Raw genomic sequence first — 115343 nt, 5'->3', positions numbered from 1 at the left:
TCCAATTCAAAAATATAGTGAGGTTGCTTTATGAAAAAGAAAATAATTATTACAATCGTTACATTATTCATTATTACTGTAGCATTATTTGGAACATACAAATTGATGAACGCAAGAAGTTTTCAATTGTTTGGAGATTTAACAAACCGAGTAGAAACAAATGAAAAAGTGATTGCTTTAACTTTTGATGATGGTCCTACGAACAATGTAAAACAAATATTACCGCTACTAGATACATACAATGCAAAAGCTACTTTCTTTTTAATCGGAAATGAATTAGAAAAAAACCTATCGTTAGGAGAATCTATCGTACAATCTGGACACCAAGTTGGAAACCATACATATTCTCATAACAGAATGGTTTTTAAAACACCTTCTTTTATTAAAGAAGAAATAGAAAAAACGAATTCATTAATCCGCCAAACAGGATATACAGGTGAAATTGATTTTAGACCACCTAACGGAAAAAAGCTAATTGGTCTGCCCTATTATTTAAATAAAAATAATATCGAAACAATCACATGGGACCTTGAACCTGATACTTTTTATAAATCTGCTGCTGATAAAATTGAATATGTTAATAAAAATGTACAACCAGGTTCTATCATTTTATTACACTCTATGTACGATGAGTCTAATGAAAATTTACAGACCATTGAAGGTATTTTAGACTCATTATCTAAGAAGGACTATCAGTTCGTAACAGTAAACGAACTGCAAAAAAGAGCAAAGTAAAAAGGTAGCGTATCATAGATCGATGCGCTACCTTTCTTTTTAAATAATGCCAAGTACATTTAAGAATACGATAATAATCGCAATTGGTGCGATAAAGCGAAGTAAGAATAACCATAATACGAACAGTTTATAGCCTTTATTTTTACTTACACCAAGCTCTTTCATTAATACATCTTTCTTCATTTTTAAAGGAACAAAGATGGAAACTAATAAAACACCAAGTGGCATTAGTACGTTACTCACTGCATAATCCGCTAAATCAAAGACTGTCTTTCCGAAAATCTTCAGATCACTTAATATACCAAATGATAATGCTGATGGTACTCCAACAACGAAGATTAATAATCCTACGATTAAAGCCATTTTTTCACGTTTCCCTTTTCCTTTTGCAGTTAAAGATGCAACGCTAATTTCTAACATCGAAATTGCTGATGTAATAGTAGCAAAGAAGAATAGTAATAAGAAAACGATGAAGAATAATTTTCCGAATGCCATTTTACTGAAAATAGCAGGTAATACGATAAATAATAGCCCCGGCCCTTGAGATGGTTCCATTCCAAATGCGAACACTACTGGGAAAATTGCAAGCCCTGCAAGTAATGTAATAACAAGCGTTAAAGCTACGATAGAAAATGCTGAACGCGGTAAACTTTCTTCTTTCGGTAAGTAAGAACTATATGTTACCATAACGGCTACCCCGACAGATAACGAGAAGAACGATTGTCCCATTGCATATAAAATGACTTCTGATGTTACGTTTGAGAAGTCAGGTTGTAAGAAGAAACGAACTCCCTCTCCAGCACCATCTAACGTAAGTGCACGAACGATTAAAACAAAGAATAAAACGAATAATGCTGGCATGAAATATTTATTTACTTTTTCAACACCATTTTGTACACCTTTACTTACGATGAAAATAGTAATAAGGATGAATAATAGCTGTGATCCAACTGCTAAATACGGATTGGAAATGATTTCACCAAACGTAGCTTCGTATGCCCCATTTCCTTCCCATAGTCTACCTGTAATTGCATTCCATAAGTATAATAAAATCCAGCCTCCTACAACACTGTAGAAAGAAAGTAATATGAAACAAGTTACAATCCCTAATTTCCCTAACCATGGCCATAATGTTTTTGGTGCGATTTCTCTATATGCATCAACAGCCTCTTTTTGTGTACTTCTTCCAATAACGAATTCAGCTAGTAATAGCGGTAAACCAATTAATAATGTGAAACCGATGAAAATAAGGAAGAATGCCCCGCCCCCTCCGATGCCGGCCATATATGGGAATTTCCAAATCGCCCCAAGACCAATTGCTGAACCTGCTGCAGCTAATACGAAACCTAATTTCGATGTCCATTGCTGTGAATTCATTTGTTAATCTCCTCTCTGTCTCTTTTTCTTTGTTTCAGTTCAGTATTTATATTGTTCTATCAATACTCTTTTCTAATACGTTCACTTCCTCCCTAATAATAAAAAAACGCCCCTACGTAAATACGTAGGGACGACAAAAATATCGCGGTACCACCCTAGTTATAAAGATACAACAAAGTTAGGACCTAAATAAAAAACGTCCCTACGCAAATACGTAGGGACGATAAATTATCGCGGTACCACCCTAGTTATGAAGCCACAACAAAGTTAGGAACTAAACAAAAAACGTCCCTACGTAAATACGTAGGGACGATATATATCGCGGTACCACCCTAGTTGTGAAACAATCTTCACCACTTTATTTGATAACGGTATAAACTACCGTCTTTCATTTCCTCAAAATATGAGATTTATGAAAGATGCTCCAGGACGAACTTCATGAATAATCTATATACTGATTCACACCAACCATCAGCTCTCTGAAATAGGGAGATATTCACTACTATACCCTTTCATTGCCCAAATATTATTTTCCGAATTGATTACTATCATTTTTATCACACATTAAAAATAGTGTCAACTTATATTTTGAATTTTTATGTATTACATTCTATTTAAAAATGCAAAATATGACTTTTAAATGAATAATATTAGAATATTTATGTTCCATACTATATTAACTTCTCTAACAGGTTTATAGTAGTATACGATAAATGCAAGACAGCACGAGTAGGAGGAAAGAATTTTGTCTACTTCAAAAGTTTTAAAAGGTACTGCTTTATTAAGTGGTGCAACAATGATTTCACGTATATTAGGTTTTATATACTTCTTCCCTTTTCAACTATTAGTCGGAACACAAGGGGTCGCTTTATATGGATATGCATACTCTTGGTACGGTATTTTATTAAGTTTCTCAACCGCTGGTATTCCTATTGCCGTTTCTAAATTTGTTGCAAAACATAATGCGCTCGGTGATTATAGTACAAGCAAAAAATTATACAACTCAAGCGTAAAATTAATGCTGTTTATGGGCTTTTTAGGGTTTTTAACTTTATTTATTGGAGCACCGTACATATCACAATTTATTATTCGCTCAAAAACGCCAGATCCACAATTTATCGCTGACGTAACACTTACGATGCGAGCATTAAGTTTCGCACTTATTATCGTACCAGCTATGAGTGTTACACGTGGCTATTTCCAAGGTTTTCAACATATGAAACCAAGTGCCGTTTCTCAAGTCGTAGAACAAATTGCGCGCGTTGTTTTCATTTTAGTTGGTAGTTTTATCGTTTCAAAACTATTAGGGGGGGCAGTCGCCTCTTCTGTTGCAGTTGCTACGTTTGGCGCTGTTATCGGAGCGCTTGCCAGCGTTTCGATTTTAATGCTGTACTGGAAAAAATATAATGGATTAAAGCCTCCCGAAGGAGAATTAAAGTCAAGGGCATCGAATATTCCATTAAAAAATATTTATATGGAATTACTTCGATATGCAATCCCAATTGTATTTGTCGGTATTGCAATTCCACTCTACACGTTAGTAGATCAATATACTGTAGCTGATGTCCTTAGGGCGATGGGCGAACCGTTAGAAACAGCGAATGCAGTTTTCGCTTATATAACGAACTACGCCCAAAAGTTAATTATGATTCCAGCTTCTCTTGCAACTGGATTCTCATTAACGATCATTCCGGCTATAACGAAATCTTATACAAGCGGGAAACTAGAAGAACTACAAGAACAAATTGCAAAGATATTTCAAGTCTTATTATTCTTCACTATCCCAGCTGCATTCGGTCTTGCTAGCATCGCTTACGATGCCTTCCGTATGGTTTATGTAAATCCTGAAATTGCACTTGGGGGATCACAATATTTAATTTCATTTGCACCTTCTGCTATATTAAGTGCGATTTTCACAGTTTCAGCAGCTATATTACAAGGAATCGATTATCAAAGAAAAACGATGATCGCTTTCTCAGTCGGTATTCTCGTTAAAGTTTTAGTAAATACACCGCTCTTACATTTATTTGGCGGACACGGTGCTGTACTTGGAACAATTCTTGGATACCTCGTTTCCAATGTTATTATGTTGTACTGCATCATTAAGTTTGCGAAATTTAAAATTGGTGAGACAGCAAAAACAGTACTTCTTATTACAATTTACTCCGCTGCAATGTCTGCTGTTGTAATTGCATTAAAAGCGATTTTAAAATGGATGATTCCTGGACAATCCTATATGGAATCACTTCTCATTGTCTTTATATGCGGCGCTGTAGGAGGGATTGTTTATCTTTTATTCGTCCTAACGAGCGGACTTGCTTCACATATTCTCGGTGATAGACTTCAACGATTACCCATACTAGGTAAATTAGTCAAATAAAAAGAAGGGAGGTAACTCATTGTTACATCCCTTCTTTTTTACTTCGCATATTGTATACGTTTTTGTTGTTCAGTAATATGTAATTCTGGAGCATATTGTTGTACTAAATGTAATAGCTCTTCAATTAACACTTCTAACTCCTGTACACTATACTCCGGTTTCCCTATTAACGTATTTGCCATACGCTCGTATAGATTTTCAGGCTTAATAATCATCCGTTCCACATTATGTGGCATCCATTTAAATGCCGGATGATGTACATACATTTTATTCAAACCAAATAAGACCCCAAATATATTTCTTTGCACTTCACAAATAACATCATATAACATAAGCCAGTCTTTTCGTTTTAAAAGCGCCTCTCGATTATGCCAGCGATTACTTAACCAAAGATTTTCTGAAATCATCCGTTTCGCTAGGTCTTCTGGATATGCCACCACTCTATCTTTTAATTCATGTACTTTCTCTTCTCCATACAAACTAACACCATCATGAACGGATGATACGATACATTGTTTTTCATAACTTATATCATATTGATCCACCACATCCGAAATAACTTTCTCTACAGTTTCAGTTAAAAAGTTACTAATCTCTAATTTAATTCCCTCTTTTGTCAAATACGTTTCCGACCATTCTTCTTCCTCGTAAGGGTGATATGACAAAATTGTTCCACCAATATAGTTAATTGGCCCTTTGCGATCCTCATCCTCTGGTGGCATTGACCATAAAATATGCAATTCTATATCTGAATGTTCATCTTCTAGTTTTCTAGCTACTGAACCCGCTAAAATAATAGTCTCTACTTTCGGATTTCTCCTATAAATCTCCGACATTTCTATTGCTTTCTCTTTTAATCCCACTTCATTTCCCCCTATAATTGCAGTACACAGTTACCTTTTCATTTATCTATTTCGATATTATGCATTGTATTCCCTTTTCAATGTCCCACTAAATCATATTTCTATCCAATAACGCTGAACAATTTCCCCAGTATGAACAGAAACTACTTCATCTTCTAACATACCGCCAACCTTTTGAATCGTTTTAGCCGAAGCGATATTAACTTTATCGCAAGTTATTAACACTTTCTGTAACCCTAACTTTTGTGCTTCATCTAATGCAAGTTGTAGTTGTTTCGTAGCGTAACCTTGACGACGTTTATTTGGATGTACACTATAACCAATATGACCGCTTTCCAGTAATAATTCTTCGTTTAATCGATGTCTAATATTCACAAAACCTATAAGTTCCCCTTTTTCAAAACTTAAAAATTGACTAGACGGTACTCGATTACCTTGTAAGTTTTCTTCCACTTCTTGTATACTCACTTTTTCAAACCATTTATCGAGAGAATCAAAATTTTGTAAAGAACTACTACCATGTGGTTTTTCATCCGTATGTAAAAATGCCTCCCGATACTCTATAATTTGTTCGCTATATTCATTTGTTGGTTTTAATAGTTTCATTGTCATTCTCCCCCCTCTTTACAACCTAAAATAAACAGCTTAATCGTGACAATTTCACGATTAAGCTGTTTCTATCAATTTCATTCAAATAATCCCATACTCAAATAACGTTCTCCTGTATCAGGTGCAATACATAAAACTTTTTTACCTGCGCCTAGACGTTTCGCTATCATAATTGCTGCGTAAACAGATGCTCCAGACGATGGCCCAACTAATAAACCTTCTTGTCTAGCTAAGTTTCTCATTGTCGTTAAAGCCTCTTCGTCTGCAATTTGAATAATTTCGTTATACACTTCTGTATTTAAGTTTTTCGGGATAAACCCTGGACTTGTTCCTACTAGTTTATGAGGACCTGGAACACCGCCTGATAAAACGGGAGATCCTTTTGGTTCTACTACTGCAATATATAAGTTTGGCAGCTTCTCTTTTAACGTTTCCCCAGTACCTGTAATAGTTCCACCAGTTCCAGCCGTTGCTACGAATGCATCAATCTCGCCATCCATTTGTTCATAAATTTCAAGTGCAGTCGTATAACGATGAATATTCGGGTTTGCTGGATTTTCAAATTGTTGCGGAATAAAACTATTTGGAATTTGCTTTTGCAGTTCTAATGCCTTCGCAATTGCTCCTGGCATTCTTTGTTCTGCCGGTGTTAAAACTACTTCCGCGCCGTATGCTTTCAATAAATTTATACGCTCTTTTGACATATTGTCTGGCATAATTAAAATTGCTTTATACCCTTTCGCAGCTGCATTCATTGCTAAGCCTATTCCTGTATTTCCGCTTGTCGGTTCAATAATTGTATCTCCTGGTTTGATGAGACCATTCTCTTCTGCAACGTGCAGTAAATTATAGGCAGCGCGGTCTTTCACACTGCGTGATGGATTAAACATTTCTAGTTTTACATACACATCCGCTGCGTCTTCTGGAATAAATTTAGATAATCGGACGACAGGTGTATCTCCTATTAATTCTGTAACATTTTCACATAATTTCATAGTGCATCCCCTATTCTATCGTTTTCTTATCACTTGGTAATAACCAAGAAGTAAGTCCAATTAATGGTAGACAACTACATAGTAACATAATGAATTGTAGACTATATATGTCAGCCAATTTCCCAAGTACTACAGATCCTAAAGCTCCGAGTCCAAACGCAAGCCCTACAATTAATCCAGATACCATCCCTACTTTTCCAGGAACAAGCTCTTGCGCATAAACAACAATTACACTAAAACTACTTGAACTAATAAAACCGATACATAAAAATAGCGGTACAACCCACATGAGCGAAACGTGAGGTAATAAAAGGGCAAGTGGCGCCGAACCTAGCATTGAAAATACAATAATTGTTTTCTTTCCAAATCGATCTGCTAACGGTCCACCAAAGAAAGTTCCTAATACACCGGCAATCATAAATGCGAATACGAAATACTGGGCATTTTTTATAGATAAACCGTAATGCTCAATTAAGTAAAATTGATAAAAATTCCCTATACCAGCACCGTACCAAGAACGTACAAAAGTAAGAAAAACAAGAAGTAGAATAACAAATTTAATATGTGTACTTACAATCGCATTTTCCGCCTCAAGCGCAGCCCTCTTTTTTCTTCTCACAGCGCCAGTTGCTAATTCATTTCTATACCAATTTGATACGAAAATTAATAATACAATTCCTACTGCTGCAAAGGCTGTAAAACCTAAAGAACCAATTTGGCCGAGCGGAACGAAAATTAGCGCTGTAAAAATAGGAGCTAAGGAATTCCCTGTATTTCCTCCAACCTGATAAATCGCTTGCGCTAAACCTCGTTTTGCACCAGCTGCCATATAAGCAACTCGAGCACCTTCTGGATGAAAGACTGCGGAACCTAATCCGATAAATAAAACAGAAATGATAACAATAATAAAGTTCGGTGCAAATGCAAGTCCAATCATTCCAAGCATACTCGAAAACATACCGAGCGGTAATAAAAATGGTGATGGCTTCTTATCTGAATACATACCAAAAACCGGCTGCATAATCGATGACGTCATATTTAATGCAAACGCAATCCATCCTACTTGCATATAAGATAAATTCATCGTTTTTTCCAAAATAGGAAACAATGCCGGCACGACTGCTTGCATCGAGTCATTTAAAAAGTGACCGAAACTAATCGCAAATAGAATTCGATATATCGTCGGTGTTTCCATTGTATTTTTTTTCGAAACTGCCTGCATATATGTATTTCTCCTTCCTGTACAAAATATATATTTATTACAGCAAGTGTAATAAAGTAAAACTTTAACCTCGATAAATTCTGACTTTTGAAACATTTCTATTCTATACTGGTTTCATTTCTTTTTCCAGAAATATCACTTCTTACATAATATATTTTTTCTATAAGTTTTATCGGATTTATTTATAGAAATTTTCTATATTTTCTTTTATACTAGGACAGAGATGAAGGAAAGGATGACAACTATGAAGAAAAAAACTAAAGGAATCGTTGCACTCTCAATCACATTATCTATGTTTTTAACAGCATGTGGTCAAAAACAAGAGGCAACAACTACCGGAGAAAAGAAAAAAGAATCTTCAAAACAAGTATTAAACATTGTAGAAGCTGGGGAAATTTCTACACTTGATTCATCTATCGCAACTGATGGGTTTTCTTACGCTGCATTAAACAACGTAATGGAAGGATTATATATGCCTGGCCCTGACAATAAACCTGTCCCTGCAGCAGCTGAATCATACAAGCTGAGCGAAGACGGAAAAACATATACATTTACATTACACGATTCAAAATGGTCAAATGGTGATCCAGTTACTGCACATGATTTTGAATATGCATGGAAACGTGCTGTTAATCCAGAAACTGCTTCTGAATACGCACATATTTTGTTCGATATTAAAAACGCAGAAAAAATAAATAAAAAAGAATTACCAATTGACTCATTTGGTGTAAAAGCAATTGACGATAAAACGCTTGAAGTACAGTTAGAACACCCTGTTCCATACTTTTTAGGGTTAATGGGATTTGCAACATTTTATCCTCAAAACAAAAAAGTTGCAGAAGCGCAAGGGAAAAATTACGGACTTGAAGCTGCAAATGTAGTTTATAACGGGCCGTTTCAATTAAGTGAATGGAAACATGATACAAGTTATAAAATGTCAAAAAACCCGAACTACTGGGATAATAAAAATGTGAAGTTAAGTGAAATTAATGTAAATATCGTAAAAGATACTTCCACAGCCGTTAATTTATTTGAAAGCAAACAAGTAGACCGAATTACGATTAATTCAGAGTTTGTCGATAAATATCAAAAAGATCCGAGCTTAAAGAAAATGGAACGTCCTTCTATGACATTTTTCCGATTTAGCCAAAAGAATCCTTTATTAGCAAACAAGAATGCTCGAAAAGCTATTTCGCTCGCTTTTGATAAACAAGGAATCGCAACAACGATTTTAAATAATGGTTCTATACCTGCGAATGCATTTGTTCCGAAAGGATTCGTAAAAGGACCTGATAATAAAGATTTTCGCAGTACAAGTAATGTAAAAGTAGGAACAAATGTGAATGAAGCTAAAACACTATGGGAAACTGCAAAAAAAGAAACAAACTTACAAAACGCTTCACTTTCAATCATAACAACTGATGAATCTAACGATAAAAAAATTAGTGAGTTTTTAAAAGGTGAACTGGAGAAAAACTTACCAGGACTTAAAGTCACATTACAACCCCTTCCAGTAAAAGCATTTTTAGATCGTGAAGGAAATGGTGATTTTGAAATTTCACTTTCTACATGGGGACCAGATTATCCTGATCCTACAACATTCTTAAATATGTTTGTCACTGACGGACCGTTTAATAAGATGAGTTATTCAAACAAAAAATACGACGAATTAATTGAGAAAACGAGCTCTACTTTAGCAACTGACTTACCAGCACGTTGGAAAGCGTTCCAAGATGCAGAGAAAGTCTTACTGGAAGATGATGCAGCTATCGCTCCAATCTTCCAATCAGGACTTGTATATTTAGAACGTCCAACAGTAAAAGGTGTTGTTATTCGTCCATTTGCAGGAATTTATTCTTATAAGTGGGCCTCTATTACAGAATAAGAAAAAGGCGATCCTAACATATATTAGGATCGCCTTCTTTATTAAATTGCAAAACGCTTATACTTTTCGTAATCACTCGTCTTACATTCTACTTCTAGTTTGGTACCTTCGTTTTCATAACTTGTAGATAAAACGTGCGCATGATTATTGAAATAAGAAACTACCTGTCCTTGATCATACGGAATTAACATTTCACACTTCGTATACTCTTTATAGATGTGTGAACGAATCATTTCGACAAGCTCTTCTATCCCAACATGTTTCTTCGCTGATAAATAAACGCGGTCTTCTTGTACTTTCGGAATTTCAACATCTACCATATCTGATTTATTATAAGCATAAATGGTTGGAATATTTTCTACTCCAATTTTCTTTAACGTTTCATTTGTAATGTCAATTAACTGTTCGTAATTTGGGTTCGCGTAATCTACAACGTGAATAAGTAGGTCCGCTTCCGCTACTTCTTCTAACGTTGAACGGAATGCTTTCACAAGGTGATGCGGTAATTTGCTTACAAATCCAACTGTATCTGTTAATAGGAATGATTTGTTATCTGGTAAATCAATATTTCGCACAGATGTTTCTAGCGTCGCGAATAACATATCTTTTTCAAATACTTGTTTTTCTTCTGTACCATTGTAAATTTCAAGCATTGCATTCATTGTCGTTGACTTTCCGGCGTTCGTATAGCCTACTAATGCTACAACTGGTACTTCATTTTTCTTACGTTGCTTTCGCTGCGTTTGACGCTGGGCAACAAGTGCTTCTAGATCTTTATTTAAAACTGAAATTTGTTCTTCAATTTTACGACGATCTAACTCTAATTTCTTCTCACCGACACCTTTATTTTTCGTACCAACTCCGCCGCTCTGTCTTCCTAACGATTCACGAAGACCGATTAAACGAGGCATCATATACTGAAGATGTGCTACCTCTACTTGCAACTGTGCTTCTTTCGTTTTCGCACGTTGCGCAAAAATATCTAAAATTAATATGGTACGGTCAATTACTTTACAATCTAAATCTGCTTCTAAATTTCGAATTTGAGAAGGAGATAATTCGTCGTTAAAGATTACCATATTCGCATCTACTTCATTTACATAAGCTGCTACTTCTTCAATCTTTCCTTTTCCAATATAATGGGACGGATTTACTCGTTGTAAATTTTGCGTCACTTGCCCAATTACCTCTACATCACAAGCTTCTGCAAGATTTGTTAGCTCTTCCATTGAATATGCAAAATCATCTTCATTACCTAAATTTACTCCAACTAAAACTGCTCTTTGTAATAATTCTTCCATATATTTATTCCTCCATTTCGATTACGTAAAATAAAAAACACAGGTTACTGCCTGTGTTTTCGTAAACGGATAAGGGTTCACCAAAGAAATAGGAGAAAGTTATACTTTCATCCTATCTCATAGTCAATAAGTCCCAAAATCATATACGCATCCACAATAAGTGTTCACCTATACGATCCCATTCTATTTATAAAGGCAAAACAAAAAGAGGGCGTATTCGTCCCTCCCTCTTTTTCACATATAAGCTTAATAAAGGGTTCCTTTAAAATAGGCAGACCAATCCCGTTCACTCTGCACACAGACAGAGCCTTTGAGCGCTATTCAATTATTGGCACAAAGTATTGAGACGTAATCTGATTAAGATCAAAGGAAGCCCCTCCGTTCATTTTAAGTTACATAAAGTGTAGCATAAGTAATTCGCTTTCACAAGATTAAACCACCTATAGAAACAGAAAGAAATTCTTTATATATTTACTTTAATCGTCATTTTTTGCGCATTCTTCTTACACTAAAAATCACAAAAGCTACTATCAGTAACAGACCTATAGAAAGGGTAACAACTTGCCACCAACTGAAACCGCTGACCATCTTCCCTTTTAAATCGACTTTCTTCGTCGGAATAGACTCTTTTGCAATTTGACTTAAAGCCACTTTCTCCGCCCCTGCCTCATCTAATCTCTTCGTTCCACTACAACTATGTGTGTGTAATTGTTTTTCTGATCCTCTTTGAGAAGAATATACTAAATACTCTCCTCCTTCTACAAAGTGAAATACACAATCACCACCATTTGTATATACAATAAGTTGCGAAGAAGTTGTCCCTTTCCAAATTTTCTTCACTTCAAATAATACTTCAATCTCAACCCCTTCTTTCCTTCCAACCCCAATTACCTTCCCCTCAAATACTACATCGTTTTTTGAAATGCATCTTCTGCTAATACGTTAATACAATCACAAGCATAAGATTTCCCTGGAAAAATAATAAGAATAAAGCTACAAATAATGACAACAGGCAATATATACAAAATTCTTTTCAAAGAGCCCAACTCTCTTCATTATCAATTTTAAAAACTTATCGTATATTATTTTTTACAACACTCGCCAAATTCCTTCATAGTAAGTTAAGCTTTTTCGTTTCAATACAATAAAAGTCTTTATTGACATTTTTATAACCTGATAATAGTATCAGGTTATAAAATAAGTTAGGAGATGTTCCTATGAATTCTAAATCTCGTATTACTGCAATTGGTACTTATGTTCCAAATCAAATATTATCTAATAACGATTTAGAGAAAATGATTGATACGAATGATGAATGGATTGTACAAAGAACAGGAATGAAGGAAAGACGAATCGCGAGCGAAGACGAATACTCCTCACACTTAGCCATTAAAGCAATTGAAAATTTATGTACAACTTTTAAAAAGAACTTAGAAGATATAGACTGTATCATCGTCGCTACAACAACCGCTGACTATGTTTTTCCTAGTGTCGCATGTCAAATACAACAACACTTCAACATACCTCATACAATAGCATTTGATTTAAATGCAACTTGCGCTGGTTTCACATATGGTCTGCACGTTGGTAATAGCTTAATCACTTCTGGATCACACGAAAAAGTACTTGTCGTAGCGACAGAGACATTATCTAAAGTTACTGATTACACCGATAGAACGACTTGCATTTTATTTGGCGATGGTGCTGGAGCTATTTTATTAGAAAGAGATGAAAACAAACCAAGCTTTGTCGCTGCTCATATGGGAACAAATGGGCACGGTAGTATTCATCTATACCGAACAAACTTATCTACTACTATGAATAGTACACCACTGCAAACAAATGAAAAAATCGTTCAAAACGGGAGAGAAGTATATAAATGGGCAACTCGTACAGTGCCAGCAGGTATAAAAGAATTATTACATACCGCAAATATGCAAATAGATGATATAGACTGGTTCATACCACACAGTGTTAACTTACGAATGATTGAATCTATTTGTGAGAAAACCGAAATTCCAATTCAAAAAACTTTAACAAGTGTAAAACACATGGGAAATACATCTTCGGCTTCCATTCCACTCGCTCTGGACTTAGCTAGGAAAGAAGGAAAATTAAATAACGGAGACACACTTTTACTATACGGATTTGGCGGTGGTCTTACGCATTTAGGCCTTATTGTGGAGTGGGATTTAAACTAACATTTTTCTTTTATACAACTAACTACAAAAAAGCAGCATCCAAAGATTGGTTACCCCACTTTGAACGCTGCTTCTACTCTCTTAATTTTATTTACCTGTCCGAGCCCATATCACAACAGGAATGAGCATGAAAGCTAACACTCCTCCAGCTAATGACAATGCCGCATAACTTGAATTCGCCACTACCATACCTGACATCGCTCCACCTGAAGCTCCAGCTAGCGCAATAAACACATCTATTTTCCCTTGTGTTTTTGCACGTGTGGAAGGTATAGTTGCATCAACAATTTGAGCAGTACCACTTATTAAACCGAGGTTCCATCCTAATCCTAGTAAAGACAAAGCAACAATTAATAGTATTAAAGAATCACTCGGCGCTATCGCAGCTATGACACCTGCTGCTAGTAAAATTACTCCGCCAGCTATACTCATCGTAGTTCTTCCAATTTTATCAATTAACATTCCTGTAACGAGAGATGGAAGATACATTGCACCTACATGAAAACCAATCACAAGCCCTACTGCACTTAATCCATGACCGTGATGCCCCATATGAACTGGCGTCATCGTCATAATCGCAACCATCACGATTTGTGTAAGTATCATTACAATAGCTCCAACAGTAATACCTCGTTTATTTTCTGTCGCTTCTTCTGTTACTGTTTGCCCTTTATATGTATGCTCTTGTTTATATGTTTCTATCATATTAGCAATAAGTAACGGATCTGGACGAAGCATAACAAATAGAACAAGACCAGCTAGTATAAACGCTGCTGCCGATAATATGAACGGACCTGCAAGATCAGGAATTCCAATTGAATGAGCAAACCTTCCCATTACTCCTACTAAATTTGGACCTGCGACTGCACCAAAAGTCGTCATTACCATCGTAATACTAATAGCAGTTGCTCTTTGCTTCTTATTCGCTAAATCTGTTCCAGCATAACGCGCTTGTAAATTCGTAGCTGTGCCCGCGCCATATATAAGTAAAGAAACTAGTAAAAGAATAATACTATTTGTTAAAGCTGCCACCACAACTCCAATAGCCCCTAGTCCACCTACTATAAAACCTCCTGCAAGCCCTATGCGGCGACCATGTTTTTGCGATAACTTCCCAACAAAGAAAGCTGCTACCGCAGATCCCATTGTAAACATAGCTGCCGGCAATCCTGCATATGCATCTGTCCCAAGCATTTGCTGCGCAAGGAGTGCACCTACTGTAATCCCAGCAGCCAACCCTGCTCCGCCGAACATTTGTGAAATGCTTACGATTAGTAATGTTCGTTTGTATAATTTTCGTTGCTCTTCTTCTGTATATATGTGATTACTTTTTAAAGCCCCCGCCTCATCTAACAATTCCTCATCCTCCCTTTGAAATAAAATCCCCTTGTTAATGTATTATGTTTTACATTACATATACAACGACATTTTCTATTCGTTTTTTTCATTCTAAAAACTTACTAACCATAGACTACTTATCTCATGCTATATTAAAAATACTACTATTTACAATATGCAAGGAGAAAACAATAAAAAAACAGGCTGCTATTAGCCTGTTTTTTTACGCTTCCTCTACTACCCTTTTCCTTCTCCCTTTACTCAAAGCCTTTCCTTCCCAAAATAACAAACTTACTAACGCAAAAACTAAGATAATCGGCACACTTACTTTATATAAATCTGTAAAACTCATTGCCATCTGATTTTGAGCATAGTGATTCACATCATTCGAAAATGCGAGTACCTCTTTCTTTATACTTTCCTCTTGTTTTTCAACTTCTTTTGTCACTTGATTCATAACTTCTTCTCTTTTTACATCTCTATATTCTACTGGAATTCCTCTTAATACTTCATCCACTTTTTGGTGAATTAATGCATCTTTTTTCTCTTTATTTAACCCTACAAATGTTTTATGTTGATGCTTTTCTACACTTGGTTCTATACTTTGGTTCTCTATTTTTTCTTTTGTTACTTGTAGTATTTCAGCTTGCTGTGAGCTATCCACATGAATATTATGCACTTTTTCTTCTGCATAACGATATACATTCTCTTTATTTACAGCTAAATTGTGCGTTAAGTTAGATACAAATATTGCAACTGCTAATACAATTCCTACTTGCCGCAACATTGAGACAACACTTTGAGAAGCAGTTAATAATTCCCCTTCAAACGAAGAAGCACTTAAAACTGTAATTGGACCTACTACTAAACCATACCCAACACCTAATATCATACATGGAATAATAATTTCTATATTTGTTGAATTAACATCAATCATTTGCAACCAATAATAAGATAAGCCCATAACAAGAAAGCCTGACAAAATAATAGTTACCTTTCCGAGTTTTTTAATTAAAGTTGCTGCAACTGGTGAGACAAAAAATATCATTGCTGAAATAGGTGTCACTAAAAAAGCTGCTTCAATTTCCGTTCGGCCTTGTATTTTCGTCAAGAACGTCGGAAGCAATACAGTAACTCCAATTAAAAATAAATTACTTAATATGATAACGATAGACGCTCCGACAAACATTCGATCTTGAAATAACTTTAAATTCACCATTGGATTATGAATCTTTCGTTCTACTAAAACAAATAGAATAAGAGAAATAGTGCTAATTGCATAACAAGAAAAAGCAATATTACTTTGCCATCCCCATGTATTGCCTTTTACTAATATGAGAGTAAAAGAAAAAATTGCTGTGCTACTTAATAGTAGTCCTACCCAATCTATTTTTGAGATAATACGTTCTTCATTTTTTATTTGCAGCATAACGCAGCATAAAATGATTCCAAGAATACAAATTGGAACATTTACGAAGAACACCCATCTCCAACCGAAATTTTGTGTAATAATTCCACCTATTACTGGTCCCATTGCAGCTGATAGTCCTTGTGTTACCCCTAAAATTGCAAGTGCAACATGCCTCTTTGCTAATGGCATTGCTGATACGCCGATTACCATACTTGTCGGAAATAAAATTGCCGCACCAATACTTTGTATAAAACGAGAAAAGATAAGAAAATCGCCCGTATTAGCAAAAGCACAAAGCACTGATCCACCACCAAAAATTATCAAACCAAGAATATACATCTTTGCTTTCCCAAAAATATCAGCTATCCGTCCTAGTGGAATGGCTAGTACTGCAATCGTCATCGTATAAACATTTAATATCCAAGACATCTTTTCTAATGAAGTATTTACACTCGTTTGTATGGCTGGTAAAGCTATATTCATAATTGTCGTATCAATCATACAAAGAAATATACCTAAGCACATTAAAAAGACAATCTTAATACCCTTTGATTGCTCCATGTTCATCTACCCCTTTATTTATTATGAACGTGTTTTTCATTCTTCCGTTTTATTGTGTTTTTTTACTTCTAGTTGCTCTAGTTTTCTTTTCAACGTCTCTACTTGAGCACTATACGATGCGATACCTACATCTAGTGAAATTTCTTCAACAAAATTAATACCTTCTCTCCACTTTTCATATTTCAAACGAAGATCCGCAATATATGCTTCTTTCCTTTCAATTTCGTCCGCAATCCATTTTTTTATTGCCTTGTCATCGCTATAATTACCGAAATACATCCTCATTAAAAAATCTGAACGTAAAACATCTTTCTCTACATCTGTTTGCATGTACTGATAAAACTCTTCACGCCCTTCATCTGTAATAAAGTACATTTTCTTATTCGGTTTTCCTTCTTGCATAATAACCTCTTTCTTTATTTTCCCCTCTTTTTCCAACTGTCGTAACGTTGGGTAAATCATTCCAAAACTCCCATCAAAGAAATGAGTAAATACGTCTTCAAACACAATTTTAATATCATAACCAGACATTTCTTTTCCCATTAACAAGCCTAAGACAACATCTCTTCCCTTCAAAATAAAACCTCCATACTGTATATAATCAATAATTATATTAACATTGTTAATATAATTATTGATTATATACCTCATTCCGTTAATTGTAAAATGTTTCTAAATAAAAACACCCTGTAAGTTTATTATCTAAAATTACAGGGTGGCTCTACTTTATATTTCATATACAAACTTTGTACTATTTTACAACTTCATCTTGATTAGCTTCAAAACCTTCTGTCTTACCCTCTTTCATTTCATAATAATACGAAGGTAATTCTATATTATGTTCTAAAAGGTAATCCTCAATCAATGCAATAATCACTTTCAATGTTTTCAAACGTGCGTATAATTTATCATTGCTTTCAATAATATGCCATTTCACATTTAGCTTATTTGTTTTTTCAAACATGTCTTCCATTGCTTCAACATACTCGTCCCACTTTTCACGGTTACGCCAATCTTCGTCTGTAATTTTCCATCTTTTTAAAGGATTGTTCTCTCTATCTTTAAACCTCTTTAATTGTTCATCTTTACTAATATGATAGAAAAACTTCCCGATTATATAATGATCATCTGTTAATAGTTTTTCAAAATCATTAATCTCATCATACGCTCTCGTCCACTCTTCCTTTGTAGCAAAGCCTTCAACACGCTCAACTAACACACGGCCGTACCATGAGCGATCAAAAATAGTAATTTGCCCATACTGAGGTAGTTTCCGCCAGAAACGTTGCAAGTAATGGTACCGTTTTTCATGAGGTGCTGGTGCTCCGATTGGATTTACTTGAAACCCGCGCGGATCAAGATGTTCCGTCACTCGCTTAATCGCTCCGCCTTTTCCAGCCGCATCCCAGCCTTCCATAACGAGCATAACTGCGATTTTTTCTTCTTTTACAATTTGCTGTAGCGCTAATAAACGTCTTTGGTATTTTTCAAGTTTCTTATTATACTTAGATTTCGATTCTATTCTTTTCATTAAATCTACTTTAGCAAGATATCCATTTTCCATAAAACAAATCCCCCTTGTTGTATGACAATGTTATTTTAACATATTATTGGAAAATTTTTCACATTAGAAAAAACTGTGTAAAAAAATCTCTACACAGCTTCCTTCTCTAATTGCACATCTACTTCAATATTCTCATTTTTATTTTTCACAGCTTTCATAAAGAATACAGCAGTTACTATAACCGTAATAACTGTACCTACAATATAAGATGTGTTTAACGGAATGTTAAAACCAATTTTTGCATTTAAAATGTAAATTACAGTCATGAGTGTCACGGGAATTAAGAAAACAACATATAGTTTTCCTTTTATAAATAAATACATCGTTCCAATCCATAACGCAATTGCTGCAGGCAATTGGTTAGCCCAAGAGAAATATATCCATCTTATTCACAAAGAGAGACTATATTTTTTACAATTGAATTATGGTATACCTTCTCAAAAAAAGAAGATAATAACAAATAAATTCGTTACAGAATGGGAGTACTTTAAAGATGAAACGAAAAATACTTTCTCTCTTTACACTAGTCTGTTTAGCACTACCAATACAAGCTAGTGCATACACATTTCACTCACTACCAATTGAATCAAAGTCTAAACAGTGGTATATCGAAATTGATAAATCTCATAGCGCAAACAAGCAAGCAGTGCAGCCAAAACAGGGGGTATACGATACATATCGCTTACTCGTAAAAAACATCGGTAATGACGTATCAAATGTATCAGTGGAAATACTTGATAACACTCCTACCTCTAAAGCTACTTTTAATCCTACTACATTACATAACAACGTTTCAAAAAGTCAGACAAGCTTTGACTACATCGTATTCCCTTTAGACTTTAATAGCCATAATTTTAAAGTCGTCATTACTTGGGAAGAAAAAAATTTCTCATACAACGGTCATCCGGTAAATGAGGGGGAACAAATGAAACAAACATTTGTGTTTAATGAAGAATAGGCCCTAATTTGATTAGGGCTTATTCTTCATTTACAAAACCAGATTGAATCGCTTCCGTCATTTCTTCTGTGATTTCTAGTTCTGTTGCTTCCGTACTAATTTTCTTATCCCAAATATGTACGGAAGGCTTTTCGTTACAAAGATGTTTTATTAATACTAGTTGGTTATATGTTAGCTTATTTTCTCTATGGGTGGCGATATAGACTGTGAAATTTTTTGCTTCAAAGACCTTTTCTTGCAAAATATATTTGTTGGCCAACTCCTTTACTACTATATCTTTCAAGTTTTCAATAATCATATAAGTCGTTCCCCCTTCCCTTATATCATCAATCAAATCGTCGAATACTTGTTACACATAACGCTATTCCAATTGTTACAAGTACTAAAATAGCTAGTGTTATAATCGTTATCTCGCCACCTATGACAGTAGCTAACCAGCCTACAACCACATAACCTAGTGGTAATAAAGCAAATGAACCTAACATATCAAGGCTTGCCACTCTTCCAAATGCTTCTTCTGGCACAAGCTCTTGTAAACTTGTTTCCCAAATGAGTCCAAATATCATCATACCAAACCCTTCAATTGCCATTAATCCAATTAAAGCAGGTGCCCAAGTAATAAACGGCATTATTAAAAGCGCACAACCACTTATTAAAACACCACCATAGGCAAGTAATCCCCGCTTACGCCACCGCTCCTTCCCACCAAAAATAAGTGCGGCAATTACAGCTCCAACACCAGAGGATGCCATTCCTAATCCATACACGTAAGCTTCAAAATGATGATGAACATTAAATAACCATGGAATTAATACGACGATAATGCCGGCATAACAAATGTTTACGAAAGAAAAAACCAAAATTGTAATCCATAGCCACGGATGACTTTTTAACACTAAAATACCTTCCATAAACTCGTGTTTGTAATCGACCTTTCTTCTTTCAATATGGTTTACTTTTTTAAACTTTATCTCTCTTAAAAATAATAAACAGAAAAATGATAGCAAATAAGTTACTGCATCTAGTCCAAACCCTATTCCGGCAGATGCAACTGATACGATTAATCCTCCAAGTGCCGGTCCAATTAATCGAATACCTTGATTACTCATTTGTGTTAATGCATTAGCTGCGTTTCGAATTTCTGGTACAAATACTTTTGCTCTTACAGCTGAATACGCTGGCTGAAATATACCTTCCATAAGTCCGTAAAAGGCAACGAGTACATATAAAATTGTAATTGTTAATAAATCCATCAATATAAGCGATGCAAGTAATAGCATCAATATACAACGGATTATGTCTGTAAATAACATTAATTTTACTCGGTCAATTCGATCTACAACTAAACCTGCAAACGGTAAAGCAAGAATATTTGGTAGCATGTACATTGCCATTGTCATCCCCATAACAACTGTTGAACCCGTTAACGAATACACAACGACTGGTAAAATTACCATCGTTATAGAACTCCCTAAAGTTGAAAGCAATTGTCCAATCCACAAAAACTTAAAATGCCGTGATACTCTAACTGGCAAAAATAATTTACCAACATACCCCAAAGCTTTTTCTCTTTGTACTTCCCCTTGCATTTCTCTCTCCTCTTTTCAAATGATTATAGACTTTATAATATATCACTAAAAATTCCTAATATTCTTTTTTAATTATATAAGAAACCATTATGTTATGGTAAAATTATCAAAATAAATATAAAGGAGAATACATTGTTATGCCTCAAAATTCTCATAACATCGAGCACCGCATCTATACAATGTGTATGATCCAACGAAATAATGAAGTTTTACTTATAAAACGCCCCGATCATCGAGGTTTTCCTGGCTACATCGCTCCTGGCGGAAAAGTAGATTTCCCAGAAAGTATTGTGCAAGCTGCTAAACGAGAAGTAAAAGAAGAAACTGGATTACTTGTTTCAAATTTAACTTTTAAAGGATTAGATGAATACGTAAATCCGAAAGAAAATGTTCGATATATGGTATTTAACTATTGGACAGATTCATTTGAAGGTGAACTCCTTTTGAATCCTCCTGAAGGCGAATTATTATGGGTAGCAATCGATACAGCACTAAATCTTCCTATGCAAAATTGGTTTAAAGAGAGATTCCCATTATTTTTTGAAAAAGGTACGTTTGAAATTCAACGTGTTTGGGACCGAGACTTAGATAAACAAGTTGCTATGACAATTACGCATACGTAAAAAAGGCTTGGTATCTCTCCAAGCTTTTTTACTTTCCTTCTATTTTCTTAATCTCATAATCAATTTCTAAAAACTTAACTCCAAATATCCACATTCTATGGTTAGCTTTTAATATGTGATTCGTGTTCTCTTTTATAATAAAAGTCTCTGCTAACGGTAAACGAATTGTAAAGAAACGAGTATGTAAATAAATCCCCTCATCTCCTTTACCGTTTCTTCTCAGCTTACTAGTAATGATTAAATCATTACTCTTATTACATAATTTTAAAACCCCCGTCATATTCGAATATGGTAAAGGTAATGCAATATTCATATATGTCTCGCTCTTATATGTGTGCTTTGAGTAAAGAGCTACAAAAATAGATTCTCCTGCTTCATTTTTTCTTAGCCAAGCCCTTACATTCTCCCTTCCATCTTTCTCATCTATTATCCCAACGATAGAGCCATGCATCGTTTCCCACTTACCGCCCATTCCTAAATGTATTTGTCCTACACGCTTACTCATTTTCTCATAGCAAAATGCAACCGGACGAAACCAACGAGCCCACTTAATATGCGATTGTAACTCATACTCTTTTGTATTTTCATAAAAACGAGTAATACTTAAAGGAATCTTTGCCATGTCAAATCCCTCACTATGAAAATCGTTCATATTATCAACTAAACCTTTGTATTCCTTGCTATCTATTAAACTTCTGTTATGTAAAAATGCTTCACCAACTGTCGTATTTCCTCTTAACCTGCTCATTGGTTTCCCGTAATATTTATAATTCGGAGCAGTCTTTTCAATCATCCAGCCGACAAATGCGGGTAACGCTACTCCAATTCCATTGACAACACCGTGAATCCAAACCATTTGAGCAATTGTAATCGTCATTACATGTTTCAAATTCCCATATGAATATATAAGCGAAAACATAATTGTTACCATAAGTGTACTAGACGATATGATCAGAAGAACCTTTGCACTAATAGCATTAAATTTCGTACGCCAAACATAAATCCCATAACTATAAATAGCGCATAAATATAGGAACACTGCAAAAAATTCAAATACTCTTGAGTACGTAATTCCTATTGCAACTGTCATAGGTGAAATGACGATGACAAACATAATAGCATCATACACTTTACTTCTCTTTTCTCTTTTCCTCCCAATTAAACCAGCTGATAACGGCAATAGAAATGCCGAATAATGAAAGTGTGCAGCTGTAAGCAAAACAATGTCGGAACTAAAGTGCATAATGGAAAGCTTTGCTACAGAAGCAAAAAACCAGAAACCACCTAAAAACAAATACATAAACGCACTATCGATAGCTGTCTCCTCTAACAGTTTCCATCCTCTTTCTAGCACTCTACTTACACCGAATAACGCAACGATTCCTGTATATACAAACCAAAGTAATGCAAAGAAATAGTGATTTGTTACGAAAGCTAACATTGCACTAATTGCTGCGATTGGATATAAAAGCGATACTAGTTTATAAAAGGATACATATGATCCACTTCTTGTCTTTTTATCAAGAATGCAAAATGACATCGGTATAAATAACAAAATAGATAATAAAATAATTGCTTCCACCGGGTTTATATTTGACCACTCACATATTAGAAAAATAATATAACAAGCAAACCCAACTATTATATTTTTCATATCATTTATTTCCTCTCTACAAATGTTCCCTTATATGAAAATAATGAACCAATTAACGGATTGCTTACTTGTACACGAATTCGAAAGCATTGTAGTGTTTCATCATAACTTTCTACAATGTTGGCCTCTCCGTATAAAAACCTAGGTAACGGGACTTTCCTTCCAAACATGTAAAACCATTGTTTCTTTGAAGAAATATGCATTGCCCCCACCTCATCAATATGAAAATTCAATGTAGAAACAAGTATTTGCGGTTCACCAAAACAATCTAAAATTTCATTATTCTCTTCATCCATCTGCATAATGGCGTTAAAGTATCTTTTCTTATTATGAAAATAAAAAGTACGATTCCACCGCACAAGTTCATGTCCATGTTCATCCCGCTCAGCGGTATTATGTATTGTAAATGGCACTTCCTTCCCCCGCTCAGAGAAAAACATACGGAACTTTGATGCAATTTTTAATATGAATTTTACGAAAAAAGAACCACCATAAATCTCATCCATCTTTCCTTCTCCAGTAAAACTATTTTCTTCTGTAATTTCATAGCGTTTCTGTAATTTTGGATGTAGTTTTTTATAAGAATCCCCTAATAGTCTTTCATACATATTAGCCATACATTACCCTTTCTCTTCCTCTTGCAATTTTTTGAGCTTGGCAAGTTCGTGCTATTTATATAACCGACAATTGATAATCCCATGATTAGAACGTTTAATGTAATTGGATTAAACGGCTCTGTAAAACTTGCAATATTCGTAATCCCTGCCGCTATCGTTAAGGCTATTAACATAAAAATATGTACGATAAATACTTTTCGTTTTGGAAATGGCAACAGCCATATGACACCAAAAATAGTTTCTAACAATCCAATTATTTTAAGTACAAAAATACTATGTTCAGTTGAACCAATTATCACAGATAGCATTTTTACTTCTTCTGAATGAGTAAACACTAGTTTCGGTACTATTCCTTGATACATCCATACAAATGCAAATAAAAAACATACGAGCCAATATGTCATTGTTCTTCTAATTAGTAACTTAGGATGAAGTCCCTTTTCTATCCATAATTTTAACGCATCAAAACTCCAAGCAGTCGCCCAGCCTAATAAAGGCCGAAACATATAGAAATCTATTACATTTCCTATACGACCAAACCTCGTATCATAATCATATTGTGTCTCAAAATAAATGTGTTCTTTACGAGGGGTATACTTCCAATAACCACGCCCTATTTGAATAAGTGATAATTTATTATCCGTCCAAAATTTTAAAGAAGAAATTCTTTCACCCGTTTCTTTTCTTATTTCAGCTATCGATTCCCCTTCACCAGCTATTTCAAGTCCAAATCCAATTTTAGTTTTATATAAAAACTTCTGCGGTTCTCCTTCTTTTTTCTCTAAATACGAAATTTCAGTAAAGCGAGCATCCCATTCTGTATGTATATCTGGTTCCTGTGTATATCCCCATAATTTTTCCATTGTTGTGTTCATTTCTGCCGAAACATAAATAGGCTTTTTCCCCTTCATTCTTCCACCTCCTATACGCTATAAACTTAATGTACATGCAATGAATTTATTTTGCTACAGTTTTCACAAACTACTTCGAGAAAAGAAAGAATTTTTAAAATTTATACAAAACACTTGATTCCCCGAAAAATTTAAATTATTATAAAACAAATGTTACCAACAACTTCATAAATCAAACACTCTCGCCTAAAACGTGAGATAGAGGTTGCGATACTTATGATTATTCTAATGGAGACACAGAGATGTCTATGAAATTAGATGAAAGGAAGTATTGCCGAAATCGATAATTTTCTCTGCATTTATCGATTGGGGCTGTTTTCGAATAGAAACAGAACTGTCATATGTACAGCAGTGTATGTATGAAGAGCTATCTACAAAAAAGAGATATCATTTTTATGGTATTCCTTTTTTGGCGGTTTTTTTATTAGCTCCGTTTTCTGTTTCCCTTTTCCTGTAACAGCACCATCCTCACTTATTTGAGATGGTGTTTTTTGTTTTTCTCTGGTAACTACAGGAATATTGGGATCTATATATGTCCTAATCTATTCTTAAAAATGGATGAAAGAAGGAATTCGTAATGGAAACGATTGTACAAAAATTTGGTGGCACTTCTGTTGGAAGCGTTGAGCGCATTCAACATGTAGCAAATTTAATTATTGAAGAATATGAACGAGGACATAGCATCGTCTCTGTCGTTTCAGCAATGGGAAAAAGCACAGATGAACTCGTAGCACTTGCTAACGCGATTTCAGAAAATCCGAGTAAACGCGAAATGGATATGCTTCTATCAACAGGAGAGCAAGTGACTATTTCATTATTAACGATGGCACTACAAGCAAAAGGTTATAACGCGATTTCATTAACTGGATGGCAAGCTGGTATTACGACAGAATCTGTACATAGTAGTGCACGGATTACTGAAATTCATACAGATCGAATTCAGTCTTATCTTACTGAAGGCACGATTGTTATTGTAGCTGGCTTCCAAGGAGCCAGTAAAGAACATGAAATTACAACGCTTGGACGTGGTGGTTCTGATACAACTGCTGTTGCATTAGCTGCTGCACTGAAAGCAAAAAAATGTGATATTTACACGGATGTGAACGGTGTATATACAACGGACCCACGAGTTGTAAAAGATGCTTATAAATTAGATGAAATTTCTTATGACGAAATGCTAGAACTAGCAAACCTCGGTGCTGGTGTATTACACCCGCGTGCTGTTGAGTTTGCTAAAAATCATAATGTCATGTTAGAAGTTCGCTCAAGTATGGAACAAGAAAACGGAACAATTGTAAAAGGAGAATGTAACATGGAACAACAATCAATCGTTAAAGGTATTGCATTTGAAGATAATATTACACGCGTCACAATGAAAGGATTGGAACAAGGTGCACTTTCAACAGTTTTCTCTACATTAGCAGCGGCACATATTAATGTAGATATCATCATTCAAAGTATTACAAATGAAGGAACTGTTCACCTCTCCTTCTCAATCCATTCTAATGATTTAGAAGAAACATTAGAGGTATTGGAACAGAATCAAGAAACACTTCACTATGAATCTGTAGAATATGAAAATCATTTAGCAAAAGTATCCATTGTAGGATCGGGTATGGTCTCTAATCCTGGTGTTGCTGCAAATATGTTCACTACTTTAAAAGAAGAAGATATTCATATTAAAATGGTAAGTACATCAGAAATTAAAGTGTCTGTCGTTATTGACCGCCTTCATTTAGTAACAGGTGTCGAGGCACTGCATCAATCATTTATGGCGAAAATTGAGCCTTTAGTGCAGATGAGTTAATTTCCACCGGTAAAACTTTAAAAAATATATGAATCTATTTCCTTCCTATATAAATAGAAACAGGGTAGGACTGTTTTGTGGGAAAGTCGAAGTTATTCTATCGAATAGCAATTACAGTATCAAATTCTTGAAATGATAGCATTCACGAAATAAAGTTCTCGCATATTTCAATAGTAAAGGGTTTACGAAGTGTTATTCGTTAACAAGATTTTATATACTATGCCCGAAAACACCTTGTCACATTTTCCTACACTGTGACAAGATGTTTTTTGTTTAGAAGAGATTTTAGTATAATTATGAGGATAATTAAATAATAAATTTATACATAAAAGGAGATAAAAACTATGGCAAACAACCGATTACTACGAATGGACAATGTCAGCATCGTTGTAGAATCCCTTGATAACGCAATCTCTTTCTTCGAGGAGATTGGCTTGAATCTCGAAGGGCGAGCTACTGTTGAAGGTGAATGGGCTGGTCGCGTAACTGGACTCGGTTCTCAGTGCGTAGAGATTGCTATGATGGTTACCCCAGATGGCCATAGCCGAATTGAACTTTCGCGATTTCTCACCCCCCCTACTATTGCAGATCATCGGACAGCTCCTGTAAATGCCCTCGGTTATTTACGCGTCATGTTCACCGTTGAGGACATTGACGAAATGGTATCGAGACTTACTAAGCATGGTGCTCAGCTCGTTGGTGAAGTAGTTCAGTATGAGAACTCGTATCGACTCTGCTACATTCGTGGAACCGAAGGAATTTTAATCGGTTTAGCGGAAGAACTCGGTAACAAGTAAGTAATGTTTTACTGAAGTAAAAATATTTGAAAGAATTTTACGCTTAATAAAACTTAGATTTTGAACCCCGTCCTAACTTTAGAACGGGGTTATGCTTGTTTGGACTTTTTAACATACTATCAATATCTCAAAATTATTATAAAACAATTCAATTGCTTGTTATACTCTTTCCTAGGAAATATAACTGACTCTTCTCACTTCTTATCATATATATCTTTTCTTTTTAAAAACGATCTGAATTCATTCAACATAACTTTCTTTACATCAGAGTAAAAAACCATCATGAATAGTGCTATCCCTAATAATATCTCTTGCATTCCTTCATAATCAACAAAAGCACTCACAATTAGCAAACCAAACCCAATATAAAAACCAAACTCATTCTCTTTCTCAAAATCCTCATCTTCATCAATATGTATTCTCTCTTTAAAGCTTTGGTTTCCTTTTATTAATTCATCTAGCGTGACATTATACATTTCGCTAAGCAAAATTAAATTATCAATATCCGGACAGCTTTTATCATGTTCCCACTTATACACAGCTTGCCTTGTCACACCAATTTTCTTAGCAACATCTTCCTGTGAAAACCCTTTTGACTCTCGTAATCTTTTAAGTTGTTGTCCTAAGCTCATAACGTCCCCTCCTTTAACAAATTATTACATAAAAGGATCCAAAAAAGAAAGAAACCATTAGTAAAACCCACTGTAAACCACTCGTTTACACTATAAAAAAGAGAGAATAACTCTTTGAGCTATCCTCTCTCTTCTATTAAAACAGATGAATGTTTTCTTTCTTGCAAGCTGCACGTAAATCGTCAGGCCATACAGAAGATTGAACTTCACCAATATGTGCTTTACGTAAGAAGTACATGCACATTCTTGATTGTCCAATACCACCGCCAATTGTTAACGGTAGTACGTCTTCTAAAATACCTTTATGGAAATCGTACTCACGTTTGAAGTCTTCACCTGTTTTCGTTAACTGCTCATCAAGTGATTTACTATCAACACGAATTCCCATTGATGATAATTCGAATGAAGATTGTAATACTGGGTGCCAGAATAAAATGTCACCGTTTAATTTCCAATCATCATAATCAGCTGCGCGTCCATCATGCTTTTCACCTGAACGAAGTGCATCACCAATTCCGATAATAAAGACTGCACCGTGTTCTTTTGCAATTGCGTGTTCACGATCTTTCGGTGTTAATTCTGGATATTTATCTTCGAGTTCTTGGGAAGTGATAAAAACAACTTCTTCTGGTAAATACTTTCCAAGGAACGGATACTTTTCAAATAAGTGGTCTTCTAAATCTTTGAATATTCCATAAATTGTTCGTACTGTTTCTTGCAAGTAATCTACAGTACGCCATTCTTTTTGAACGATTTTTTCCCAATCCCATTGGTCAACGTAAATGGAATGTGTTGCATCAAGTTCTTCATCACGACGAATCGCGTTCATGTTTGTATATAAACCTTCACCAGCTTCATATCCGTATTCATGTAATGCGAATCTTTTCCACTTCGCTAGTGAGTGAACAATTTCTAATTCTTCTCCTGAATGTAACATATCAAATTCAATTGGACGTTCTACACCGTTTAAATGATCGTTTAATCCTGATTTTTTCGTTACGAATAATGGTGCAGATACGCGGAATAGTTCAAGGCGTTTTGCTAATTGATCCTCGAAAAATGTTTTAACTTCCTTAATTGCGATTTGAGTCTCTCTTACTGTCATTAATGATTGATACATGGTGGTTTCCTCCTAAAATGTTTGGATGTTGTGAAAAGAAGCCAACAAAAAAAGCCCTTCTTTCCCAAAAAACTGGGACGAAAGACTTTGGTTCCGCGGTACCACCCAAATTAGCAACAGAGGTTGCTCACTTATACAATACGGAGATGAAATATCTCGATACTGTTCTTCTTGTAACGGCGAAGTTCCCGGCTAAGTCTACTTTCCTGTAAAGGATTTCGGTTAGCAACTCCAGGAGGTTCTTCATAATAGGCTTCGTATCAGGCTCACACCACCCCTGACTCGCTTAGACTACATCCTACTACTACTCGTCCTTTCATAGTCGTTTTGTTGTCACATCTCTGAAACATTTTATTAATGATTATTCTATACAAAAAATAAAGAAAGTCAACAAAAATTTAAAAATATTTTTCAATTCTTTATTTTACGGCTTTATTGATTGTTTTCAATATAACGTCTTCACTTCTTTTGTCTTGTCAATCCAAAAAACGTTTCACTAACCGAAACTAACATATACACAACAAGTAATGTAATCGTTCGAAATATAGAATCCGCAGTATTTCGTATTATTTTCATTTTCTTTGTAATTCCTTTCAGTTTACTTGCAAATTCGTGTTATACTATAGCATTCAAGCAGTTTATTTTTACTTAAAGCAATCATAGTCATTTATAAAGAGTATGTTCTAAATCATTGACTATTATCAAATAAGATTTTTATATAACGGAGTGATCATATGAGTAAAACGAAAGCAAAACCGAAAAAAGGTGTAGGACAAGGTACAGGAAGTAAAGGATGGAATCGTTGGCAATCAAGTGCAAAGAAAAAGGCAGCTGCCAAGCCATATAAAAGTAAAGGGACTAAAAAATAAATTCTGTATTATCTCTTTACTTTGTTCAAAACAAATTATAATTATTACACTAAAAAAGCTATGCTCTCATACATGTGAAAGCATAGCTTTTTATATTAAATCATTAAAATATCTCGTATTTCTTCCTCCGTGATTGATGATAATTTCTCTTCTCCCGGCTCAATCACTTCAGCGATTAAATTTTTCTTACTCTCTTGCAGTTCATGCATTTTTTCCTCAATTGTTCCGTGGGCTACTAATTTTATAACTTGTACTGTATTTTTTTGTCCCATTCGATATGCTCTATCAGCTGCTTGTTGTTCAACAGCTGGATTCCACCATAAATCGTACAATATAACCGTATCGGCACCCGTTAAGTTAAGACCCGTACCACCAGCTTTTAAAGAAATGAGAAATAGATCCCCTTCCCCCTCGTTAAACCGATTACATAGCTCTACACGTTCTTGTGATGGTGTACTCCCGTCTAAATAAAAGTATGGAATCGCTTGACGATTTAACTCACGGCCAATAATAGACAGCATCTTCGTAAATTGAGAAAAGATTAAAATTCTCTTACCAGTACTTCTGCATTCCTCTAGTATCTCTAATAGTTGTTCAAATTTAGCTGAACTACCCTTATAATCATCAACGAATAAAGCCGGATGATTACAAATTTGTCGCAATCTCGTTAAGCCAGCTAAAATTCTAATTTTATTTTTACGTAACGTATCTTTATCTAAATGTTTTAACGTTTCTTCCCTTAATTTCGCTAAATAAGCAGCATAAAGTCTCTTTTGATCTGGTAATAGCTCCGATGACTGTAAGTGCTCTATTTTATCTGGAAGCTCCTGTAATACGTCTTCTTTTAATCGTCTTAATACGAAAGGTTTTACGCGCTTCGCTATATCTTCGCGCCTTAAATCACCGAATTCTTTTCTTCCTGGTAATAATTCCGGAAATACGACATGGAAGATAGACCATAGCTCTTCTAATGAATTTTCTACAGGCGTTCCCGTTAGCCCGAAACGATATTCCGCTTGAATTGTTTTCACTGCTTTTGCAGTTTGGGTTGTAGGATTTTTAAACGCCTGTGCTTCATCAAGAAACAGTGTATGAAACGGCCTCGCATACGATCTTATATCTCTTCTCAGTAATGGATATGACGTAATTACGACATCAAATTCCGCTACGTCTTTTAATATTTTTTGCCGCTCCGTTTGATTTCCATCTGCAATAACCGCTCTAATATGCGGGGCGAATTTTTTCAATTCACTAAACCAATTGTAAACGAGAGAGGACGGTGAAACGACTAATATAGGTAGTTTCTTTTCTCGAATTTCAGGCAACACAGAATCTATGTAAGCAATACTTTGCAGCGTTTTTCCAAGTCCCATATCATCTGCTAAAATACCGCCAAAACGGTAATAGGCGAGTGTTTTCATCCACTCAAATCCGTATACTTGATACTCTCTCATTACAGCACTTAAAGTTTGCGGCACTGTAAACTTTAATTTTTTCGGATTTTGAATGCTTTCTACTAAATCTTGAACAGACTCATCTAAACTTAAAACATTACCTTCGTGAAGTCCGTTCATCCATTTTACACTCCGGATAAGCGGAACGTTCACTTCTTCTCCGTGTAAAAACTCTTTCCGAATACCCGATTCTTTTACAAACTGATTAATTTCATTAAATTCTTTGCTCTCTAGTGATAATAAAGAACCATTCGCTAATCGGTAATATTTGCGTTTCTCTTCAAGAGCCACTAATACACCTTTAATTTCTGCTTCCGGTATTCCTTTTATATCAAAACGAAATGATAACCAATCAATTCTTTCTTTTCTTCTCACTCTAATAAGTGGTGCTGTATCCCCTTTATGAATACGTAATTTAATTGCTGTCGTCGCATAAATATCAACTAAACCTTTTAACGACGGAACGACGTGATATAAAAAGTTATACTCAGCCTCTTCATTATGCATAAAGTAACCACCTTCTGTTTTCGCGAAGGCACTTTCACTCATAATGTCTAAAATCTCTTTTTCCTTTTTCTCATCACGATTAAAAACAGACGGCTGTCCGTCTTCTTCTAACGGATTGATCATGACGTTTCCATAATGAAATTCAAGACCTGCTAACAAACGATTTTTCACTCGATCTAAATACAGTTTTGCTTTTAGCGACGGCGTTTCAACACGATCTGATATTACTTCATCAATTCGTACCGTTCCAAGTTTCATTAATCCTGGCACAACTTTCGCTACAAAATGTTCCATCTTACTTTCAGGAATATAAAACTGATTGCTATTTGAGCGATTCATCATCTTTTGCAATTCAATAAGTCGCATACAATCTTCCATAGGTAAATGATATAATTTCCCATCGTAAAGAGCGTTGTTATACATTTCCATCACTTGAACACGATTTAGGCCGTCTATATGAAGTGTGAATCCACCATTATTTCCCTTCGTAAACTCAAAATGTAATGGCAATAAACCGTTTGAAATTTGTAAGCCATGAAACAGTTGCTCATTTTGTTTCAGTTGTACATACTCAACTTTAGAAAGTGAAGAGAGCATATCTTTCCACGAAGCTGGCGATATGAATATCATACTTTCATCTTGTTTCGCATGTACTTCTAGTGCATCTTCATACATTTTTTCGTTATGATATATTTTAATGAGTTGTTGTATAATCGCGTCCGTTTCTTGTTTAAAACTATGTATATCTGGCGTGTATGTAAATTCATTAGTACAATGAAAAGCCTCTCTTTTTTCCACTTTAGAAAGAAATTCTCTAATATGATTTATAAAATATGTTTTCGCAAGTTTTAGCTGAATTCCAAGAAGGGCCCCACCACTTTTCGTCGCTACTGGTGAACATATAAACGCAATATCTAATATTTCACGTGTATCAAAACGGTGTTGTTTACTTTTTGGCCTCAGTGGTTTTTCTGCAAACAACTGAAACATCCCGCTCGTTAATTGATCATTTCCGCTCATATTTTCGGACATGCCGCCCGTTTGCTGGTTATAATTTATTTGTATTAGTACGGCTGCAACATGTTGACAATACGTTTGAAAAGACGCTAATGAAGGACAACTACATCTCGCAACTACATCACCTTTTTTAGCTTTTTCTACTGTAACATGAAAATCCTCATTCCCTTTTACCGTCGCTTCACAAATTTCTTTCGTTTCATCATAATGATTCACGATTACTTTATTTGCTTTATAATAAGCTTCGCCTCTTTTATATGAGGTCTCTCCGCATACTTCTTTTATAATCGATTTATTTAATGTAAAACTCATTGTTTTGACACTTCCTTAATGTAAAACCATTTTCTCTTACTTAACATTTTACATGCTCTACGAGAAAATATAAAATATTGATTGAACAAAAAAAGATGCTTATTTATAAGCACCTTTTTCACTCTATCTCCATCAACCGTTTCGCCTCAAAATATAACACTTGAATAAATTTTTTCGTATTAATTCGTATATGGCCAGAAGTTGCTACTTCATCCTTTGTCATTTCTGTCATCCGTTTTCTAACTACAGTGAAATCAAAAAACTTCGGAGCATAGCTTTCAAATTTCGGATTTGAAAAGTCTGTTAGTCCGAGGGAGGCTAAATGATTCAATGATTGATAAATTGCTCTGCGCACTCTTTGTTCCGATGCTTTTTTCTCTTTATCAATATCCGTATGTAAAGCTTCATCCCCTAATTTCTTTATCGTAATATAGTGAAAAATATCTTTTAACGCAGGAAAGCCAAATTCAAATGTTTGCGCCTTTTCTTGTCCGTATAAATATTCCAGCATACTAAGTAAATCTTTACTTCCGTTCTCTCCCGCAATACCGAGTTCTGCTAGTAAGAAGCGTCCTGAATCTGATATCTTTTTTCCTTCTTGTACTGTTTCACTACGCATTGGCGGCTTTTCCCACTGAAACACATTATTTAATGATTTTTGAATGTCATGTATAGAACGTTCCAAACGAATACGCTCCATCACTTTTCGTACAACAGATACTACTTCTATTTTGTTTAGTGGTTTTGTAATATAATATTCCACACCAAGTGTATACGCCTCACCAATGAGCTGTTTCGATTCAACTTGGGAAATCATAATAATTTTCCCAGTAAATGAAGACGCTATATGACGAACTGTTTCAATGCCGTCTCTCATCGGCATTAGTAAATCAATAAATAAAATATCTACTTTTTTATAATTTAGCTGTTCTGCTTCAATAAACGCTCCATCTTCCGATTCTCCAATTACTTCCCCAAGATCGCCATCCTCAATAATTTGCGAAAGCATTGAACGGAAAACTTCATCATCATCTACAATATAATAAAACAAACCTATTCCCCTTCCCGCTTTAAACTGCACTCCGGTAAACAAACTATAAACTTACACCCTTTTTCAGTTTCATTGTCTTCTAACCTTACTTCTCCGCCGAGCTCTGTTACCATTTCGTGTATGTAAGAAAGTCCAATACCTGTTGACGGTGTTCCTGTTTGATCATACTTGGAAGTAAACCCGGGCTTAAATACTAATTTCTTATACTTTTGTGCAATACCAGGGCCATCGTCAATTACTTCAAAGATTACATGTTGCTCTCGTTTATATAACTTAATACGAATAAGGCCTCTATCTTCAATTGCTTCCACTGCATTGGCAACTAAGTTATTAAAGATTGATAGCACTGTATACACGTGATATGCAGCGTGTTCACCTTCTATATGTTTTGAAAAACGTATATCTTTCCCTAGCATTTCAGCATATTTCTCATTTATTCTTACGATCATTTCTGTAAGCTCATGTCCTTCTACATACTCAGCCACATTTTTATCTAATAACAGTTTAGATAATCCTGCAAAAATCCTTTGATTATCCTTTTTTATTTCGTGCACTTCTCCTGCTATTTTCAATGCTGTTTTACTACTGGAATCATCATCTGTCTGTAAATTTCGATATAGTTGATATGCTTCTTGTGTAATCAATTCTGCATTTTGTAACGTTTTTTTCAAGTGAACAGATTCTACATATAAATTTGAAAGGTGCATGAACATTTTTTCATTTTCTTTTCGGACTTGTGACTCTTTTAATTTCGTTTCATATAAAATCATCATATTTAAAAAGCCAAGTGCAAAGAAACTACGAAAAATAGCAATAATAATTAATTTGTTCACTTCAGAAACTGTTATTATTGTACCGAGTACTACCATATGATAAATCGCAAGTTCTGACATACTTGCGATAATTTCAATTGTAATTCCAAGGCACCCAATAACGATTGGTTTCTGATGAAACTTATTCACCCTACAAAGTGAAAAAAGACTTCCATAAATAAAATAATAGAAGAACACAGGATAGCGCAAATAAAATGATTCTGTCATATGAAATGAACCTTGCATGATCCAATCAAGGCATACACGGAATAAAACGACACATATACCGACAAGAATACCTGCAGCCGCTGCTGGTATTCTTCTTAAAAATAATAATAAAAAGAAGAAAAGCGGTGTCCCAAAGCTAACGCGAAACGTATCGTTAAAAGGATGAAAATTAAGCTCTCCAGCAATCGGAACAACAACCATTAATATAATTAAAAGGGATATATCTTTCTTCCATAATTGATTCCAATTCAAAGGTGCCACTTCCTATACTTTTTTCGGTAATAAAAGTGAAAGCCCGCTTATTTTTATAAACGGGCTTTATTTCTATATTCTAACCTTTTCTACCGCTTTTATTTGGCGATACTCTGGTTCCCAGATTGCTTCTTTCACTGCAATCTTAATATCGTTATCACTTAAGTTCTCTCTAGCAACACCTTCTGCAACAGCAACTTTCGCTACTTCAATTGCAACCATTTCCGAGATATTACGTAACTCTTCAACCTCTGGCAAAATAGGTGCTCCTGGCTGACTTGTGTCTACCATGCTTGCAACTGCTTCAGCAGCTGCTGCGAACATTCCATCCGTCATGACGCTTGCACGTACAACAATTGTTCCAAGACCAAGACCTGGGAAAATAAGTGCGTTATTTGATTGTCCAATCACATACGTTACACCGTTGTATGTAACCGGTTCAAATGGACTTCCTGTTGCAACTAATGCTCTTCCTTCTGTCCACTCGATTAAATCATCTGGTTTTGCTTCAGCAAGTGGCGTCGGATTTGACATCGGTAAAATGATTGGTCTTTCTGTGTGAGAAGCCATTTCTTTAATAATCTCTTCTTTAAATGCACCTGCAACAGTTGATGTACCGATTAAAATTGTCGGTTTTACATGTTTCACAACTTCAGCAAGTCCGATCACATCATTTTGCTTCCACTCATTTACTTTCGCTTCTTTTCTTGCATATGGAATTTGGAAATCAAGAAGATCTTCCATATTATCTGTAACTAATCCGTTACGATCAATACACCAGAAACGCTTATATGATTCTTCTTCTGACACACCTACGCGGACCAAAGCATCTCTAACTTGATCTGCAATACCGATTCCAGCCGTACCAGCACCAAACACAACAACGCGGTGTTCACTTAATGGTACACCAGAAGCTTTCACTGCTGATAACACAGCAGCAAGTGAAACTGCACCTGTACCTTGAATATCATCATTAAATGTACAAATATCATGACGATATTTATCTAAAATTTTTCGTGCATTTCGAGAGCTGAAGTCTTCCCAATGTAAAAGTGCTTTCGGGAATTGTTTATTTACCGCTTGTACAAACGTATCAATAAATTCATCGTAAGCTTCACCAGTTATACGAGGGTGACGATTTCCAATATAAAATGGATTCTTTAATAGTTCTTCACGATTTGTACCTACATCTAAAATTACCGGTAATACACGACTAGGATCGATTCCAACTGCGGCCGTATAAACAGCTAATTTTCCGATTGCGATGTTTATACCACCAACGCCCCAGTCACCAATTCCAAGTATGCCTTCTCCATCTGTAACAACGACTAAATCAATATTTTCTGCTGTTGCACCGATATTGGCGAAAGCTTCTTCAATACCCGACGGATCGTTAATTGATAAATACACACCACGCGGTTTACGGTATTCATGACTATATCTTTGAATCGCTACACCAACAGTTGGTGTATATACGATTGGTAACATTTCACGTAAATGATTTGTTAATATACGATAAAATAACACTTCGTTTCGATCATGTAACGCTGTTAAGTATACATTCTTTAATAAATCGTCCGGCTGAGAACAAAATTGTTCATACGCTCGGCGTGCTTGTTCTTCTAATGTTAAAACCGCTGGCGGTAATAACCCTTTTAAACCTAATTCTTCTCTCTCTTCTTGCGTGAAAGCGACCCCTTTATTTAAAAGTGGTGTTGATAATACTTCTACTCCTCTTAATGTCGTTTCTAATGAACCATTAGAAGCTACTGTAAACTTACTCATAACATCCCTACCTCTATTCATATATAGCATTTCTATATTGTAAACAAAAAAGAGGGGATTGTCCCCCCCTCTTCTTTTAATTTTTCTTTAAAAGAGTTGCTCCTGCAATCCCTGGGTGTGTCATTTCGAATGGATCTAGAATTAACTCTAAGTCTTCTTGTGACAGTACACCGTTTTTCACACAAAGTTCTCGAACGGATTGACCTGTTGCAATTGCTTCTTTCGCAACGCGAGCTGCTGCTTCATAACCGATATGAGGGTTCACGGCTGTAATAATTCCTACACTCTTCTCAACATACTCTTTTAAGCGATCTTCATTCGCTTCAATTCCTTTTAAGCAATTATCTGTAAAGGCACGGAAACCGTTATTCATAATGCTAATAGATTGAAGTAAGTTGAAAACAAGTACTGGTTCCATAACGTTTAATTCTAATTGTCCTGCTTCTGAAGCAAGGCAAATTGTATGGTCGTTACCAATTACTTGGAACGCAATTTGATTAATTACTTCTGGCATAACAGGATTTACTTTCCCTGGCATAATAGAAGAACCTGGTTGACGAGCTGGTAACATAATTTCTGCTAAACCAACACGCGGACCTGATGCCATTAAACGAAGGTCATTCGCAATTTTAGACATATTCATCATACATACTTTAAGTGCTGCTGATACTTCTGTGTATGCATCCGTATTTTGCGTTGCATCTACTAAGTCTTCTGCACCAACAAGTGGTAATTCACTGATTGCAGCTAAATGTTTTACAACTGCTTCAATATATTCTGGATCTGCATTTAAGCCTGTACCAACTGCAGTTGCTCCCATATTTACTTCATATAGATGTTGACGTGATTGCTTGATACGTTTCATATCACGTTCAAGTACGCGGGAATACGCTTTAAATTCTTGTCCAAGACGAATTGGCACAGCGTCTTGTAAATGTGTACGACCCATTTTAATAACATGATCGAACTGCTCTGCTTTTAATTCAAATACATCATGCATATACCCCATCGTTTGTAATAAACCTTCTAATGCGTTTAATGTTGCGATATGAATCGCCGTTGGGAATGCATCGTTTGTTGATTGCGCCATGTTTACATGACTATTTGGACTAATATAATGATAGTCTCCCTTTTCCATTCCTAATAATTCAAGAGCACGATTGGCCATGACTTCATTTGCGTTCATATTCATTGAAGTACCTGCTCCGCCTTGGATTGGATCTACGATGAAATGATCATGCCATTTTCCATCAAGAATTTCTTGAGCAGCTTCTGCGATCGCGCCGCCCTTGCTCAATTCCAATCTTCCTACATCTGTATTAGCAAGCGCTGCAGCTTTTTTTACAATTGCGAACGCTCTAATTAAACCTTCATGGATTTTATATCCTGTAATTGGGAAGTTTTCAACTGCACGCATTGTTTGTACACCGTAGTATGCATAATTCGGTACTTCTTTTTCACCTAAAAAATCTTTTTCAATTCGAACACCATTTTTAACTTCAGTTAATGTTGCCATGATTATTCACTCCTTAACGATTTCTTATGCTGCTTTTGTTTCTTTGACTGTTTCTACATATTGTTTTGCTTTCTCATCATCGAATTCGCCTTCCCACTTCGACATAACAATGGCCGCTAATGCATTTCCTAATACATTGACAGATGAGCGAATCATATCTAAAATGCGGTCAATTCCCGCAATTAACGCGATACCTTCTAGTGGTAACCCCATTGAACCTAACGTTGCTAATACAACAACGAAGGATGCACCTGGAACTCCCGCCATACCCTTGGATGTTAACATGAGAACGAATAATAACGTTATTTGCTCTGTCAGTGACATGTGCACACCGTACATTTGTGCAACAAACAATGCTGCTAACGCTTGATAAATAGCCGATCCAGTCAAGTTAAATGTATAACCTGTCGGAATTACGAAAGAGGCAACTGCCTTTGGACAACCGAATTCTTCCATTTTTCTCATTATATTAGGTAAAACAGCTTCTGAACTTGCTGTCGTAAATGAAAGAATGAGTTCTTCTTTTAAAATTTTCATTAATGTAAAAATGTTTACGCCAACCATTCGTGCATTAATACCTAATACAATCACAACGAATAGTATAACAGTTACGTATACAGCTAGCACTAGTTTTCCTAAAGGAAGTAGTGTTGCTACACCAAATTTTGCAACCGTAACCGCAATTAATGCGAATACACCAAATGGTGCAAATTTCATAACTTGATTTGTAACCCAAAACATCGCTTCGAGTACACCTTCAAAGAAGTTAAAGACAGGCTTCCCTTTTTCCCCAATTGCCGCAACTCCTAAACCGAATAATACGGAGAAGAAAATAATCGGTAATAAGTCACCTTGTGAAATCGATTCAAATACGTTTTTCGGTACAATATGAACAATCGTTTCTGCAAAGCCTTTCTTCTCTGTAGCATCTGCCGTTTGTTTATAAGAAGAAATATCACTTTGCTGTAAATTACTCATATCAACGCCAGTACCTGGTTGGAATATATTCGCCGCAAGTAATCCCATTAAAATAGCAATCGTCGTAATAATTTCGAAATAAAGAATTGTCTTACCACCCAGTTTCCCAAGCTTCTTCATATCTCCTACACCAGCTACTGCAACAATTAATGCTGAAATAACAATCGGTACTACAATCATTTTAATTAAGTGAATAAATATATCCCCAATTGGTGTGATATAAGAAATCGCCGTTTTATTGCCATAAAAGACTGCCCCTACTACAATCCCTAGAACAAGCGCGACAAAAATTTGTGTTGCCAATCCGAATTTTTTCATTTATGTTCATCCCCTTCATGCGAACGCTTTCAATTTGAATTTATAAAAGCTACTCACACATCTTATAAGCGAACCTACAAAATCATACAAAAACCTACAAGTTCGTCACGAAAAATTCGAAAATTTTTCTTTTCTTTTTCATTGACACCTTTTTATTAAAAAGAGATACAATATACTTGATAAGTAATCAGATTGTTTCGTATAATCAAAAAGATATACACTTACAATAAATCGAAATGAAAAGGAGTGGATGGTATGAAAAATTATGTACAAAAATTCGTCCTATCTTCTTCTTTTCTTTTTCATTTTCTTAAAAAGGAACAAAGGCATTTGCCTTTGTTCCTTTTTTATTGCGATCTATATAGGAGGAATTGTTATGAAGCCATATAAAAGAGTATTAATTAAATTAAGCGGCGGCGCACTTGCTGATCAATCCGGAAATAGCTTTAACTCCAAAAGATTAGAACATATCGCAAACGAAATTATATCCATTATTGACTTAGGTATCGAAGTATCCATTGTCATCGGCGGCGGTAACATTTTCAGAGGTCATCTAGCTGAAGAATGGGGCATTGATCGAGTAGAAGCTGATAATATCGGTACGTTAGGTACAATCATTAACAGCTTAATGCTTCGCGGCGTCTTAACAAGTAAAACAAATAAAGAAGTACGCGTTATGACTTCCATCCCGTTTAATGCAGTAGCAGAGCCTTATATTCGCCTCAGAGCAGTACATCATTTAGATAACGGTTATGTTGTCATTTTTGGTGGCGGTAACGGGCAGCCGTTCGTTACGACAGATTATCCAAGTGTTCAAAGAGCCATTGAAATGAATAGTGACGCAATATTAGTCGCAAAACAAGGAGTCGATGGCGTCTTTACTAGTGATCCAAAACATAATAAATCAGCAAAAATGTACAGAAAACTAAACTATAACGATGTTGTTAGGCAAAACATTCAAGTCATGGATCAAGCCGCTTTATTACTTGCTCGTGATTACAATTTACCAGCACACGTCTTTAACTTTGATGAGCCGGGGGTTATGAAAAGAATTTGTTTAGGTGAGCATGTAGGGACTTTGATTAATGATGATGCTTCATTGCTTGTGCATGAAAACTAATTATCTCTCATTAAAAAAGGGTGTCTATAAAAGACACCCTTTTTCATTAACCTTTATAAATAAAAATCCACTAATCCTGCCACTTTCTCCTTACAACGCTCCCAAAACGATAACTTCTCAAAAAATTGTTTCGTCATCTCTTTCGAATCACGAAAATCTTTTGTTAATGCCTCATTCACTTCTGATACGATAGTCCCACCGTGAATATACAAATTCATCTCATCGTTCATATAAAAGCTACGTGCAGTCATGTTCGTTGTACCGATAACAGTTAGTTCATTATCAATTAACATTAACTTCCCATGAAACATTCCTTTTTTATAACCATATACTTTAATTCCATTATTAACAGCTTGACGAATATAAGGATATGCTGCCTCTTTAATGAGAGGAATATCTGGTTTATATGACCAAAGTATTTTCACTGTAACACCACGTTTTTGCGCTTCAATTAAAGCATTCATAAATTCTTTATTTTTCGCTATAAAATAAGGTGTTGTAATTACGATTGAATGCTTCGCTTGTTGTATTAATTCGATATATGTTTCAGCGACGTGATGTCCATTGTAGCAAGCCATCGTATGTAATGTATTCCCTTTACTCGCTTTATTCGTACTTCTCTTTATATGTTCTTTCGTATCTCGTTTCCAATCTAAAGCAAATTGTTCTTCTAAATCTTTTGCTCCTTCCCCTTTAAGCCTCACATGATAGTCACGCCAATATCCAAATTTTTTATCTTTCCCCAAATATTCATCCCCTATATTAAAACCACCTGTATAGCCAATCTCTCCATCAATCGTCGTAATACGGCGATGATTACGATGGTGAAGTGAATAAAATCCGAATGGCAATTTAGGTTTTCTACTATATGTAAAATGTACACCACTTTCCCGCAATTCATTTATCATCTTGCTTTCAAATGATAAATCATTAATGCGATCAACGGATAAATAGACGTTTACTCCTTCTTTTGCCTTCTCTTTTAATAAGTTTAAAAAAGTATGGCTACTTTTATCATCCGACAAAATAAAAAAGTACGTGTAAATAGATTGCTTCGCTTCCCTTATATCAGTAAATAACTGTTTATAAAATGACTTCCCTTCTACATATAATTGAAAGTCACTATGATGAGGAGTGTACTCTGTCGGCATATTTTTCCCGGCTTCCATTTTTCTTCCGAGCGTAACGTCAATATGCATCCAAATCAATATAAAAATAGCAATCGCAATAATAATAGAAGTAACTCGCAATATTTTTTTAATCATTTTGATTTCCTTCCGCTCATTTTCTTTCTACCCTTCTATTTTGTCATTCCAATTTAGATTTCATGCTTCATACAAAAAAGGATGTGACTTAACGTCACACCCTTTTCATATTAAACAAAGTTTCTCGCATCATTATTTCTTCCAAACTTATAAATAGCAATTAAGAAGAATGCAATCGCAAAGGCGAATAAAATTAAAATATTTAAATACAACTCAGAGAATGGAATTCCTTGTTGTAGTTTTGATACTGTGTCTAATAGCCATCTCTGTGGAAGAAAATCAGCTACTTTTTGCACTGCTTTCGGCATAATATCATACGGAAAATAGCATCCAGCGAGTAAACATGTCGGTACAATGATCATATTTTGCAGTGCGTTTGCCGATGCTGAGTTTTTCGAAAAAGCGACAAGCACTAACGATATTCCAATCGCTATTAAAGCAAATAGCATGAGTACACCAATCATCACGATGAAAGGCATATTGATATTTATATGAAAAACATTCGTTAGGAATAAGATTGTAATTAGAATTTGTACTGTTAATAGCATCATATTTACCCCGATATTAGATAATATGAACTTCTTCCCATCTATCGGCGTTGATATGAGTCTAAAATACGTTCTATTCTCTTTTTCTTTTAAAATCTGACCAGATAAGTTCGCTGCTGAAAACAACATAAACATAATAAGGTAACCCATCGTTTGGTTTGTCATATCTTTATTTTTCGAAGTATCTTCTAGCGTTTCAGTTTTCATTTTAAATGCACTTTTTTGATACCCAGCGTACATATTATCAAATGCACTTTGATCTGTTCCTGCTACTTTACTAATAGCTGCTACATTATCAATATAATTGTATAAATATGATTTTATAAATCCTGTTACTTGATCACCTTTAATCGATGAAATTTCAATATGATTTGGTTTCCCTTCTCGAACACTTTTTGCAAAACCAGAATTTAATGTAATAACTCCATCAAGTTTTTTGGAAGTGAGTTTATCTTCTACTTCAGATTCTTTAATTTTACTTACCTTTACATGATTTAATCCTTCTAAAAATTTCACCGTATCATTTGCTATAGATTGATTTTCTTTATTTATAACCCCGATATTTAACGTCCCTTGCCCCACATTCCCATACATTGAGAAGGAGATTAATGTTCCGATTATCGGCAAACTAATAATAATGAATAACCCTTTTTTATTTTTCAAAAGTACAGATAACGTTTTTTGTATGAGCCATAAAATATCTTTCATACTATAGCCCCTCCCGTCTACGTAATGCAATAATCGCAATTAATAAAAAGAGTGCCGAAATTCCAAGGTTTAAACATATTACTGGCAATGCTGCTCCTACATCATTTGCATAAATAATTTTCATAACAGCTGTGTTCGCCCACGTTAATGGTGATAAATTCGTAACGAAATTTTCTTCTATTACGAAATATGCACCACCAAAAATAGAAGCTAATTGCACTACTACCATAATAATTGCTCTTGATGATTCCGGTGTTTTTGTAATATATCCGATTCCTAAACCGAAACTAATTGCTAAGAAGACTTGTGTTAATAAAATAATAAATATGATTCCAAGATGGTCACCCCAATTCGCTTGAAAAACAAATTTACTAAATAACATGACGAGTAATATGCACAGAGCATTTGCTACTAGGCTACCAAGTACTTTTCCAATGAATATTTCAGCCTTACTTATAGGCGCAGCAATGAGGCGATCTCCTGTTTTACGTATTCGTTCTCCACGAATTAAAGAACTCGCTCCCATCGCAGCATATAGTGCAATCATCGTCGTCATTACAACCGCATAGTAATCCATAGAACCTGGCTTTTTCGCAGCTTGTAAAGATGTTTCTTTTATATAATCATTATGATTTCCGCTTGAAATAACCGCGCTCACCCTACTAGGATCAACTTTTGCAACTTCGGCCGCTACATTGTACTTATCAATAAATGTTGTAAGCATGCCTTCCACAATACTTCCCTCAATACTACTTTTGTCACTTCCGTAAAATTTCGCACCATTTTTATTTAATTCTACATAAGCAGCATATTTATTTTGCTTCACTTCTTCTTTCCCATCTATACTGCCGGAAGCTTTTTTAAAATGAATACCCGATTTATCGACTTCTTTCGTAAATGCTTCGAACGATTGAGAAAACGTGCTACTCGCTTCATCTTTGTAGAGCACTTGTATATCTTTAATCGATTGACTATCGCTATCAAATGCATTCGTTAATGCTGTTCCTAACACAAGCATAAGTACAATCGGAAATGCTAACATAAAAACTAAAGTTCTTACGTCTCTGAAATCTCTTTTAATATGCATAACTGCAATATTGAAGATGTTCAATTGATGAACCTCCCTTTACCTTTTCTTCATTTACCTTTTATTTATCTCGTAAGTTTCTTCCAGTCAACGTAAGGAATACTGTTTCTAAGTTCGGGGCCTGCTCCTCTAACGAACGAATTTCAATGTCATGATTAATGAAATGCTGAATAATTTTATTTAAATTATTTACTCCTGCATCCGAGTTTACCTTGATTACGTTCTCTTCAACTTGAACAGCTTTCACACCGTTTATCTCTTTTAACTTTTCTACATCTAAATTTTCTACTGACTTCACTTCAACCCAAATATCTTTCGTATCAGTAATAATCGCTTTTAACTGTTCTTTCGTTCCTTCTGCAATTACTTTACCGTGATCTACAATTGCTATTTTCGTACAAATCTCTTCTACTTCTTCCATGTAATGGCTCGTGTAAATAATCGTACTTCCCATTTCATTTAATTTTCGAACAGACTGGAGAATATAGTTTCTTGACTGCGGATCAATCCCCACTGTTGGCTCATCCATAATAATTAACTTCGGTCTATGAGCGATTGCGCAAGCGATATTCAATCTTCGTTTCATCCCGCCAGAAAAGTTTTTCGGGTAACTTTTATGCTTATCACTAAGCCCTACAAATTGAAGTGCTTCCTCTACTCTCGCTTTTAGCTCAGCTCCTCTTAACCCATACAGTCCAGCAAAGAATTTCACATTTTCATAGGCAGTTAACTCTTCATAAATCGCAATATCTTGTGGAACGATACCGATATTCATCTTCGCAAACCGATTATGTTTCTTTATATTTTTTCCTAATATGCTAATTTCGCCTTCATTACTTCTTAACAACCCGGCAATCATATTTATCGTTGTACTCTTACCAGCACCATTTGATCCTAAAAAGCCAAATATCTCTCCTTCTTTAATAGATAAAGACATATTATCTACCGCGATGAAATCACCAAATTTTTTCGTTAAATTTTTAATTTCTAATGTATTCATCATTTCACCCCTATTTCGGTTTCTCTGCTTTTAGTATAAACAAAAAAAATGAACCTGCTCAGTGCAGAAGTTCATTCTTTTCACATGAGATTATTCACTTTTTTCATATGAGATGATTCATCTTCGTCCCATTTTCTTATATCGGCAACAGCATCGTTACTGAAAAGCCACTTGTTCCATCTACAATAATTTTTCCGTTTACTGATGCTGTTCGCTCCTCCATCCCCATAATTCCGAGACCTTTCTTAACGAGAGCTGCACCTTTTCCGTTATCCTTCACTTGTACTTTCACCATCTTGTTAAGTACATGAATATCGATTGAAATGACTGTCGCATCAGCATATTTCATCGCGTTCGTTAGTGCCTCCGTAACATTTTCACCGATAATCTTCCACTGAATCGGTGAGATCATATCTAAATTCCCTTTATATACGAAGGGGATATTTATATCATGCTTACCGGCAAATTCCTCTATGAATAATTTCATACGATGAATGCCAATTTGCTCCGTTGGTGGCTTCATATTTTTTAATGTAACTCGAATACTTTCAATTCCATCTTTCGATATATGAATTGCATTTTGTAATAACTCGGCAGATTTTTCTTTATCTATCCCCATTAATCTCTTTGCTGCTTCCATTTGAATTAGCGCCCCTGTCATCGAGTGACCAATTTTATCATGAATTTCTTGTGATAACCGATTTCTCTCTTCTAACTTAAATGTGTACTCTGATTGCTTTATGTACTCTTTATTTTCATGTAAGCTTTTCGACAGCCGCTGCATATCTTTTCGCATCTTATCATTTTGTGATTCAAGCTTTAATACACGCGATATATACCGTTCTGCCATAGTTAATACGATAAAAGAAAATGTAGCAATTAATCCATATGTCATTCGAATACTTTCTTCTGTAAAGATAATAGGAATCATCATAATGATAAAGAGCTGCCATTTCTTCTCTATATAACGAAATATAACTTCATATAAGTTCAATGGTAAAAATAAAATAAAAAATGGATGAACCTTCCATGTAAATAATATAACTATGCCAATTGACAGACTAGATAATATGTTTTTGTACGTATCTTGTTTAAATATAGAGATCAGCACATTTACAGAAAGATATAAAAGCAAAGTAAGTATAATCCACGGTAAGTTCACAACATTTAAATAAATGTAACTAAACACAATATATATGAAGACAATTAATTTACTTACAATTAACCAAAATTCCATATCTTTAATCTACTTTCCCTGTTAAATAATAAATCGCAATTTGTGTGCGATGTTCAAGTCCAGTTTTCCCTAAAACTGATGTAATATAATTTGCAATCGTTCCTTCTGATATGAAAAGTTGCTTTGAAATTTCTTTATTCGAGAAACCTTTCGCAATTAATGCGATAATACTAAGTTCTCTTTCTGTAAAAAGACTTGTATCTATTTTACATTCGTCCTCTTTGCTTTCCATTAAATTGCTCTTAATTTTATCAAGCACTACATCTTGCATAACAGTTTGACCGTTATATACTCCTTTTATTGCATCACGAATACGCTCTGGATCATTATTTTTTAATAAATAACCTTTCGCCCCGTTTTTTACTGCGTCCAAAATATATTCATCATCATCGAACGTCGTTAAAATTAGCGGTTTCGTTTTCGTCCCTTCACAAATGAATTTCGTTGCCTCTACCCCGTTCATATTTGGCATGCGGACATCTAAAAGAGCGATATCAACGTCGTTCTTTTTGCAATATTCCACTGCTTCTTTCCCATCATTTACTGTATCTACAACTTCGAACTCTTCATATGTATTTAAAATAATTTTCATGCCTTCTCTAATAAAAGAATTATCATCTGCTATTAATATTTTAATTTTCATGTTTGTTAGTATGGACCTTCCCCTACTAATATTCACATCCTTTCTTCACGTAACATTTCCTACTTGCTCATTATATACTTCTCTTTACCATTTTTTCACACCTTTTTTCGTATAGCTTCCTTCCTAAAAATATATTATTCTTTTTTTACAACATGTGTAGGGTGACCGATCATTTCTTACGTCTATATAATAGAATGCGTCAAAAAGGAGGGAGAGACCCATTGAGGAAAAACAATTAATTGAAAAAGCACAGCAAGGAAGCGAACACGCTTTTCGTATCCTTGTGCAAACATATCGTCATTATATTTTTCAAGTTATATTTTCTATTTTAAGACATGAAGAAGATACGAAAGATGTTACACAAGAAGTATTCGTAAAAATTCACGCCTCTCTCCCTAATTATCAATTTCGCGGATTAAAAACTTGGATGGCGCGTATTGCCACCAATCACGCTATTGATTATAAGAGGAAAAAAGCTAGAGAAAATGAAGAACTCTCCTTATGTAAAGAAACTGAGGAAAATATAAAATCCTCTCATAACGTTGAGGATTTATTATTGACGAAAGAGCAAAAATTACTCATTGCTCAAAAACTGAGAGAACTTCCCGAAAATTACCGTGACGTCGTTCTCGCACATTACTTAGAAGAAAAAAGTTATCAAGAAATTTCTTTACAGGAAAACATCGAAGTAAAAACAGTCGAAATGAAACTGTACCGGGCAAGAAAATGGATTAAAAAACATTGGAAGGAGGAAGAGTTTCTATGATGCATTATTCAAAAGAGGATTGGCACAATTATACTTTAGATTTTATAGAAAGCAATGGACGTGAATCTATGGAAGAACACCTTTATGAATGCGATCATTGTTTAGCACTTTATATGGAAAGTATCGATGAACAACATGAAAACCTTCCAATGATAAATGATGATTCATTTACGAACGAAGTTATGACGCAAATTAATTTTGAAACGCTACAACCTAATGAAAATATAAAAACAAACTCACTAAAGCGCACCATTATTCACTACATAATTGCGACTGCGGCTACAATTATTTTTATGGTAAGTGGTTTATTCCAGTATATTTTCACAGCGACATCAAATTTCGAGAAATCTTCAAAACATAACGAGTCTTCTATCTCACAACAAATTGTAAACAAATCGGTCGACACATCAAAAAAGGACGGAGGTTCAAAACATGAATAAAAATCCCTTTTTAGCACTTGTATTAGGGCTAATTCCCGGGCTTGGACATTTATATTTAAAGAAATTTGGACGGTTTATTTTATATAGTGGAGGGGCTGTATTTCTATTTATCTTTGCAGCATTTTGTACAATAGCATTAGGTGCGCGTGATATTGCTTTTCTTTCTCTATTTTTACTAGTCGTCTTATGGACAATCAATTTATTAGATTTAGTTATCACTATTATTAACCAATCGAAAAAACAAGCAGCCGGAGAATTTACAGAGTCCTCTAAAGAAAGCGAACGATTTTATATCATTCTTCTATCAATCATCCCTGGACTTGGACATTTTCAATTAGGACTTATGCAACGTGGACTTACATTTTTAGTAGCTTGCACAGGAATCGGAAGTATGATTATATTCGTTGCACTTTTAACATCGCAAGAAAGTTTCCTTATCTTCCTTATTACATTACCTGTTTTATGGATTTATAACTTCTTTGATGTTGTTCAACAACTACAGAAAAAAGAGCGCGGAGAGCAACTAGATGATCGTACTATTTTCGAAGATTTTGAAGAACATCGAGAACAAGGAAAGAAAAGTAAAACATTTGCTTCTATTTTAGCGATGTTCCCTGGAGCAGGACATATGTATTTAGGTTTACAACGTCGTGGTCTTCAGCTTATGGCAGCCTTTTTACTATCAATTTATTTACTCGACTTATTAAGACTTTCTGCGTTTTTATTTTTAGTACCAATCATTTGGTTTTATAGCTTTTTCGACGCTTTACAGCAAACTGCAAAGTATGGAAAAGAACGTGTACATGACGAACCTATCATTGATTATTTTATCAATCATCAAAGATGGATTGGTATCGGATTAATTGCTTTAGGTGGTTATTATTTATTAAATCAAACAGTCCTTCCTATTTTGAATGATTATTTTGTAACTATATTTAATATTCATCTTAGCGAACTATATTATCGCTATTTCCAAACATCTATCGTTGCACTCTTCTTAATTGGTGGCGGCTTTAAATTGTTACTTGGAAATAAAGAAAACAAAGGTGGGACAAGCGAATGAGGACTTGGCGTGTTGGAACATTCTCAATGGGGCTTTCTATTATATCGTTAGGATGCTTTTTACTATTTTCAGTCGTAAAAGGAATTCAAGTATTAGATACACTAACTGCATGGTGGCCGGTTTTACTTATCATACTTGGAGCTGAAGTTTTACTATACCTTCTATTCTCTAAAAAAGAGCAATCTTTTATTAAATATGATATTTTTAGTATTTTCTTTATCGGCGTTTTAGGAAGTGTCGGAATTGCTTTTTACTGTTTATTATCAACTGGATTACTAGAAGAAGTTCGTCATTCTATTAACACAACGAGGCAAACGAGTAATATTCCAGACGGACAATTTGATATACCTGAATCTATCAAAAAAATCGTAGTAGATGCAGGACATCAGCCTCTAACGATAGAGGGAAATAATACAAATCAAATTCATCTTTTGGGAACTTATGAAATGACGACGAAAGCAAATGAAAAACTCAATTTAAAACGAGATGATTTCCTTTCCGTTCAAACGGCTGGAGAAACGATGCATATCACATTAAAATCATTACCTGTTCAGCATACGTTATTTAACTCGGCACCACAGGTGAAACCAACGCTTGTTCTTCCGCAAAATAAAAATGTGGAAATTCGTGCTTCAAATAACGAGCTATCTCTTTATCCAGGTCAATTACAAAACAATTGGTTTGTACAAGAAAGCTCAAGAGTGTCTGTACATCTTGCAAAAGAGAGTGATGTATCTTTAACAGCAGTAACGAATCAAAAAGAAACACACGGAAGCACACCTTGGGAACAAGTAGAAGATTTAACGAAAAAAGAAAATACTTCTTCAGAAGAGCATCCAGAATTAAACAACCAAGAACATTGGTATAAAAATTCGATTAAAACCGGAAATGGGACGTACAAGTTAAATATTGAGAAAGCTTACAATTTAAATATGAGCGTTATTGAAAAATAAGAAAAACCTTCCGCAATTGCGGAAGGTTTTTCTTATATAATCGCTTTAATTCCTTCTAATACTAATCCAATCATAAATCCGCAAACCGCCCCGTTCACTCGGATCCACTGCAAATCTTTACCGACGTTATTTTCAATCATTTCAATTAACGTTTTATCATCTAACTTATCAAGATTTTCTTGTACAAGTTTTCCGATTTTCGAATGATTCTTTTCCACAAGTGTGACAACTTGTTTTTGTAGCCACTCTTCTATTTTTTGAACAGTTTGTTCATCTTCTTTTATTTTATTCATTTGTGTTTGTAAAAATGGAATAACATACTTATTCGCAAATTCTTCATTTTTCACAAAAGTAATTGCCCTTTGTTGTACTTGCTCCAGCATCTCTTTAATTTTGTCAGTAGCATCCCAATTGGCAATCCATTTTCCTTTCCAATTTTCTAATTCTTGTAGTAACGCTTCATTTTCTTTTACATTTATAATTTCTTGGCGAATGTTTGATAAGATAAGTTGTCTTGTGCTATTATCTGCATCTTGTAAGCTGTTAATATTGCTAATAATAAATTTCTGCAAAATGCCGCCAATTTTATCTTCATCTACAATATTCATAAACGATTTTAAAGTAAACTGTAAGAATCCATCTACTTTTATATTTTCCATCGCCTTCATACCTAAACTTCCGAGCTGGTAACGCGCTTCATCTTGCGCTGTCCAATCTTTCACTTTCACTAATATGTAATCAAGTGTTTTTTCATCATATTCTTGCACAACTAACTGATCAACAAGCACTTGTAAAATGTTACTTGTATTAATTGTATGCAAATACGTTTTTAATTCTTTTTCAATAATAACCGCTAACTTTTCCGTATCTATTGAAACAATCGCTTTCTCAGCAATCGTTACAATCCCTTTCTTCACAGCATCAGACTGCATTTCTCTCTCAGCAATTTGCAGCACCATTTGTGCTAGCTGCATGTCTTTTACTTTATTCGTAATACTTTCTTTCGTCAGCCACTCATTTTCTAACGTATGAATAAGCCCTTTCGTTACTCGTTTACGATTTTTAGGTAATAACGCTGTATGAGGAATTGGAATTCCCATCGGATGACGGAATAATGCTGTAACCGCGAACCAATCCGCAAGTCCACCAACTAATCCAGCTTCAAATCCCCCTTGTATAATCTCTCCAGCTACCGTTCCTTGAAAAGGGATAGAAGCCGCAAAGCCTACTCCCATAACCCCAAGCGAAATACCCGCTATATATTTAGTCTGTAATGACATCGTATACACATCCTCTTATTATGTAAAATAAAGCTTTTTTGTTATGTTTATTTGATATTAATTCTTTATATCTATACTATAATGAACTAATGCGAAAATAACAAAGAATTTATAATAATACATATGTCATATAAATAAAAAATGAGGCCACAATTAGCCTCATTTTTCTAATATTGTTAATGACTCACCTGTTTTATAATACCCATTCATCACATCTTCTGGAACCATACTACCGCCAGTTCCCCACACAATATGAGTACCTTTTTTCATCTTCTCTGTTAACTGTCGCTTTTGTAAATACTCATCTTCTGTACATACTTTCACTGATCCTATCATGCCCGCTAACGCAGAAGGCTCTAAATAAATATTTTCCGTATCAGCTAGTTCTTTTAACAATCTATACAACTCTTCATCACTTACTGTGTAATTTCCACTCAAAAATGGCTCCATCGTTTTACCGACAAATCCAGACGGTCTTCCTACCGCCAGTCCGTCCGCGTCTGTTACATTATCAATCCCTATATCTTGAACGGCAATTTTATCATGAAGTCCTGTCATTAAACCGAGTAACATACATGGAGAGTGCGTAGGCTCCGCAAAGAAACAGTGCACGTTGTCTTTATATAATAACTTTAAACCAAATGCGACTCCGCCAGGTCCGCCCCCTACTCCGCACGGAAGGTAAACGAATAAAGGGTGCTCTTCATCTACTACAATCTCTAACTCTTCTAATTGCTTTTGTAAACGCGATGCTGCTACTGCGTATCCTAAAAATAAATCATGTGAGTTTTCATCATCTACAAAATAACAGCTAGGATCTGCATCTGCTTGCTGACGCCCCTCTTCTACTGCTTTACTATAATCAGCTTCATATTCAATAACGTTTACACCTTTACTTCTTAATAAATCTTTTTTCCATTCTTTTGCGTCTGCTGACATATGAACAGTTACGTTAAAACCTAGTTTCGCACTCATAATCCCAATGCTTAATCCTAAGTTTCCTGTTGAACCTACCGCAATTGAGTATTTGGCAAAAAACTCTCTACATGTATCACTATCTAAAATGGAATAATCATCTTCTTCTGTTAACATACCATGCTGCAAAGCTAATTGTTCAGCATGTTTCAACACTTCATAAATCCCGCCTCTAGCTTTAATGGATCCTGATATCGGAAGCGCGCTATCACATTTTAATAGTAATTCACCTAATATAGGTTTCCCATAATTTTTCTCTAAAGACTGTTTCATAGTAGGTATCTTCACTAAAGGTGATTCTATAATGCCGCCCGTTTCTTTCGTTTCTGGAAAAACTTTCGCAATGTACGGCGCAAAACGCTTTAACCTCTCTTCCGCATCTTTTACATCACCTTCATTCAATGGGGAATCTTTTATTGCCGTTTCATACTTTTCCATGTTCGGATTCACCCAAAACACTTCTTCTGTTGCGATTAATTTATTTAATAGTGGATATTCCTCTTTTAATTTCTCTATTCCCTGCATTTCTCTTCCTCCTCATAACCTTGTGGCTTACGATTCAATAAATTATAATTAAATTAATTTTAATTTAGTTTAACATAAATTATTTACTTTAGTTAATTTTAATTTAATTTATTTAAATATAATTTAATAATTAGTAAGGAGCCTTTCATTATGGAAAATATAGATATTGGTAAAAAGATTGAAAAGCAAAGAAAAGAAAAAGGTTTAACGAGTAAAGAACTAGCAACGATGGCAGGTATTACACCATCTATGTTAAGTCAAATTGAGCGTGGGTCTGCTAACCCTTCTATTCAAACATTAAAAGTACTCGCTAAAGCTCTTGATGTTCCAACATTTAGCTTTTTATTGGAAGATACAAATACAGACGATTTAATTGTACGTTCTCATAAACGAAAAAAAATGATTATCGATAATTTATCATATGAATTGCTATCACCTGATTTTACAGGAAATTTAGCAACAGCAATTATGACTGTTCCACCGAATACAGCTTCATCAGAAAATGTACTAGAACATAAAGGTGAAGAGTTAGCATACGTATTAGACGGGAAAATTACATTACATTTAAATGAAGAAGAATACATATTAGAAACGGGTGATAGCGTAAAAATACCCGCTTATTTAAAACATAAATGGGTAAATCAATTCGAGAAAAATGCAATTGTTTTATTTTCTGTTACTCCGCCGATTTTTTAATACACAATAAAAAAGATAGCCACGTACGGGCACACTCCATACGTGGCTATCTTTTTATTTTTTCGGCATCAACAAAATTCCTAAACTAATAACAAAAAAGCTCATTATTTGCTGTATTGATAAACCAAATAGAACCGAATTTTGTTCACTAACAAGCGAAATAATGATATGAGCAACCCCTTCAATAATTAGAAAAACACTTATATTCTTTCCATTTCCGAGCCTTTCATTTTTCATCCATAACAAGCCGATTATACAAAGGGCGAGGATGATCTCGTATACGAAAATAGGGTGATATAAAAATTTAGATTCATATATTTTCACACCCCAAGGCAATGTCGTTTGTACACCTATTTTGTGGTTGAATAGAAAATAAAAAATAATACTCATACATAGTCCAAAAGGTAATGCGTCAAGTAAAATACGAAGCGAAAATTGTCCCTTTTTACTTTTCCAAACAATGTATATACTCGCAATTACACATCCTGCTATAATATGCTGCATACTTCCTACAGCTAATAGTGCCTGCAATGGCGACCTAAAGGCCCATACTGGATTTAAAATTGCCGGTGCAAATTTCCATACAAATACGATGATAAGAAAAGCATTTGTTACTGCATCCATCATTTTTTCATATGGTACACTTTCGTTCTTCATCTTTCGTTTCATCAACATAAATCCAAATAAACTTCCAATTATAAGAGATACGGGTTGTAACCTCACGATCCACTCCATCAATACAAAATCCCCTCTTTAACTCTCAATTAATTTCTTAAATTTCTCTTCTAATTGATCTGGAGGTAATACGCCTCGTACTTGCTCTACGATAATTCCATCTTTATTAACAAAAAATGTCGTTGGTAACGAAAATACTTTATAATCTAATCCAGCTACTCCGTCCATATCTAGTAAAACAGGAAACTTAAATCCGTGACGATCTGCAAATGCGCTCGCTTCTTGTACTGGATCTCCAATTGTCGCATTTACCGCAAAAATTTCAACATCCTTTTTATATTTATCATACATACGAACTAAGTCAGGTGCCTCCATTTCACATGGGCCACACCATGATGCCCAAAAATTAATAAGGTATGGCTTGCCTTTTGCATCATTTAACGAATACAGCTTCCCGTCTAACCCTTTTAATGTTATGTTTGGCGCTTTAAATCCTACTTGTGGTAATACTTCTGTTTCTTGTAACTCCGCTTGTTTTGCTTTTCTTTCTTTTTCTTCTTTCTTTGTATTATAAAAATTAACCCCGGCCCAAATTAATGCCCCGGCCAGTATAATCGCAATTAGCTTCTTCACTTTTCTTCCTCCTCATTTTTAAAAGCCTGTAAATCCGCCGAATAGACGAATAAAGAATGCGGTAATTTTCGTCATTTGATTTGTATACAATAAAACCCCTGTTACAATCATCATTCCACCGCCAATTTTCATCATGACATTGGCATATGTAACGATCCATTTTACCTTCCCAATAAAGAATGCCATCACAAAAAACGGAACCGCAAACCCAAGAGTATACGCTGTAATATAAAGAAGTGCTTCTTCAGGATTTGTCACCCCAAGCATGAGTACAGCTGAAAATATCGGTCCAACACACGGCGTCCAACCCGCTGCATATGTCATACCGACTAAAATCGAGCGAATATATCCAGTCGATTTACTTCTATACTGTACCTTTTTCTCTGCCATAAGCCACTTAGGCTGAAACAAACCTGTCATAAACAGCCCCATCAAAACAATGAAAATCCCACCAATTTGTTGAATCAATTTTTGGTTAGATGAAAATGTTATTCCAATCCAGCTTACCGATAAGCCTAACGCATAAAATATAACCGAAAATCCGATCATAAAAAATACGGTATGTATGATCGCTGATTTTTGCATCATTCCACGATTTTCTTTTAAATCTTGAATAGACACACCTGTAATATACGATAAATAAGATGGATATAGCGGCAAAGAACATGGTGATATAAATGACAATACCCCTGCCCCAGCTACAAGCCAAATTGTTAAATCTGCTGCATTCATTTTACTCCCCCTAAAGCACTACAATAAGTAGTGTTATTTCTTAAAAAAAGAGGCTATATGCACTCTCCGACAATAAGTACAATCGACATACAGAATAAACCTAATGTTACATATACCGAATTCGTATGTAACGGAATATTGAGCTTAACAACTTTTTCATTTAACACTTGCTCGATTCGTAAATTTATTGCTGTTTTTGCAAATGAAGCTGTCACACATCGATTTTCCATTGTCTTTATTTTAATTAATTTTAATAATGCGCTACCTAACTCGAATTTAGATTTCATTTTTCGCATCGCATACTTATCTGCTGCTAGCTCCTGATACACATGATAGCGCTGCAATAAACCTTTTAATATCGGGATGTACACCATTCCTTCTGCTAATAACGTAAAACAAAATAATTTTAATGGATCTCGATTAGTTTGATGATATTCTTCATGGAAAATAATCGCATCCATTTCTTCATCTGAAAATGTTTGAAGCATGCCTTCTGACATGACAACTTTCGGACGAAATAACCCAATTGTAAATGCTGCAACTTCCGCGGTCGGCAATATATATATTTGTTTTCCTTTTCGAATGGAAGGGATAAGTACTTTTTGTAATTTTTTACTATAGAAAAATTGTCGCCACATTCTTTCGCACACTATGAGTACAGTAAGTAATAGTAATCCAGCAATTATAATACGAATGAGCGATAATTCCTTCATATGTTGTTCTAATTGAAACAAACAAAAATTTGAAAGAAAGAACGCCTTATTTTGAAACAGAAATGGATATGTAACGTAATACACTAACATGCTGAAAAAGAGGGTACTAACCATTACTGCTAACAATACGATTTTACGCATTTGCCCTTTCATTTCATTGATCCTCTTTTTTTAACTGATTCAATTTGTCTTCTAATTTTTTTATTAAAGTTGGATCAACCTGCTCTAACTCATCAAGCATATGATTTACAACTAAATCTCCAAATTCCCCCATCAATTCCTGTGTCATTTTCTTCGTTTGATTGGATAAGAATTCTTCTTTTGTTTGCACAGCACGATATATGCCACTTCTTTTCACAGTCTGTTTTTCTAAGTGGAATTTCTCTACTAACCTGTTCATAACTGTCATGACCGTATTAAAATTCACAGGTGATTCTTCACTTAATTTCTGCTGCACTTCTTTAATCGTAATACCCTCGGTAGACCAGACAATCTCCATAATTTTCGCTTCAAGCGGTCCAAAAAAGTGATTTAATCCTTGCTCATTTAATTTATAGTTTTGAGTAAACATAGTATGGCTCCTTTCACACTACGAATTGTAGTATAAATTAAATGAAAGGTCAAACACGAATGAAATGCACTAAAATCCACTACCTATAAATACGTTCGCCATTCCATTCATTATAATCCTAGCTTCTCTCCAAATGTTTCAAAGAGATACTGCTCTAATATTTGTACATTAAACTTCTCATTACGCCCAAGTGCAAATAATTCCCGATCTTTCGCTACGATAGTATCTAATGGAATAACGACATTATCCACTATTTTTGTAATTTCAATGATGTTACTTTTGACATTTACCTCTGTTTTAAATTCAATATTTTCTAATACGATATGTGAACGTCTTCCTGATGTAAAGAAAGTAAAGTTAGGATTTTTCACAACGCCAATTTCAGCCTCTAACGCATATAAATAGTGAAAAATTATATCTCTATGTCCATCTTTTATTATTTTTTCATCCTTCTCATCATCTAAGTATTCTTTCACTTTCGTTGCAAACTCAAATCGAAAATCCATTTTTCCACGCTCCCTCTATTCATTCTATATTAAATAAATATATTAAAATAACTTTACCATATTACGGTACAAGTTCCTATTAAAAGTAAAAAGCACTTTTAATATCCCTATTATTTCTAATTCTTTTTTAATTCAATATTAATTACTGCGTCGTTATATCAATTTAAACATATTTTTCCTATATTTTGAAACAATAGTACGAAATATTATATATCAATAAATTGTTTCTAATTCATTTTTCTATATAGTTCTCACTACCTTTACTATTCCGATATACTGAAACTATATTTTCTACTTATTCATTACATGAGAGAAGGAATGTTACTCTCTTCTATCGAATTTTTATATAACAAAAATGATTAGGTGGTGCTTTACTATGAAATTAGCTGTCATTGGTGGCGGTGATTTACAAGATTCAAATCACTCGCCTATTAATGAGCGACTTATAGAATTAACAAATAAACAGTATCCAAAAGTATTATTCATTCCTACAGCTAGTCATGATGATGAAAGCTATATAAAGCTATTTTTAGACACGTTCGAAAAACAATTACACTGTGAAGTACAAATTTTACGTACTATAGCTGATACACCTTCTAAATATGAAATAGACGAAATGATTCAGTCTGCTGATTTAATTTATCTCGGTGGCGGGAACTATATTCAAATGGTTACAGAATGGAAAGAACTTAAACTCGATGAAAAATTACTATTGGCTCTGCAACAAGGAACACTCATTGCGGGCAATAGCGCTGGTGCTATGTGTTGGTTCACATCTAGTATCCGATCAGATTATGAAGGTTCTGGTTATATAGAGTGTAACGGTTGGGGGATTGTTAACAAAAGGTTTTGTCCACATTATAATCAATTAAATAGAATGAACGCCTTCCATTCCTTTTTACAAAATCATCAAGGTAATATAGAAGGAATTGCACTAGAGGATAATTGCGCTTTATATATTACAGAAGAATCTTTTGAAATTATCGGTGAACCTGAAAAAGCGTGGGAGTTTTATATGAGCGATAACAAGCTCATTAGACAACATTTTGATATCACTTTAAAAAGCTATTTGTAAACATACACTTACAAAAAAATGTCCCTAAGTATAATAGCTTAGGGACATTTGCATGATTTAACTCACTAGTCGTGTAATTCGTTTCTTCTGCCATGAAAGCTTATAATATGCATACTGTAATATTAAGCTGACAATAAATGCTGCTGGGTACCCAATCCATATCCCTTCTATGCCAAGACTTGTATGGTAAGAAAGGTAATATGCTACAGGTACTTCAACAAGCCAAATTGATACAACTCCGATAACAGTTGGCCATAATACTGTACCACTCGCTCGCATTGTCGCACTAATAATTTGCGCATGCCCGAAAATTAAATAACTCCATAACGTAATCATAACTAGGCTATGAGCAATTTCAATTGTAGTTTGACTCGTTAAAAATAGTGATAGAATGTCTCTTGAGAACAAGTAAATAAGAGATATTAGCACACCACCGATGACGTAGTTCATAATAATTCCGGCCTTCACAACTTTCTGCAATCTATCAAATTGATTCGCACCAATTGATTGTGCTGCAAAAATGGAAACTGTAATACCAAGGCTAACTGCTGGCATTTGTACATAACTTGCAACCTGGTTCACAACGCCATAAGCTGCTGTTGCATCCGAACCATAACGATTCACAAACGCGATTACCGCAATTTCAGATAATGAAACTAATATCATATTAATACTCGCTGGAATTCCGAGTCGTAACAATAGCTTCAATAACTCCCTATCCATGCGAAGATATTTCCTTACCGTACTATCTAATTGTAGTGGGTGATTTTTCTTCTTTAAATACACCAACATGACAATAAACGTAATAACTGTAGATATAACAGAAGCATAGGCCGCTCCATACACATCTAATTTCGGAGCTCCTAACCATCCAAAAATAAGAATTGGTAATAAGATCATATTTAGCGCTGTACTTACAATTAAAAAGTAAAATGGCGTTTTAGAATCTCCTGTACCTCTCATAAATGTTGTGTATGCAAAATATAAAAATAATACTGGCATCGATATAAATAAAATACGTGCATAATGAACACTTATATCAATAATATTTTCTGGCGTTCCCATTAGGCGCATAATATCCATCGCAAAAATACTACCTATTATCGCCAACACAACTCCAATAATAAATGTAAATGTCAGTGTCGTACCAACGATAGCTTTTAAACGATCTTCGTTTTTAGCACCAAACGCCTGACCAATTAAAATAGAACTCCCTGAACCAATACCAATTACAAATGAAACGAGTAAGAAAAATAGTGGAAAGAATGCTGATATAGCCGCTAAATCATTAACGCCAAGCCATCTTCCTACTACTACCATACCGAATAATTGTCCAATCGATTGTAATACATTACTTAATAGTAACGGTACTAAAAACATGGACATCGATTTCCAAATCGGTTTACTCTCACTTTCTAACTTATGTGACTCCGCACCTTCTTTATTATTATCTGTAGGTGGTTTCAAATTTCATTTCTCCTTTTATTAAAAATCTGTTTTTCAACTTCTATTTCTTTGTATAGTTGTTATAATAATGTGCCTCTATTTATTTTCTTTTCCATATTATCATAACTTTACCCAATATTGGCTTCCATCTGCTGTTCTATCTAAAAACCCATATTCGATTAAATACCTTCTTAAAGTTACAAAATCCGGGTATACTCTTTCTATGATAGTATTTACTTCTTTTTCAGTGTACTTTTTATTACTATCAAACTTCGTCACTAAATGGCGTAATATAATTAATTTACGCTTTTGCTTTTTCGGAAATGTAGAAAGCGGTCCATCTAATCCTTCTGTAAAATGCGCTTTTAATACTTCATCATTTTCTTCTTCCGTAATATTGTAGCGATCATCTACCATCGTTGCGGTTCTATGAATGGGTACAAATTTCGTTTGTACTTTTGATTTTTCTTCTGACAGTTCCATTAATGCTAAAAATACTTTCGCTTGCTTCATTTTCTCTCGAAGTGTAAATCGATGATTACGAATGGTTGATGTACTTCCGCCATCCATCTCTTTTACAATCTCTTTATCATTCAGCCCCATATGGAAAAACTGAACCATTTTCTTTTGCAAATCCGTTAAACCCGTATACTTTTTATCAAGGTTTAATAAATAATCAAACATAGACGTATGTTCATTTTGCACATGCAATTGCACAAACTTCTCTGCTTCATACAAAACTTGATTATCTTGATAAATAACCCCCTTAATAAACGCTTCTCCACAAGCTAAACAAATATACTCCTCTGCTTCCGCTTCAAATACATACCCTTTCTTCAATTCTTCTACCGAAGCATCCCAAAACTTCTCTGAAATATCACTCATACTAAACACTCCTTTAAAATGTTTATCTAAAAACAGACATTTCCCAATAACGTTTACTATCTCTTCATCATCTTAACATACAGTAAATAAACATTTCAACATTCCGTTTACCCATTTTACAAACTTTTATAAAAAACGTCTACTAAATAATTTTATAAAAAGACTTAAAGTAACAAAAAAGCGAATGTATTTAATACACAAATGAAGATAGGATGTGAAACAAAACATGACTATTCTGCAAGATCCTTTGTTTACTGTTAATCAAATTTACGGTTCACATCATACTCTTGGTCTCCCGCCTACTATACTGAAAGAACTAAAATACGCTATTCAATATTTGAGTGATAACAACCTCATTCAACACGGCACTGGTACTTACTCATTCCAAAACTTCAGTATTCAATTTTAACTACAAAAAAGGTATTTCCGTATACGGAAATACCTTCTACCCATTATATATTCTATTTATAACCTCGACTAAAGCTTTACTTACCTGTACGAATATATGCTTTCGGTTTCCATCCTCAACAAATTTATTAGCACAACTACCCATAATCATCATACAACTAATTATGACTAATGCTAACTTTCTATTTTTGCAAGTCACTTTATACCTCTCCACTATTACAAAATTCCATTTAAATTTATCCCATCAGGAAATTTTACATGAATAATAAAACGTGTGAATATGCAATTATGCATACATACACGTTTTATTACGATGTTGTGATTTAATTTAGTTAGCGTACACGTAAACCGAGGTGACTAACTTGAAATTCAAAGCGAAAAAAAATCCATTTCACGTCATTTTTATTACATTATTTATCATTATTTTTTTCGTTTCGCTATTCTTCCAAAATGAAAATTCTATTTTTTTCACTCTCATGATGCTGTTAAATATCGTGAATCTTTCTTCATTCTATTTCTCTCACTACAACGTAACGAAATCCTCTCTTGTTGTAAAACATGGTTTTGTATTTCATACTGAAATTCCATTTGAAGATATTCGTCACGTTACATACTCTGGCCAAACACTTCGCTCTGAAAAGTGGACTAGGCAGCAATTAGAAATCCATTACAATTTATTTGATTCTGTGACAACTTTCGTACCTCAAGAAGAAGAAAAGTTCATTTCACTCTTAAAAGAAAACTGTCCACAAATGAAAGTATTGAACATGCCTGCTAACAAATAATATATTTTGGCACTTGTAGTAATACAAATGGAGGTCATAAAAATAAATATCAAAAAAGCCAAGATTCTAAAGAATCTTGGCTTTTTTATTACTCTTTCGGAGCAATCATTTTTTTCGGATCGACAATTTCATTAAATTGTTCTTCTGTTAGTAGTCCAGATTGCAGTGCTGCTTCTTTTAGCGTTAACCCTTCTTTATGAGCATGCTTCGCAATTTTCGCTGCATTTTCATATCCGATATGCGGGTTTAATGCCGTAACGAGCATTAAGGAACGATTCACATTCTCTTTAATTACTTCTTCATCTGCTTCAATACCAACTGCACAATTATCATTAAATGAAACAATTGCATCCGCTAATAGATGAGCAGATTGTAAGAAGTTATATGCAATAACAGGTTTAAATACATTTAATTCAAAATTACCTTGGCTCGCTGCAAATCCGATTGTTGCGTCATTTCCCATTACTTGCGCTACAACCATCGTTAACGCTTCACTTTGCGTTGGATTTACTTTACCTGGCATAATAGAGCTTCCTGGCTCATTTGCCGGAATAATAATTTCTCCTAGACCACTACGCGGACCACTTGCCAGCCAGCGCACATCGTTAGCGATCTTCATTAAATCAGCTGCTAATGCTTTTAATGCACCATGCGTATATACAACTTCATCATGGCTCGTTAATGCGTGGAACTTATTTGGTGCAGAAATAAATTGCTTACCTGTAAATTGGCTAATTTCCTCTGACACCATCTCACCAAATTTAGGATGAGCATTAATACCTGTTCCAACTGCAGTACCACCAATTGCAAGCTCTTTCATATATGTATTGCTCTCAGCAATCATACGCTCTGTTTTTTCAAGCATACGGTGCCATCCGCTAATTTCTTGCCCTAATGTTAACGGTGTTGCATCTTGTAAGTGTGTACGACCAATTTTTATAATATGTTCAAATGCAGTTACTTTTTCTGCTAACGTTTCTTTTAATTTCGTAATTGCTGGTAATACGTGATTTTCCACTGCAATTACACATGCTACATGAAGCGCCGTTGGGAATGTATCATTTGAACTTTGAGACATGTTCACATCATCATTCGGATGAATATGTACGTCAGATTCCTTCTCTTTCAAAATTTGATTCCCTCGATTTGCAATTACTTCATTCACATTCATGTTTGACTGTGTACCGCTACCAGTTTGCCATACGACAAGTGGAAAATGTTCATTCCATTTCCCTGCAATCACTTCGTCAGCTGCTGCCACAATTGCTTCTGCTTTTTCTTCTGATAGCTTTCCTAATTTTTGATTACTAAGTGCTGCACTTTTCTTTAAAATGGCAAATGCTTTTACAATCTCAAGCGGCATTTGCTCTGTTCCAATTGGGAAGTTTTCTTTACTACGTTGCGTTTGTGCTGCCCATAATTTATCAGCTGGAACTTTTATTTCTCCTATTGTATCTCTTTCAATTCTGTACTCCATTTTTTCATCCCCTTGAAAATAAAATACCTACATTTCTCATTTTAACAGAATTTCACCCAAATGATAAGGATTCTCACTCGTATATATAAAAAAATACCTTCTGCCATCGCAGAAGGTATTTTTTTATGATGCTTGCTTTCCTTTTTCAACGTCATCTACATACCAAATGAATTTGCCTGTGTATCCGTAAATAACTGCTAAAATTAATGATACAAAGCTTAACCACATAAACGGAACGTATGAGAACGTTGCTACACCTAAAATACCAGCCATAAAAATACCATTATCCGACCACGGAACCATACCAGAAGTTAACGTTCCACCTACTTCTGAGTTACGCGCTAATACACGTCGGTCTATTTTTAATTTATCATAGCTATCTTCCATAATTTTCGGTGTTAAAATTAATGATACGTACATTGCACAACCAAATATATTAGCTAAGAATGCCACGATTAATGTAGACAATGTTACATTACCTGCAGAATTTAATTTCTTCTCAAATTTTGATACAATCACTTTTAAAACACCCAGTTTTTCAAGTAATCCACCAAATCCTAAACCGAAAATAATAACGGCTACTGAGCCAAGCATACCGTTAATTCCACCACGGTTTAATAACTTGTCAACAAACTCAACACCTGATTGAATTGAAAATCCGTTATACGCTGTTCCAATCGCCTCTCCAAAGTTCATTCCTTGGAAAAGAGTTGCCCAAATTGCACCAATTAAAGCTCCCATTGCAATTGTTGGCATAGAAGGTTTCTTCATCGCTAATAAAGCGATAACAATGACTGCCGGAACAAGCATCCATATTTTAATATCAAATTCCTTTAATAAAGCTTCTTTTAAAAACTCTACTCGATTCAAATCTACATTATCGCCGCCATACATCCAACCAGCTACAGTAAACATAATGCTAGTAATAATGTAAGCCGGAACATCTAATACGAGCATAGCTCGAACGTGAGCAATAACGTCTACTTTCGCCATAGAAGCTGCAAGAACTGTGCTATCAGAAAGTGGTGATAATTTGTCGCCGAAATAAGCTCCTGAAAGAACTGCACCAGCAACAAGCGGAAGTGGTAAGCCAAGTCCTTCACCAATCGCCATCATAGCAATACCTGCTGTTCCAACTGTTCCCCATGATGTTCCTGTCGCAATAGAAGTTATCGAACAAATAATTAATGTTGCTAATAGGAATATGCTAGGGTGAATAAACTCTAATCCATAATAGATTAATGTTGGTACAACGCCACCAGCAATCCAAGTTCCAATTAAAGCACCTACCGCAACTAAAATCAGTATTGCTTCTAATCCGTTAGAAATCCCTTTCGTAATTGCATCTTGCAATTCTTGATAACGAAATCCTAATCTTAATCCAAGCGCAATTACTAAAAACCATGAAATAAATAGCGCTAATTGAATTGGGAGATCAAAAATCGTTTGGAAGGAAAAGACAACAGCAAGAAATAGTAATAAAAGAACTATGATTTCTAGCATCGATGGTAATCTTACACTTTTCATTTTTTTCTCTCCTTACAAGTCGATAACATGACGTATGTCGTCTTACATGTATGTAATATACAATTAGCGAAGACAAAACAAAATTTTCATATTATTTCGATTTATTTTTCCAGTATAATATACGGACACCTTTTCTATTGTAAAAGTAGATGCTACTTTTCGCAATGGAAAATATAAAAAATGTTACATTTTTTATATTTAACAATCAAAGAGTAACTTTTTTAATATTTGCCACCATAAAACTTTTTACCATTATCCTCACCGTTTTAAGGAGTATCATTATTCCCCACAAAAAAAGCACACATCATTCAAATGATGCATGCTCCACTTTTATTTATACATATTTTGTATTTCTTCTTTATTTTTAAGTATTTCCACAAACTTCTCGCTACAACCTTTCGGAAATAACACTCCAAGCCCATATGAATGCTCAAACTGAAAATGAGGATACTTCGCTTTAACCTCATCCCAAAATTTATACACGCCGAAGTTTCGATCTTTCACCTCAATATCATGAAATAATACGATACCGTTATTCGCAAGTTTCGGTAACCATGTTTTATAGTCATGAGAAACTGCTTCATACGTATGATAGCCATCAATATGCAACAAATTTATCGTTCCATCTTGAAACTGATCCACGGCCTCATCAAAAGTAGACCGAATTAAATTCCCTATTTGAGGATAACTCGTGCTCACGAATTTACTCACTATTTGAAAAACACCTTCCCCATATGGACCTGTGTGCTCATCTCCTGCCCAAGTATCTACAGCAAAGCATTTTGTAGATAACCCTTCATCTTTTACCCCTTGGCAAAAACTGAAAAAAGAAGCTCCTAAATGTGTACCTAACTCAACTAATATTTCTGGCTTTTCAAATCTTACTAAATCATAAGCGAAGTTTAAATGTCCCACCCAAGCAGAATTCATACGAATATATGGACTGTATTGATCAAATTCAAATGTTGGTTTATGAGTAACCCAGCTCATCACATTTCTCCTTCTACACATATTTTTAACAAACCAAATTACTCTTATCTTTATTTTTTTATCATTGTAATTATGATTTTATTTCATAAAAAGATGAAGAATGAACTCTTTCTCATTGAGGTAAAGCATCGTATACATATGGATCTGTAGGCGTATTAATTTTCTCTACTTTGCTTACTTTTACAAGTGGAAATAGTGTTCCTTTATATTTCGTTTCATCTAACAAACCTGTTATTTTCACCCATGTTTCCTCCGGGAGCTTTTTTACGTTTTCTCCTGTAACAATCATCCCCCAGACTGATGCATCCGCAATACAACAAGTTATGCCGTATCTCGCCACTACCACTTTATCACCCGTCACATCCTGATCATTATATATAAACCCTGAGAATGTAATTTCTTTCCCTTTAAACCCATTTACATCTTGGCCAATCGCATTCATTGTCTGTACATAATCCTTATCTTCTACTTGTATTTTACGCTGCTCTAACATCCTTTTTGCTAATTGCTCTTCCACTTGATCAGTCACTTTTAAATTTGATGTTTCATCTTGTTCTTTCCAATCAGAATTTACCTGTATTCCCTCTTTTTCGTTCTTTTCTATACTTCTCGCCTGTACACTTTGATTCATACCCCTTTTTCCTGCTAAACTTCCGTCAATTGTTACACCTCCAAATAGAAAAGCACTAATAATTGGAACAACAAATAAAACATATACAAAGTATCTTTTCAGCCCTAATTTTAATTCCCTATGATGCACACAACAATTACAATCACCTTGTTCCTCTCTCTCATCTCCCCAAACTTGTAATGAACCAAGAAGTAAAATTACTACAAAAGCGATATACGTAAATTTAATCATTTTTGGAGCGATAAAATGATAAATATTCCCTGTTACAAGTAGTTTAAATAAGAGCATTGCTAAACCAATTAAAATAATGCCACGAATATAGCGATGATAGGCCTTCTGTTCCTTTTTATCCACTATTTCTCACCTCCTATAACGTTGTAATTTGCACGATTGTGTACACTGATAAAATAATAATTCCAATCAAAAAGAATACAAATTTCTTTTGAAAATACGCAAATAGCATTAACGTATTTTTCATATCAAGCATGGGTCCAAATACAAGAAATGCGAGAAGTGCTTTTACAGAGAAAACATGTCCAAAAGATGCCGCTATAAATGCATCGGCTGCTGAGCAAATTGATAAAACATAACCCAATCCCATCATAATAATTGGAGAAATCACTTCATTATGCGCCACTGTATCAAGTACATTTCGATCAAAAAATGTTTGAAATACGCTCGCAAAAAAAGCACCAATCAGCAAATATTTACCCGTATCAAAAAACTCATCTACAGTGTGATTCACAACATTCCTCCAGCCCCTTTTTTCCTTTTCCTGAACCGGATCCTCTATGTCTTTTAAAATATTTTTTCCACGATAAAAATAATACACAATTAGCCCTACTAATAGCGCCGCACAAATTGTTATTCCAAAGCGTGCATATACAACTACAGCATTTTTTTGAAATGCATATACGGTAGATAAAAGAACAATTGGATTCATAATAGGTGCACTCAGTAAAATTACAATTCCTACATGAAGTGGAAGTCCTTTTTGAATAAGTCTTCTCACAATTGGTATAATGACACATTCACACATCGGAAAAATGATTCCGACAAATACTGCCGGAATCATTGCAACAATCTGTGATTTCGGCAGTACTTTTTGAATCATATCTTCTGTCACAAACACTTGAATGAGAGAAGATACAATTACCCCTAATAAAATAAAAGGGATTGCTTCAAATATAATACTTAAAAACACCGTATTTACATTCAGCCATTCTTTTGGCATACTTTTATGCAAATTTGCTAAACTTGTGAAATCTACGAAAAATAATAAAAAAAGAAAAATAGCAATAAGGGCTATTCCTATTAATTCTTTTGAAGCTCTATTAAAAACCAACTTTATCCCCCCACTTTATTCATATTAGACCGTATACTTGTCCAAATGCCCTACACTACTACAGCACAAATTTTATAGTCTATTCCTATTCTTAAATCGTAATCATTATGATTTATTATTGATTTTTTCTTTTTTATCACTTAATATAAAACGTAATAATTACGATTTAAAGGAGAGATTATTTCATGAAAAAGATACCTATCACTGTACTAAGTGGCTTTCTAGGAGCTGGAAAAACAACTCTACTGCATCATATTTTGACTAATAAGAGCAACTTAAAAGTGGCTGTTATCGTTAACGATATGAGCGAAATAAACATTGATGCATCCCTTATAAAAAAAGGTGGGTTTTCACGTACGGAAGAGAAATTAGTAGAAATTCAAAATGGTTGTATTTGCTGTACACTACGAGAAGATTTAATGATAGAAGTGAATCGGCTTGTTGAAAACGGTGATATTGACTATATAATTATTGAATCTTCAGGTATAAGTGAGCCTATTCCAGTCGCCCAAACATTTACTTATACTGACGAAGTACTTCATATCGATTTAACGAAAAATTGTCGCCTCGATACGATGGTTACAGTTGTAGATGCAAATAGATTTTGGGATGATTTTGCAAATGGGGAAAGTTTATTAGACCGTAAACAGGCTATCGATGAAAATGATACGCGGGAAGTTATTGATTTACTAATAGACCAAATTGAGTTTGCAAATGTCATTATTCTTAATAAAATTGAGTTACTAGAAAAAGAAGATGTGATAGAACTTCATCATTTACTAAAAAAATTAAACCCTGGTGCAAAAATTATCGAATCTTCATTTAGCCACGTACCATTGCAAGAAATTTTAAATACAAATTTATTCGATTATGAGGAAGCCAGTCAATCAGCGGGCTGGATGCAAGAATTAAATAGTGAGCATCATACACCCGAAACAGAAGAATATGGTATCAATTCCTTTGTGTACCGTCGTAAATCCCCTTTCCATCCTGAACGTCTTATGAATTGGCTAGAAAAATGGCCTGTAGATGTTGTAAGAGCGAAAGGCTTTTTCTGGCTCGCATCTCGTAATAATATGATAGGGCTTCTATCTCAAGCAGGTTCCTCTATTACAATTCAAGGAGCCGGTGAATGGATAGCAGCGTTACCTGAAAATGAAAGAAATCAAATGATTACAGAAGAACCCGAAGTATTGAAAAACTGGGACGAGCGATATGGAGATCGAATAACTGAGCTCGTATTTATCGGCATTGATATGAATCGTTCTTTAATTGAACAATCATTAAATGATTGTCTATTAACAGAAAAAGAAATGGAACAAAACTGGAATACATTTGTTGATCCTATTCCGGCGTTTACTTATACTCCATAAACATCAATAAAGTGAGACTTTAATCAGCCCCCACCAATCGGACTTTAATGGGCAGCCCGACCCCCACCTAACTTCTTTGCTTTCGCTGAATTTTGAGGTGGGGGTCTTACTGCCCATTAAAGCGGGATAAAAAGGCTTCATTAAAAATGAAGCCTTTTTTACTTTATCATACTCCTATTCGCCAAACTTTCTTTCATGTGAATAACATTTTAGGATTCAGTTTTAATTTTCAGTTTATTATTATCCTTTTCTGTGATATATTGCATATTGTATTCAATATATATTTTTAGAAAGGAAGATATAAAATCATATGGATCCAAATCGTTTAAAAGGAATCATTATGGTTGTAATTGGTGCTTGTTTATGGGGATTGTCCGGAACAGCTGCACAACAACTTTTTCAATATGAAAATGTTTCTACTGAATGGTTAGTTACAATTCGATTGCTTATATCTGGCGTTATCTTGCTCCTTATTTCCTCATTCGGAACGAGAAAAAAAGAAATATTCGGCATATGGAAACAAAAATCTGATGCTACTAAAATGATATTGTTTGGCCTATTCGGTATGCTTGCTGTACAGTACACGTACTTCGCTTCTATTAAAGAAGGGAACGCTGCCGTCGCAACATTATTGCAATATTTAGCTCCTATATTTATTACTGTATACTTACTTTTCAAATGGAACGTTCGGCCATCAAAAATTGATTTCATTTCTATTAACCTTTCATTAGTAGGCACTTTTCTCTTACTAACAAATGGGTCTGTTCATAACTTAGCTGTTTCTACACCGGCTATTATTTGGGGTATTTTATCTGGGTTATCTCTTGCTTTTTATAGTTTATATTCCAAGGAATTACTAGAAAGCTGGTCTTCCTCTGTTATCGTTGGATGGGGCATGATTATTGGGGGTATTGGCGTTACGATTCTACACTTTATTTCTACAAACGAATTCATTTTATTATCGACTATGAAATATGTAAAACTAAGTACCCTACCGCTCATCACATTTGTCGTTATTTTCGGAACACTGATTGCATTTTATTTATACTTAGACAGCATACGATACCTGACTCCGAAAGAAACGACATTATTCGGTTGTACTGAACCACTCGCAGCTATTATTTCTTCTGTACTTATATTACACGTACCCTTTCAATCTTTTCAGTTATTAGGGGCTTTTTGTGTCATTGTAATGGTGCTCATCTTAAGCCAAAAACCGGATGAAGGGAAACAGGAATTAAAGTTTGTTCATGAGAAAAAAGAAAATATACAATGAAAGGATTGAATTCACTATGCCTATCCCTCAAAATTATAAAAAACAAGGAAGAGTTTCGGCAAAATCACTCGTTTTAAATCAACTACAAGATTGGATTATTGAAGGTGTACTGCAGCCTGATGAAAAAATTAATGATGGGGAGTTGGCTGAAGCACTAGGAGTAAGCAGAACACCTGTAAGAGAAGCACTTCAAATATTGGAGCTTTCTGGATTAGTGGAAATGGTACCTGGGCAAAAAACAAAAATTGCTCCTATTAAGTTAGACGACATTCCTATCATTTATGAAACGATGGCTGGTCTTCACTCTATTATAGGAAAGCAAGCACTTCAAAACATTACAGACGCTGATCTGAAACTACTTTCTGAAATAAATGCTGATTTTCAGCGCTCTATAGAGAAGAAAAACGCAAAACAAGCTTTAAAACTAGATATACAATTTCACAATACAATTTCTTCTATTGCTAAAAACCAATATATTGAACCCTTTCTAGAAAATATGCAACTTCACGTTTTACGCCTTGAATATTTGTTTTTCCAAAACTTTGTTCCAGCAAGTCAATCTATTGAAGAACATCACTCTATCATTCAAGCATTGCAAAAGCAGGACGAAAAACAAATGGAACAAATGATGTCTCAAAACTGGCTCCGTCCAATGAAAGAAATATCAAAAATAATTTCTACGAAATAATAATAGAGCTGGTTACACAAAATCGTAACCAGCTCACCTTTTACTAATCTATATAGTTATGCCTGAATATCTGCATATTCTTCCATATCTTCGTACTCTTTTTCCAATTCCTCTAAAGACAGCTCGTATAATTGTCGGTCGCGAATTTTAAACACACCTGCTCCAATTAACTCATCAATTAAATGCCTCTTACGATTTTCAACAGCAAAACGGAGTTGACTACTCATCTTTTAAAAAACTCCTTTCCACAATCATTGAAAACGATAATCTTTATCAATTACCATTTTTGATTATAAAAGATGACTCTTTATAAGTAAAGTAATTTCATGAAATATTTACCTTACAAAGTATTTGTGGCCACATTATATATATGTATGCCGTGCGAAAAATGTTATGACACATTTTCTTATCCTTTTTCTTTCATACTTTGCAAGTTGTCTCACTATGATTAAATTCACCATCTATTTCTACTTGAATAGTGACATGTTCTACATGAAACTTCTCCTTTAATACATCCGTAGCCTCTTTTAATACATTTTGCGTTTCATCACCTTTAATAATCAAATGGCAAGTTAATACTTGAAAATCAGATGTGACAGACCATATGTGCAAATCATGAACTTCTTTTACAACCGTAATATTTAATAATGTACTTTTTACCTCTTCAACATTTATGTGCTGGGGTGCACCTTCCATTAATATATGGACCGTATCACGTGTTACACGCCATCCGCTAATAATGACTAAAATAGACACAAGAATACTAGCAATCGCATCAGCAACAGTCCATCCGAAAAATTTAATAAATAGCGCTGCAATAATCGCTCCGACTGATCCTAATAGATCGCCTAATACGTGTAAGAAAGCACTTCTTAAATTCAAATTCCCCTTCACATCTCCGCCTCTCATTAATATCCAAGCTGATAAAATATTAATAAGCAGACCAAGTACAGCAATAATGAGCATCCCATTACTAGCAATCTCAACTGGCTCTTTAAAACGGCGAATTGCTTCAATAAAAATGTATACTGAAATGACAATAAGAACGACACCGTTACATAATGCCGCTAACATTTCGACTCGCTTATACCCATATGTTTTCGCAGTTGTTGCTGTTTTTTCTCCGAGCTTGAACGCAAGTAAACTTAACGCTAACGATACTGCATCACTTAACATATGCCCCGCGTCAGATAATAGTGCTAAGCTATTTGTTACAAATCCCCCAATAACTTCAGCAATCATAAAACTTGTTGTTAATACGAAAGCGATTAGTAACGCTTTTTTATTGTTAGAATGACCATGATCATGTGAATGTCCCATACGAATGCTCCTTTAAGTGCAATATCTGTATGTTAGTATGAAACAAACTCCCCCTCTTTATCCCCCATTAACTGCCCATAAACGTCCGCTTCCTTCTACCTACACACTTCGTTATTTTTCAAACAAGTCCTTTTTCTCAACAAAAAATAAGACTACTTCTTTTTCAGCTTCATATTGTTTACTAATGAAAGAATTTTTAAGGAGGTTATGAAAATGAAACGTTTATTTCTCTGTATGGAACGTGAACTTGTTGTAGTGAAAGAACAATATGGTCACTTTGAAACAGCGTATCACTTACAAAACATGCAACCTACTTGTATCGCAGTTGATCCATTCCAAAATAATCGTATATATTGCGGAACATTTGGACGAGGTTTATGGTTAAGCGACGATGGCGGTGATTCGTGGAAACCGATTGGAGATTCATATCGTTACTTTGATTTCCCTAGAGAAGATGGTATTTTACACTCTTCGATAACTTCCATTACGATAAGTCCTAATGAACAAGTTAACGGCTATGGCGTCGTTTATGTCGGCACAGAACCGAGCGCTTTATTCCGTTCTGAAAATGGTGGTGAAACGTGGACTGAACTTAAAAATATGAAATCATTATTATCTTCTTATACGTGGGCTTTTCCGCCTAGACCTTTTACCCATCATGTACGCTGGATTACAGTTGATCCAAACAATCCGAATACAATCCATGTTTCAATTGAAGCTGGTGCTGTTATTCAAAGTAATGATAGAGGGCATACTTGGATTGATAAAAAATTCGGTGCTCCTATCGATGCACATCAATTGCTTATGCACCCTGAAGCTCCAAATCGCCTTTATGCATCATGTGGTGACGGATTTATGGGCGGACCTGATCGTGCATACCTTGAAAGTTATAACAGTGGAAACAGCTGGATATCATGCAGTGAAGGACTTGAACATCATTATTTATACAGCATGGCTATTGATCCAGCTGATTGCAATACAATTCTCGTTTCTGCCGCACCAAGTGCTGACCTCGCCCATCACCATATTCCTTATGAATCTTATATTTATCGTAAAACGAAAGATACTCCTTTCGAGCAATTGCAGCAAGGTCTACCATCTGCAATTGGTACAGTCATTTCAATGTTTGCTACAAATCCAGCAGAACCACATACGTTTTACACTTTAAATAACAACGGCGCCTTTCAATCCAAAGATAGCGGCGAATCGTGGGAACAATTAAACATTCCGTGGAAAGATGAGTATAAAACGCAGCATCCACATGCATTACTCGTTACTAGTTCTTAACGAAAAAAAGACTGCCTAATTGTTTTAGGCAGTCTCTCTTTTATTTCTTTAAATCAATTACGATATCATCTAACGCAATACCCTTATTGCCTCCCAATCTTCGAGGCACAAAACGCTCCTTTACTTCTCCTCCAACTATTGTTACCGAGCCATAATTTTCAGGAGTGTGAATTCTTAAATTAACGTAAGGCGTTATTATTAACTTAGTCGCATTCTCATTAAGTTGTTGGAATGTTTCACTCCAATTAAAATTATAAGGATCTTCACCTGAGCCTCCATTTCCTTCTCCATAATACTGATTACCTATATCATCTCTCACTTTTAAATCAACATCCACTCCATCCCATACACCTCTTATTTCTTGATCTACTTCTTGGTTGTAATATAGAATAAACGACATGGGTGTTATTTCCATTCTCTCCATATTAACTTTTACACCATCTTTTTCTGCACTACCTCTAATCAATTTCTCTTTATTTTCTATTCCTTTTAGATTAATATTAAAATTCCAATCTCCTTTTATCTCTTCTTCTGTTTCTAAAATGTTTATACTTTGTATACTCCATTCAACATTCACTGTAGTTCCTTTATTACTAATTAGATCACTACTTGTTTTTATTAAACCTTTATATTGCCTATCAGCGACCTTAATAATTTCATTGCTTCCTGATTGGGCACCTGCTCCTTTAATAGTTAAAAAATCCAACGTACTTGGATTTTTTCCTAAATCTCTGTTACTTTCTATAGAATAGTTTATTGATACTGTCTTACCATCGAAAATCGCATTATTAATCGTTATCTTAATTCCATTTCTTTCTTTTGTCATATTTAGTACTGTGGCGTATTGTTGATAATTATTATGAAGCCCCGTTTTCTTCTCTGCGTTCGCTTTATAATTTTCATATAACCCTGTTCTACCATTATCTAAAAATCGGAATATATCACCTACAATTGGCAATCCCCCTGCATATGTAGGAAATCCAATACCAAGCGTTGCAACTGATAACCCTACTAAAATAGATGCGGCAGCGACACCTTTTTTCCAACTTTTCATCTTTTTCTTCGTACGTATCGATTGTTTTACATTTCGTTTTACTTTTTCTTTTTCAATTTCAGAAGCCTCAATTTCCTCAAGTTCTCTTTCATCTATATCAATATCATTTAATAGTTCGTAAATGTCTTTCATATGGCACTACCTCCAAAACTAATATTCGTAGCATTTTGTTGTAGTTTCTTTTTCCCACGGTATACACGATTATCGATCGCTGCCCGAGTTAACCCTAACTTATCTCCTATTTCTTCTGTCTTCATACCGAGAAGATATTTCATAATGAACACCTTTTGATCTAACGGTTCTAATTGATTAATAAGCTTCAATAACTCTTCCCTATCTTCCATAACGATTAATTCATCTTCAGCTGACTTTTCCGTACTAATATGAAACTCATCTGAAATAATTTCTACTTTTCTAGTCGCTTTCCGGTAATAATCAATCGCTTTAAATTTCGCAATCGCCGCTATCCATTTTTTAAAGTCACTCGGCTCTCCATGAAATTTATTTGCGTTATTCCAAATGGAAAGAAATATATCGTTTACACATTCCTCTATGAGTCCATCATTTTGAACTGGAAGGAGAACTTTGTGCGTTATTCCTTTTATGAGTGGTAAGTATGTATCGACAACAAATTCTAGCGCATCTTCTTTTTGTCGTTGTAATCTTTTTATAAAATTTTTCTCATTTGATTTCATGTAGCGATTCCCCTTATTTTTTTGTAAAAGCTTTTACACCCTATATAACGTCTTACAAAATATTTTCTCTCATCTTTTTTATTTTTTGTATGTTATGGAATACTTTCCCTACGTCATTGTCTCACATAACTATGTATTACAAGAAAATTTTCTCAAGTCTGCAATTTAATTCATGTAGTACACTATTTATATAGTCATTCTTTAACTTGGTGTACATTTTACTCCGCATTAACGGGCAGTAAATCCCACCTCAAAATTGGGCGAATGCGAGGAAGTTAGGTGGGAGATAACTGCCCGTAAAAGCCCGATTGGTGAGGGCTAATAATCAGTGGGTTATGGAAAAAAAAACCACTGATTAAAGTTTCACTTTATTTCATTAATCTACTTTTCAACATTTTAAATTAGGAGATGAGATGTGTATGTGTGGAATTACAGGTTGGGTAAATTGGAATAAGGATCTTTCCAATGAACATGTTATTTTAGAAAAGATGGCAAATAGTATCCAGCATCGCGGTCCGGATGCTGAAGGATTTTGGTTTTCACCTCGTGCGGCCTTTGCACACCGTCGGTTAATCGTAATTGATCCAGAAGGCGGGACACAACCAAAAACATTTCGTGCTGGTGATTATACGTATGCTCTTACTTATAATGGAGAAATTTATAATTTCCGCGAGCTTAGAGAGCAACTTCAAAAATGTGGTCATGCATTTGAAACACATTCGGATACAGAGGTGTTACTACATGCTTATTTAGAATGGAAAGAAGACTGCGTACAACATTTAAACGGAATTTTCGCTTTCGCTTTATGGGATGATCAGAAGCAACAATTATTTTTAGCACGTGATCATTTAGGCGTAAAGCCACTCTTTTATACTGAAAGAAATGACAGCATTATTTTCGGATCTGAAATAAAAGCACTATTAGCGCATCCATCTGTCCCTGCTGAAATTGATGCGGATGGCATAAACGAAATATTTGGATTAGGATTATTTCGAACTCCAGGATGTGGCGTCTTTAAACATATTCAAGAAGTGCGTGCTGGACATTCTATAACGTTTACACGTGATAAAAAAGTAGTTAAGAAATATTGGAATTTAGAAAGTAAAGTTCATACAGACTCTACTGAAGATACATCATCACATATTTTATCTATTTTACAAGATACAGTAAAAAGACAATTAATTGCCGATGTTCCTCTCGTTTGTATGTTATCAGGAGGATTAGATTCTAGCGGTATTACTGCACTAGCGGGTAAAGAGTTTGCAGCGGAAAATAAAACACTTCATACGTATTCCGTTGACTTTGTAAATAGTGCAAAAGATTTCGAGCTGACATTTGCTCGCACTGGTTTAGACGCTCCTTGGGTAAAACGTGTTTCCGAACATGTAGGGACATCTCATCATGACATTATTGTGAATGCTGAAGAATTAGCAAATCACTTATTCGTCCCTCTCCGTGCAAAAGATTTACCGAGTGCTGGCGAAATGGAAACTTCACTATATTTACTATTTTGCGAAATGAAAAAAGATGCAACTGTAGCTTTATCCGGCGAATCTGCTGATGAAGTATTCGGTGGTTACCCTTGGTTTCATCAAGAGGATTTACTATTTGTCGATAAATTTCCTTGGCTAACAAATTGGAAAAACACTTCCCCTCTTCTACTAAATGAAGTAAATAACCAATGCAACTTAGAAAACTATATTGATACACGCTTCCAAGAAGCGATTCTTGAAGTACCTACTCTTGAAGGGGAAAGTAAAAAAGCCGCGAAACAACGCCAAATGTTTTATTTATTTTTAACGAGATTTCTCCCGTTCTTACTTGATCGTAAAGATCGTATGAGTATGGCTGTAGGCTTTGAAGTACGTGTACCGTTTTGCGATTATAGATTAGTTGAATATTTATGGAACGTTCCTTTCAATATAAAAAGCATTGATAATATTGAAAAAGGCATTTTACGTAGAGCACTGCAACCTGCTTTACCTGACGATGTACGCAATAGAAGAAAAAGTGCTTACCCAACTTCACAAGATCCACATTATTTACAAACAATCCGTCATTTATCACTCGACTTGTGCAGTAATAAAAACAATCCTATTTTCTCACTTATTAATCATTCCACACTACTTGCCATTGCCGATGAAAGCAATAAAGAAATTAACAATTTTGAAGCAAGAAGTGCTATGGAATATATGCTACAAGTAAATGAATGGTTGAAAACATATCATATTTATATTGCTTAACAAAAAGGAGTTCAAGGATAAAAACCTTGAACTCCTTTTATATTAATTAGCGCATTTTTTATTTTCAGTATCAATGGACCATCCAATAATTGTGGCACAATCTCTACCTTTCCACTGCAGTACATTTGTTAATACTGGCTCAATCTGTAAGCAACTTCCGTCGTGCAATATTTCTACTAAAGATTGATCATCATCAAATTTTCGTTTATCACACTCTAAAATACCGTCCGTTGCCATTACAATGTGATTCATTCCTTTTTCTAATCCTCTGACACCTGATGTAAAGCAAGGTGTATTTGCAGCAAAAATATTTTTCCTACCAATATATTCGTAATTCTTCCGTTTATTTAACCGCCCTTTACCATTCTTCGTTTTTTCAGAATGGAATAAATATGCGAAGCAATCACCAACTGATAGCCAATATAAAAATTCGCCTTTTCGCAAACAAATTAAGCATGCAAGTTCCTCATCATCTTGATCACATTTTTCAATAAACAATTCATCTGTAAATAACGCTAATAAGTACATATGCGTATGATGAAAAGCTAAATGTATCGGGTAAGAAAATAACTCTTTTAGTTTCTCTTTTCTTGCTGAAATTGCTTCTATTATATAATCAATATTTTTTGTTTTGTGGTGTGTATCAAAAATCATAACAAATTCAAATTGTAATTCAGGATCCCACCAAGCAAGTACCGCATCTCCTCGTTCATATGCATCACTCTCTTGATTTCCCCCATATACGCCGACTGAAAGAGGACCACATTTTTCAACATGTATTTCATCTACATACATCTGTTCATGACTCATCCATTTGAATGTATTCACAGCTATCATCCTCTCTCTTGCTAAATGTATACCTTTACACATAGATTACCTTATATTTCAATAAAAATAAACTTTTTCAACATTTTTTATCCAAATAAAAGGATTTTATTTCTGTGTTCACGAATATATCTTACTATACGATATAAAAATAGGGGGATTTATCATTATGAAAGACATCAATCAACATTGGGAGAGCATTTATTATCACTTACGATATGAGTATGAGGACAACCTTTCTCACCAAGCCATTCGTATTTTACAACTTATTTCTCGTGAGAAAGATATAACAATTGGAAAAGTCGCTACTGAGCTTAGTCTCTCTCATAACACAGCATCAGAACACGTAAAGCGCCTTATTCAAAAAGGATTTATCATGAAAGAAAGAAACAAACAAGATGAAAGGGTCGTAAACCTTACTTTAACGAAAGAAGGCATTGAAGGATTAGAAAAGCATACTTTACTAGATAAAGAAAAGATAAAAATATTAGAATCACAGTTATCAAAAGAAGAACAACAATTAATTGAAAAAGCCTTTTCGTTATTAGCGAAGGAGGCAAAATATGCATTTCCTCGTTAAAGTAATCGTTTCTGCACTTATTATTGGCGTTATTACTGAAGTCGCTAAACATTATAGTACGATAGGCGGCTTTATTGCTGCCCTTCCTCTCGTTAGTTTACTGAGCCTATTTTGGATTTCTTTAGAAGGCGGGAACAAACAAGAATTAAGTCAATTTGCTATAGGCGTATTATATGGATTTCCTGCATCCGCACTACTACTATTTATCGTCTATATTGGTCTAAAAAACTCATTTTCACTTAGTACATCTGTCCTGTTTGGTATAGGTGTTTGGTGTATCGTTTTTGCTTGTCAAAAATTATTTCAAGCTTAGTTAGGAGGGTTTATTATTTATAAATTTGTAGAGGTATTGGAGCAAACTATAGAAGTATATACAAAAGGAAGTAGTAAACAAACGGTAGTTATTCAGACCGGAATGAGTTGCTCATTTTATGATTGGCTCCCTATTATAGAAAAACTTTCACAATATTTTACAGTCATTTCATACCATCGCCCAGGTTACGGAAAAAGTGAACTAGGAAATTATTCGCGTACTACAAGACAAGCGACAAACGAACTTCATATGTTACTACATGAACTTGCTATTCACGAGCCTATCATTTTAATCGGTCATTCCTATGGAGGCTTATGTGCACAACATTTTGCTATGTTACATGAAGATAAGCTGCAAGCACTTATTTTAGTTGATTCTACTTCTATGAACTTACACCGATTAGATGAACTGCATTTACCAATTTCTGATCAAACGGATTCGGATGATATGTGGCTTCAAAAATATATTACATACTCCAAAATGGATATAGACATGCTTAATAATGAACTAAAACCTATACTCGTTGATCAATCAAGACAGTACATTGAATTTTCTACCTCCCCTCTATTATATAAAGCGACAGCTTCTGAACTATGTGAGTGGAAAAATTGTGCCCGCTCAATAAAAGAGCTACATAAAACATTAAAAACACCTTTAATCGTTATCGGTAGAGACCCTCAATATTCTATTACTCAGTTGACTGAGGATGGCATGCCAAAAGAGGAAGCAACACAACTAGAAACAATGTGGCAAGAACTGATTCATGAACAATTACAACTCTCAATAAATAGCCAATATATACTTGCCGAACATGCTGGTCACGGAATTGAAAATACTCGACCAGATATTATTATTGAAGCAATTCACTCCTTGCAAATAAAAAAAGGAAGCAACTAACGCTGCTTCCTTACTTATCTATTCATAATCTTCTTCATCATCGATTTCTTCATAATACGAATTCCCATTACTTACATATATAGGGCCATTCGCAACGTCAATACGTAATACCCATGCCCATGGCACAGCTAAACGCTTATGTATTGCTCGCCAAAAGCTCATTGATTTTCTCTCGTACTCCTGGAACTCCTGAAGTAACTCTTTGTAGGAGGAACCGTCTAACTGAATATTTGCTTCTAACAAACGAGAATGGGCATAGTACTGCAGCTCTAGTTCAGCAGCAATTTCCATTTCTTCTTCCGTTGCCATACCAATAATTGTTCCATCTGCTGGTGCAATTTCATATACGTTGTGAACTTCAATAAGCCCTTCTTTCTCTTTCTCAAACATGTAAACAGCCTCCTTTAACACATAATTTTTATGTTACAAAGTCATACTTCTACAATAACTTCTCCCTTTCCTCTTTTTTTGATAAACTTTTACAAATTATTTATCTGATAATCTGTAGACTGTATTCTTTCAGCAGAACTAAAACAATTATTATCAAAAGTTAATTTATACACGTCAGGCATATGAAGGGTTTTCCAAAACTGAAAATCATATTTCGAGTCAAAATAATTCATTAGTAACACCATAATATTTCCATGAGTACCTATTACAATATTCTTATTTTCATATTTTTTTAATATATTTTGCATACATATTACAGCACGCCTTTGCGCTACATCATTCGATTCTCCGCCTTCGTGTGCAAAATCCCAATCTTCCCACACTTTTTGGACCGCATCATTAAAATCTGTTACTGGCTCTTTACTTAATAACCTTTCTCGTAAATCTTCTTCTATTTGTATCGATACATTATATGTATTTGCAATTCCTTGTACCGTTTGAATCGCTCTTTTATACGGACTAGAAATCACAACATCAATATGCTTATCTTTTAATAAGCGTGTTACATTCTCTACATCTAAGTGCCCTTTTTCAGATAAGGGACGTACCCTTTCGTCTTTTGTATATATAGAGTGAGCATGGCGAACAAAATATATTGTCGTCATTCATTCATTCCCCCTTTTCTGTTTCTATCCAAATTCAATACATTACCATCAAATCCCTTTACCTTTATAATAAGTGCTGTCAAATTTGAATGTTGATTTTCATATTAATAAAAGGGAAACACCTCTATGGTATTTCCCTCATTTAAAATAGATTACATTCAATTAAATACTTTATCAATTTTATTTCTGTCGTATTCTAATATCCAATCATTATATGTATGATAAATATCTCTAATTGTATTAGGAGAGGTAGCTAATACATCACAACCCCTATCATCATAAACGTGAAATATAGTATTCTTGTTAATATTTATGAAATACACCCTATGAAAAATACGCGGTTTTATTCCCATATCTTGATTACAAATTGCTTTTAGCATAGGAATGTATTTCAAGTCTGAAACTTTACATTTCAAAGTATATCTATGAGTTTTATATACCCCGTCTCCATCGTCTTCTGGAAAAATATAAGGGATTGTATTTTTCTGTAACTTAAACAAAACGGACTTCTCTTTTACATACTTAGAAAAGATATTCAATTTGTGTTTGAAAATTTCACCGTCTGCATAGTCATTTACATCCACTACGATATAAATATCATCTTCTGTTGCATGTAAAGACTGAAATAAAGTAATCGCTCTATTATAAACGCCTTCTAAATATGGGCAGTTTTCATAAATGTTATTGCAATCATAGTTCACACCTAATCTAAAGCGAATACCAATATCCCCATTATAAAATAGAGGTGGTCTAAGTTCTAAATTTGGAAACGTTTCAAGCATATACTCATTCAACCTCATCTCAACACCTACCTTTAATAGCACCTTGTTTACATAATAAAATTATTCTATTATAATTTATTTTTGAATTCCTCACTTGTTATAATGTCTCGAATAAAATAATCTACATTATTTCTCAGCTTTTGATATGCAACTTGATCTTCTATATCGTTAAACATAATGACAACTTCTACTTTATTCCCTTTCTTATTTGTAGTATACAAGCTTTTTGTCAATACGAATGCGGTAGAACCACCTTTTTGACCAGCATATTCGAACTTACTATTTTTAACTGTTCCTTTGAAAATGTTCTCGATTTCTTCTTGCATTGATTTTGGAAAATAATTTCTACTATTTATTTTTTCCATTATACTCATATAATCTTTAGCGTTTGCACTCACTAATCGATCTGACCAAATTCGCTGAAATTCCATATCTACCTTTAATGGAATATCCCGTTTTTTCCATTCTTCTTCATCTTTCATCCATTCATGAATTTGTAATACATGTTTATTATACTCATCCTTTGACATGTTACGTATCATTTCTAATGATCGATTTTCTGGCTCATGAATCTCTTTTTCTACATACCCTCTCATATATAGTGAAGCAGTATACGAAGAGAATTTGTCATGACTAGTAAGCTCTAATTCTTTTATACTTTCATTTACCCTTTCTATTCCAAGCTTATCTAACAAATATGTTGTATTTGCATTAGAACTATAATGAATCATCCCTTTAGCGACTTCTTCTAAAGCGATCTGTCCATTTTTCACTAACTCTCTCGCTTTGGCATCTTCTAACCAGTCAGGATGCGCTCCACCATCAGTGTTTTTAACGTAATATTTTTCTAACTCCTGCAATGAAATTTGTTCATCCCGACTTATTTTTCCTTCTGACACTTGCTTAGCAAATTCAACTGCTATTACAATTTTGGCCATACTCGCTAATGGCAATTTTACATCTTCATTTATAGATGTTACTACTTCCCCATTTTTTCTAATTAGTAATGAACATGTTTTATCACCTTTATGCTCTTTTATGTACTGTAATACGTAATTAGGATCTTCTTTTGACAAATAGTACTTCATAATAAAAAAGAAAGCTATAGCGGCTACTATAATAATTCCTGCAACAATTCCTATAATCTTTAATATGTTCACAATATGCCCCCCTTTACTAAGTTCCCTACTATATAATTATAACGAATCTAATTACAAAATTATACAAAATAGAGTAACTCTTCCTAAAAAAAGAAAGAGTTACTCTATTTCACATGATGTTATTTGTCCATTTAACGTAACAACTATATTTGAGTCGTCACTTTCTTTAATGCTATTTAGTCGATTTGAGTTAGGAGGACCAATTACAACTGACTCCTTAATTGGCGAAAGATCCTTTCCCAATTTTTCAGCACTTACACCGTATGCAGATTGAAATACTTCTGGCGGTGTTAATCTAAGTATGTCTGATCCTTCTGCTGTTTCAAACTGATCGTTATTGAAGAACAAATGTAATTGTACTTCTTCTGTTATCGCTGTAATCCAATGCCACCATCCCATTGGAATAAAGACAGTTTGCCCTGCTTTCACATGATAATTTTGCAATTGATTCGTTTCCGGATTTAAGATAGATGTAATTGCTTCTCCTGATACAACAACATCTAATTCCCACGCATTCGGATGCCAATGTGGTTCCCGCATGTGCCCTTTTGTCATAAATAAATCGACAAACGCTTCACCGATCATTGCTGGTAACTGCGTTGACGTAATTTCATAGGCAACGTTTTTCTCATCTCTTTTAAAAAAGATGTTTTTTCTCGAATCAAAGAAAAGGTTTGGAGTTCCTGAACTTTTCTTTAAATTTTTATTATCTGGAACATAACCTGAACTACTCATTTTATCCCTCTTTTCCACTCCGAACATTTCCATCTTCACACTGTATCGTATGGAAAAAATGTATGAATGTGCCTAATCATTCACATAACAAAAAAACATGCCTTCATGATGAGAGCATGTTTTGTGATATTATTCACATTGTTTAGTTAAAAAATAAACTTTTTACTTACCATGATGTAACATTAAATCACTAAGTTCTTCTTCAATGTGATTTAATTTCGCAACGCCTTCTTTCCATTTATGAATATAACGTGAAACCCCAACAAAAAACAAAACAATAATTGTGGAAAGAATAATACCATATACGATTGCTACAGTACTCATAGTTACACTTCCTTATAATTAGTAATGTGGTTATTAGTTATATTTTTATTATAAACCTTTTTCTTTTAAAATACTTCGATTTCAACTTTTTGTAACAAAATTGACTTTTCTAATATTTCGTTCGTAAAAATGGCATATTTTTCACAAATTATACAAAACTTCACCATATGTACTATTACCATATGAGTTATATTATTTAATAGGAAAAAGGGGATGATATACTATGACGACTTGGTTTATTGTTATGTTAGTTGTATTTGGGGCATTTAAAATTATCGTTTCTAGCCTTCCCAACTCTGTTATTGAATCCATTATTAGTAAGTACGAAACACATCCACAACTTGAAGAAGAGAATTCGACTGTTACAATCAATGGAAATAACTTAGAAGGCGAACAAAAATCCAAAATTATTCATGATTTTAACGAAGGTTTATTTTTAGATCGCTATTATGCACCACCTCACAATGAGGGCACGCCTTTAATTATCAATGCAAAACGTGGTAAAAAAGATTTTACATTTTATATTTATAGTCATGAAGAGCATATTGATGTTGTAAAGCAACATAAAAAGAAAGTAGTTGCTTATAGTTTACGCTCTAAAAACCTTCAAAATAATGATATGTTCGTGTCAGCTGATTTAGCTTAATACCCATATATAAAAGGAATCCATGACATATGGATTCCTTTTTACTATTCACTGAAAAATAAGTTCTGTCTTCAAACTATCTTTCGGTAACAACCATCCTTTTTGTTCTAAACTCTTCATTAATAATTCTCTTTGTTTTGTTGCAATACTTTCCTCTTTTGTTTTAAACGATACTTCTATTACGAAATCATCTTCTATTTTCCCTGTATTACTTAGTGGCCAAACTTCAATATTCGTTTTAATATTTTCAAATTCAGCTGCATACCTTTTCATTAATACAGGGCCATAAATACGAGAATTTTTGAGCATTTCTTCTCCCCAATTCGTATACAACCATTTGTTCATTTTCCCTGGCAACTTTTCTATTAACATGTTTTGAGCAGCTCGTTCGTTTGGTAAATCAAGTACGCCATACCCTTTTGCGCTGTAACTTTTCTTATTTGAAATACTTAACGTTTTTTTCTCAAATCCCCAATCTATTTCTGCCTCATAGTTATCAGTTTTACTATCAAATCCATCCTTTTTAGCCACTTCTAGTGCATCTTGAATTACACCATTTTGAATCGGATATCTTTTTTTATATGTTAGCTCAAAATCTTTACTAAATTCTTTCTTTCGAATTCTCGCAAACCACCCTTCATTACTTAAATTTTTATTTGCCGTATCTAAAAATTGCACTTGTATTCTTTCATAATTTGTACCAGCCTGAAAATATTCTAATATCTCTTGGTTCATTTCTTTGTTGTAACCTAATACTTGTTCGGGCTTTAATAATAACTTCACTTCAAAACTAGGTGTCATCGGACTAGCAGCAAACCCTTCCTGAACGTTATAAAGGAAACAACAAAAGAAAATGCTTACGAATACAAATGCTTTTTTCATATACCTATCCCCTTTACATTTTAAATGACTTCTATACGTTCCATAGTTAGTGAATACACATTTTCATATCCTGCTATGCTAAGCTTTTTCTGTAATCGATCCGTATCCTCTTTCAAAGCGTGTACTAACACCGTATGTTCTGGTAATAATATATTTAACATCTCTTTCACATCTCTTATACTTTGGTGAACTTTATATGGAACTCGCTTCACCCTACATTCTTTACCTACAGGTTCTTTCAAAACTTTGTCTGCAAAACTCCCTTTAGCAATATGTCCAGTAAATATAATGGAATTTCGTTCTTCATATCGCAGTTGTTCATAATATAACTGCGCTCGTTTCGTTTGCATATTCGCATCACTCATTACAACTATTCCATAACTATTTTGCGTATCGATGTCATGATCCATAACGATTACATTTCTTTTTAAACTCTCCATAAGCCCTTCAAGTTCTTCATTATTTTTGATCCAATCTTTATATACGAACATCTGTTGGAATCCATCCAAAATTTCTTGATCTACTATAATGGGAAGTTCTTTATATTTTTCATATAAATACAATACGATATCTTGCGCCCTACCAAGCGGTGGCAATGGTAGTAATGCTATTCCTTTATTTTGTGCAACTCGTTCAATTTCTGCACACAGTTCGTTTACTCTTTCATGTTGCGAAACATCCTCAGTATGATAAGCGGCATCTACGATTGCAACTTTTATATCGTCGCACAATTTCTCAGGTAAATTGGCTCGGAGTATGTTAGACTCTGCTGAATAGTCGCCAGAATAAAATACATATGTATGACTCATATCCACTAAAAACCAAACAGCCCCTAATACATGTCCACTATACCCCCATTGAAACCGTAATGTAGGAGTAATCTGTACCCATTCATTCGGATTACTAATTTCATCAATATATACATAATTTAAATCTTTAACATTTTGGTCGTTATAAGGCACATTCCATCCTTGCGTTAAATTATAGTTTCTCCATTTTTCATAATAAGCGGGAAGTTGCTCCTTCGTATAACGAGTCGTCCAAATTTTTTTCTTATATCCATACTTCGCTAATAAAGGTAAGCCCATCGTATGATCTTCATGAATATGTGATAAAAATACTGCATCTAAAAACGGTACAACTTCCCTCTCTATTTTTGGATAACTATCCTCATATGATCGATTAATACCACAATCAAATACTATTTTCGTCTCTTTATTTTTTACGAAGTAGCAAGAACGACCGTATTCTCCCGCTCCTCCCCATACTTCTATCCTCATCATGCTACCCCTTTTCGTTTTTGCTCCATATGTTGCAGAAGTAATAAACATACTGTTGTAAGTCCAACTGAAACGACAGCCATCGCCATCCCAATAGATACTTCTCCTTGTTCAAATTGAGCGAAAATAAATGTTGCTGACGTTTCTACTGATGGAGGTAGTACGAGAAGCGATGCTACTAACTCTCTTATCGAGATTGTAAATGTCATCGCCCATCCGGCAAGAATGCCCGGGATAATAAGAGGTAATATTATTTTTCTAAAAATATAAATATAATTTCCAGAAAAAATACTTCCTGCCTGTACAAGAGAATCATCAATTTGCCCGAGCGATGATTTTACATACTGCACCGTATAAGGTAAAAAAAGAACGACGTACGTTACGATAACCATGACGGGTGTATTGTAAATTGACAGGGGCATATAGGGTGAATTCCAAAATAAAATAAGCCCTACAACCATCACGATTCCTGGTACCATATTCGGTAACATACCGCACATATCAAGCCACTTTTCAGAGGACTTTTTCCCTTTTCGAATCATAAGCGCCAAAAAGACTCCAATAGTAGCAGCAATAATCGCTGTTATAAGTGAAAAAAGAAAACTGTTCCATAAAGCCTCTAATCCTGGAGATCCAATTGTAAACAATGCTTCATAATGGCTCGTTGTAAAGTTGTTTATATGTAAGCCGCCGCCTCTTAATTTTGACAAAGAAGCAATCAGTATAGAAAAATACGGGATCCCAATTGATACAATTAATAAACCAATTACATAAAACCATGCTACAACCCTTGTAAATATAGACAAAGTATACCTTTTAGATTTCACGCCTTTTCCACTAACCATTGCATATGAATACTTTCGATTCAATACATTTTGCATATACCAAATGAGCATACATGCACTAAGCAATAAAGAAGATAATGCTGTTGCACTACTAAAATCAATCGGCCAACTCGAAATAAATTTATGAATCTCTGATGTTAATACATGAAATCCTATTCTACGTCCGAATGTAGCCGGTGTTCCAAATTCAGCAATCGTCTTTACGAAAATAAGTAAAGCACCCATTACATAACTTGAAACTAATAATGGCAATATTATTTTTCTTAAACGGTAGAAAAAGCCTCCACCATGAACTGCTGCAGCTTCTTCTTTACTACTCCCAATTTGAAGTAACGTGTTTTTCAACATGAAGTAAAGAAATGGGAATAAATGCAGACTCATAATTAAAACCATACCACCTAAACTGAAAAACGAAGATGAAATCATCTTTAGCATCGGGAAAAACTGCTCGAAATAGCCGTTCGGTTGCATGAACAAAATCCAGCCCATCGATCCAATATACGGCGGTGTCATAAATGGAATCATAAAAACAATATCCAATTTACTATACTTTCCAACATCTGTTTTGCTCATAATGAACGCTAATGGAAATGCAAATATGGTTGCTCCTATTACTACGAGTACACCTAGGAGCATTGAGTTTAGAAAAATCCCAGCTAACCCACCATTCTGCATCACTTCAAAAGGCTTTAAAAAATTCCAACTACTATTTTCATATACACTAGAAAATAAAATGAGAAAAAGCGGAATGACGATTAACATCGCCACAAGTAACAGCGCTACCGTCATTCCAATTTGCCGTACTGATACGAATGGATTTACCATGTAATCACCATCTTATTGAAATACTTTCTTAAATTGTTTTCCTATTTCATCTTGTTCTTTCTCAACTGTTTTCCAATCAATATTTAATACTGGAATCTCTTCTACATTCGGTCTATTTTCAGCTTTTATATCTGTTCTGCCCGGTAATAAATACGCTTTAGACACTTGTTTTTGCACATCCTCTGATAATAAATAATCAATAAACTCTTTTGCACCTTCTACATGTTTACTATCCTTCATAATCCCTGCTGCACGCGGGCTAATAACTGTTCCGCTTTTTGGATACACAATATCAACCGGTTCACCCTTTGCTTTTGCACTGTACGTCATATAATCAACACCCGCAATGACCATATCTTTTGCACCTGTTACAACTGGATCTAATGCTTCTTGGTTTGCCCCCGCTACTGTAACTTCATTTTTCTTAAGCTGTTCAAATAAATTCCATCCATCTTTCCCGTTCTTTTTCACGTATCCAGTTACAAAGTCTAAAGCTGAACCTGAAAGTGCTGGATCTGGAAGATTCACTTTTCCTTTCCATTCCGCTTTTGTTATATCGCTCCAATCTTCAGGCGCTGTCTTCACATTTTTTGTGTTATACACAATTCCTAATGCTGAAGCACTATATCCAAAATAATGTCCTTTATCATCCGACCATTCAGAACGAAGCTTATCAGCTTGTTTCGCTTCTTTATAAGCTAACGTTTGCCCATCCTTTTTTAATCCTTCCATCGCTGGTAAAGATGCAAGTACGACTACGTCAACGACTGGATTTTTCTTTTCAGCTTCCATTCTCGCTAAAATCTTACCTGTTGTTCCTTGAAACATTTCTACTTTTATACCTGTTTTCTTTTCAAAGTCCTTTTGTATTTTTTCTGCTAATCCTTTTGGCCCCGCACTATATACAACAATTTTCTTTTCATTCGCATTTTTATTTTTGGCATCTGCACTACCTGTCTTTGAACTACACCCTGTTACTACAGCAGAAAATAATAACGTACATACAAATAAAGACTTAAGCGAACTGAATTTCTTCATACGATTCTCCCCCTATATGATGAATATATTTTTTTGGCACATATAACGATACTGGTTTACCGATGCTTAATTTACTATTGTGATAAGCTGTCCATATTCCAAGTGCACCCATGTTTACTTTCATTTCATACCGTTCTCCTACATATGTAACGTGCTGAATTTCACCTGTATACATTTCACACACTTCATTTTTCGTCCAGCTCACATGCTCTGGACGAATCATTTGTTTACCCTCTACAAGCCAATTTGCCTTACCAACAAATTTTGCAACAAATTCATGAGATGGCTTCACATAAATATCTTCTGGTGTTCCTTTTTGTAATACTTCTCCTTGTTTCATAACAATAATTTGATCTGACATTGACATCGCTTCTGTTTGATCGTGAGTAACATACAATGCCGTTAAACCGATCGAATGAACGATATCCATAAGCTCTAATCGCATTTCTTCTCTCAAGATTGCATCGAGTGCACTCAGCGGTTCATCAAACAAAATAAAATGCGGTTTTGTTACAATTGCTCTCGCAAATGCGACACGTTGCTGCTGTCCGCCAGAGAGTTCATGTGGATATCTTTTCTCCATCCCTTGCAGGCGAACTCGCTTTATTGCATCTTCTACTTTTTCCCGTAATTGATTCGTTTGCTTTGTAGCCCTTAAACCAAATGCAACATTTTCAAATACATTCATGTGTGGCCATAAAGCGAAATCTTGAAATACCATACCGATATTACGTTCATGAGGAGATGTTTTTATTTTTTTCGCACTAGAATACATGCACGTATCTCCGAAATATATTTCTCCTTTATCTGGTTCTTCAAGTCCTGCAATCATTCTAAGTAAAGTCGTTTTCCCGCATCCCGAAGGTCCTAAAAGTGTGGTAAATTCACCTTGTTTCATGACAATTTGTAACGGCTTTAACGCCTGCGTTTTTCCAAAATTCTTTTCTAATCCACTAATTTTAATGTCCATCGTTTCACCTCTCTCCCCTCACTCTTAACCTGCTTTCATTCTATATGGAAGATTTATACTGAATGTTAATGTACTGTAAAGATTAAATTAAAAAACTTCTAATAAACTATTTATTTCTATAGATTTTTTCTATAGTTAGAAGAAAAAGGGGCAAATTGCCATGAATCTCTTAAAATTAGAAATTGTAGTGCTTATTAAGAAATATAAAAAGCTTACGATTGTTGCAGAAAAACTTGGTGTGAAACAACCTACTATTACATTCCATATAAAAAGCTTAGAAGAGGAACTCGGTGTGTCTTTATTTGAATTACGTTCTGGAAGATATTTCTTAACAGAAGCTGGTGAGGCATTGCATCATTATGCTTGTAAAATAGATGCACTTATGAAAGAAGCTAGGCGGGTCACGCAAGAGTTTAAAGATTTTCATAAAGGCGCTATAGCAATTGGCGCTAGTTATGTACCAGCGACTTATCTTTTACCAGAAATTATTCACCAATTTCAATGTGAATTTCCAAATATAAAAATAACACTTATGGTAAAAACAGCTCCTGAAATTCGAACAATGCTACAAAATCATGAAATTGATCTCGGGGTAATTTCTGCGGCACCGTTTGATGAATCACTTTTAAAACAGACGATTGTAATGCCTGATACACTTGTTCTTGTTTTCTCCAAAGAACATCCTTTTTCAAAAAAAGAAAATGTATTATTACAAGACATTGAAAAGGAACGTATATTATTGCATCGTAATCCATCTACAACGAGAGATTTACTTACAAAATGGATGTTAGCTCATAACATTACATTCCAATCCGAAATTGAATTAGATTCATTAGAAACGATGAAACAAATTTTAAAATACGGTAATGGTGTCGCTTTTATTTCTAAACTCGCTATTGAACAAGAAGTACAACGAAATGAACTATGCTACATACCTATCCCTGAATTTGAATTTCAGCGTAACATTTATACAATTCATCATGAGGACAGATGGAATTCTAAAATTATTTCTTTTTTACTACATAGCATCACTTCTTATGCAGAAAAAAGTTAAAAGGCTGTCGTTATACACGACAGCCTTTTAAACTACAACTCTATTTATTTTTCTTCGCTTCAATTCTTGCTTGTGCCTCTTCAGCCTTATCTAATGCTTCTGAAAATTTTTTCTCTTTTTCTTTCACGTCATCTATGCTATCGACAGCTTTGATAAGTTTATCAATTCCTTCTTCTTCTACTTTTCTACGCTTTGCCACTCTTTCATTTACTTTCTTTTCCACATCTTTTGCTTTTTGAAGCATATTCTCTGCATTTGATGTTACAGCTGTTTCAAGTGCATCGTCCTTTTTCATTTGTAACACTACATTTGCAATATCTTTCGCTTCTAAATACTTACCGTCTTTTAATGCTGTTGCCCCGTGATCCATTCTCTCAGCAACTTCTTTATATGATTTCGCTTCATTTCCTGATTTCTCTTTTTCTGCTTTTCCAAACCACATCGTTGCATCACTATATTTTTCATCTTTCAATGATTGCATACCTGTTTCAATATATGTGTCATAGTTGCTACATCCAGCCATCACGACTAATAGAAAAAGCATAACAAAACTTAATTTTTTCATGATGTTTTCTCCTTTTCTTTGCTTGCTCACTATACTGTAACATACATGAAAAAGAGTTTCAAAAACTAAAATACTAATTTGGTCATTTTTATAATGATAAGTCGAATTTTTATTATTTTCTTATTTTTAAGCCGACACGTCCACTTGTTTTTTCGCCATATGTTGCTTTACTCCAACTAATACAACTAACAATAACCCTCCGCCTAATGTCATCATAACAATGCTAGTTGGCAACATATCTAATAATAATCCATATACAATCATACCGAGCGGTGCAATTGCAGTAGCAATTGTTTCAAGTAGGCCAAACACACGCCCTAAGTAGCTCGGATCTGTCGTCTTTTGCATATGTACTTGCATCGGAATATTTACAATCATAATTGATATACCCGTTAACATCATAAAAGCAATATAGTAAATAAAACTTGCCACTTTTGGAATGGTAACTAACAACGGGAAGACTGTACATAAACTCAAACCAGCAAACAAAAACAGTCCCGTATAAATAGAACGAAACGGATTATTCACTTCTTTACGCACTGATAAAGCAATCGCCCCCATTAACATCCCGACTGCTAACATTCCCTCTACAGTACCGAGTTGCTTTGAAGATAAATGCAATGTATGGACGATAATGTATGGAAGTGCAACGGTTAGCCCACAAGCAAAAAAGTTTACCCACAATGCTATTTTCATTAAGCTATATATTTCATGCTGTCGTTTTACATATGAAAAACCTTCTTTTATACTCGTCAAGAAATGCTCTTTACTCTCAGCCACTTCTTTTTTATATAAATCAAACACAATAAATAATTGCAAAATAACTGCTAAAAAGAATGTAATGCTATTTAACAAAAAGAACGACCTAATTGAAAAGAAACCAAATACAACTCCACCAATAATCGGCCCTAAAATATTTGATAAAGAAGCTGCCGTTTGATTTAAAGCACTCGCTTTTTGAATACGCCCCTCATCCACTAAACTCGGAATAGACGACGTTAATGCAACAGAATAAAAACTTGCACAAATTGATAATAATGCTGCTGAAATATAAATAAAAAGAAGTGATGGTCCAAATATAGTAGCAAGAATAAACATAATAAGCATCGTTAAACTACTTAATAAATCTGTACCAATGACAAGCCATTTTCGATTGACACGGTCAGCTACAGCACCTGCAATTGGACCACAGATCATCCTTGGAAGTGATCCGCAAACGAGCGTAATGGCAAACCCCATTCCTGAACCAGTTGTCTTTAGTACGTATAACCCCATTGCAAACGTATAAATACCCGCCCCTAACAAAGACGTCATCTTTCCAATCATCATTAAAATGATATTTCTCGTTGCAATCTTCATTCTTGAATCAGCTTGACCTATACTTACATCTTCCATTATGACACTCTCCCCTTAAAAGTTAAATTGTGTTAAACTTATTATATAATCAACTTTCCAATTATTACAACAAAAAGTTTAATTGTATTTAACTTTTTTTAATTATAAAGGAGCTACAATATGGCAACTCTCGGAGAAAAAATTAAGGCATTACGAAAAGAAAAAAAGCTTACTCAAACAGCACTGGCAGGTTCCGAATTGACAAAAAGCATGCTTAGTCAAATTGAAAATGGAAAAGCTACACCTTCTATGAAAACATTACAATATATTGCAGAAAAACTTGAATGTGAAACGAGTTTTTTATTAGAAGAAGATGATGTAGAAATTGTAGCACTCATTCAAAAAATGGAGCCATTAATAAAAGCAAATAAATGCGATGAAGTATATGAGACTTTACTACCTATCGTTCAAAAAGAACTACCTCTTACTTTAAATACAGCACGTTTATATAAACAGTTCATAACTGGAGCGGCTATTATGAACGATTATAATATCGAATATTACGTTGAAAAAGCTGTTTCTATATTTGAAAAATATACTTTGTATCGCGAAAGTACTGAAACGAAACTACTGTTTTACTATATGCTCTACAAACGGAAAAAATATAAAGAATGTTTACAGTTGATTACCAGAATTCGCGATGAATATAAAACGAAGAATTTAGAAATGGATCTTATTACACATATACAATTATATTTAAAAGAAGCAATTATTTTACTCGCATATGGTAATTATGAAAAATGTGAAAAAGTCATTTTAGATGCACTTGCATTTTCAAAAAAACATCAAGTGTATTATAAAACAGATGAATTTTACCGTATTTTATCTTATCAAAAAATCATTACAACTGATAAAGAAAGATATTTATATTACATAAAAAAATCTGAGCAATTTGCCATTTTTACAGAAGATACTTTATCTGTTGCAAATATAGATATATTAAAAGCTTATTACTACAATACCGTTACGAATGAATATACAATTGCATTAGCACATTTAGAACAATTCCGAGAAAAACTAAAAGATGTACCAATTTTTCAAGACGATGGACTGTATTATCTTGAAAAAGGAAAATCTCTGTATGGTTTAAAACATTACAAGGAAGCTTTAGAAGTATTAGATCGTGCTATCATACCGGATTATATGAGTCATCCACTTGATCAATCGTGGTTATTAACAGCTGGATCTTATCGTGCCCTTTGCTATATAGAACTTCAAGATAAAAAATCTGCCTTGAAAGAAGCAAAAGAAGCAGTTCAAGCGATAAATAGCTATCCTGATTCCATCTTCTCTTCATTTATTAAAGAAACATTACAAATAATACAAAAACTTTAAGAATGTCTCTAAATGGTATATTATTCCTCTTTTTTAGCAAAGATAATAATGATGGGAGGAATATAAATGAATATTCAACGTGCAAAAGAGCTTTCTGTGTCAGCGGAGCAAGCTAATGTTAGTTTTCAAGGCATGCCTGTTACGATTCAACACGTCGACGAAAGCAACGAAACCGCCCGCATATATGAAGTAAAAAATCCAGGACGCGAATTAACGGTTCCAGTTAATAGCTTAGAGGAAATATAAAAAATGCCACTTCGATTTTGAAGTGGCATTTTCTTTTATTATATATTGCATCACTAGTTTTTCGTTTTTAATAAACCGTACAACCCTATACAAATTACAATGAGACCTACTATGCCAAAAAACAGTTTTTCAAATAAATCTCTTGTTTCATGACTCCTCACATCTGCTATACTTTTGTTTTGTCTTTCAATTTCATTTTGCTCTGCTTCTACTCGCTCTCCATACACTAACAAACGATATTTGCTTGATGTATATGGTTCACACGTAAGTAATGTAACTTTATCTTTTCCTTTTATTACATTTAATTTATCAACTTGATTAGGATTAATAATCTCACGGCCAACTACTTTATACTCTTGCTGCTTTCCAAATACCTTTACATAGAATAAGTCTCCATCAGTTAACCAATCAAGATGGCGAAACATCTTTGCCCCATGATAACCTCGATGCCCTGCTAAAACAGCATGTGTATCTTTCCCACCAATTGGTAATGAAGTCCCTTCGATTTGCCCTATCCCTTTACTTAAGTTTTCTTGACTCGCCCCTAAGTAAATTGGCAACTCCTCATTTATTTTTGGAATAGAAACTGTACCAAATATCTCATCTTTATTTATAAAATTTAACGATTCCTTATTTACTTCAGCATCCTGAACAAATGGATCATTCATTTTGAAAGCAGCTCTTCCTAACAAACTATTATATGTTTCCATCTTCTGAAATTTCTCATTAACATCTTCTACTTTTAAATTATCAACCACTTTTTCGTAACGGATTACTCTCGTTTTATATACATAATTGTTTATATAATTAGCAACCAATGGATATAGAAATAGTGATAACCCTGTAAGGAACAATACTAAACTTATTAAGCCCCTTCTCACACACACACCACACAATACATATTATTTTCGTTTTTTCAAATAAATCATTAGAAGGATGATACAAATAAGAACAATAGGAAGAACAATCATCCAATCTTCTATAATAAAAGATTTTGGAATCATTTCTTTTTCTCCAGCATCATATGGAACTCGGTGCCCTCTCACTAGTAATCTGTGCGTATTTACTCCATAAGGGGTGCATGTAATTAACGTTGCATAATCTTCTCCTTGTACTACTAATAAATCTTTCGTTTCATTTGGTAATACAACTTTTATTTGGTCTACCTGATAAGCAAGTATCTTATCTAATGAATGAATATAAAATATATCATTCTTTTCAATTTTGTCTAAACTGGTAAACATAAGTGCCGATGGTAAACCACGATGCCCCGTTAAAACTGTATGCGTACTTTCTCCCCCTATTGGTAATGAAGATTCGTTCAGTTGCCCTACTCCACGGGTTAGCACTTCTTCAGTCGTTCCTTGATAAATAGGAAGGTTTACATCAATTTTCGGAATTTCGACATACCCCATAACATCACCAATATTTAACATATCTACAGTCGAACTTTTATGTTCATCATCCTTTTCACGAAAAGGATCTGAAAATGTTTGCGTCGTATTTTGTACCTTCTTATTATACTCTCGTGCTTCCGTTTCTTTACGATCAATCTCTTCCTGCTCCAGCCCCTTTATCGCTTCATCATACGTACTTACTTCTGAATAATGTGTTCTTGTTGCAAACCAATTGCTTACAGTTGGATAGAGAAATATACTTAATCCTAGTAAAAAAATACTTCCAAAAATTATATTTCGTTTCATAATAGCCTCTTTCACTACGGATAAAATGTGGAAAAGAGGAAAGCAATATGCCTTTCCTCTTTTCTAAACTCAATTATTATAAACATATAAATTAAGAATTTTTTACAGGTTTTTTTCTAAAGAAAATAAATGTTGCTACCGCCATTAGTATAAGGCCCACTACTGTGAAGAGAATTGTACCCATACCACCTGTTGCTGGAATAATCCAACCGCTCTTATTATTCTCAACTTGTAGCTCTATTTTTTGGTGTTTTTCATCAATTGTAATATCAATCGGATCTCTTAACTTTTGATAGTGTTCGACTGCACCGTCTTTATCTTTATACTTTGGTGCTTCCGTCTCAACAATTTGATATTCACCGTACGGTATTTCATTCCATGTAATAATACCATTTGCATCTGTTATATCATTCATTTCTTTCCCATTAACTTTTATAACATTACCTTTTTTATCTTGTAATTGGAACTTCGCACCTTCTAATTTAAGCGTCTTATCCTTACCATCAACTTTTTCAATTTTAATATTTCCCGTTGTCGGTGTGACCACCACTTCATTAGATGGCTTTCCATCTTTTTCTGATGAAACATCATCTTTGTTTACAAAATCAAGTACTGCTTTGTTTGGAATTTTCACTCCAGATTCAACATCACTTTTAATTTTTGCAGTAATTTGTAAATGAAGCTCTTTTCCATTTATTTTTGAAAAATCTTCAATCGTAGCGGTTACTTTTTGGCCTTCTACAACTACTTTTACACTATCATCTTCAACTTTCTTTCCATCAACCATAACAATTGGTAGGCCTTTTATTTCCAAACGATCATCTAAAATATCTGTTACAACATATTTTTTATATGATTGAATATCTTCAGGAAGTAGTGTTTTAATATCATACGTATAATCTGTCTCTTTATTAATTCCAGCTACTTTTGAACCGTTATTTATACTTTTAGTAATGGTAGGTTCTTTATAGTTCTTTATATCATCCAGCTTAACTACTTCACCAGATTCCTTAATAGAGAAAGGACGCTCCTCTTTACTAGTTAAATAACCTGTTGGAGCCTTATGCTCAATAAAATAATAATAATCCCCATATTCTAGCGAATCTACACGAACTTTACCATCTTCACCTGTTACTAATGAACTCGGTGTCTTAACTTGTGTACTTGTTCCATCTTTATTTTTTTTAAACAAATGGAACTCTGCATCTTTTAATACTTTACCGGCTTCACCTTTTTTTACGAATTCTACTGAACCACGTTTTGTTTCATTTTTAGGGTAAATATGAACATCGTAATTTAAATCTTTACCGTCTGCACTCGTCATTGGAATATCGACAATAAAAGTAGTCTTATCCAACGCAATATGTTTTGGACCTTCAATTGCTTTTACTTCATAACGTCCTAGCGGAAGATCTGTAAAAACAGCTTCCCCTTTTGCGTTTGTTACCTTTGTTATTGCAGCGTCTTTTACTGGTTTTGCATCTTCTTTTATAACAGTTCCATCATTTGAAATTTTTTCAAATGACTCAATTCGTTTAATTTCAAAAGTTACACCTTCTAAAGGCTTTACATCCTCTGGAACAACTTGTCCTTCTTTCCCATTACCTTCTGTATTAGTTTTAGAATCTTTACTTTGTTCAAATTTGTGAATCGTTAAAGTACCTGTACTCCTAGATTCCGCACTAACAATTATGTTAGATAACGTTGAAAAAGCTAACATACAGATTAAAAATAAACTAAAAATCTTTTTCATTGTCGTCCACTCCCTATCATTTTCATTACTTTTGTTATTTCTATCTCTCATTGTTTCTCTTTCTAACAAAGAGGAACAATGTAACCAACATCAATATTCCACCAATTGCATAATAAATAATTGTCCCTATTCCACCAGTCTCTGGAATAACAAATTCACTCTTCTTATTTACTACTCTTATTTTTTGTGAATCCATTCCAGACTTCACTTCTATTTCTACTGGCTCTCTCATCAACATATATCCTTTTGGTGCCTGTACTTCTTTTAATGTATATTTCCCAATTATTAATGGAGTTGAAGTTGCTAAACCATTTTTATCAGTTGTTAATGTACATACTGTATTTCCATCTTTACTTATTACTTCAAATACTGCGCCTTCTAATTTGAGATTTTCATCGTTCGCATCTACTTTTTCAACCTCAAACTTCCCTAATGTTGGTGGTACTACGAATACTTCATTTGACACAATTTTTTCCTGATCAAACAATAATTCCGCTTTATTTGGAATACCATCATCCGCATTGTATTTCGTTAGCATATCTACATTTACATTATCGTTTAGTCTTGACTTAATATGCATCGTATACGATTGATTCGCAAGATAAGTATAATTTCCGTCCTGCTTCGGTAACTCAATACTTACTTTCTTTAATTGTTCATCAATTTGCGGTATAACTTCTATTTCTTCTCCATCGCTGTTTACAAGTTTTACTTGTAAGATGGTTAAAATATCCTCTAAGTCATCCTGCAATACTACTTTTTCAAGGTTCATAACATCATTACCAAAATTATAGTTTACATGCCATGTAAACTCTTCATCTATACTTTGTAATGTCGCTTTTTCCACTTCTTTTTCATCTGCATCCGAAACCTTCTTTCTTACCATAGGCTCCCTTGCTTCCACATTCGTTTTTACATTCGGTTTTTGTGGTGGTAAATCTTCATTATCTGGTGTTTTCCCCTCAACAACCGCTATGTTCTCAATTTCTTTCGTTTGTAATGCGTCTTGTGTAACTTTCACTTTAAAAGTTACCGTTCTTTCTTCTGTATCAAGTACGTCACCAAAGTTTACTTTGATCGTGTTATCCTCATAAGATCCTTCATCTTCGTCAACTGCATCTGTCAATAAATTCCCATTTAACTTCATGCTACCAGCTATATACTCTATACCTCCAGGAAGCTTATCCGTTAGACGCATATCTTTAATAAGCCCATTTTCTACCTTATTTCGAAGTTTAATTTGATACTCTAATTCATCATTGACATGGAATTTTTCTTGCTTAATACCAATAATCTCTTTCTTCGATTCTAGTTGACCAGACAACGAGTCAACTGGTGTTTCAACTTCTGGCTTTTCCTTATCTTTCGAACTATCAGTCTCAACTATTGCTATATTTTTTATTTTCTTATTTGCCATCTCCGGCTTTACAACAACTTCAAACGTAATTGCTTTCTCTTCCTCACCTTTAAGGTCGCCGAGATGAGCATAAATCGTTCCATCTTTTATATGTGCATGATCTTCATCTTCAACATCCGTTTGTTCCTTCCCGTTTATCTTCAACGTATTTGGAACATATTCTACTCCTTCAGGGAGTTTATCCGTAATTTTAACAGATTTTAAGAGAGAATCTGGCACACTATTTTTAGTATGAATTGTATACTCTAATTTGTCGCCAACTTTCAGCGTACCACCGTTTATATCTTTAGCTAGTTTAGTAGCTACTAACTTCCCAGGTTTCTCTTCTCGTTCGGGTAATACTTTAACTACTACTTTATTAGAATCATTAGCTTCAACCTGACTTCCTGTTAACTCATCAATCCCTTGAACCACAGCGATATTGGGAATTTCTGTTTCTACCTTGTCTCCCTTTAATTTCGCTTTAAATTCAATGGTTGTCTCAGGTGTTTTATCCGTATAGATTCCACCTTTTGTAGCATTTGCTCCTTCACCTATTCTTATTGTTAACTTTCTTGTCTTTGCATCATAGTCAACCTGTTCTGTTTGATTTCCAGTATTCGGACCAGAAATGATTTTCACCGAATTTGGTACAAATTCTAAACGAGAATCTAAAACATCTTCAATTTTTGTATCAACAGAACTCGAATTCGGTTCAATGTTTTTCACCTGTAAACGATATGTAACTTCATCACCTGGATCGTACTTTTCTTTTGCATCTATTACCTCCTTATCAATTACAAGTTCTGGTGCCGTTGCATTTACTGCAAAGGCTAATGTGTTTAATACGTAGTCATCACCAGATGTCGCAGCTTTTAAACGTATTTCCTTTTGCTCTGGTTTAATATATCCTGCTGGTAACCTAATTAAATCTGCATCAATCCCTAAATTATTTTTATAATCGGGATTAAAAGTACCTGGATACTTATCTCTCATATGTTCCTCATATTCAGAAATAGTGGAATTAAATATATTACCTGTTGGATTCAGCTTATCAGTAACTTCCTTCCAGGTATTATCTGTATGAACAAAAAGTTTATCACCTTGCCAATATCTATCACCTTGGACAGCGAAAACAGAAACTTTTGGATCTAAATCTCCAGTTTTTGAAGCAAGAAAGTTTTTCACTGTGAATTCTTTTTCACCTGATCCAGTAGCTCTTTTCAATCCACCATCATAAACAGTAAATGCTTTTCTTGTTTTTGACTTATCTTTCGTGATAACTAGCATGTACCAACCAGCAAAAGAATAATATCCATAATTATAGGCAAGTTTTGTATTTGGATAAGGAATATTTGCTAAAGTATAGCTTCCTCCTTTTGAATTAGAGGACTGTAAAAGCTTTGTAACATCTGCATAGTTAGAATAATAAGTACCATCAATACCAAAACCATAAAGTAAACCACTTCCGTAATACGTATTACTTGGTTTTACTTGAAAGCTCTTGCCTACCGGAGTAGTAAACTTAATTGGTGATACATACTGTTGTTGCGTTAATTCATAACGTGTTGAACTCCAATATAATCCAGCCCATTCAATTTCAGCATCTTCTGGAACGGGAATATATGCCATAGATGAATTTGTAGTTGTTGGATCATCATCTATATCAATAAGTTCACGGGTATAGCCATTCGGTGCTGTAGACACAATATTCGTTATATCTGAATACAATGCAGTTTTCTTCTGAGCTTCAGTAGCTTTAATACCTAAATTCACATTACCGGTCGAATACATCTCACCTTTATGAATAGATTGATAGGTTGGTTTATTAAAACCTTCTTCATCTGTAACTGCTGCCGTTGCCGTATCAATTGGACTTAAAAATTGCAATTGAGATAATAGCAAGAATAAACTCATAACAACTACAAATACATTTAATATTTTTTTATTTTCTTTTCCCCAACTGTGCAAAGAGGTCACCTCCTTCAATATATTTTCCTAACGTATTATATATATATACTTTATATATATTATTCTAATATAAATCATAGAATTTGTTAACAAAATATGTGATTTATTACTTATTTATACATTTTTATATATAGATTTTCAGATTAAAACTAACTAAACTTTGAATATAAATATAGAAACTTCTTACTTTTAATCTATTTTATGGTATTCTGTATGATAGTAATTACAAAATCTTTATAAATAAATGTAAAAGGTTTTATAATTCCATACCTTACTAATAAAGGAGGCTTTTGATGAACCTTTCTATATACGAAGGTTTAAGCATTATTTTTCTCTTAATAATTATTATTTACGCTCTCGCCCACAAATATTTATGGTCAAAGAAACTGCTCATTATTCTATTTCTCGTTAGTAATGCCATTTATCTTATTTGGCGAACTTTTTATTCGTTACCAACTATTAATCTTATAAGTATTATTGCCGGTATTATATTGTTAGTTACAGAGTGGGCTGGTTATTTACAGTCTATCGTTTTCAGCATCATTTCATGGAAGCCATATAAACGGAAAGAAGTACCGTTATCTACTTTCGAAACATTACCTACTGTTGACATTTTTATCGCAACTTACAATGAGCCACTCGATTTATTAAAACGAACTGTCGCTGGTTGTACAATGATTACTTATCCGAAAGAGTTGCTTAATATTTACATTTGTGATGATGGCCGACGGGAAAGTGTTAAAGATCTTGCTAGTGAATTTTCTGTTCACTATATGACTCGTACTGAAAACAAGCATGCAAAAGCAGGAAACTTAAATCATGCCATGACCCATTCGGCAGGTGATATTATCGTTACAATGGATGCTGATATGGTACCAAGAGCTAACTTTTTAGAGCGAACGATTGGTTATTTTTCTAAAAATAATGTTGTATTTGTTCAAGCACCACAAGTGTTTTATAATGCTGATCCGTTTCAATATAATTTATTTTTTGAAGATAATATCGCCAATGAACAAGATTTCTTTATGCGTCAATTAGAAGAAGGAAAAGATCGTTTTAACGCTACGATGTATGTTGGTAGTAACGCTCTATTTCGCCGTACTGCGCTAGAAGAAATTGGAGGATTTGCAACTGGAGTTATTACTGAGGATATGGCAACTGGTATGCTACTACAAGCAAACAAATGGGAAACTATATTTGTCAATGAAACACTCGCTGTTGGATTATCTCCAGAAACATTTAGTGATTTATTGAAACAGCGTGATCGCTGGTGTAGAGGAAACATTCAAGTCGTAAAAAAATGGAATCCTTTCACTATAAAAGGATTATCTTTTATGCAGCGTCTTTTATATGCAGATGGAATCCATTATTGGTTTTTCGGCGTTTATAAAATGGTATTTTTACTAGCACCACTATTATTTTTAGTATTCGATATTTATAGTTTAGAAATTAATTTTATGCACTTATTTATGTTTTGGGCACCTGCCTTTTTAACATCACAGCTTATTTTCAAAGCTGTTTCAAATAAAAAACGAACGACAACGTGGAGTCATGTATATGAAGTTGCAATGGCTCCTTATATGGGATTTGCTATTTTATCTGAAACGTTCTTACGGAAAAAGTTTCAATTTCATGTAACGAGAAAAGGCGTCCAAAATAACACGAGGCATTTTTTATGGATTGCAAGTGTCCCTCATCTCGTGCTACTAATATTAACAATTATTGCACTGATTCGGGCAACACTTATGCTTCTATCCCCTGAACAATATCATATTGAAAGAGAAAGCTTATATATTAATATTTTCTGGGTACTTTACAACGGAATAGCTATTATCACTTCCTTATTTATAGCATTTGAAAGACCGCGTTTCCGAAACTCTGAACGTTTCGTAGTAAATTTACCAGGTACTTTACAAACCGAAGATATGACGATTTCTTGCCACGTCCTTGATATTAGTGAAACTGGTGCACGTTTTGAAGTAGATTCATCCATTCCATTTGAAACTTTATCAAGTCTATCTTCCTATACATTATCTTTTGGACAGGTAGAAAAGATTCATAGTACAAAAAAATGGATCCGAAGACAAGCAAATTCAGTACAAATTGGTGTATCGTTTCATGATGTATCCCATGAGCAATATTGTAAACTCATTCTTCATCTATTTAGTAAACCTGTTAATGACCGGGTGGAAAAGGTATACGATAAAGCATTTCTTACACTAGCAATTGCATCGTTCATAAAAAACACAAAGAAATCACCAAGACAATTTCGCAGGCAACATATACGTGAACAACTGATGTCTCCTGGAACATTGCATATGAATGGGATGCCTATTGAAGCGACCATTATCGACTATAGTACAGGTGGGTGTCAAATACAAACGAACACCCCACTCGCGATTGACCAAATTATACAGATAACAATGAATGAGCGTAATATTCAAAAGAAAAAAGCCAAAGTATGTTGGATTCAAAAAAAAGGTCGTAAAATATATGCTGGATTAAAATTTACAGCGTAAAAAAGAAAAGAAGCCCCTTGCTTCTTTTCTTTTTATTTCGTGCTAAAATTCAAACTATGAAATAATTTTCAAGGGGGAATTTGAATGAAGAACACATCGCAAAAAACAAGTCATTATTATGCAGTTATATTCACTTCTAATTTATCGAATGATACAACAGATTATAGTGCCGCCTCTGACAAAATGGAGGAACTTGCAAAGCAGCAACCTGGATTTCTAGGTGTAGAAAGTGCACGAGGTCATTCGGGACTCGGAATCACAATTTCTTATTGGGAATCACTTGAGGCAATTGAAAATTGGAAACAGAACGCCTTACATAAAAAAGCGAAAAAAAGAGGCCGTGAGCAATGGTATGAAAACTTCCACCTGCGTATCTGCCTTGTAGAAAAAGAATTTAAGTTTCGTAGAGGTACTTTATAACGATGAAGAAAAAATTAGCTCTCATTGCTGTTCATGAAATATATGGTGTGAACGACCATATGCATCACGTTATCCATCACTTTACTTCATCTCATATAGATGTATTCTGTCCTAATCTGCTACAATCACAACATGCATTTACTTATAGTGATGAAGAAAAAGCATATCATTTTTTTATGAATCATATTGGATTTGAAGATGGAAAAAAGCAAATTAAAGAATTCATTACTCATCTTTCTAGTAATTACACACATATTGGACTTATCGGCTTTAGTGTTGGTGCTACCATCTCATGGCTATGTAGTAACAATCCGAAAATAGATTTTATTATTGGATGTTACGGTTCCCGTATACGTGACTATATTCATATGAAACCAACATGTGCTACCTTACTTATTTTCCCTGAAAAAGAAGTTAGTTTTTCAGTATCTTCTTTCATTCAATCGTTGCAGCAACAAAAAAATCCTTTATTAGAAATTAAACAACTACGCGGTGAACATGGATTTCTAAATCCGTACACTGAAAAATATAGCGAGAACTCTACAAAGCAGGCATACAATATAATAGATTCATTTCTTGCAAGAACAATCTTTTGAACTACCCCCACTTACAATCTATTATCGTTTGTATTTTATTTTTTACAAATTGCATCTTATATGTAACAACTTTTTATACGTTACTTCCTGAGAAAGTTAGCGAATTCATATTCCTGCCCATTTGGTTTTTTTTGTATTTTAGGTTGTATCGTTTTCTGGCGCGAATGGAGAAACAATCGTGTGTTCTCAATATGTATTGGTTTTCTTTCCTTTATTAGTTTTCTATTTGGTTTATTGTTGTTAGTTCTTTCGGGGATGTAATAGAAAAAGGAAGAAAAGCCAACTTTCAACTTTTCTTCCTTCTATGTTTACCTTTAGCTTTCACTGTCACTGATTCACAAGGTGTATAATATATTTGAGGTGTCGCCTTATCAACAAACATCATAAACGTGACGAAGCCGATAATAAATAAAATAAACAACGTTAACAAAATTGCTCCTATCGTTAAAAGTATCATAACACCACCCCCTATATCTTTCATGTTATTACACCTTTCGCTATTATATGAGCGTAATCCTTTTTAGAAAAAGAAACGTAACAAAATAATCACAATCACTCCCGTTAATACTGTACCTAATAAACTACGAGTATATATCGCTACAAGAAATGTTGGGATTGCTGCGACAAGGTAATCCCACTGCATCGTCTCATGCATAAATAATACTTGGGCTAAAAGTGCTGCTAATATCGCAATTGGTATGTAATTTAACCATTTTAAACCCCAGTCTGGAATTTGTAGTTTGCTAAATACGAGTAGAGGTAAAATACGTGGCACGAGTGTGACAGCTCCTGCTGCTAGTAAAAGTAATAGTACGTCCAATCTCATTTCCATTTTTCAATCACAACTCCAATCGTCGCAGCTAGTAATGTTGCGATAATAACCGCTATACTATCTGGCATAAATAAGTGTGAAACGTATGCGATCATAATCGCTACAATTGCAACAGTAAGATGAATTGCTAGTTTCGGTTTACTACTTATGAGCTGAAGAACAAATAATCCGATAAACATTGCTGGTAATGCATAATCCATGCCGTACGTATGCGGATCTGGTATCCACTCGCCAAACAGCCCGCCAATAATAGTAGCAAGAATCCAATTTAAATATGCTGTTACATTTAACCCCATCATCCACCTGTCACCAACATATCCTTTTTGCGTTGCATGCTGCACTGCAACGCCGAACGTTTCATCTGTAATTTGAGAACCGATAAATACGTTTTTTAATAGTGGAAGTTTCGTAAAGTATGGTGCAAGGGCAGCACTCATTAGAAGGTGGCGTAAATTAACAAAAAAGACGGTGAAAATGATTGCTGAAGCAGGAGCACCGGCTGCATACATACCAGCTAATATAAATTGGGCAGAACCTGCATAAATTAAAGTGGACATAAATGCAATTTCAATGATGGAGAAACCTGCTGTTTTTGCAATTACACCAGCTGCTATACCGATACTTAAATAACCAAATACAGTTGGTAAACAATCTTTTACTCCTTGCTGAAATGTATCATCGCTCTGCAAAGCTACATGGGCCTGAGCTTTACTCATTCGTATCATCCTCCATTCCTTCTATCGTTCGTTTTCCTGTTACGACATGAACTAAATCTATATTTTCACGCCATAACGTATCTAACTTATCAGCTCCAAATTCCTTTGTGATTTCTTCAATCATAATATCGTGCCGCACATACTCTGTAGCAACGAGAACTAAAGCTGGGTCATACGTTGTAACGGCCCATGAAGTACTATCATTTGAGAAATTCGCAATTAATACTTCCTCTCCATCACGAGCAATAACAGTTAAATGACCACCCATTCTCTTTTCAACAACGTGGGGTGTCATATAATTATGGTGAAACGTCGCGCCTATTTTTTTATTAGGAGCGCCAAATAAGATTGAAAATATATGTACACCTTCCTCTTCCTTTTGACGAATATATGGCTCAATTTCATGCACTTGATCTTCCCAAACAGAAATCCATAGCTCTTCCTTCGCCCTATTAATTATATTGCATATTTCTTTTACAACACGATCATTTGAGCGAATATGCGAAATTACATCTATTTGTCGCTCTTGTTCTAAACAATTTAATTTCCGGTCTAAAAATTCAAAGGACTTTTCAAAATCTTTTCGCATTCGATCCATTAGCTCCGTAGCTGGTACTGGTACATATTTCACTGGTTCAGTAGGAACGATATGTACTGCTCCTTTATCCATCAATTTACCGAGCACTTCATAAATCATCGAACGAGGTACTCCTGTCTGTTTACTCACTTCATACCCAGTTACTGGGGAATGTTTTAATAGTCCAATATACGCTTTACATTCGTACTGGGAAAAACCTAACTTTTGTAATTCCTTTATTATTTCATCCATCGGCAATCCCTCACATTCTATATAACTCTCATCTCAAAACGATGCATGTATATTAGTAGTTATTAGTATACCTACTAATATAAAAAAATAGGCCCGTAAAGTCAATTGATAATTCTGAAATTTAACCCAAAAATAAAAAGCCTTTCATGAGAAGGCTTTTTCTACATACTATTTCACTTATTTTAGTTGCAACATATTTGATAGATTCTCCTCCAAATGCTCCCGTAAAGTAGAACCTGTATACTCTTCCCTAAATACACCAGCTTTCACGAATAGAGGAATAACTTCACTAAAGAATAGATCTAGTGACTTTGGAGGTCCTCCTGGAATGGCGATAAATCCATCTAACGCTCCAGCCTCAAACCTATCCATAATTTGTTTCGCAACGTCATGCGGTGTACCAACCGCAACCCAATGAGCCGATCCAACAACTTCTGGGCGTTCTAGTATTTGTTCAACAGTTGGTTCATTTTTAATAATGAAGTTCCGTAATAATTCGGCATGAGTTTTACTGCGAACAGTTTGATCCCGGCTTGGCAGCATCTCTTCCGTAACCTTACTTTCTAGCGGAATCCCTCTAACGTCTAATCCGAGAACCATTTCGAGTAACGCATATCTCTTCTCTTTTGTGAGATGTTGATGTGCTTGCCTATGCATGTCTAACGCTTCTTCATATGTATCACCTATAAAGAAATATAATCCAGGTAATACACGTATATCATCTTGCTTTCGGCCATGCTGCTTTGCTCTTCTTCTTAAATCTTGACGCAGTTCCATTCCTGACTCTACATCTGGCGTTGCAGCAAAAATTGCATCCGCAACAGAAGCAGCAAAATTCCGTCCTGACTCTGAAGCACCAGCTTGAAATAATGGCATTTCCCCTGAAATGTGCTGCGGAATATTAAGTGGACCTTTCACCTTAAAGTATTCACCATTATGCTCAATAGGCTTTACCATCTTTCTAATCACATCAGAGTTATCTACTTTCAATACTTCATTAGGATGACTCCCCCAAAGTTTTCTTACTAACGCTGTACATTCTGCCGCTTTCGCGTATCGTTCCTCAGATGATGGCATCTCTGTCTCACCAAAATTTTCTGCACCGTCAATGGATGTGACAATATTCCACCCTACTCGGCCGTTACTAATCCAGTGTAAAGATTGTAATTGCCTCGCTAATATATATGGTGGATAAAACGAAGTTGACGCAGTCGTAACGACTCCAATTTTTTCTGTTTCATAAGCAATAGCCGTAAACAGTAACGTCGGATCTAAAATGACATTTCCCTTATTACGAGCAATTAAATCTGGATGCGCCACTAAATAATCTGCTTTAAAAACAAAATCTAACTTCGATTTTTCTGCTCGTTTCGCTAACTCTACTTGTTCATCAATTCCCGAATCAAATATACTATCTTCTTTCTTTCTAGAAATTAAACATAATCCAATACAAAGTTGTTTTTTTGTAGACATACACACCATCCCCTTGTTTTTAATTTACCTAGTTAAGCAATATTGCTGTCATTATGAAACTCCATTCTTATGAAAACAGATAAAATGATATTGATAATCATTATCATTTTATGATGTAATTGTAATAAAAGCAATAATAAAAAAAGACTTCCACTATGGGAAGTCTTTTATCTCAATATTTCATTCGCTTCTTTTTCATAAATTTTATCAAATGAAGTCATAACGCGTTGTGACGCTGAAATCATTTTTTGATCTGTCATAAGATCAGCCATCTCTTTCGTCATATCTACATTTGAATTTTCTAGCATATGGTTTTTTACTAATCCTGCTCCATTCGGTAAATCAGCAATATTCCCCTCAGCTAGCGCAAAGCTTTTGTTCTCTCTTTGCATTAGACGTGCATTTGCTTCTGCATCTACTGTTTTTGTTTGCAACTGTGCAATTACAATTCTCTTAATATCTGGTTTTTGCAAAGTTCCATCGTTCACTTCTCTATAAATTTCTCCATTATTAGATACGAAGAAATTAACATTTTCCGGAATTTTAATACGTTCATTATTTACATCCATAACATAAGCACCAGATGATGTTTGCAGATAACGATCACTATTTAATGTAAAACTACCATCTCTCGTTAAAAACGTTTCATCATTTTTAGATGTAACGAAAAATGATGTAGTACCGGCTGTACCGTCATCTAAAAAGAAATCTGTAGCACTATTTGTCATTTGTATATTTCCTTGTACTAAGTTCACATGCGTTGCGGCTGGTACTACAGCGTAATCAGTCGAACCGATATTTGTCACAGCCCCATCTCCGCGGCGATATGTGTCTTGTACATCAAATACTTTAGAAGTCATATTTTCTGCTTTAAATCCTGTCGTTTGAGCATTTGCAACGTTATTCGAATGAACATTAATGCGCTGCATGTAATTCATCATACCCATAGAACCTATATAAAGACCGTTCATATTCATTTGAATAAGGCGGTTGCCTTATCCTTCACCTCTTTTCTATGATGTTTGCAACATTTGTTTCGCTAAATGTTCAGCTGTAGCGATATGTATATGTTGCTTCACGTCTTGTCCGTCTGTCATTAATACAATTGGAGCCGATGATACTGCTGGAATTTTCAATAATTCACCACTACTTGCTGTTTCATCAAATTTCGTAAATACGATACCATCAATATGAATATCTTTAAAATTCATAATGATTTCAATCATGTCTTTACTTTTCATCGAAGCTGATAACGTTAAACAAATATAATCTGGCTCTACTTGTCCCATCGTTTCAATCATTTCTTCTACTGTTTCTGACGCACGATAATTTTTTCCGGCGGTATCAATTAAAATATAATCGACGCGCGCTTCTTCTTTAAAATACGTAAGTGCTCTTGTCATTGCAGCCTCATCACGTACAGCGATTACTTCAAATCCAATTGTCTTTACGTAATCTTGCAATTGCTGTACTGTCCCGATGCGTGAATGGTCTGTCGTAATAAAACCGACCGTTTTTTTCTTACCGTGAAACTGCCATGCCATTTTCGCAAGTGTCGTCGTTTTTCCAACTCCAGTTGGACCGATTAATGCTATTGTTTGTACTTCTTTTTCAAAAACGTTTTCCGTGTTGAAATGAGATCTCATATCTTCCAATATATATCCGATCACTTCTTCTTCTGTAATCATCGTCGCATTCTCAAACTTCACTTTTAACTTTTCAGCATATGCATGAATGAAGTATTGTTCTACATCGTTTTGTTCTAGCATACGAATTACCTTTTGAATAATAAACGGTACAGATTCTTGGTTTTCTTTTTTTACAACCACTTCTTCTTTTTTGACCGGAACAATTTTTTTCACAGCTTTTTGCTTTTTCGTTACTTTCGTTTCTTCCGTCTGTTTCACAACGACGATACCTTTTTCAAACAGCTTTAATAGTTTTTCTTTCTTTCTTGCCCATTCTTCACTATTTCCTGTTTGCATCGCTGCGTATGACATAGGAGTAGTCACGTTTTCTAAATTGTGCAGTACCGATTGAATTCCGTTCGCCTTCACAATTTGTTCTGAAGGATCATTTACAACATCCATTAATTGTTCATGAAATTGAGCTGTACCTTCATTCACTTCTTCCTGTTTATCCTCTGGAAAAGCAACTAACATTTCATAATTCTTTTTCCAAAAAAACGGGATATTTCGTTTTACACTTTCATCGACAACGTAATAATAATCTGTACCATATTGGTCAAATAACTTTCGATACAATTCATTTTTCGAAGCTGCTTTTATTCGCATTAACGCTTCTTTCTTTTCTGTACTTTCCATTACTTCACCCCCTACTATTCAATATAGGCAATTTGATCTACAACAATTTCCGGTGCTAATTCGCTAATACAAAGTACTTGCGCTTCTACTTGATAACGCTCAAGAAGTCTTACAATCGCAAATCTGAAATCTTTTCTACGCGTTAATAATACTGGTTCTCTTCCCATTAAACGAGCTTGTTTAAAGACACGCTGTACTTGTTCAACAACACGTGTTTCTAAATCTAAATCCCAGTTTAATAAGTAACCTTGGTATGAATTATTTACAACATCCGCATCTAACTCGATTGAATCTGAGAAGAGCGCCGCATAAATTTTACCGTCAGGATTTTTTGCATTTTCACAAATCACTTTTGAAATACATTCACGGACGAATGACGTTACACCGTCTACATGATTTTGATAAATTTCTTTTCCGTCAATAATACCTTCGATAATAGTTGGTAAATCACGAATAGAAATACCCTCTTTTAGAAGTTGTTTAATAACATTTTGAACGAGTGATAAGTCGATTTCTTTCTTCTTAATCTCTTCTAATAAAACACCGTTATCATTTTCAAGCGAGTTAATTAAGTCTTTTACATGTTGACGCTGAATTAACTCATGAAGATTACGTCTAACGATAACATCTAAATGTGTAATTAATATGCTGAGCGGCTCTAATACTTGATAGCCTTTCATTTGTGCATCTTGTACCATATGCTCTAAAATCCAATATCCATCTTCACCGAAAATTGGATCTTTTGCTGGTTCTGCATCTAAATCGGCCATTACATTCGGTGTTTTCAATGCTAATAAATAACCTGATTTTAAAACACCTTCAGCTGCCTTCGCACCTTTAATACGAATAATGTAACGTCCGCGTGGTCTAAAACTCGTATTATCTTTAAAGTTAATGCCAGGAACGTTAATACCAAGGTCGGTAATAATCGACTTCCTCATAAGAACAACTTTATCACGAGCTGTTTCCCCGTTAATTTTCTGCTTTACAAGTGCTGCTAAATCTAAACCGAGTTCTACTATAATTGGATATTTATCTGTAAATACTCCGAATGAATCTTCCACTTGTTGCAGTTGCTCATCTTCGCCTTGAATCATTTCTAATTCTTTTTGAAGCTCATCTTCTTTTTCTTTCTTTATTCTGTTTTTATTACGAATTCCTAATAAAATAATTGTTCCACCAACAAGAGCAAACGGTAGAAATGGTAGCGGAGTGAAAATACCCATCGCAATAAATAAACCACCAAGCGCATATACAACAACTTCATGTGCTAATAACTCTTTAAAGATACCTTCTGTTACTGTATCCGCTGAACCATCAAATACACGTGTTACGATAATACCTGTTGAAATCGCAAGCATTAACGAACCGATTTGGTTTACGATTCCGTCACCGACAGTTAGCTGTGTATAGTGAATAGCTGCATCAGCAAAACTCATCCCCTGCTGCATCATGCCGACAATTAAACCGAAAATAATGTTTACGAATAAAATGACAATCCCGAAAATAACGTCCCCTTTAATGAACTTTCCGGCACCATCCATCGCTCCGTAAAACTCTGTTTCCATATTTAACTTTTTTCGTTTTGCCTGTGCATCTTTTTCAGTAATAATACGCTGATTTAAATCAGCATCGATCGACATTTGTTTCCCGGGTAAAGAATCAAGTGTAAAACGAGCTGCAACTTCAGCTGTACGAGATGCACCGTTTGCAACGATAAACTGGAATATAATTAATACTATAAAAATAACGATACCAATTAATAAGTTCCCGCCAATTACAAACTGACCGAACTCTTCAATAACATGCCCCGCATTTCCGTCTGTCAAAATCGCTCGCGTCGTCGATACGTTAATCGATACGCGGAAAATCCCGATTAATAACAGCATCGTCGGAAATGACTTTAATTCATCCCACTCGTTAATACTTGTTGCTCGCATATAAATAAGCACTGACATACTTAGTAAAAAAACGATAACGATATCAAGTATAAATGGTGGAAGTGGAATTAAGAGCGCCACTACGAATGACGCTGCTAAAAAGATAGAAAAATAGGTTCTTGCAGAATCTATCTTAAACACAAGAGATCTCCTCCAACCGCGCTATTATACTTCAAGTTCATTCGTTTGAATTAAATAGCGCATAACTTCAATTACAGCTACATATAAA

The 115343-nt window shown here is 34.6% G+C and carries 108 protein-coding genes, 4 pseudogenes, 1 riboswitch and 2 other annotated features (1 of these 115 only partly in view); of the genes and pseudogenes, 34 read left to right on the top strand and 78 right to left on the bottom strand.

What is annotated here, in order from left to right; translation table 11 throughout:
- Positions 1-30 precede the first annotated feature (30 nt).
- On the top strand, positions 31-735 hold the full coding sequence (locus ABH961_RS04245; protein WP_048543296.1) for a polysaccharide deacetylase family protein: 705 nt from the start codon (positions 31-33) through the stop codon (positions 733-735).
- Between the two features lie 39 nt (positions 736-774).
- Here ABH961_RS04245 and ABH961_RS04240 read toward each other — a convergent pair whose 3' ends face one another.
- Positions 775-2112, bottom strand: coding sequence for a sodium-dependent transporter (locus ABH961_RS04240; RefSeq protein WP_001088193.1), 1338 nt, complete (start codon positions 2110-2112; stop codon positions 775-777).
- Positions 2113-2414: 302 nt separating this feature from the next.
- Positions 2415-2637: a binding site (T-box leader), on the bottom strand.
- A 220-nt stretch (positions 2638-2857) separates the two neighbouring features.
- Between ABH961_RS04240 and ABH961_RS04235 the strand changes: the two genes are divergently transcribed.
- Positions 2858-4492, top strand: a complete 1635-nt coding sequence (locus ABH961_RS04235) for a putative polysaccharide biosynthesis protein (RefSeq protein WP_048543297.1) — start codon at positions 2858-2860, stop codon at positions 4490-4492.
- Between the two features lie 38 nt (positions 4493-4530).
- On the opposite strand, the gene ABH961_RS04230 is transcribed toward ABH961_RS04235, so the two are convergent.
- From ABH961_RS04230 to ABH961_RS04215, 4 genes are all read right to left on the bottom strand, one after another.
- Positions 4531-5355: a DUF4037 domain-containing protein gene (locus ABH961_RS04230; protein ID WP_048543298.1), complete on the bottom strand. Its 825-nt coding sequence runs from the start codon at positions 5353-5355 to the stop codon at positions 4531-4533.
- A 93-nt stretch (positions 5356-5448) separates the two neighbouring features.
- Positions 5449-5961, bottom strand: a complete 513-nt coding sequence (locus tag ABH961_RS04225; protein WP_048543604.1) for a GNAT family N-acetyltransferase — start codon at positions 5959-5961, stop codon at positions 5449-5451.
- Positions 5962-6041: 80 nt separating this feature from the next.
- Entirely contained in the window at positions 6042-6959 is a 918-nt protein-coding gene (gene cysK, locus ABH961_RS04220) for a cysteine synthase A (protein WP_048543299.1), read from the bottom strand.
- A 10-nt stretch (positions 6960-6969) separates the two neighbouring features.
- Complete coding sequence (locus ABH961_RS04215) at positions 6970-8181, bottom strand: MFS transporter (RefSeq protein WP_048543300.1); 1212 nt, start codon at positions 8179-8181, stop codon at positions 6970-6972.
- Between the two features lie 244 nt (positions 8182-8425).
- Between ABH961_RS04215 and ABH961_RS04210 the strand changes: the two genes are divergently transcribed.
- Positions 8426-10066 (top strand): peptide ABC transporter substrate-binding protein, encoded by a 1641-nt coding sequence (locus ABH961_RS04210; protein WP_098080250.1) that lies wholly within the window; start codon positions 8426-8428, stop codon positions 10064-10066.
- Positions 10067-10107: 41 nt separating this feature from the next.
- Here the strand turns inward: ABH961_RS04210 and hflX are convergent, their stop codons facing one another.
- Complete coding sequence (gene hflX / locus ABH961_RS04205; protein ID WP_061673188.1) at positions 10108-11367, bottom strand: GTPase HflX; 1260 nt, start codon at positions 11365-11367, stop codon at positions 10108-10110.
- A gap of 483 nt (positions 11368-11850) precedes the next feature.
- A pseudogene (locus ABH961_RS04200) lies at positions 11851-12404 on the bottom strand (cobalamin biosynthesis protein CbiN).
- Between the two features lie 180 nt (positions 12405-12584).
- Here ABH961_RS04200 and ABH961_RS04195 point away from each other — a divergent pair.
- Complete coding sequence (locus ABH961_RS04195) at positions 12585-13568, top strand: ketoacyl-ACP synthase III (RefSeq protein WP_098068152.1); 984 nt, start codon at positions 12585-12587, stop codon at positions 13566-13568.
- Positions 13569-13655: 87 nt separating this feature from the next.
- Here the strand turns inward: ABH961_RS04195 and ABH961_RS04190 are convergent, their stop codons facing one another.
- The 5 genes and pseudogenes from ABH961_RS04190 to ABH961_RS04170 all read right to left on the bottom strand — a co-directional run.
- Positions 13656-14924: an MFS transporter gene (locus tag ABH961_RS04190; protein WP_404518931.1), complete on the bottom strand. Its 1269-nt coding sequence runs from the start codon at positions 14922-14924 to the stop codon at positions 13656-13658.
- Positions 14925-15129: 205 nt separating this feature from the next.
- A complete protein-coding gene (locus tag ABH961_RS04185; RefSeq protein WP_097917600.1) occupies positions 15130-16878 on the bottom strand; it encodes an MFS transporter in 1749 nt (582 codons plus the stop codon).
- Positions 16879-16914: 36 nt separating this feature from the next.
- Positions 16915-17454, bottom strand: coding sequence for a PadR family transcriptional regulator (locus ABH961_RS04180; protein WP_098080248.1), 540 nt, complete (start codon positions 17452-17454; stop codon positions 16915-16917).
- A 175-nt stretch (positions 17455-17629) separates the two neighbouring features.
- Positions 17630-18442: a polyphosphate kinase 2 family protein gene (locus tag ABH961_RS04175; RefSeq protein ID WP_098080246.1), complete on the bottom strand. Its 813-nt coding sequence runs from the start codon at positions 18440-18442 to the stop codon at positions 17630-17632.
- 89 nt (positions 18443-18531) lie between these two features.
- Positions 18532-18825: pseudogene (locus ABH961_RS04170) on the bottom strand (carbon starvation CstA family protein); the annotation flags it as partial.
- Positions 18826-18935: 110 nt separating this feature from the next.
- On the opposite strand from ABH961_RS04170, the gene ABH961_RS04165 reads away from it, so the two are divergent.
- Positions 18936-19400 carry a hypothetical protein gene (locus ABH961_RS04165; RefSeq protein ID WP_048543308.1) on the top strand — a complete coding sequence of 155 codons (465 nt, stop codon included), beginning with the start codon at positions 18936-18938 and terminating at the stop codon, positions 19398-19400.
- Positions 19401-19419: 19 nt separating this feature from the next.
- Here ABH961_RS04165 and ABH961_RS04160 read toward each other — a convergent pair whose 3' ends face one another.
- The gene (locus tag ABH961_RS04160; RefSeq protein ID WP_098080244.1) at positions 19420-19698 is read right to left on the bottom strand and encodes a hypothetical protein; all 279 of its coding nucleotides are present in this window, start codon (positions 19696-19698) and stop codon (positions 19420-19422) included.
- A gap of 28 nt (positions 19699-19726) precedes the next feature.
- Positions 19727-20989: an MFS transporter gene (locus ABH961_RS04155; protein ID WP_098080243.1), complete on the bottom strand. Its 1263-nt coding sequence runs from the start codon at positions 20987-20989 to the stop codon at positions 19727-19729.
- Between the two features lie 137 nt (positions 20990-21126).
- Between ABH961_RS04155 and ABH961_RS04150 the strand changes: the two genes are divergently transcribed.
- A complete protein-coding gene (locus tag ABH961_RS04150; RefSeq protein WP_001136059.1) occupies positions 21127-21612 on the top strand; it encodes an 8-oxo-dGTP diphosphatase in 486 nt (161 codons plus the stop codon).
- Positions 21613-21640: 28 nt separating this feature from the next.
- On the opposite strand, the gene ABH961_RS04145 is transcribed toward ABH961_RS04150, so the two are convergent.
- The 3 genes from ABH961_RS04145 to ABH961_RS04135 are packed head-to-tail and all read right to left on the bottom strand — an operon-like array spanning position 21641 to position 24794.
- Positions 21641-23266 (bottom strand): YndJ family protein, encoded by a 1626-nt coding sequence (locus ABH961_RS04145; RefSeq protein WP_098080241.1) that lies wholly within the window; start codon positions 23264-23266, stop codon positions 21641-21643.
- A gap of 5 nt (positions 23267-23271) precedes the next feature.
- Positions 23272-23883 carry a DUF4166 domain-containing protein gene (locus tag ABH961_RS04140; RefSeq protein WP_098080239.1) on the bottom strand — a complete coding sequence of 204 codons (612 nt, stop codon included), beginning with the start codon at positions 23881-23883 and terminating at the stop codon, positions 23272-23274.
- Positions 23856-24794 carry a DoxX-like family protein gene (locus ABH961_RS04135; protein ID WP_098080237.1) on the bottom strand — a complete coding sequence of 313 codons (939 nt, stop codon included), beginning with the start codon at positions 24792-24794 and terminating at the stop codon, positions 23856-23858. Before ABH961_RS04135 ends, ABH961_RS04140 begins: the two co-directional genes overlap by 28 nt.
- A gap of 191 nt (positions 24795-24985) precedes the next feature.
- A riboswitch (Lysine riboswitch) is annotated at positions 24986-25172 on the top strand.
- Between the two features lie 199 nt (positions 25173-25371).
- On the opposite strand from ABH961_RS04135, the gene ABH961_RS04130 reads away from it, so the two are divergent.
- Positions 25372-26601 (top strand): aspartate kinase, encoded by a 1230-nt coding sequence (locus ABH961_RS04130; RefSeq protein ID WP_098080235.1) that lies wholly within the window; start codon positions 25372-25374, stop codon positions 26599-26601.
- 344 nt (positions 26602-26945) lie between these two features.
- Positions 26946-27398 carry a VOC family protein gene (locus tag ABH961_RS04125; RefSeq protein ID WP_000002878.1) on the top strand — a complete coding sequence of 151 codons (453 nt, stop codon included), beginning with the start codon at positions 26946-26948 and terminating at the stop codon, positions 27396-27398.
- 194 nt (positions 27399-27592) lie between these two features.
- On the opposite strand, the gene ABH961_RS04120 is transcribed toward ABH961_RS04125, so the two are convergent.
- The gene (locus tag ABH961_RS04120) at positions 27593-28030 is read right to left on the bottom strand and encodes a helix-turn-helix domain-containing protein (protein ID WP_404518929.1); all 438 of its coding nucleotides are present in this window, start codon (positions 28028-28030) and stop codon (positions 27593-27595) included.
- A 136-nt stretch (positions 28031-28166) separates the two neighbouring features.
- Positions 28167-29150, bottom strand: coding sequence for an aspartate--ammonia ligase (gene asnA, locus ABH961_RS04115; RefSeq protein ID WP_048543314.1), 984 nt, complete (start codon positions 29148-29150; stop codon positions 28167-28169).
- A gap of 70 nt (positions 29151-29220) precedes the next feature.
- Positions 29221-29479: a binding site (T-box leader), on the bottom strand.
- Positions 29480-29884: 405 nt separating this feature from the next.
- Between asnA and ABH961_RS04110 the strand changes: the two genes are divergently transcribed.
- The gene (locus tag ABH961_RS04110) at positions 29885-30019 is read left to right on the top strand and encodes a DUF3934 domain-containing protein (RefSeq protein ID WP_000047588.1); all 135 of its coding nucleotides are present in this window, start codon (positions 29885-29887) and stop codon (positions 30017-30019) included.
- Positions 30020-30114: 95 nt separating this feature from the next.
- Here ABH961_RS04110 and ABH961_RS04105 read toward each other — a convergent pair whose 3' ends face one another.
- From ABH961_RS04105 to ABH961_RS04080, 6 genes are all read right to left on the bottom strand, one after another.
- Positions 30115-33309 (bottom strand): SNF2 helicase associated domain-containing protein, encoded by a 3195-nt coding sequence (locus ABH961_RS04105; RefSeq protein ID WP_404518928.1) that lies wholly within the window; start codon positions 33307-33309, stop codon positions 30115-30117.
- Between the two features lie 118 nt (positions 33310-33427).
- On the bottom strand, positions 33428-34360 hold the full coding sequence (locus ABH961_RS04100) for a response regulator (protein WP_048543316.1): 933 nt from the start codon (positions 34358-34360) through the stop codon (positions 33428-33430).
- A gap of 2 nt (positions 34361-34362) precedes the next feature.
- The gene (locus tag ABH961_RS04095; RefSeq protein WP_098080230.1) at positions 34363-35661 is read right to left on the bottom strand and encodes a sensor histidine kinase; all 1299 of its coding nucleotides are present in this window, start codon (positions 35659-35661) and stop codon (positions 34363-34365) included.
- 63 nt (positions 35662-35724) lie between these two features.
- The gene (gene malS, locus ABH961_RS04090; RefSeq protein ID WP_141500165.1) at positions 35725-37437 is read right to left on the bottom strand and encodes an oxaloacetate-decarboxylating malate dehydrogenase; all 1713 of its coding nucleotides are present in this window, start codon (positions 37435-37437) and stop codon (positions 35725-35727) included.
- A 76-nt stretch (positions 37438-37513) separates the two neighbouring features.
- Positions 37514-38953: an aspartate ammonia-lyase gene (gene aspA, locus ABH961_RS04085; RefSeq protein WP_048543319.1), complete on the bottom strand. Its 1440-nt coding sequence runs from the start codon at positions 38951-38953 to the stop codon at positions 37514-37516.
- Between the two features lie 24 nt (positions 38954-38977).
- Entirely contained in the window at positions 38978-40249 is a 1272-nt protein-coding gene (locus ABH961_RS04080; RefSeq protein WP_048543320.1) for a cation:dicarboxylate symporter family transporter, read from the bottom strand.
- A gap of 376 nt (positions 40250-40625) precedes the next feature.
- On the opposite strand from ABH961_RS04080, the gene pyrH reads away from it, so the two are divergent.
- Entirely contained in the window at positions 40626-41369 is a 744-nt protein-coding gene (gene pyrH / locus ABH961_RS04075; protein ID WP_048543321.1) for a UMP kinase, read from the top strand.
- A 53-nt stretch (positions 41370-41422) separates the two neighbouring features.
- Here the strand turns inward: pyrH and cls are convergent, their stop codons facing one another.
- From cls to ABH961_RS04045, 6 genes are all read right to left on the bottom strand, one after another.
- Complete coding sequence (cls, locus tag ABH961_RS04070) at positions 41423-42634, bottom strand: cardiolipin synthase (protein WP_141520075.1); 1212 nt, start codon at positions 42632-42634, stop codon at positions 41423-41425.
- A 110-nt stretch (positions 42635-42744) separates the two neighbouring features.
- Complete coding sequence (locus ABH961_RS04065) at positions 42745-43890, bottom strand: ABC transporter permease (protein WP_404518925.1); 1146 nt, start codon at positions 43888-43890, stop codon at positions 42745-42747.
- Between the two features lies 1 nt (position 43891).
- The gene (locus ABH961_RS04060) at positions 43892-45001 is read right to left on the bottom strand and encodes an ABC transporter permease (RefSeq protein WP_404518924.1); all 1110 of its coding nucleotides are present in this window, start codon (positions 44999-45001) and stop codon (positions 43892-43894) included.
- A gap of 37 nt (positions 45002-45038) precedes the next feature.
- Positions 45039-45977, bottom strand: coding sequence for an ABC transporter ATP-binding protein (locus tag ABH961_RS04055; RefSeq protein WP_001093813.1), 939 nt, complete (start codon positions 45975-45977; stop codon positions 45039-45041).
- Between the two features lie 136 nt (positions 45978-46113).
- Positions 46114-47214, bottom strand: coding sequence for a sensor histidine kinase (locus tag ABH961_RS04050; protein ID WP_048543326.1), 1101 nt, complete (start codon positions 47212-47214; stop codon positions 46114-46116).
- A 4-nt stretch (positions 47215-47218) separates the two neighbouring features.
- Positions 47219-47857 (bottom strand): response regulator transcription factor, encoded by a 639-nt coding sequence (locus ABH961_RS04045; RefSeq protein ID WP_048543327.1) that lies wholly within the window; start codon positions 47855-47857, stop codon positions 47219-47221.
- Between the two features lie 283 nt (positions 47858-48140).
- On the opposite strand from ABH961_RS04045, the gene ABH961_RS04040 reads away from it, so the two are divergent.
- From ABH961_RS04040 to exsE, 4 genes are read left to right on the top strand one after another with little or no spacing between them, the layout of a single operon-like run.
- Positions 48141-48623 carry an RNA polymerase sigma factor gene (locus ABH961_RS04040; RefSeq protein ID WP_234931839.1) on the top strand — a complete coding sequence of 161 codons (483 nt, stop codon included), beginning with the start codon at positions 48141-48143 and terminating at the stop codon, positions 48621-48623.
- Positions 48620-49063, top strand: a complete 444-nt coding sequence (locus tag ABH961_RS04035; RefSeq protein ID WP_404518923.1) for a hypothetical protein — start codon at positions 48620-48622, stop codon at positions 49061-49063. Before ABH961_RS04040 ends, ABH961_RS04035 begins: the two co-directional genes overlap by 4 nt.
- A complete protein-coding gene (locus ABH961_RS04030; protein WP_048543329.1) occupies positions 49056-50126 on the top strand; it encodes a hypothetical protein in 1071 nt (356 codons plus the stop codon). The genes ABH961_RS04035 and ABH961_RS04030 overlap by 8 nt, the downstream gene beginning before the upstream one ends.
- A complete protein-coding gene (gene exsE / locus ABH961_RS04025; RefSeq protein WP_098080226.1) occupies positions 50123-51079 on the top strand; it encodes an exosporium protein ExsE in 957 nt (318 codons plus the stop codon). Before ABH961_RS04030 ends, exsE begins: the two co-directional genes overlap by 4 nt.
- Before the next feature lie 32 nt (positions 51080-51111).
- On the opposite strand, the gene ABH961_RS04020 is transcribed toward exsE, so the two are convergent.
- Positions 51112-52359 carry a DUF445 domain-containing protein gene (locus tag ABH961_RS04020; RefSeq protein WP_404518921.1) on the bottom strand — a complete coding sequence of 416 codons (1248 nt, stop codon included), beginning with the start codon at positions 52357-52359 and terminating at the stop codon, positions 51112-51114.
- Positions 52360-52518: 159 nt separating this feature from the next.
- Complete coding sequence (gene dsdA / locus ABH961_RS04015) at positions 52519-53859, bottom strand: D-serine ammonia-lyase (protein ID WP_098080222.1); 1341 nt, start codon at positions 53857-53859, stop codon at positions 52519-52521.
- A gap of 150 nt (positions 53860-54009) precedes the next feature.
- On the opposite strand from dsdA, the gene ABH961_RS04010 reads away from it, so the two are divergent.
- Positions 54010-54555, top strand: a complete 546-nt coding sequence (locus ABH961_RS04010) for a helix-turn-helix domain-containing protein (protein WP_000427657.1) — start codon at positions 54010-54012, stop codon at positions 54553-54555.
- A 54-nt stretch (positions 54556-54609) separates the two neighbouring features.
- Here ABH961_RS04010 and ABH961_RS04005 read toward each other — a convergent pair whose 3' ends face one another.
- The 6 genes from ABH961_RS04005 to ABH961_RS03980 all read right to left on the bottom strand — a co-directional run bounded on the left by ABH961_RS04005 (position 54610) and on the right by ABH961_RS03980 (position 58385).
- Complete coding sequence (locus ABH961_RS04005) at positions 54610-55290, bottom strand: prolipoprotein diacylglyceryl transferase family protein (protein ID WP_141497535.1); 681 nt, start codon at positions 55288-55290, stop codon at positions 54610-54612.
- Between the two features lie 18 nt (positions 55291-55308).
- A complete protein-coding gene (locus tag ABH961_RS04000) occupies positions 55309-55863 on the bottom strand; it encodes a TlpA family protein disulfide reductase (protein ID WP_000733169.1) in 555 nt (184 codons plus the stop codon).
- Positions 55864-55881: 18 nt separating this feature from the next.
- Positions 55882-56595 (bottom strand): cytochrome c-type biogenesis protein CcdA, encoded by a 714-nt coding sequence (gene ccdA, locus ABH961_RS03995; protein WP_098080220.1) that lies wholly within the window; start codon positions 56593-56595, stop codon positions 55882-55884.
- 53 nt (positions 56596-56648) lie between these two features.
- Positions 56649-57461: a M56 family metallopeptidase gene (locus ABH961_RS03990; protein WP_098080218.1), complete on the bottom strand. Its 813-nt coding sequence runs from the start codon at positions 57459-57461 to the stop codon at positions 56649-56651.
- Position 57462: 1 nt separating this feature from the next.
- Entirely contained in the window at positions 57463-57879 is a 417-nt protein-coding gene (locus tag ABH961_RS03985) for a BlaI/MecI/CopY family transcriptional regulator (RefSeq protein ID WP_048543337.1), read from the bottom strand.
- 110 nt (positions 57880-57989) lie between these two features.
- Positions 57990-58385: a DUF3942 family protein gene (locus ABH961_RS03980; RefSeq protein WP_098047439.1), complete on the bottom strand. Its 396-nt coding sequence runs from the start codon at positions 58383-58385 to the stop codon at positions 57990-57992.
- A 376-nt stretch (positions 58386-58761) separates the two neighbouring features.
- Between ABH961_RS03980 and ABH961_RS03975 the strand changes: the two genes are divergently transcribed.
- Positions 58762-59460 carry a peptidase E gene (locus tag ABH961_RS03975; protein ID WP_048543339.1) on the top strand — a complete coding sequence of 233 codons (699 nt, stop codon included), beginning with the start codon at positions 58762-58764 and terminating at the stop codon, positions 59458-59460.
- A 57-nt stretch (positions 59461-59517) separates the two neighbouring features.
- Here ABH961_RS03975 and ABH961_RS03970 read toward each other — a convergent pair whose 3' ends face one another.
- Positions 59518-60927 (bottom strand): MATE family efflux transporter, encoded by a 1410-nt coding sequence (locus ABH961_RS03970; RefSeq protein WP_000804152.1) that lies wholly within the window; start codon positions 60925-60927, stop codon positions 59518-59520.
- Between the two features lie 99 nt (positions 60928-61026).
- Positions 61027-61791 (bottom strand): DUF2087 domain-containing protein, encoded by a 765-nt coding sequence (locus ABH961_RS03965; RefSeq protein ID WP_064470811.1) that lies wholly within the window; start codon positions 61789-61791, stop codon positions 61027-61029.
- 256 nt (positions 61792-62047) lie between these two features.
- Between ABH961_RS03965 and ABH961_RS03960 the strand changes: the two are divergent.
- Together ABH961_RS03960 and ABH961_RS03955 are read left to right on the top strand one after the other, a co-directional pair.
- Positions 62048-62200: pseudogene (locus ABH961_RS03960) on the top strand (MBL fold metallo-hydrolase); the annotation flags it as partial.
- Positions 62201-62561: 361 nt separating this feature from the next.
- Positions 62562-62984, top strand: a complete 423-nt coding sequence (locus tag ABH961_RS03955; RefSeq protein ID WP_098080215.1) for a PH domain-containing protein — start codon at positions 62562-62564, stop codon at positions 62982-62984.
- 88 nt (positions 62985-63072) lie between these two features.
- On the opposite strand, the gene fumC is transcribed toward ABH961_RS03955, so the two are convergent.
- From fumC to ABH961_RS03930, 5 genes are all read right to left on the bottom strand, one after another.
- A complete protein-coding gene (gene fumC, locus ABH961_RS03950; protein WP_046959025.1) occupies positions 63073-64461 on the bottom strand; it encodes a class II fumarate hydratase in 1389 nt (462 codons plus the stop codon).
- Between the two features lie 123 nt (positions 64462-64584).
- Entirely contained in the window at positions 64585-65988 is a 1404-nt protein-coding gene (gene nhaC / locus ABH961_RS03945; protein ID WP_000843982.1) for a Na+/H+ antiporter NhaC, read from the bottom strand.
- Between the two features lie 330 nt (positions 65989-66318).
- On the bottom strand, positions 66319-66978 hold the full coding sequence (locus ABH961_RS03940; RefSeq protein ID WP_048543345.1) for a class I SAM-dependent methyltransferase: 660 nt from the start codon (positions 66976-66978) through the stop codon (positions 66319-66321).
- Positions 66979-67090: 112 nt separating this feature from the next.
- Entirely contained in the window at positions 67091-67963 is an 873-nt protein-coding gene (locus ABH961_RS03935; RefSeq protein WP_048543346.1) for a TIGR03943 family putative permease subunit, read from the bottom strand.
- A 13-nt stretch (positions 67964-67976) separates the two neighbouring features.
- The gene (locus ABH961_RS03930; protein WP_098222393.1) at positions 67977-68954 is read right to left on the bottom strand and encodes a permease; all 978 of its coding nucleotides are present in this window, start codon (positions 68952-68954) and stop codon (positions 67977-67979) included.
- Between the two features lie 185 nt (positions 68955-69139).
- Between ABH961_RS03930 and ABH961_RS03925 the strand changes: the two genes are divergently transcribed.
- The 3 genes from ABH961_RS03925 to ABH961_RS03915 all read left to right on the top strand — a co-directional run bounded on the left by ABH961_RS03925 (position 69140) and on the right by ABH961_RS03915 (position 72291).
- A complete protein-coding gene (locus ABH961_RS03925; protein WP_098080212.1) occupies positions 69140-70327 on the top strand; it encodes a GTP-binding protein in 1188 nt (395 codons plus the stop codon).
- Positions 70328-70637: 310 nt separating this feature from the next.
- Positions 70638-71603 carry a DMT family transporter gene (locus tag ABH961_RS03920; RefSeq protein WP_404518920.1) on the top strand — a complete coding sequence of 322 codons (966 nt, stop codon included), beginning with the start codon at positions 70638-70640 and terminating at the stop codon, positions 71601-71603.
- 16 nt (positions 71604-71619) lie between these two features.
- Positions 71620-72291 carry a GntR family transcriptional regulator gene (locus tag ABH961_RS03915; RefSeq protein ID WP_046959020.1) on the top strand — a complete coding sequence of 224 codons (672 nt, stop codon included), beginning with the start codon at positions 71620-71622 and terminating at the stop codon, positions 72289-72291.
- A gap of 56 nt (positions 72292-72347) precedes the next feature.
- Here ABH961_RS03915 and fbpA read toward each other — a convergent pair whose 3' ends face one another.
- Positions 72348-72518 (bottom strand): Fur-regulated basic protein FbpA, encoded by a 171-nt coding sequence (gene fbpA / locus ABH961_RS03910; RefSeq protein ID WP_000098304.1) that lies wholly within the window; start codon positions 72516-72518, stop codon positions 72348-72350.
- A 193-nt stretch (positions 72519-72711) separates the two neighbouring features.
- Positions 72712-73611 carry a cation diffusion facilitator family transporter gene (locus ABH961_RS03905; RefSeq protein ID WP_097917572.1) on the bottom strand — a complete coding sequence of 300 codons (900 nt, stop codon included), beginning with the start codon at positions 73609-73611 and terminating at the stop codon, positions 72712-72714.
- A gap of 213 nt (positions 73612-73824) precedes the next feature.
- On the opposite strand from ABH961_RS03905, the gene ABH961_RS03900 reads away from it, so the two are divergent.
- Complete coding sequence (locus ABH961_RS03900; RefSeq protein ID WP_098642854.1) at positions 73825-74898, top strand: WD40/YVTN/BNR-like repeat-containing protein; 1074 nt, start codon at positions 73825-73827, stop codon at positions 74896-74898.
- Positions 74899-74938: 40 nt separating this feature from the next.
- Here ABH961_RS03900 and ABH961_RS03895 read toward each other — a convergent pair whose 3' ends face one another.
- Positions 74939-76084 carry a DUF4179 domain-containing protein gene (locus tag ABH961_RS03895; RefSeq protein WP_098642855.1) on the bottom strand — a complete coding sequence of 382 codons (1146 nt, stop codon included), beginning with the start codon at positions 76082-76084 and terminating at the stop codon, positions 74939-74941.
- Positions 76081-76647 (bottom strand): sigma-70 family RNA polymerase sigma factor, encoded by a 567-nt coding sequence (locus ABH961_RS03890; protein ID WP_000840022.1) that lies wholly within the window; start codon positions 76645-76647, stop codon positions 76081-76083. The genes ABH961_RS03895 and ABH961_RS03890 overlap by 4 nt, the downstream gene beginning before the upstream one ends.
- Positions 76648-77066: 419 nt before the next feature.
- On the opposite strand from ABH961_RS03890, the gene asnB reads away from it, so the two are divergent.
- Positions 77067-78890 (top strand): asparagine synthase (glutamine-hydrolyzing), encoded by a 1824-nt coding sequence (gene asnB, locus ABH961_RS03885; protein ID WP_404518916.1) that lies wholly within the window; start codon positions 77067-77069, stop codon positions 78888-78890.
- A gap of 42 nt (positions 78891-78932) precedes the next feature.
- On the opposite strand, the gene ABH961_RS03880 is transcribed toward asnB, so the two are convergent.
- Entirely contained in the window at positions 78933-79760 is an 828-nt protein-coding gene (locus ABH961_RS03880; RefSeq protein ID WP_088062938.1) for a PP2C family serine/threonine-protein phosphatase, read from the bottom strand.
- Positions 79761-79884: 124 nt separating this feature from the next.
- Here ABH961_RS03880 and ABH961_RS03875 point away from each other — a divergent pair, with 124 nt between their 5' ends.
- From ABH961_RS03875 to ABH961_RS03865, 3 genes are read left to right on the top strand one after another with little or no spacing between them, the layout of a single operon-like run.
- Positions 79885-80295 (top strand): MarR family winged helix-turn-helix transcriptional regulator, encoded by a 411-nt coding sequence (locus tag ABH961_RS03875; RefSeq protein ID WP_098080206.1) that lies wholly within the window; start codon positions 79885-79887, stop codon positions 80293-80295.
- Positions 80279-80608 carry a DUF3147 family protein gene (locus ABH961_RS03870; RefSeq protein ID WP_000545644.1) on the top strand — a complete coding sequence of 110 codons (330 nt, stop codon included), beginning with the start codon at positions 80279-80281 and terminating at the stop codon, positions 80606-80608. The genes ABH961_RS03875 and ABH961_RS03870 overlap by 17 nt, the downstream gene beginning before the upstream one ends.
- Before the next feature lie 36 nt (positions 80609-80644).
- Positions 80645-81505, top strand: coding sequence for an alpha/beta hydrolase (locus ABH961_RS03865; protein WP_141520073.1), 861 nt, complete (start codon positions 80645-80647; stop codon positions 81503-81505).
- 18 nt (positions 81506-81523) lie between these two features.
- Here ABH961_RS03865 and ABH961_RS03860 read toward each other — a convergent pair whose 3' ends face one another.
- The 7 genes from ABH961_RS03860 to ABH961_RS03830 form a co-directional block, all read right to left on the bottom strand.
- On the bottom strand, positions 81524-81895 hold the full coding sequence (locus ABH961_RS03860; RefSeq protein WP_000461767.1) for a hypothetical protein: 372 nt from the start codon (positions 81893-81895) through the stop codon (positions 81524-81526).
- Positions 81896-81984: 89 nt separating this feature from the next.
- Positions 81985-82560 (bottom strand): histidine phosphatase family protein, encoded by a 576-nt coding sequence (locus ABH961_RS03855; RefSeq protein ID WP_098068123.1) that lies wholly within the window; start codon positions 82558-82560, stop codon positions 81985-81987.
- A 158-nt stretch (positions 82561-82718) separates the two neighbouring features.
- A complete protein-coding gene (locus tag ABH961_RS03850; RefSeq protein WP_098080204.1) occupies positions 82719-83360 on the bottom strand; it encodes a DUF3885 domain-containing protein in 642 nt (213 codons plus the stop codon).
- Between the two features lie 50 nt (positions 83361-83410).
- Positions 83411-84502: a serine hydrolase gene (locus tag ABH961_RS03845; protein WP_098080203.1), complete on the bottom strand. Its 1092-nt coding sequence runs from the start codon at positions 84500-84502 to the stop codon at positions 83411-83413.
- 99 nt (positions 84503-84601) lie between these two features.
- Positions 84602-85237 carry a cupin domain-containing protein gene (locus tag ABH961_RS03840; RefSeq protein WP_098080202.1) on the bottom strand — a complete coding sequence of 212 codons (636 nt, stop codon included), beginning with the start codon at positions 85235-85237 and terminating at the stop codon, positions 84602-84604.
- 162 nt (positions 85238-85399) lie between these two features.
- Positions 85400-85561, bottom strand: coding sequence for a hypothetical protein (locus ABH961_RS03835; protein ID WP_000108701.1), 162 nt, complete (start codon positions 85559-85561; stop codon positions 85400-85402).
- Positions 85562-85626: 65 nt separating this feature from the next.
- Entirely contained in the window at positions 85627-85743 is a 117-nt protein-coding gene (locus ABH961_RS03830; protein ID WP_002011946.1) for a hypothetical protein, read from the bottom strand.
- Between the two features lie 41 nt (positions 85744-85784).
- On the opposite strand from ABH961_RS03830, the gene ABH961_RS03825 reads away from it, so the two are divergent.
- Entirely contained in the window at positions 85785-86207 is a 423-nt protein-coding gene (locus ABH961_RS03825; RefSeq protein ID WP_404518913.1) for a YfmQ family protein, read from the top strand.
- 48 nt (positions 86208-86255) lie between these two features.
- Here ABH961_RS03825 and ABH961_RS03820 read toward each other — a convergent pair whose 3' ends face one another.
- From ABH961_RS03820 to ABH961_RS03800, 5 genes are read right to left on the bottom strand one after another with little or no spacing between them, the layout of a single operon-like run.
- Positions 86256-87089, bottom strand: a complete 834-nt coding sequence (locus ABH961_RS03820) for a hypothetical protein (protein ID WP_098080201.1) — start codon at positions 87087-87089, stop codon at positions 86256-86258.
- A 20-nt stretch (positions 87090-87109) separates the two neighbouring features.
- Entirely contained in the window at positions 87110-88372 is a 1263-nt protein-coding gene (locus tag ABH961_RS03815) for an MBL fold metallo-hydrolase (RefSeq protein ID WP_141520072.1), read from the bottom strand.
- Complete coding sequence (locus ABH961_RS03810) at positions 88369-90039, bottom strand: ABC transporter permease (protein ID WP_404518912.1); 1671 nt, start codon at positions 90037-90039, stop codon at positions 88369-88371. Before ABH961_RS03810 ends, ABH961_RS03815 begins: the two co-directional genes overlap by 4 nt.
- Before the next feature lie 12 nt (positions 90040-90051).
- Positions 90052-91077, bottom strand: a complete 1026-nt coding sequence (locus ABH961_RS03805) for an ABC transporter substrate-binding protein (protein WP_098080197.1) — start codon at positions 91075-91077, stop codon at positions 90052-90054.
- Positions 91055-92047, bottom strand: a complete 993-nt coding sequence (locus ABH961_RS03800) for an ABC transporter ATP-binding protein (protein WP_000351823.1) — start codon at positions 92045-92047, stop codon at positions 91055-91057. The genes ABH961_RS03805 and ABH961_RS03800 overlap by 23 nt, the downstream gene beginning before the upstream one ends.
- 160 nt (positions 92048-92207) lie before the next feature.
- On the opposite strand from ABH961_RS03800, the gene ABH961_RS03795 reads away from it, so the two are divergent.
- Positions 92208-93101, top strand: coding sequence for a LysR substrate-binding domain-containing protein (locus ABH961_RS03795; RefSeq protein ID WP_404518910.1), 894 nt, complete (start codon positions 92208-92210; stop codon positions 93099-93101).
- A 40-nt stretch (positions 93102-93141) separates the two neighbouring features.
- Here ABH961_RS03795 and ABH961_RS03790 read toward each other — a convergent pair whose 3' ends face one another.
- Entirely contained in the window at positions 93142-93666 is a 525-nt protein-coding gene (locus tag ABH961_RS03790; RefSeq protein ID WP_098080194.1) for a DUF4398 domain-containing protein, read from the bottom strand.
- Positions 93667-93792: 126 nt separating this feature from the next.
- On the bottom strand, positions 93793-95061 hold the full coding sequence (locus tag ABH961_RS03785) for an MFS transporter (RefSeq protein WP_098080192.1): 1269 nt from the start codon (positions 95059-95061) through the stop codon (positions 93793-93795).
- Between the two features lie 120 nt (positions 95062-95181).
- Between ABH961_RS03785 and ABH961_RS03780 the strand changes: the two genes are divergently transcribed.
- The gene (locus ABH961_RS03780; protein ID WP_098080190.1) at positions 95182-96396 is read left to right on the top strand and encodes a helix-turn-helix domain-containing protein; all 1215 of its coding nucleotides are present in this window, start codon (positions 95182-95184) and stop codon (positions 96394-96396) included.
- 66 nt (positions 96397-96462) lie between these two features.
- On the top strand, positions 96463-96642 hold the full coding sequence (locus ABH961_RS03775; RefSeq protein ID WP_001025744.1) for an H-type small acid-soluble spore protein: 180 nt from the start codon (positions 96463-96465) through the stop codon (positions 96640-96642).
- A 53-nt stretch (positions 96643-96695) separates the two neighbouring features.
- Here the strand turns inward: ABH961_RS03775 and ABH961_RS03770 are convergent, their stop codons facing one another.
- From ABH961_RS03770 to ABH961_RS03755, 4 genes are all read right to left on the bottom strand, one after another.
- Complete coding sequence (locus ABH961_RS03770) at positions 96696-97523, bottom strand: class C sortase (protein WP_098080188.1); 828 nt, start codon at positions 97521-97523, stop codon at positions 96696-96698.
- A 21-nt stretch (positions 97524-97544) separates the two neighbouring features.
- Positions 97545-98345 (bottom strand): class C sortase, encoded by an 801-nt coding sequence (locus ABH961_RS03765; protein WP_098080186.1) that lies wholly within the window; start codon positions 98343-98345, stop codon positions 97545-97547.
- Positions 98346-98436: 91 nt separating this feature from the next.
- Entirely contained in the window at positions 98437-100098 is a 1662-nt protein-coding gene (locus tag ABH961_RS03760; RefSeq protein WP_098068159.1) for a SpaH/EbpB family LPXTG-anchored major pilin, read from the bottom strand.
- A 40-nt stretch (positions 100099-100138) separates the two neighbouring features.
- Positions 100139-103474: an isopeptide-forming domain-containing fimbrial protein gene (locus tag ABH961_RS03755; RefSeq protein WP_404519313.1), complete on the bottom strand. Its 3336-nt coding sequence runs from the start codon at positions 103472-103474 to the stop codon at positions 100139-100141.
- 284 nt (positions 103475-103758) lie between these two features.
- On the opposite strand from ABH961_RS03755, the gene ABH961_RS03750 reads away from it, so the two are divergent.
- The 4 genes and pseudogenes from ABH961_RS03750 to ABH961_RS03735 all read left to right on the top strand — a co-directional run.
- Entirely contained in the window at positions 103759-105984 is a 2226-nt protein-coding gene (locus tag ABH961_RS03750; protein WP_098080182.1) for a glycosyltransferase, read from the top strand.
- Between the two features lie 84 nt (positions 105985-106068).
- Positions 106069-106404 carry an antibiotic biosynthesis monooxygenase family protein gene (locus tag ABH961_RS03745; RefSeq protein WP_098080180.1) on the top strand — a complete coding sequence of 112 codons (336 nt, stop codon included), beginning with the start codon at positions 106069-106071 and terminating at the stop codon, positions 106402-106404.
- Positions 106405-106406: 2 nt separating this feature from the next.
- Positions 106407-107000 (top strand): dienelactone hydrolase family protein, encoded by a 594-nt coding sequence (locus ABH961_RS03740; RefSeq protein WP_098080178.1) that lies wholly within the window; start codon positions 106407-106409, stop codon positions 106998-107000.
- Between the two features lie 2 nt (positions 107001-107002).
- Positions 107003-107261, top strand: a pseudogene (locus ABH961_RS03735) (hypothetical protein); the annotation flags it as partial.
- A gap of 25 nt (positions 107262-107286) precedes the next feature.
- Here the strand turns inward: ABH961_RS03735 and ABH961_RS03730 are convergent.
- The 9 genes from ABH961_RS03730 to flhB form a co-directional block, all read right to left on the bottom strand.
- Positions 107287-107457: a DUF3951 domain-containing protein gene (locus ABH961_RS03730; protein WP_000602248.1), complete on the bottom strand. Its 171-nt coding sequence runs from the start codon at positions 107455-107457 to the stop codon at positions 107287-107289.
- A 63-nt stretch (positions 107458-107520) separates the two neighbouring features.
- A complete protein-coding gene (locus tag ABH961_RS03725) occupies positions 107521-107832 on the bottom strand; it encodes an AzlD domain-containing protein (protein ID WP_048543377.1) in 312 nt (103 codons plus the stop codon).
- Entirely contained in the window at positions 107823-108548 is a 726-nt protein-coding gene (locus tag ABH961_RS03720) for an AzlC family ABC transporter permease (protein ID WP_048543378.1), read from the bottom strand. Before ABH961_RS03720 ends, ABH961_RS03725 begins: the two co-directional genes overlap by 10 nt.
- Entirely contained in the window at positions 108541-109377 is an 837-nt protein-coding gene (locus tag ABH961_RS03715) for a TrmB family transcriptional regulator (protein WP_048543379.1), read from the bottom strand. Before ABH961_RS03715 ends, ABH961_RS03720 begins: the two co-directional genes overlap by 8 nt.
- A 177-nt stretch (positions 109378-109554) precedes the next feature.
- A complete protein-coding gene (locus tag ABH961_RS03710) occupies positions 109555-110850 on the bottom strand; it encodes an NtaA/DmoA family FMN-dependent monooxygenase (protein WP_098080176.1) in 1296 nt (431 codons plus the stop codon).
- A gap of 167 nt (positions 110851-111017) precedes the next feature.
- Positions 111018-111821, bottom strand: a complete 804-nt coding sequence (locus tag ABH961_RS03705; protein ID WP_098080254.1) for a flagellar basal-body rod protein FlgG — start codon at positions 111819-111821, stop codon at positions 111018-111020.
- 42 nt (positions 111822-111863) lie between these two features.
- Positions 111864-113174, bottom strand: a complete 1311-nt coding sequence (gene flhF, locus ABH961_RS03700) for a flagellar biosynthesis GTPase FlhF (RefSeq protein WP_098080174.1) — start codon at positions 113172-113174, stop codon at positions 111864-111866.
- Between the two features lie 14 nt (positions 113175-113188).
- A complete protein-coding gene (gene flhA, locus ABH961_RS03695) occupies positions 113189-115255 on the bottom strand; it encodes a flagellar biosynthesis protein FlhA (RefSeq protein WP_062822490.1) in 2067 nt (688 codons plus the stop codon).
- Positions 115256-115279: 24 nt separating this feature from the next.
- Positions 115280-115343 carry the end of a flagellar type III secretion system protein FlhB gene (gene flhB, locus ABH961_RS03690; protein WP_048543383.1) on the bottom strand. It continues 983 nt past the right edge of the window, so the window shows 64 of its 1047 coding nt (coding positions 984-1047); the start codon falls outside the window, past its right edge — the gene reads right to left on this strand; it ends in the stop codon at positions 115280-115282.

It is taken from the genome of Bacillus sp. RC251 (assembly GCF_044908765.1).
In the GTDB taxonomy this organism is placed as follows: domain Bacteria; phylum Bacillota; class Bacilli; order Bacillales; family Bacillaceae_G; genus Bacillus_A; species Bacillus_A wiedmannii.
Note: the sequence above shows the minus strand (reverse complement) of the source record. Positions and strands in the feature narration are given on the sequence as shown.

What these genes read in the sequence shown, in the direction of transcription:
- ABH961_RS04245 (WP_048543296.1), top strand. Translation starts at nt 31, where the DNA reads ATGAAAAAGAAAATAATTATTACAATCGTTACATTATTCATTATTACT.
- ABH961_RS04240 (WP_001088193.1), bottom strand. Translation starts at nt 2,112, where the DNA reads ATGAATTCACAGCAATGGACATCGAAATTAGGTTTCGTATTAGCTGCA.
- ABH961_RS04225 (WP_048543604.1), bottom strand. Translation starts at nt 5,961, where the DNA reads ATGAAACTATTAAAACCAACAAATGAATATAGCGAACAAATTATAGAG.
- cysK (WP_048543299.1), bottom strand. Translation starts at nt 6,959, where the DNA reads ATGAAATTATGTGAAAATGTTACAGAATTAATAGGAGATACACCTGTC.
- ABH961_RS04215 (WP_048543300.1), bottom strand. Translation starts at nt 8,181, where the DNA reads ATGCAGGCAGTTTCGAAAAAAAATACAATGGAAACACCGACGATATAT.
- ABH961_RS04210 (WP_098080250.1), top strand. Translation starts at nt 8,426, where the DNA reads ATGAAGAAAAAAACTAAAGGAATCGTTGCACTCTCAATCACATTATCT.
- hflX (WP_061673188.1), bottom strand. Translation starts at nt 11,367, where the DNA reads ATGGAAGAATTATTACAAAGAGCAGTTTTAGTTGGAGTAAATTTAGGT.
- ABH961_RS04195 (WP_098068152.1), top strand. Translation starts at nt 12,585, where the DNA reads ATGAATTCTAAATCTCGTATTACTGCAATTGGTACTTATGTTCCAAAT.
- ABH961_RS04185 (WP_097917600.1), bottom strand. Translation starts at nt 16,878, where the DNA reads ATGGAGCAATCAAAGGGTATTAAGATTGTCTTTTTAATGTGCTTAGGT.
- ABH961_RS04175 (WP_098080246.1), bottom strand. Translation starts at nt 18,442, where the DNA reads ATGGAAAATGGATATCTTGCTAAAGTAGATTTAATGAAAAGAATAGAA.
- ABH961_RS04165 (WP_048543308.1), top strand. Translation starts at nt 18,936, where the DNA reads ATGAAACGAAAAATACTTTCTCTCTTTACACTAGTCTGTTTAGCACTA.
- ABH961_RS04160 (WP_098080244.1), bottom strand. Translation starts at nt 19,698, where the DNA reads ATGATTATTGAAAACTTGAAAGATATAGTAGTAAAGGAGTTGGCCAAC.
- ABH961_RS04155 (WP_098080243.1), bottom strand. Translation starts at nt 20,989, where the DNA reads ATGCAAGGGGAAGTACAAAGAGAAAAAGCTTTGGGGTATGTTGGTAAA.
- ABH961_RS04150 (WP_001136059.1), top strand. Translation starts at nt 21,127, where the DNA reads ATGCCTCAAAATTCTCATAACATCGAGCACCGCATCTATACAATGTGT.
- ABH961_RS04145 (WP_098080241.1), bottom strand. Translation starts at nt 23,266, where the DNA reads ATGAAAAATATAATAGTTGGGTTTGCTTGTTATATTATTTTTCTAATA.
- ABH961_RS04140 (WP_098080239.1), bottom strand. Translation starts at nt 23,883, where the DNA reads ATGGCTAATATGTATGAAAGACTATTAGGGGATTCTTATAAAAAACTA.
- ABH961_RS04135 (WP_098080237.1), bottom strand. Translation starts at nt 24,794, where the DNA reads ATGAAGGGGAAAAAGCCTATTTATGTTTCGGCAGAAATGAACACAACA.
- ABH961_RS04130 (WP_098080235.1), top strand. Translation starts at nt 25,372, where the DNA reads ATGGAAACGATTGTACAAAAATTTGGTGGCACTTCTGTTGGAAGCGTT.
- ABH961_RS04125 (WP_000002878.1), top strand. Translation starts at nt 26,946, where the DNA reads ATGGCAAACAACCGATTACTACGAATGGACAATGTCAGCATCGTTGTA.
- ABH961_RS04120 (WP_404518929.1), bottom strand. Translation starts at nt 28,030, where the DNA reads ATGAGCTTAGGACAACAACTTAAAAGATTACGAGAGTCAAAAGGGTTT.
- asnA (WP_048543314.1), bottom strand. Translation starts at nt 29,150, where the DNA reads ATGTATCAATCATTAATGACAGTAAGAGAGACTCAAATCGCAATTAAG.
- ABH961_RS04110 (WP_000047588.1), top strand. Translation starts at nt 29,885, where the DNA reads ATGAGTAAAACGAAAGCAAAACCGAAAAAAGGTGTAGGACAAGGTACA.
- ABH961_RS04105 (WP_404518928.1), bottom strand. Translation starts at nt 33,309, where the DNA reads ATGAGTTTTACATTAAATAAATCGATTATAAAAGAAGTATGCGGAGAG.
- malS (WP_141500165.1), bottom strand. Translation starts at nt 37,437, where the DNA reads ATGAGTAAGTTTACAGTAGCTTCTAATGGTTCATTAGAAACGACATTA.
- aspA (WP_048543319.1), bottom strand. Translation starts at nt 38,953, where the DNA reads ATGGCAACATTAACTGAAGTTAAAAATGGTGTTCGAATTGAAAAAGAT.
- ABH961_RS04080 (WP_048543320.1), bottom strand. Translation starts at nt 40,249, where the DNA reads ATGAAAAAATTCGGATTGGCAACACAAATTTTTGTCGCGCTTGTTCTA.
- pyrH (WP_048543321.1), top strand. Translation starts at nt 40,626, where the DNA reads ATGAAGCCATATAAAAGAGTATTAATTAAATTAAGCGGCGGCGCACTT.
- cls (WP_141520075.1), bottom strand. Translation starts at nt 42,634, where the DNA reads ATGATTAAAAAAATATTGCGAGTTACTTCTATTATTATTGCGATTGCT.
- ABH961_RS04065 (WP_404518925.1), bottom strand. Translation starts at nt 43,890, where the DNA reads ATGAAAGATATTTTATGGCTCATACAAAAAACGTTATCTGTACTTTTG.
- ABH961_RS04055 (WP_001093813.1), bottom strand. Translation starts at nt 45,977, where the DNA reads ATGAATACATTAGAAATTAAAAATTTAACGAAAAAATTTGGTGATTTC.
- ABH961_RS04050 (WP_048543326.1), bottom strand. Translation starts at nt 47,214, where the DNA reads ATGGAATTTTGGTTAATTGTAAGTAAATTAATTGTCTTCATATATATT.
- ABH961_RS04045 (WP_048543327.1), bottom strand. Translation starts at nt 47,857, where the DNA reads ATGAAAATTAAAATATTAATAGCAGATGATAATTCTTTTATTAGAGAA.
- ABH961_RS04035 (WP_404518923.1), top strand. Translation starts at nt 48,620, where the DNA reads ATGATGCATTATTCAAAAGAGGATTGGCACAATTATACTTTAGATTTT.
- ABH961_RS04030 (WP_048543329.1), top strand. Translation starts at nt 49,056, where the DNA reads ATGAATAAAAATCCCTTTTTAGCACTTGTATTAGGGCTAATTCCCGGG.
- exsE (WP_098080226.1), top strand. Translation starts at nt 50,123, where the DNA reads ATGAGGACTTGGCGTGTTGGAACATTCTCAATGGGGCTTTCTATTATA.
- ABH961_RS04020 (WP_404518921.1), bottom strand. Translation starts at nt 52,359, where the DNA reads ATGTCATTACAGACTAAATATATAGCGGGTATTTCGCTTGGGGTTATG.
- dsdA (WP_098080222.1), bottom strand. Translation starts at nt 53,859, where the DNA reads ATGCAGGGAATAGAGAAATTAAAAGAGGAATATCCACTATTAAATAAA.
- ABH961_RS04010 (WP_000427657.1), top strand. Translation starts at nt 54,010, where the DNA reads ATGGAAAATATAGATATTGGTAAAAAGATTGAAAAGCAAAGAAAAGAA.
- ABH961_RS04005 (WP_141497535.1), bottom strand. Translation starts at nt 55,290, where the DNA reads ATGGAGTGGATCGTGAGGTTACAACCCGTATCTCTTATAATTGGAAGT.
- ccdA (WP_098080220.1), bottom strand. Translation starts at nt 56,595, where the DNA reads ATGAATGCAGCAGATTTAACAATTTGGCTTGTAGCTGGGGCAGGGGTA.
- ABH961_RS03990 (WP_098080218.1), bottom strand. Translation starts at nt 57,461, where the DNA reads ATGAAAGGGCAAATGCGTAAAATCGTATTGTTAGCAGTAATGGTTAGT.
- ABH961_RS03985 (WP_048543337.1), bottom strand. Translation starts at nt 57,879, where the DNA reads ATGTTTACTCAAAACTATAAATTAAATGAGCAAGGATTAAATCACTTT.
- ABH961_RS03980 (WP_098047439.1), bottom strand. Translation starts at nt 58,385, where the DNA reads ATGGATTTTCGATTTGAGTTTGCAACGAAAGTGAAAGAATACTTAGAT.
- ABH961_RS03975 (WP_048543339.1), top strand. Translation starts at nt 58,762, where the DNA reads ATGAAATTAGCTGTCATTGGTGGCGGTGATTTACAAGATTCAAATCAC.
- ABH961_RS03965 (WP_064470811.1), bottom strand. Translation starts at nt 61,791, where the DNA reads ATGAGTGATATTTCAGAGAAGTTTTGGGATGCTTCGGTAGAAGAATTG.
- fumC (WP_046959025.1), bottom strand. Translation starts at nt 64,461, where the DNA reads ATGGAGTACAGAATTGAAAGAGATACAATAGGAGAAATAAAAGTTCCA.
- nhaC (WP_000843982.1), bottom strand. Translation starts at nt 65,988, where the DNA reads ATGAAAAGTGTAAGATTACCATCGATGCTAGAAATCATAGTTCTTTTA.
- ABH961_RS03940 (WP_048543345.1), bottom strand. Translation starts at nt 66,978, where the DNA reads ATGAGCTGGGTTACTCATAAACCAACATTTGAATTTGATCAATACAGT.
- ABH961_RS03925 (WP_098080212.1), top strand. Translation starts at nt 69,140, where the DNA reads ATGAAAAAGATACCTATCACTGTACTAAGTGGCTTTCTAGGAGCTGGA.
- ABH961_RS03920 (WP_404518920.1), top strand. Translation starts at nt 70,638, where the DNA reads ATGGATCCAAATCGTTTAAAAGGAATCATTATGGTTGTAATTGGTGCT.
- ABH961_RS03915 (WP_046959020.1), top strand. Translation starts at nt 71,620, where the DNA reads ATGCCTATCCCTCAAAATTATAAAAAACAAGGAAGAGTTTCGGCAAAA.
- fbpA (WP_000098304.1), bottom strand. Translation starts at nt 72,518, where the DNA reads ATGAGTAGTCAACTCCGTTTTGCTGTTGAAAATCGTAAGAGGCATTTA.
- ABH961_RS03905 (WP_097917572.1), bottom strand. Translation starts at nt 73,611, where the DNA reads ATGGGACATTCACATGATCATGGTCATTCTAACAATAAAAAAGCGTTA.
- ABH961_RS03900 (WP_098642854.1), top strand. Translation starts at nt 73,825, where the DNA reads ATGAAACGTTTATTTCTCTGTATGGAACGTGAACTTGTTGTAGTGAAA.
- ABH961_RS03895 (WP_098642855.1), bottom strand. Translation starts at nt 76,084, where the DNA reads ATGAAAGACATTTACGAACTATTAAATGATATTGATATAGATGAAAGA.
- ABH961_RS03890 (WP_000840022.1), bottom strand. Translation starts at nt 76,647, where the DNA reads ATGAAATCAAATGAGAAAAATTTTATAAAAAGATTACAACGACAAAAA.
- asnB (WP_404518916.1), top strand. Translation starts at nt 77,067, where the DNA reads ATGTGTGGAATTACAGGTTGGGTAAATTGGAATAAGGATCTTTCCAAT.
- ABH961_RS03880 (WP_088062938.1), bottom strand. Translation starts at nt 79,760, where the DNA reads ATGTGTAAAGGTATACATTTAGCAAGAGAGAGGATGATAGCTGTGAAT.
- ABH961_RS03875 (WP_098080206.1), top strand. Translation starts at nt 79,885, where the DNA reads ATGAAAGACATCAATCAACATTGGGAGAGCATTTATTATCACTTACGA.
- ABH961_RS03870 (WP_000545644.1), top strand. Translation starts at nt 80,279, where the DNA reads ATGCATTTCCTCGTTAAAGTAATCGTTTCTGCACTTATTATTGGCGTT.
- ABH961_RS03860 (WP_000461767.1), bottom strand. Translation starts at nt 81,895, where the DNA reads ATGTTTGAGAAAGAGAAAGAAGGGCTTATTGAAGTTCACAACGTATAT.
- ABH961_RS03855 (WP_098068123.1), bottom strand. Translation starts at nt 82,560, where the DNA reads ATGACGACAATATATTTTGTTCGCCATGCTCACTCTATATATACAAAA.
- ABH961_RS03850 (WP_098080204.1), bottom strand. Translation starts at nt 83,360, where the DNA reads ATGAGGTTGAATGAGTATATGCTTGAAACGTTTCCAAATTTAGAACTT.
- ABH961_RS03840 (WP_098080202.1), bottom strand. Translation starts at nt 85,237, where the DNA reads ATGAGTAGTTCAGGTTATGTTCCAGATAATAAAAATTTAAAGAAAAGT.
- ABH961_RS03835 (WP_000108701.1), bottom strand. Translation starts at nt 85,561, where the DNA reads ATGAGTACTGTAGCAATCGTATATGGTATTATTCTTTCCACAATTATT.
- ABH961_RS03830 (WP_002011946.1), bottom strand. Translation starts at nt 85,743, where the DNA reads ATGGTAATAGTACATATGGTGAAGTTTTGTATAATTTGTGAAAAATAT.
- ABH961_RS03825 (WP_404518913.1), top strand. Translation starts at nt 85,785, where the DNA reads ATGACGACTTGGTTTATTGTTATGTTAGTTGTATTTGGGGCATTTAAA.
- ABH961_RS03820 (WP_098080201.1), bottom strand. Translation starts at nt 87,089, where the DNA reads ATGAAAAAAGCATTTGTATTCGTAAGCATTTTCTTTTGTTGTTTCCTT.
- ABH961_RS03815 (WP_141520072.1), bottom strand. Translation starts at nt 88,372, where the DNA reads ATGATGAGGATAGAAGTATGGGGAGGAGCGGGAGAATACGGTCGTTCT.
- ABH961_RS03810 (WP_404518912.1), bottom strand. Translation starts at nt 90,039, where the DNA reads ATGGTAAATCCATTCGTATCAGTACGGCAAATTGGAATGACGGTAGCG.
- ABH961_RS03805 (WP_098080197.1), bottom strand. Translation starts at nt 91,077, where the DNA reads ATGAAGAAATTCAGTTCGCTTAAGTCTTTATTTGTATGTACGTTATTA.
- ABH961_RS03800 (WP_000351823.1), bottom strand. Translation starts at nt 92,047, where the DNA reads ATGGACATTAAAATTAGTGGATTAGAAAAGAATTTTGGAAAAACGCAG.
- ABH961_RS03795 (WP_404518910.1), top strand. Translation starts at nt 92,208, where the DNA reads ATGAATCTCTTAAAATTAGAAATTGTAGTGCTTATTAAGAAATATAAA.
- ABH961_RS03790 (WP_098080194.1), bottom strand. Translation starts at nt 93,666, where the DNA reads ATGAAAAAATTAAGTTTTGTTATGCTTTTTCTATTAGTCGTGATGGCT.
- ABH961_RS03785 (WP_098080192.1), bottom strand. Translation starts at nt 95,061, where the DNA reads ATGGAAGATGTAAGTATAGGTCAAGCTGATTCAAGAATGAAGATTGCA.
- ABH961_RS03780 (WP_098080190.1), top strand. Translation starts at nt 95,182, where the DNA reads ATGGCAACTCTCGGAGAAAAAATTAAGGCATTACGAAAAGAAAAAAAG.
- ABH961_RS03775 (WP_001025744.1), top strand. Translation starts at nt 96,463, where the DNA reads ATGAATATTCAACGTGCAAAAGAGCTTTCTGTGTCAGCGGAGCAAGCT.
- ABH961_RS03765 (WP_098080186.1), bottom strand. Translation starts at nt 98,345, where the DNA reads ATGAAACGAAATATAATTTTTGGAAGTATTTTTTTACTAGGATTAAGT.
- ABH961_RS03760 (WP_098068159.1), bottom strand. Translation starts at nt 100,098, where the DNA reads ATGAAAAAGATTTTTAGTTTATTTTTAATCTGTATGTTAGCTTTTTCA.
- ABH961_RS03750 (WP_098080182.1), top strand. Translation starts at nt 103,759, where the DNA reads ATGAACCTTTCTATATACGAAGGTTTAAGCATTATTTTTCTCTTAATA.
- ABH961_RS03745 (WP_098080180.1), top strand. Translation starts at nt 106,069, where the DNA reads ATGAAGAACACATCGCAAAAAACAAGTCATTATTATGCAGTTATATTC.
- ABH961_RS03740 (WP_098080178.1), top strand. Translation starts at nt 106,407, where the DNA reads ATGAAGAAAAAATTAGCTCTCATTGCTGTTCATGAAATATATGGTGTG.
- ABH961_RS03730 (WP_000602248.1), bottom strand. Translation starts at nt 107,457, where the DNA reads ATGATACTTTTAACGATAGGAGCAATTTTGTTAACGTTGTTTATTTTA.
- ABH961_RS03725 (WP_048543377.1), bottom strand. Translation starts at nt 107,832, where the DNA reads ATGGAAATGAGATTGGACGTACTATTACTTTTACTAGCAGCAGGAGCT.
- ABH961_RS03720 (WP_048543378.1), bottom strand. Translation starts at nt 108,548, where the DNA reads ATGAGTAAAGCTCAGGCCCATGTAGCTTTGCAGAGCGATGATACATTT.
- ABH961_RS03715 (WP_048543379.1), bottom strand. Translation starts at nt 109,377, where the DNA reads ATGGATGAAATAATAAAGGAATTACAAAAGTTAGGTTTTTCCCAGTAC.
- ABH961_RS03710 (WP_098080176.1), bottom strand. Translation starts at nt 110,850, where the DNA reads ATGTCTACAAAAAAACAACTTTGTATTGGATTATGTTTAATTTCTAGA.
- ABH961_RS03705 (WP_098080254.1), bottom strand. Translation starts at nt 111,821, where the DNA reads ATGAACGGTCTTTATATAGGTTCTATGGGTATGATGAATTACATGCAG.
- flhF (WP_098080174.1), bottom strand. Translation starts at nt 113,174, where the DNA reads ATGGAAAGTACAGAAAAGAAAGAAGCGTTAATGCGAATAAAAGCAGCT.